A 103,625-nucleotide genomic window follows, 5' to 3' on the forward strand; every position below is an offset into this window, starting at 1 on the left:
CACCGGGGCGTCCCCAAAGGTCCGCGCACGCACCCACGGCCGTGGGTGCGGGCCCGCGCAGATCGTGCCCCGATCGTGTACCGCTCGAACTCCTGGGTCGGCAGCCGACCCCAGTGTTGTCCCGGGGCTGCTGTGAGTCACCACACAGCCTCCGCTCGCATAGCCCCCGCACCTGCGTGGCAGACTGGGGGTACCTCCCGGCCGAAGGCTGGGGGGACGTACCAGTGACGTCAGCGCACTCCGGGGTCGGTGAAAGTCCGAACCGGCGGTTACAGTCCGCGACCCGGCCGCAGCCAGCGGTCGGTTGACCAGGTGAGATTCCTGGACCGACGGTTAAAGTCCGGATGGGAGGCAGTGCGCGGCGGGCCGTAACCGGTGCACCGCCACAGGTGGCGGTCCCGTTCCGGAGCGAAGCAGAAACCGGAGCGGGCCCCTCCCATTCTGGTGGTCGTTCCCGGACACGCGTCCGTCCCAAGTCCCGTAGCAGCCCCGGAGTCCGTGCCCGAAGAGGCAGGAGGACCCGGTGGCCCCCCACCCCCAAGCGCCGTACGCGCCGCAGGCGGAGCGCGACGCGATGCGCCGTGCCATCGCTCTTGCCGCGCGGGGACTCGGCTCCACCAGCCCCAACCCCGTCGTCGGCTGCGTCGTGCTCGACCAGGCGGGCCGCATCGTGGGGGAGGGCTGGCACCAGCGCGCCGGCGGCCCGCACGCCGAGGTCCACGCACTCGCCGAGGCGGGCGAGGACGCCCGCGGGGGCACCGTTGTCGTCAGCCTCGAACCCTGCGACCACACCGGGCGCACCGGCCCGTGCGCGCAGGCGCTCATCGACGCGGGCGTCTCCCGCGTCGTCTACGCCGTCCCCGATCCCAGCCCGGGAGCCGCGGGCGGGGCGCTGACGCTGGCCGCCGCCGGTATCGACGTCGAGGGCGGGCTGCTGGCCGACGAGGCCGCCGCCGGCAACGCCGCCTGGCTGACCTCCGTACTGCACGGTCGCCCCTACGTGACCTGGAAGTACGCGGCCACGCTCGACGGCCGTACGGCCGCGGCCGACGGCTCCAGCCGCTGGATCACCTCCGCCGAGGCCCGTACCGACGTGCATCGGCTGCGCGCCGAGTCCGACGCCGTGCTCGTCGGCTCCGGCACCGCCCGCGCCGACGACCCGCACCTGGCCGTCCGCGATGTGCCCGGCGCCGTCCAGCCGCTCCGCGTCGTCGTCGACACCGAGGCGACCGTCGTCAAGGCAGGATCCCGCGTGCTCGACGATGCGGCGCCCACTCTCATCGCCGTCGCCCAGGACGCGGACACCGCCGCGCTGGAGGCCGCCGCAAGCGCGAGCCCGGCCGAGGTGCTGCGGCTGCCCCGCGCTGCGGACGGCGGCGCCGGGCTCGACCTGGACGCGCTGCTGACCGCCTTGCAGACCCGCGACGTGCGCGCCGTGCTGCTGGAGGGCGGCGCCACCCTGGCGGGCTCCTTCGTCGCCGCCGGGCTGGTCGACCGGGTGGTCGGCTACATCGCGCCCGTGCTGCTGGGCGCCGGGCGACCCGCGCTGGGAGAGGCCGGAATCAGCAGCATCGCGCAGGCGTTGCGGCTCACGGTGAGCGACACCGTGCGGCTCGGCCCCGACCTGCGGATCACCGCCGTCGGCAGCACGGCGCCCCAGACGGCCCGTACGGCTGCCGCCGTCACCACCGCCACCGCCGAACAGACCGAGCAGTCCGAGCAGTCCGAGGAGTTCTGAGTGTTCACCGGAATCGTGGAAGAGCTGGGCGAGGTCGTCGCCGTCGAGGACCAGGGCGCTTCGGCCCGGCTGCGGCTGCGCGGACCGCGCGTCACCGCCGACGTACGGCACGGCGACTCGATCGCCGTCAACGGCGTGTGCCTGACCGTCGTCGAGACGAGCGACGGCGAGTTCACCGCCGACGTCATGGCCGAGACCCTGCACCGCTCCAGCCTCGGGGCACTCGCTGTGGGCTCGCCCGTCAACCTGGAGCGTCCCATGGCGCTCGGCGGACGGCTGGACGGCCACCTCGTCCAGGGCCACGTCGACGGCACCGGCACCATCACGGCACGGCACGACGCGGACAGCGGGACGGACATCACGGTCGGCCTGCCCGAGGGGCTGGGCCGGTACCTGGTCGAGAAGGGCTCCATCACCGTCGACGGCATCAGCCTCACGGTCGTCGAGGCCACCGACGACCACTTCACCGTCTCCCTCATCCCCACCACGCTCGCGCTCACCACCCTCGGCACCAAGCAGCCCGGCGAGCCGGTCAACCTCGAGGTCGACGTCCTCGCCAAGTACGTCGAGCGGCTGTTGGGCACTTCGGCGCAGGGCGTCCCGCAGGCGCAGGGCGTCCCGCAGCAGAACGAGGCGACCCGATGAGCGGTTTCCACTGGTTGAACCAGGAGGCGTTCGCCGCCTTCGGTCAGCACGTCATCTGGTCCGACATGCTCGGCAACCTCATGGGTCTGCTCGGGCTGGCGCTGGGCTGGCGGCGCTCCATAGGCACCTGGCCGGTGCAGCTGCTGTCCGGACTGATACTCGTCGGCGCCTTCGCCTCCGCCCAACTGGCAGGCGGCGTCGGCAAGCAGCTCCTGGTCATCGGGGTGGCGCTGTGGGGCTGGCGGCAGTGGCGGCGCGGCAACCAGCAGGCACAGGACGGCTCCATCGCCGTACGGTTCGCCACCTGGCGCGAACGCGGCCTGCTGGCGCTCGGCACCGCACTGGGCACCGCCGCCGTCGGCACCCTCTTCACTCTCGTCCCGGCCCTCTCCTGGAGCCCCTGGGCGGACGCCTACATCTTCGTCGGCACGCTGGCGGCGATGGTGGCCCAGGCCCGCGGTCTGGTCGAGTTCTGGTTCGCCTGGCTGCTGGTGGACGTGGTCGGGGTGCCGCTCGCCTTCAGCAGCGGACTGGCCTTCTCCGGCCTGGTCTACGTCGTCTACCTCGGCCTCGTCGTATGGGGCCTGCGCGCCTGGTGGCTGCGCTCCCGTGTGGATGCCCGCGCCCTGGCCGCCGCGCGCGCGGAGCCCGCGCTCCCCTCCGCAGGAGCCGCCCTGTGAACGGCAGCCGGAGCCGCGCCATGGACGCGGAGCACGCCACCCAAGCGCACCACCAAGGAAGGAGCACGCCCATGACCGCGCTGCCGAACTGGTACGACGCGCCGCCTGCCCCGCGCCTCCCGCTCCCGGAGGAGCCGGCGGAGGCCGACGCGGGGTTCGCGCTCGCGCTCGACCCGGTCGAGGAGGCGATCCGCGACATCGGTGAGGGGCGCCCGGTCGTGGTCGTCGACGACGAGAGCCGGGAGAACGAGGGCGACCTGGTGATGGCCGCCGAACTGGTCACCCCTGAGCTCGTCGCGTTCATGATGAGCGAGTGCCGCGGCCTGATCTGCACCCCCATGGAGGGCGCCGACCTGGACCGGCTGGCGCTGCCGCAGATGGTCGCCGAGAACACCGAGTCGATGGGCACCGCGTTCACCGTCTCCGTCGACGCGACGAGCGCGCACGGCGTCACCACCGGCATCTCGGCGGCCGACCGCGCCGCCACCATCCGGCTGCTCGCCGACCCCGACACCACCCCCGAGGACTTCGTCCGGCCCGGCCACGCCTTCCCGCTGCGCGCCAAGCCGGGCGGGGTACTCGTCCGCGCCGGGCACACCGAGGCGGGCGTCGACCTGGCCCGGCTGGCCGGGCTGCGGCCCGCCGCCGCCATCGTGGAGATCGCGGGCGAGGACGGCACCATGCTGCGGCTGCCGGAACTGGTGCCGTTCGCGCGCAAGCACGGGCTGCGGATCATCTCCATCGAGGACCTGATCGCCTACCGCCGCTCCGCCGAGCCCACCGTGCGCCGTGAGGCAGCGACCCGGCTGCCCACCCGGCACGGCGAGTTCCGCGCCTACGGCTACCGCTCGATCGTCGACGGCGTGGAGCACATCGCGCTCGTTACCGGCGACATCACCGGCCCGGAGGACCTCGCGGACGCCGCGGGCGGCGAGGACGTCCTCGTTCGGGTGCATTCGGAGTGCCTGACCGGTGACGTCTTCGGCTCCCTGCGGTGCGACTGCGGGCCCCAGCTGGAGGCGTCCTTGGAGCGCGTCCAGCAGGAGGGCCGGGGCATCGTGCTCTATCTGCGCGGACACGAGGGCCGGGGGATCGGGCTGCTGTCCAAGCTGCGCGCCTACGAGCTGCAGGAGCGTGGCCGCGACACCCTCGACGCCAACCTCGAACTCGGGCTTCCCGCGGACGCGCGCGACTACGCGGCTGCCGCGCAGATCCTCACCGACCTGGGCGTCAAGTCCCTGCGGTTGATGACGAACAACCCGGAGAAGACCGCCGCGATGGTGCAGCACGGGCTGCGCGTCACCGGGCGGGAGCCGATGCCCGTGCAGGCGGGCGAGCACAATCTGCGCTACCTGCGCACCAAGCGCGACCGGATGGGGCACGACCTGCCCTGGCTGGACGCCGAGCGCACCTCCCCCTGCGGGTCGCAGTAGCCGGCGACCAACGCCCGTATAAAGAACCCATATCCCCATAAAGCACCACCAACAGCACCAGCACACACTTCAAGCACGAGGAGCACCGTGAGCGGCAAGGGCGCACCCGAACTGACCGTCAAGAACTGCCAGGACCTGCGCGTGGCCGTGGTCGCAGCGCAGTGGCACCAGCAGGTCATGGACGGCCTCGTCGACGGCGCCCTGCGGGCGCTGCGCGAGCTGGGCATCGACGAGCCCACCCTGCTGCGCGTCCCCGGCAGCTTCGAGCTGCCCGTCGTCGCCAAGGTCCTGGCCGACCGCGGATACGACGCGATCGTGGCGCTCGGCGTCGTCATCCGGGGCGGCACCCCGCACTTCGACTACGTCTGCCAGGGCGTCACCCAGGGCCTCACCGAGGTGTCGGTCCGTACCGGTGTCCCCATCGGTTTCGGCGTCCTGACCTGCGACGACGAGGAACAGGCTGTGGCCCGCGCCGGGCTGCCCGGCTCCACCGAGGACAAGGGGCACGAGGCGGTCACGGCCGCCGTGGCCACGGCCGCGACCCTGCGCACGGTCGCGGAGCCCTGGCGGTGAGCGCTCCCCGGTACCGCGTAGGCTGAGAGCCACCATGGCGAACAAGACGTTTGAGCAGCTCTTCACCGAGCTGCAGCACAAGGCCGTTCACGGCGACCCCAGCACCTCCCGTACCGCCGAGCTCGCCTCCCAGGGCGTGCACTCCATCGGCAAGAAGATCGTGGAGGAGGCGGCCGAGGTATGGATGGCCGCCGAGCACGAGGGTGACGAGCGCACCGCCGAGGAGATCTCGCAGCTCCTCTACCATCTCCAGGTGCTGATGGCCGCCAAGGGCCTCTCGCTCGACGACGTATACGCTCACCTCTGAGCCTGTCCGTCGCCTGTCCGTCCGAGTCTCAGCCCGTCTCCTCCTGCTTCTTTCTCCCCTTCACGACCTTCACGAACAAAGGAAGCTCATGCTGCGCATCGCCGTCCCCAACAAGGGTTCTCTCTCCGGCCCTGCCGGGGAGATGCTGCATGAGGCCGGGTACCAGCAGCGCAAGGCGACCAAGGAACTCGTCCTGGTGGACCCGGAGAACGAGGTCGAGTTCTTCTACCTGCGCCCCCGCGACATCGCGATCTACGTCAGCTCCGGGCGGCTGGACATCGGCATCACGGGGCGCGATCTGCTGCTGGACTCCGGGGCGCAGGCCGAGGAGGTCCTCCCCCTCGGTTTCGCCCGCTCCACCTTCCGCTACGCCGCCAAGCCCGGCACCATCGCCGGCCTCGACGACCTGGCCGGGTTGACGGTCGCCACCTCCTACGAGGGCATCGTCGCCAAGCACTTGGCGGACAAGGGCCTCGACGCCTCCGTCGTCCACCTGGACGGCGCCGTGGAGACCGCCATCGAACTGGGCGTCGCACAGGTCATCGCGGACGTCGTGGAGACCGGCACCTCGCTGCGCAACGCGGGCCTGGAGATCGTCGGTGAGCCGATCCTCCAGTCCGAGGCGGTCGTCATCCGGCGCACCGGAGCCGACCCGCACGGACCGAAGGTGCAGCAGTTCCTGCGCCGCCTCCAAGGCGTCCTGGTGGCCCGCAGCTACGTGATGATGGACTACGACATCCGCGCCGAGCACCTGGAAGAGGCCGTCGCCCTCACCCCGGGTCTGGAGTCGCCGACCATCTCCCCGCTGCACGACCAGGGCTGGGTGGCCGTCCGCTCCATGGTGCGCACCACCGAAGCACAGCGGATCATGGACGACCTCTACGATCTGGGCGCCCGCGCCATCCTCACCACGGGCATCCACGCCTGCCGCCTGTGACCCGCGACCGGAGCACGCTGATGACCGACAGCCCCGGGGTTCCCGCGCTCCCCGTCACGTTCCGGCCCACCCGCACCCGTGCGGTGCTGCTGACTGCCGGGCTCGCCGCGTTCGCCGCCATCACCGTCGTCTCGCTGATGCTTCAGCTGGGCGGTGGTGAGCGGGCCGGCTTCATCTTCACCGCCGCGCTCTTCCTAGGTGTGCTGGTGCTGTTGAGCCGCCCCCGGGTCACCGCGGACGAGGACGGGGTGACGGTCGTCAACCTGACGACCAAGCGGCGTCTCGAATGGGCGCAGGTGCTCGCCGTCCATCTGCGGCCCGGCGACCCGTGGGTCTTGCTGGACCTCGCCGACGGCACCAGCCTGCCCGCCATGGGCATCCAGCCGGGCATCGCCAAGCGGCAGGCGCTCGCCGACGCCCGTGCCCTGCGCGCTCTCGTCGACCACAAGGGCACCACCCCGCCGGGCGCCGCGGAGAACGGAGCACCGAGCGGCGCCGCCGACGACACCGGGAACGACGCAGCGGGCGACGCCGGGAAGTAGCGGCCCTGCCGCCGGGGTCGGCAACCCCGGCGCGGTGCCGCGCGTCTTCGCGGGACGAGACCGAATGTCTACTCTGTTGCCCATCGGCATGAGCCGCCCCGCGCTTGTGCGGGCACCTGCGAACCGAGGAGTGACCACCTCCAGCGATGGACGGATCGTCCTGTAGTACGTGCGCCGCGTCCCGTCTTGGTGGGGGCGCGGCATGACCCTCCCGCTAGTGCTGCTCGGTGTGGCGTTCCTGCTCGTCCTCGCCAACGGCTTCTTCGTCGCGGCGGAGTTCGGGCTCGTGACCGTCGAGAAACCCGAGGCCGAACGTGCCGCCGCACTGGGCGACCGGAAGGCCCGCGCCGTCGTACGGGCCCTGCCCGAGCTGTCGTTCCAGCTCTCCGGCACCCAGCTCGGCATCACCCTCACCTCTCTGGTCACCGGCATGCTCGCCGAGCCCGCGCTGGCCCGGCTGCTGGACGGGCCGCTGATCGCGGTCGGGGTGCCGCGCGGCGCGGTCGGCGGAGTCGCCGTCGGAACCGGCATGCTGACCGCGTCCGCCGTCCAGATGGTGATCGGCGAACTGGTCCCCAAGAACTGGGCCGTCTCCAGACCGCTGGCGGTGGCCCGGTTCGTCGCCCGTCCGCAGCGGCTCTTCTCCCGCACGTTCCGGCCCGTGATCGCGGGTCTGAACGCGGCGGCCAACCGTATGGTGCGGCTCCTCGGTGTCCAGCCCGCCGAGGAACTGGCCTCGGCACGCACCCCCGGCGAACTCGTCTCCCTCGCCCATCACTCGGCCCGCGCCGGTGCCCTCGAACAGGACACCGCCGACCTGTTCGTGCGCACCCTGGCGCTGGGCGGGCTGACGGCACAGCACGTGATGACGCCCCGGGTGCGGGTCAGCGCCCTGCAAGCGCTGGCGACCGCGCAGGACGTCCTCAACCTCACCCGTGCCACCGGGTTCTCCCGCTTCCCCGTCTACCAGGACACGCTGGACGAGGTCGTCGGCATGGTGCACCTCAAGGACGCCCTCGCGGTGCCCGCGCACCTGCGGCTGCACACGCCCGCGGCCCGCATCGCCGTGCCCGCGCTGCTCGTTCCGCAGACCGTCCCCGTACAGCAGCTGCTGGCGCGGCTGCGCAGCGAGCAGCCCATCGCCGTCGTCGTGGACGAGTACGGCGGCACGGCAGGCGTCGTCACGCTGGAGGACATCGTCGAGGAGATCGTCGGCGAGGTACGGGACGAACACGACGGGCAGCTCTACGACGAACTGCCCGAACTGGCCCCGGCGCCGCCCGACGCGGAGGGCCGCCCCGCATGGGAGGCCGACGGCGGGTGCCGGGTGGGCGCGCTGCGCGGTATCGGCCTGGAGGTGCCCGAGGGCCCGTACGAGACGGTGGCCGGGCTCGTCGCGGACCTGCTCGGTCGCATCCCCGCGCCCGGTGACACCGCACAGCTGCGGGTGCCGCACGCCCGCGCCGGAGAGGGCGCGCAAGAGGGCGGCCAGGAGTGGCAGCTGCGGGTCCGGCATGTGGCGCACCACCGTGCCGAGCGGGTTCGCATCGTGGCTCCGCACCGCGCCGGAAGCCCCGCCGCCGGTGGCCCCGCGGACCGCGTCGGCGGTGATCCGGCGCGCCCGGCGCGGAGCATGGAGGCGGTGGCGTCATGAGCGTCCTCCAACTCCTGTTCGCCGCGCTGCTCGTGCTCGCCAACGGCTTCTTCGTCGGCGCCGAGTTCGCGCTCGTCTCCGTACGCCGCAGCCAGATCGAACCCCTCGCGGCCGAGGGCTCCGTGCGCGCCCGGCGGGTGCTGCGCGGGCTGGAGACGCTGCCGCAGATGATGGCTGCCGCACAGTTCGGCATCACCGTGTGCTCGCTGACGCTGGGCGCTGTCGCCGAACCGACGCTGGCGCACCTGCTGGAGCCCGCCTTCCATGCCGTACGGCTGCCGCAGGCGCTGGTGCATCCGGCGGGGTATGTGATCGCGCTGGCGGTGGTGGTCTTCTTCCACCTGGTGGTGGGCGAGATGGTGCCCAAGAACCTCGCCATGGCGGCTCCTGAGCGCACCGCGCTGTGGCTCAGCCCTGCACTGGTCGCCTTCGCGCGGCTGACCCGGCCGGTGACCGTGGCGCTGGGCGCTTGCGCCACCGTCATCCTGCGGCTGTTCCGGGTCGAGCCGAAGGACGAGGTCGCCGCAGTCTTCACCAGCGAGCAGCTCAACCAGCTGGTGAAGGACTCCCGGCAGGCCGGCCTGCTCGAACCCGACGAACACGAACGGCTGGCCGACGCGCTGGAACTGGGCTCCCGGCCGCTGACCGACGTACTGCTGGGCCGCACCGAACTGATCACCGTCGGCACCGACGTCACCCCGCGCCAGGTGGAGGAACTGACGGTGCGCACCGGCTACTCCCGCTTCCCGGTACGCGCCGACGACGGTGGCTTCCTCGGGTATCTGCACGTCAAGGACGTACTCGATCTGGAGGAGACCGACCGCGCGGTGCCGCGGCGGCTGTGGCGGCCCATGACGACGCTGCGCGGCGAGCTGCCGCTGGACGACGCACTCACCGCCATGAGGGCCGGCGCCTCGCACCTGGCGGCCGTCGCCGACACTTCGGGGCGGGTGCTGGGGGTGGCAGCGCTGGAGGACGTGCTGGAGAGGCTGGTCGGCGAGGTGCACGACCCCGCCCACACCGGCCCGGCCAGGCCCGGACCGGCACCCTTCACCCCTGCCGCGGCAGGCGGCGCCTTCAGCCCGGCGGCGGCTGCGGCCCGGGGCGAGGACCGTCAGGACCCCGTCCCGACAGCACCTCCCCGTACGCCTGCATGAGGTCGGGCAGCCGCAGCGTCGCCAGGTCGTCGCGGGTCGGGGTGCCGGAGTAGCCGGACAGCCGCAGATCGCGGTAGGCGCAGCTCTTCTCGTAGAGGGTGCGCAGGAAGCGGCCGTTGCCCAGCTCGTCGATCCAGCCCTGGTCGACGACATGCCCGCTGATGCTGCGCAGCTCCTCCAGCGCCTCTTCGTCCCATACGTCGCCGTTGTCGGCGGCCAGCACTTCGCCGATCGCCGTCAGCTCCAGCGGGCGGTAGCTGGGGAAGTCGACCCGGGTGGTGAAGCGGGACGAGAGGCCCGGGTTGGCGGCCAGCAGCCGGTCCATGCCCTCGGGGTAGCCCGCCAGGATCACCACCAGCTGATCCCGGTTGTCCTCCGCGCGTTTGAGCAGCACCTGCAGCGCCTCGTCGCCGTACGCGTCGCCCTTGGTGTAGCCGGAGTTGGAGAGCGCGTACGCCTCGTCGACGAACAGCACCCCGCCGAGCGCCGAGTCGATCAGTTCGTTGGCCTTGACCGCTGTCTGCCCCAGGAACTCGCCCACCAGGTCGGCGCGTTGCGCCTCGACCAGATGGTCGCCGCCCAGCAGGCCCAGCGCGTAGAAGGCCCGGCCCAGGATGCGGGCCACCGTGGTCTTGCCCGTGCCGGAGGGGCCGGAGAAGACGAAGTGCCGCTTCGGCGGCTGCACCGGAAGACCCTGCCCGGCCCGCAGCCGCGCCATGTGCAACTGTGCGGACAGCGCCCGTACTTGGCGCTTGACGGGCTCCAGGCCGACCATCCGCTCCAGCTCCTCCAGCGCCTGCGCCAGCAGCACCGGATCGGAGGGGCCCGTCGGCAGCCTGCCGTCACCGCCCCGGCCGCCGCCCGCGGGCGCGCGCTCCCGCAGCACACTGGTGTCCACCCGGACGGGCTCGGCGGGGTCCCCGGAGTCCTCCAGGCGCAGTCCGTCGGCATCCGGGTCCATCACCGGGTCGGCGGACTCGGCCGCGTCGCCCAGCTCCGCTTCCGAGCCGTCCTGTGCGGCGCCGGGCGGTCCCGGTCCGCCCGCCTGCGGCGGCCCGTCGCGGTGCGGTCCGCCCGGGCCCTGGCGGAGCCCGCTGTCGTTCCGGGGCCCCGTGCCGTCGTCGGTGCGGCCCTGGCGCTGTTCCGGGGGAACGGTGCTGTCGGCCGGATCCGCGGGCTGCGCCGGGTCGCCCGGCGCCTCGGGGCCGCCGTCGAAAAGCTCCTGCGTCGAGTTCCCCGCCGCCCCGTCCGGCCCTCCGCCCAGGCCGCCCGTAAGGACCGCGGCGGCCAGGTCCTCTGCCGTACCACCCACCCCGTCGCTCTCGGCGATGGTCGTCAGCCGCGCCGCCGTGTCCATGAACGTCGGGTCGATACGGTGCACAGCGCGGTACAGCGGCAGCGCTGCCGCGCTACGGCCGGTGCCCTCGCGGGCGCGGGCCAGCCAGTAGCGCAGCTCCTTGCGCTGCGGCTGCTCACTGCGGCAGCGCATCAGCGCAGCGGCCAGCAGCGGTTCGGCCTGCCCGTACATCTCCAGCCGCACCCGGGCCATGCCCGCGAACAGCCCCGCCTCGATGCCCAGCATCGGGTCGTCCACCAGCGGCTCGGTGTGGGCGACCAGTCCCTCCCAGTCCTTGGCCAGATAGGCGCGGCAGGCGTGCAGGAACCGCACCTGCGGATCGGTGTCCACCGGGGGGCAGCCGGCCAGGGCGCGGTCGAGCTCGGCGACATGGCGGCCGTCCAGCCAGTGCGAGGCGTGAGCCAGCAGCAGATCGCGCTCGTATTCGAGCACCGGCTGCACCCACCAGCCAAGCCAGTACCAGGAGTTGAGAGTGCGTCCGTGCCGGGCGCGCTGTTCGCCGAAGCGGTCCCTGTGGTGGTACATCCGCAGCAGCGCGGTCGCGGTGTCTGCGCGCAAAGCGTGCAGTCCCAACCAGGCGTCGGCCATCCCGGGATCGAGCCGCACCGCTGTACGGAACTCCTCCTCGGCCTGGGCGTATCCGCCGACCGTGTACGCGTCCACCCCGCGAAGCCAGGCGAGTTCGGCCGGGGCGTGCAGGCCCTGGGGGTCCTGCGTGCCGAAGTTCATCACGTCCCCCACGAAACGTCCCCCGTCATCTGCCGGTTATCACCCGGGGTTCCCACGCTGTTTCGCATCGTACCCGTGCTCAGGGCGCTGTCGAAGGGGCGGCGTACACGGCTTCCCAGGAGGCATAACGGGCGGCAGCAGGAGGCATGCCGACGGATTAGCGGGGCGGATGCTTCCGCAAAAGCGCTACGAAGAGTGAGGGAAATGCGAGAGTTCCCTTCCGCTTAATTGCGTCGGGGCAGAACGAAGCCCCCGGTCACGGGGGAACAACCGGGGGCTTCGCGTTTGAAGACGGCCTGCGTAGGCCGCTCGTTGGAAAAGTAATCGGTCGAGCGCCAATGGTCAAGCCGCTCGGTTGCACGGAGTGCCACTGGGCCGCTGTCAACTGCCATGAGTTATACGGAGGGTCATATTCAACGCCGAGTCGGGCGTCTCTTCCGCCTTCTCCCGTATCTCATAGCTCATAGGCCCCTTGTCCGTTTCCCGCACCAGGAAGTCCGCGAACGGGCGCGAAGGGTCGGCCGCGAAGTGTGCGCGCTCCGCGGGAATCCACTGCGCCCAGAAATCGCGCTGACCCGCACCGTCCCGCCGTCGGCCGCGGCGCCACGCGGTCCCGGCCGCCATGTCCGCCCACAACAGGCAAGCCAGATAGGGCCGTAGCGCGGCCCGGCCCGCTCCCACTCCCTCGACGAGGATGACCGGAGCGGGCGGCAGCACCGCCTCCGTCGAATAGACACGCGCCACCCAGTCGTACACCACGTAGCGTGCAGGGGCGCCCCGCTCCAGCGGCGCGAGAACCTGCCTGGCGAGCCGCTCGGTCCAGTCGAACAGCGCCTCATGGCAGGCCAGATCGTCGAGATGCAGCACCGGTGCCCCGCCGAGCAGCTCCGAGAGCCGCCGCGCCAGCGTGGTCTTGCCCGACCCGGCGTGCCCGTCCACGCCCACCAGCCGCACCGGCCCGCACGAGGCGGGCAGCGCGGCAAGCCGGTCGGCGAGTGCTTCAAGGGGGAGTGGAGCGGGCATCTCACCAGCGTACGTCGGGTCGCACGGGTGTGCGGCGGCGTCCCGTCCCTCCCCGGCCGACACGCTCCGTCACTGGCTGGGCCAATGACGACGGCATGCCGAGCGGCCGAAGCCCTGGCACGCGCCTGGCTCAGCCGCGATAGTTGGCTTCCGCGTACGGCCGGGTACGACCGCCGGGTACGACCCAGAACGACGCCGCGCACCCGAACGACGCCGCGCACCACCTGGGACCGGCCCACGCACCACATGTGACCGACAGCACGCAGCACCTGTGACGACCGCCGCACCGACCCACGACTGGGGGCACTCCGCATGACCAGCAGATCCGCCAACCGCCGTACCGTCCTGGCCGCCGCTGTCGCCGCGGCAGCCTCGGCAGTCGCGGCCCCCGCCGCCCTGGCAGCCGACACCCGGTCGGGTGGAACCACCGGCCGCCCGGCCAAGCCCGGCCGGCCGGGGAAGGCAGGGAACGTGGAGTTCCACAACTGGGCGTCGCAGCGCGACTGGGCCTCGGGCAAGGCCAACGGAACCCGCGTCGTGTCGGACGGGCGTCCCGGCATCGTCCTGGCGTCCCCCGCGGGCAGCACCGATTACAAGGACCCGCACACCGGCAAGAAGGCCAGCTGGGAGTACGCCACCTGGACCTCGCCCGCGCACACTTGCGCCGTACCCGCCGGCGAAGCCATCGCCTCCTGGAACGCCCACACCCCCAAGGGCACTTGGGTCCGGATCGAGCTGAAGGGCACCTACACGGACGGCAAGGCCACGCCCTGGTACACCATGGGCATCTGGACTTCGGGCGACGGCGACGACGTGCCGCGCCGCACCTCGGTCGACGGGCAGAAGGACGGCAAGAGCTCCATCTCCACCGACACCTTCGCCATCGACGACCTGGCCGGCGGGCTGCGGCTGAAGTCCTACCAACTGCGGCTGACCCTCTACCGTGCCCCCGGCAGCAAGGCCACCCCCACGGTCTGGCGGGCCGGCGCCATGTGCTCCGACGTACCCGACCGCTTCGAGGTCCCCGCCTCCGAGCCCGGTCTGGGCAAGGCGGTCGAGCTGAAGGTGCCGCGCTACTCGCAGGAGATCCACAAGGGCCAGTACCCCGAGTACGACAACGGCGGCGAGGCTTGGTGCAGCCCCACCTCCTCGCAGATGATCATCGAGTACTGGGGCCGTAAGCCCACCGCCGAGGACCTCGCCTGGGTCAACCCCGACTTCGCCGACCCGCAGGTCTGCCACGCCGCGCGCTACACCTTCGACTACCAGTACGAGGGCTGCGGCAACTGGCCCTTCAACGGCGCCTACGCCGGCACCTACCGGAACATGAACGGCATCGTCACCCGGCTGAACTCCCTCAACGACGCCGAGGAACTCGTCGCCGCGGGCATCCCGTTGATCACCTCGCAGTCCTTCATCGAGTCCGAACTGGACGGCGCGGGCTACGGCACCGCCGGCCACCTGATGACCGTCGTCGGCTTCACCAAGACCGGCGACGTCATCGCCAACGACCCCAACTCCCCGGACAATCCCTCGGTCCGCCACGTCTACAAGCGCCGCCAGTTTGAAAATATCTGGCTCCGCACCAAGCGCAAGAACGCCGACGGCAAGGTCGTCGGCGCCACCGGCGGCGTCTGCTACCTCTACTTCCCGACGGAGCTGACCACCGCTCAGAAGCGGGTGCTGCAGAAGCACGGCGTGCACTGAGCCGGTCGGCGATCGACCGTGACCTCGGGCAGGGGCACGGCGACGGACGGCACGGTGACGGTGACGACTGAACGGCCAGGCGTGGCCTGGCCGTTCAGTCATGGTGGGGTGCCGGTGTGGCTAGCGGTTGTCGTCCTTGTGCGCGTCGTGGACCAGCGCGTCGACCCGGCTGAGGACCTGGTCGATGATGTTCAGGCCCTCGCGGGCCTCGGATTCGGTGATGGTGCACGGCGGCACGAGGTGGATGCGGCCCGAGTTGGCGAACGGCAGCAGTCCCAGTTCCTTCGCCGTGCGGACGGCCTCGGCCATCACCGGGCTGCTGCCCCCGGTCGGCGCGACGGGTCGGCGGGTGTGCGGGTCCGTGACGAGCTCGATGGCCCAGAAGACGCCGCGTCCGCGGACCTGGCCCACGCTGGGGTGCTTCGTGGCGAGCCGTGCGAGTTCGGGGCCGAAGACCTCGCTGCCGATCCAGCGGGCGTTGTCGATGATGCCGTCGCGTTCCATGACGGTGATCGCTGCGACGGCCGCCGCACACGCCAGGGGGTGCCCGGAGTAGGTGAGCCCGCCGGGGTAGGGGCGGTGCGCGAAGTGGTCGGCGATCCAATCGCTGATGACCACACCGCCCAGCGGCACATAGCCGGAGTTGACACCCTTGGCGAAGGTCAGCAGGTCGGGGACCACGCCTTCGTCACCGCAGACGAACCATGCGCCGGTGCGGCCGAAGCCGGTCATCACCTCGTCGACGATGAACGCTATGCCGTACCGGTCGCACAGCTCCCGTACGCCGGCGAGATAGCCCGGCGGGGGCAGCATGATGCCTGCGGTGCCGGGGATGGCCTCCAGCAGGACCGCGGCGATGGTTTCCGGCCCCTCCAGCTCGATGACCTGCTCGAGGTGTGCGAGCGCCCGCCGGCACTCCTCCTCCTCGGTCGTCGCGCCGAAGTGGCTGCGGTACAGGTAGGGGCCGAAGAAGTGGACCACCCCGGAGGTCGCGTCGTCGTTCGGCCAGCGACGCGGGTCCCCGGTCAGATTGATCGCGGTCTGCGTTCCGCCGTGGTAGGAGCGGTAGCGGCTCAGTACCTTGGGCCGGCCGGTGGCCAGGCGGGCCATGCGGACGGCGTGTTCGTTGGCGTCGGCACCGCCGTTGGTGAAGAAGACCCGGTTCAGGTCGCCGGGAGCGCGTTCGCAGATCAGGCGGGCTGCCTGCGAGCGCTGGTCGTTGGCGTGCTGCGGGGCGACGGTGGCCAGGGTGCGGGCCTGGTGGGCGATCGCCTCCACGACGTAGGGGTGCTGGTGGCCGATGTTGGTGTTCACCAGCTGCGAGGAGAAGTCGAGCAGCCGGTTGCCCTCGCCGTCCCAGACGTAGGAGCCCTCGGCGCGGGTGATGATCATGGGGTCGAGGGCGGCCTGTGCGGACCAGGAGTGGAAGACGTGCCGGCGGTCCAGCTCGTAGGTCCGGGCGACCGCGCGGGTGTCGAGCTCTTGATGGAGAAGGGTCATCGCGGCGCCTCCTTCAGGCGGTCTGCGGGAAGCCGAGGTTGAGGCCGCCCTGGTCGGGGCCCCGCCAGCGGGTGGTGACGACCTTGCCGCGGGTGAAGAAGTGCACTCCCTCTGTGCCGTGCGCGTGTGTGTCCCCGAACAGCGAGCTCTTCCAGCCGCCGAAGCTGTAGTACGCCATCGGCACGGGGATCGGCACGTTGATGCCGACCATGCCGACCTCGACCTCGTTGTGGAAGCGGCGCGCGGCTCCGCCGTCGTTGGTGAAGATCGCCGTGCCGTTGCCGTACGGGTTCGAGTTGATCAGTTCGAGGGCCTCGTCGTAGGAGTCGACCCGCAGGACGGACAGGACCGGCCCGAAGATCTCGTCCGTGTAGCAGCTCATGTCGGTGGTGATGCGGTCGAGCACCGTGGGGCCGAGCCAGAAGCCGTCCCGGCCGCCGTCGGCGTCGACCGTGCGGCCGTCGACGACCAGGCTCGCACCGTCCTGCTCGGCCTGGTCGATGTAGGAGGCGACCCGGTCGCGGTGCGCCCCCGTCACCAGCGGCCCCATGTCACAGTCCCGGGTGCCGTCACCGGTCCTGATGCCCCGGGCGCGCTCGGCGATCTTCGCGACCAGCTCGTCGGCGATGTCGCCGACCGCCACAACGGCAGAGATGGCCATACAGCGCTCGCCCGCCGACCCGAACCCGGCGTTGACCATGGCATCGGCGGCGAGGTCGAGATCGGCGTCGGGCAGGACCACGGCGTGGTTCTTGGCTCCGCCCAGAGCCTGCACCCGCTTCCCGTTGGCGGTTCCCGTGGCGTACACGTACCGGGCGATCGGGGTGGATCCCACGAAGCTGATGGCCTTGACGGCCTGGTGGGACAGCAGCTCGTCGACCGCGGTCTTGTCGCCCTGCAGTACGTTGAACACGCCGGGGGGCAGCCCGGCATCGGCCCACAGTTCGGCCAGCCACAGAGCGGCCGAGGGATCCTTCTCGCTCGGCTTGAGCACCACGGTGTTGCCGGCCGCGATCGCTACGGGGAAGAACCACATGGGCACCATGGCGGGGAAGTTGAACGGCGAGATGATGCCGACCACCCCGAGCGGCTGCCGGATCGAGTTCACGTCCACCCCGGTCGAGGCGTTCTCGGTGAACCCGCCCTTGAGCAGGTGGGGGATGCCGCAGGCGAACTCCACCACCTCCTGGCCGCGGGTGACCTCCCCCAGCGCGTCGGACAGCACCTTGCCGTGCTCGCCGGTGATGATCTCGGCGAGCTCGTCCTTGCGCTCGTTGAGCAGCTCACGGAACCGGAACACGATCGAGGTCCGCTTTGCCAGCGAGGTGTCGCGCCAGCCGGGGAAGGCGGCCGCAGCCGCCTCGATCACCGTGCGTGAGTCCTCCGTATCAGCGAGTGCCACCTCGCGCGTCACCGCACCGGTCGCCGGGTTGGTCACCACGTCGGCACGGCCGCTGGTACCGGGGAACGGCTTGTTGTTGACCCAATGCCCGATGCGTGACAGATCGCTGGTCGCCACTGCTTCCCTCGCCTTCGCTTGATCACTCATGAACCCGCAGGTCCGGGGCCGGGTGGCCGACGACCTGTGTGCTGCGAGGGTGCCAGAATCCGGGCTTTCGGACTGTAAAAATGCATGGCCAATTACTTACACTTCGTAAATGCAGCCGACGATCCGGGAAGTCCTCACACTCCCTGTCATGGCCACGGGCCGACCGCACGTCATCGGCGGCCGCGAGCACCTCGACCGTCCGGTCCGCTGGGTCCACATCAGCGATCTCGCCGACCTCACCGATCTGCTCGAGGGCGGCGAACTCGTGCTGACCACCGGCCTGCCGCTGGCCGGCGGCGCCCGCCAGGCATCCGCCTACCTGGCCATGCTGGCCGAGCAGGGCGTGGCGGGCCTCGTGGTCGAACTGGGTACCCACCTCAAGACCGCGCCCGACCATCTGGGGCACCTGGCCGACTCGGCCCGGCTCCCGGTGGCGGTCCTGAACACCAAGATCCGCTTCATCGAGGTCACCCAGCAGGTGCACCGGCTGATCGTCGCCGACCAGTACGACGAGGTGGAGTTCGCCCGGACCACCCACGAGGTCTTCACCTCCCTCAATATCGCCCGCGCCTCCATCACGGACATCGTCACGCGCGCAGCAACGACCCTGGGCGCGCCCCTCGTGCTGGAAGATCTCAGCCGGCACGTGCTGGCCTTCTGCGCCGTGGACACCCCGACCGCGCACCTGCTGGACCAGTGGGCCGAACGATCACGCCTCCACGACTCCGCGGGCACCCCCACCAGCGGGTCCACATGGTCGGCCGTCCCGGTGGGTGTCGGTTCCGAACGCTGGGGGCGGCTCGTGCTGCCCATGCAGGCACCGAACGCGTCCCGTGCGCGCATGGTCCTCGAACGCGCCGCACAGTCCCTCCAGCTGCACCGGATGATCCAGCAGGAGCGCGAAGCCCTCGTCGTCCACGCGCTCGGCGGCCTCCTCGACGATCTGCTCAGCGGCCGGATCACCGACGACGCCGAGGCCCGGGCCCGGGCGAGCGCCCTCGGCCTCACCCCGAGCACCCGATACGTCCCGCTGTCCGTACGTGTCCCACGACGGCCCGACACCGACGCACTCGGCCAGGGCGAAATCGACCGCCGCCTGCTGGCCGCCGTCCGCCAGGCAGCAGCCGCAGCAGGCCAGAGCGCGATCGCCGCCATCCGCCGCGAGGGAACCGTCTCGGCGATCATGTCGTGCCCCGCCAGTGACAGCACCGACGCCGCACTCGGCACCGTGTGCACCGGTCTGCGTGAGCGGTTGACCGGACACGGCGGCGCGGACGGCTGGGTCGCCGGCACCGCGCCCGCCGCCCAGAGCCTCATCGCAGCGGCCCAGGGCCTCACCGAGGCGGAACACGTTGCCGACGTGGGGCTGACCATGCCCGACGCCAACCGGCTGTACCGCTCGACCGACGTACGCCTGCGCGGACTTGTCGCCCTGCTCCGCAACGACCACCGCGTACAGGCGTTCGCCGAGACCGAACTGGGCCGCCTGCTCGACCACGACGCCCGCACCGGCGAGGACCTCTTGGCCCTGCTGCGCACCTACCTCGACTGTGCCGGCTCCAAGACGCTCACCGCACGCCTCACCGGCCTGAGCCGCCCCACCCTCTACAGCCGTCTACGGACCATCGAGCGCATCCTGCGCGTCTCCCTGGATTCCGCCGAGTCACGTACCTCGCTGCACACCGCACTCATGATCGTCGACGCTCGCTGACGGTTGGTGGTCTCGGCAAACTCGGCTTGGTGCTCCGGGAACTCGGCCACCCAGCGGCAGGAGCGGCAGCGGACCGGCTCACGGGGGTGGCTTCCGTACGGAGGTCAGCGACGCGGGGGATTCCTGCGGGGTGTGCTGCTCGTACGATCCGGGCCGGGTCGGCGTTCTCGACGCCGATCGCCGTCGACCGGATCGTTTCCGGGCCCGTGCGGCCGGGGTCGCCGTCGAGGGTGTGCGCCGTGCCGGGAGTCGTGGCTTCCGGCACGGCGCGGCGGGTGGTGCGGTGCCGGCGCGGAGTTGCGCCGGGGAGGACCGTCCGGCGGTTACGGGAAGGTGAGCTTGAAGCTGTTGATGTAGCCGGTGTCGGCCGGGCCCTTGTCCTGGACCCTCAGCTGCCAGTCGCCGTTGGCGTTTTCCGCCGAGGCGTCGACGGAGTAGGTGGTGTCGATGTTCGGCGTCGGGTCGGCTGCCACGCTGTGCAGTCGGTAGGCCCTGCCGCTCGGACCGATCAGGTCGATCTGGAGGTCACCGCTGTAGGTGTGCACGATGTTCACGCCCACCTTGAGGCTGGTGGGGGCCCGCCCGGTCAGCCCGGTGGTGGTGACCTTGGAGGTGACGGCCGCGCCGGGGTAGTCCGGGATGGCGACGTCGGTGTCGTTGGCGAACGTCTTGCCGCTGCCCGGGTCGCCGCCGCCGGAGCGGGCGCCGACGGCCACCCCTGCCCAGGCGTCCGCCACCGCCTTGTACTCGGCGCTGCTGGTGCCGTACAGCTCACCGGCCACCGCGAGCGTCCCGGTGCGTGCCGAGGCGTAGTTGGTGGTCGAGGTGAACTTGGTGGTCAGCGCCTTGTACCAGATGAGTGCGGCCTTTTCGCGGCCGATGCCGGTGACCGGGAGACCGTCGGCGGTGGGCGAGTTGTAGCTGACACCGTTGATGACCTTGGCGCCGCTGCCCTCGCTCAGCAGGTAGAACCAGTGGTTGGCGGGGCCCGACGAGTAGTGCACGTCGATGTTGCCGATGCCCGCGTACCAGTTGTCCTTGGACGCGCCGTCCTTGCTGGGCTTGTCCTGGTGGCGCAGCGGGGTGCCGTCGCCGTTGATGTCGATCTTCTCGCCGATGAGGTAGTCACCCACGTCCGAGGAGTTGCCGGCGGAGAACTCCACCGCCGTCGCCAGGATGTCCGAGGTCGCCTCGTTCAGACCGCCGGACTCGCCGCTGTAGATGAGGCCCGCGGTGGCCGAGGTGAGGCCGTGGGTCATCTCATGCGCTGCGACGTCCAGCGAGGTCAGCGGTTTGGCGTTGCCCGAGCCGTCGCCGTACGTCATACAGAAGCAGCTGTCGCTCCAGAACGCGTTGACGTAGTTGTTGCCGTAGTGGACCCGGGAGTACGCGCCCTTGCCGTCGCCGCGGATGCCGGAGCGGCCGAAGGCCGCCTTGTAGTAGTCCCATGTCTCGGCCGCGCCGTAGTGGGCGTCGGCGCCGGCGGTCGCGGCGTTGGACGGACTGCCGTTGCCCCAGGTGTCGGAGGACTGGGTGAAGAGCGAACCGGTGCCGGACGTCCCGCGGTTGAGGTTGTAGGTCTTGTGGGCGCCGCGGTCGTTGTCGGTCAGCGTGTAGTTCGAGCCCGACTGGGCGGTGCTCAGGCTGACTTGGCCGCTGTACTGGGTGTTGCCGATGCCGTTGTGGACGGCCTGCCACTGATAGAGCTTCCTGCCGGAGCGGGCGTCGGTGACCACGTGCAGCTCGTTGGGCGTGCCGTCGTCCTGGAGCCCGCCGACGACCGTCTCGTAGGCGAGGGCCGGCCTGCCCTCGGCCAGCCATACGACCTTGCGCGGTGCGCGGTCGGCGTCGGTCTTCTGCGAGCCCGCGGCGTCGGCGGCCTTGAGCGCCTGCCGCTCCGCCGTCGCGGGGCGCACGCGGGGCTTTGCGGGGACGTTCTTCAGCGCGTGCTTCGAGGCGCGGAGGACCTCTTCGGTGCTGCCCTTCTCGGTGGTCTCGACGACGAGGTCACCGCCGAGGACGGGCAGCCCGTCGTAGGTGCGCTCGTAGCGGGTGTGGACGGTGCCGTCGCGGTCCTTGAGCACGTCGCGGACGACCAGCTTCTCCTTGGCGCCGAGATCCAGCTTCTCGGCGGTGGCGGCCTTCTTGCTGTCGGCCTTCCGCAGCAGTGCGGCGCGCTGGGCGGGCGAGAGCTTGGCGGGCAGGGCCCCGGTGTCGGCTCCCTTGGCGGCGGCCACCTTGGCGGTGGCCCGGCCCTGGTCGTCGGCCGTCGCCGGTCCGGTCTGGACGGCTGTCGAGAGCAGCGCGGCAACGGCGCCGAGCGCGATGCCGGCGGACGCCTTCGGGTGCGCGAGACGTTGGGGGAGACGTCTGTGGGAGGTGGTGGAGCCTCTGTGGGAGGTTGATCTTCGCAATGCTGACTCCTTCTGCGGGCCGCAGGGTTGTGCGGCCGGGGAGACCGGGCGGCGGATGACCGTCCGGGCAGATCTCGGCAGAACAAGGCAGAGCAAGGCAGAACTGGTGGAACCAGTGGAACGGGTGGAACGGGCGCGGCGGTCGGAGCCGCCCGAATGCCGCGTGGGGGAACGGCCGCTGCTTTCGCGGGGTTGCGCGGCGGCCAGTCGCAGAGTGCCACCCGGATGAGCGTCTGTCAGGAGCGCATCGGGGATTGGCCGGAAACGGTCCGTTGTCCGTAGTGAAGCGTTCGCTGTCCGGACAGTTCACTGCCCGAACCCGGGCGTCCGGTCCCGACCGTCGCCGCCCGCCCGGTCCAGCGCTCAGTCGCGGAACGAACCGTCCGCGCGCCGTGCATGGTTGGACAGCAGATGTCCGCACTGGGGGCAGTGGCGCCGCAGCCCTCGCTTGAGGACGTAGCCGATTCCCACGGTGCACAGATACATCAGGCCGACCGCGGTCTTCTGTATGAGCTTTCCCAGTCCCGACTTGGTGCAGGTTGCGCAGTCACGGCATCCGGTACCCATCGAATCCCCTCGCTTTCGGTTGTCCTGTCCAGCGGTGCTGCTGTTCAAGACGTGAGGGGAGACGGGTGAGGGTGCTCCGAGTACCGTCCGGGGACGGCCCCGGGACCGGGCTGTTACGGACCCGCGCCCAGCCCCCACGGCGGGCTGCCGCCGAAACGGGGAGCCGCGGAAACGGGAGGGGCGGCAGGCGGGAGCCCCCTAATCCGTACGGACCTCCGCGCGGTCGCCACCCCACCGGGTGTGGAACGTGCCCTCACGGTCGGCGCGCTGATAAGTGTGAGCGCCGAAATAGTCGCGCTGGGCCTGGGTGAGGGCGGCGGGGAGCCGGTGGGCCCGCAGCCCGTCGTAGTAGGCAAGCGCCCCCGACATGCCCGGCGTCGGCACCCCGCGCCGCGCCGCCAGAGCCACCGTTTCCCGCCAGGCACTCTGCGCCGCGCCCAGCTCCCGCCCGAACTCCGGATCGGCCAACAGCGTGGGCAGACCGGGACGTTCGGCGAACGCCCCGCGGATGCGGTCGAGGAACGCCGCGCGGATGATGCACCCCGCACGCCAGATGGCCGCGACGGACGAGAGATCGATGTCCCAGCCGTACTCCGCGCTCCCGGCCCGGATCATGTCCCAGCCCTGCGCGTAGGAGATGACCTTCGAGGCGTAGAGCGACTGCTCGACCTGTTCGGCGAAGCGGGCCGACTCCGTCTCCGAGAGCCGCGCCGGCTGCGCGGCACCGTCCCCGCCCCCGCCCGCAGGTGGGCCCGACAGCGCCGTGCCCACCTCTCGCAGCTGAGTGTGCCCGGACTGCGAGCGGGCGAAGACCGCCTGCGCGATGCCCGGCACCGGCACCCCCAGATCCAGTGCTGTCTGTACGGTCCAGCGGCCGGTGCCCTTCTGCTCGGCACGGTCAGCCACGATGTCGACGAACGGCCGGCCGGTGTCCGCGTCGGCGTGGGTGAGGACCTGTGCGGTGATCTCGATGAGGTAGGAGTCCAGCCGGCCCTCGTTCCAGCCGCGGAAGACGTCCGCGATCTCGGCGGGCGCCAGGCCGGCCACGTTCCGCAACAGGTCGTACGCCTCTGCGATGAGCTGCATGTCCGCGTACTCGATGCCGTTGTGGACCATCTTCACGAAGTGACCGGCACCGTCGGGACCTATGTGCGCGGTGCACGGCGCGCCGTCCGGTGCGCGGGCCGCGATCCGCTCCAGCAGCGGGCCCAGCGCCTCGTACGACTCCGCCGAGCCGCCCGGCATGATGCTCGGGCCCAGCAGAGCGCCCTCCTCGCCGCCGGAGATGCCGGTGCCGACGAAGTGGATGCCCCGCTCGCGCAGCGCGGCCTCGCGGCGACGGGTGTCCTCGAAATGCGCGTTGCCACCGTCGACGATGACATCGCCGGGCTCGACCAGCCCGGCGAACTCCTCGATCACCGCGTCCGTCGGCCCGCCCGCCTTCACCATCACCACCAGGCAGCGGGGCCGTTTCAGGGCCGCCACGAACTCCCGGGCCGAGGTGGTGGGCACGAAATCGCCCTCGCCGCTGAACTGTTCCACCAGCTCCCGGGTCCGCGCCTCGGTGCGGTTGTGCAGCGCGACGGTACAGCCGTTCCGGGCGAAGTTACGGGCGAGGTTGCGCCCCATGACGGCCAACCCGGTGACACCGATCTGCGCCGAAGCTGTCATGTTCATCCCTTTCCGACTTCCCGAGCCCCGTCGATCGTCCCCCGAGACGCCCCGGTCCGCTCGCTGCCCCGGACGTCTCAGGCGCCCGGACGCATCCGCGGCATCCGCGCCATCAAGGACGGATGGCCCCCGCGGCATCCTGCTCACTTGGCGTCGGCGTAGCACTCCACGACGGCCGTGGTGAAGGTGAACCGTACGGGCGTCGGCCCGAACGCGGCGACGGCCGCCTGCTCACCGGCCGCAACGATCGCTTCCCGTACCTCGGCCGCCTCCTCGGCGGGGCAGTGCACGATGACCTCGTCGTGCTGGAAGAACACCAGCTCGGCAGCGAGGTGTGCGAGCCGCTGCCGCAGTGCGGCCAGCATCAGTACCGCCCAGTCGGCCGCACTGCCCTGGACCACGAAGTTCCTGGTGAAGCGGCCCCGCGCCCGCGCGGCACCGGCCCCGCCCTCCGGTTCACCGCGCGCACCCAGGCCCTCACCGGACTCGGGGCCCGTGCCGCCCGCATCCTCCCCGCTGCCGTCCCCATGGCCTATGGGAGGGCAGGTGCGGCCCAGGTGCGTACGGACCAGCCGGCCCTCCTCGCCCGCTCGGGCCGCCTCGTCCACATAGGCCACGGCAGCGGGGAACCGTCTTCGCAGCGCAGCCAGGTTCTTCAGCCCGTCACCGCTGGTCTGGCCGTAGATCGCGCCGAGCAGCGCCAGCTTGGCCTGGGAGCGGTCCCCGGAGAACGCCCGCTCCGACAGTGCGGTGTACAGATCACGCTCGCCGCCCGCCACTGCCATCAGGCCAGGGTCCCGGGAGACGGCCGCCAGCACGCGCGGCTCCATCTGGTCGGCGTCCGCCACCACCAGCCGCCGGCCCGGATCGGCGACCACGGCCCGCCGCACCACCTTCGGGATCTGCAAGGCGCCGCCCCCGTTGGTCGTCCACCGGCCCGAGGCCGCACCGCCGGGTACGTACTCGGCGCGGAAGCGCCCGTCCCGCACCCAGGAGCGCAGCCAGCTCCAGCCGTGCGCGGTGTAGAGCCGGTACAGCTTCTTGTAGCGCAGCAGCGGCTCGACCGCGGGGTGGTCCACCTTCTGCAGCTCCCAGGCCCGCGTGGAGCTCAGCCGGACCCCCGCGCGGGCGAACGCCTGCAGCACGTCCGCGGCCAGGTCGGGCCGCACCCGTACGCCGGGTCCGAACGCCTGTGAGATCTCCTCCTCCAGCTCCACGAGGCGTCTGGGCAGCCCGCTGCCCGCATACCGCTCGCCCAGCAGCTCGTCCAGCAGCTCCCGGTGGATCTCCGCGCTCCAGGGCACACCGGCGTGCGTCATCTCCCCGGCCACCAGCGTGCCCGCCGACTCGCCGGCCAGCAGCAACCGCATCCGGTCCGGATGCTCGGCCCGGGCGGTGCGGTCGAGCTGCGCCGCGTAGACCTCCAGCAGCGCCTCCAGCGGGTCCGCCCCGTCCGGCAGCGGCACGGGGCCGGTCTCGAACAGCGAGGGCTGCGGGTCCGTCTCCCGCGGGGACGGCTGCCGGTCCGGGGGCACCGGCCGCCCGTGCAGCCGTGCCCAGGCAGCGGGCAGCGAGCGCGGCTCGCCCGCTCTGCCCTCGTGGCCCAGCAGCAGGGCTTCTGCCGTCTCCACGTCGTAGCACCGCTCCATCCGCACCCCGGAGCCCAGCAGCGCGGGCAGCACCTGGGGCGTGGCACGCCACACCCAGCGGGTCGTCCCGGGCCGCGACCGTACGGCCGCCGCCGCCGACTCCTCCGTACGCACGGGACCCGCCGCCCGGCCCTGTGCGTCCAGCGGGCACACCCGCACCCGGCCGTCGTCGGCCTGGGCCAGCGCCCATCGGCCTCCGGCAGCCGGTGTACGGCCTTCGCCGGGCGCCTCCCGCGTGGCGTGCGGAACCCCCGTTTCGTTCATGTTCCGGAGTCTCTCAGCTGCCTCTGACAACGCCCTCCGGCCGAGCCGACCCCCGGCGTCACGCTCCGAGCATGCGCATATCTCCCGCCTTTCTGGACACTCGTCGACAGCAGAGCGTCCTTCCGGCGGAGAGGGAAACCATGGACATATCGGGTGTCATCAGCGCGCTCGTCGTCGGTGTCGTCATCGGTGCGCTCGGTCGGCTGGTGCTGCCGGGCAGGCAGCAGGTGGGGCTGCTGTGGACGATCGTGGTCGGCATCGTCGCCGCGTTCATCGGTACCGGCATCGCGGATGGCGTCGGCGTCGCGGACACCAGGGGGTTCGACTGGATCGAGCTGATCATCCAGATCGCCCTCGCGGCGGTCGGCGTCGGCGCGCTGGAGCGGGCGCGCGCGGGATCAGGAGGGCGGGTGCGCCGCTAGCAGGCGGGCACCCCGCCACCGGGGCGTCCGCGCGGACGTGCGGACGCGCACAAGGCCCCGCGGTACACCACCGCGGGGCCTACAGGTGATTCGCCGAGCAGCTTCCGCTCTACCGGATGGACTTGATCAGCTCTCCGTCCGAGGTGTCGCCGCTCAGCTCCCAGAAGAAGGTGCCGCCGAGGCCCTGCTGGGAGGCCCAGTCACTCTTGGTGCCGACCGTCTCCGGGGTGTCGTAGCTCCACCACTGGTTGCCGCAGTGGGCGTAGGCGGTGCCGGCGACCTTGCCGGTGGCCGGGCAACGGTCCTTGAGGACCTTGTAGTCCTCGATGCCCTGCTCGTACTTGCCGGGTGCCGGACCGGACGCGGTGCCGCCGGGTTCGGACTGGTTCACCCCGGTCCAGCCACGGCCGTAGAAGCCGAGCCCGAGCAGCATCTTGTCCTTGGGGACGCCCATCTGCATGAGCTTGGCGATGGACTCCTTGGTGTTGAAGCCCTCCTTGGGGATGCCCTCGTACGGGGTCAACGGTGAGTGCGGTGCCGTGGGCCCCTGCGCGTCCCAGGCGCCGAAGTAGTCGTAGGTCATCGGGAGATACCAGTCGACGTACTGTGCGGCCGTCTTGTAGTCGGTGGCCTCCAGCTTCCCGCCCTTGGAGGCGTCGGCGGTGATCGCCGCGGTCACCAGCTTGTCGCCGAACTTGTCGCGCAGCGCCTTCATCATGTTCCCGAAGGCGTCCTTGCCGCTGGTGTCACAGCTGAGTCCGCAGGCGTTCGGGTACTCCCAGTCGATGTCGATGCCGTCGAAGAGCCCCTTCCAGCGGGAGTCGTTGAGCAGGTTGTAGCAGGACTCGGCGAACGCCGCCGGGTTCTTGGCCGCCTCGCCGAAGCCGCCGGACCAGGTCCAGCCGCCGAACGACCACAGCACCTTCAGGTTCGGGTGCTTCTGCTTGAGCTTCAGCAGCTGGTTGAAGTTGCCGCGCAGCGGCTGGTCCCAGGTGTCGGCCTTGCCGTCCACACTCTGGTCGGCGGTGTACGCCTTCTCGTAGTCGGCGTAGCTGTCGCCGACGGTGCACTTGCCGCCCTGGACGTTGCCGAAGGCGTAGTTGATGTGGGTGAGTTTGTCGGCCGAGCCCGAGGTCTCGATGTTCTTGACGTGGTAATTGCGCTGGTAGACGCCCCAGTTGGTGAAGTAGCCGATCGTCTTGCCCGCGGCCGACGATTTCGCGGCCGTGGTCCGTGCCTGCCGCTTTTCGGTCCCGGCAGACGCGGTGGCCGAGAGCAGGGTCGCGGCCAGGACCGCGGCACACAGCGCGCCCAGGAGGGCGATGAGTCCGCGGCGGCGGTTACGGGTCAGGCGTGGGGGTCTGGCGGTGAGGGAGTGTTGGCTGTCCGATCCGAGCATGGTCACCTCGCGTGTGGGGTGCGGGGGGTGTGGTGCCGGTCGTTCGTTCGGGGAATGTAGAAGGACTAGACCAGTTCGTCAATGGTTCGAACCAATCCCCGCTGTCGGACCACACCTCCCGCAACGGCCCCGGTCACGGTTCGGTTCAGCCCGGTACGCCGGTGACGGGGGGCCCGCGATCGGGCATACTCCAACTCGCCGCAGCCGCTGGTCAGCCACCCTCGCGACCCGACGGTGCAGTATCACGGCAGGGGCAGCGGCACCCCCGGCCCGCCCGCGGGCCGGTGTCCCTCGGCGACCCGCCCCACCCCGGCGCGGTCGCCGCAGTTCCTGACCCGAAGGAGAGCGCGCCATGCCTAAGGACGGTCCGCAGCCGGTGGAACGTGAACTGCCCACCGACGAGTCACGCGACCTACTGGGCCTCGTCCGGGATCTGGTGCAGCGGGAGATCAAGCCGGTGGCGGCCGAACAGGAGGCCGCGGGAGTCTTCCCCCGCGAAACCTTCCGGCTGCTCTCCGAGGCGGGACTCCTCGGCCTGCCCTACCCGGAGGAGTACGGCGGCGGAGGCCAGCCCTATCAGGTCTATCTCCAGGTCCTGGAGGAACTGGCCGCAGCACGCCTCACCGTGGGGCTCGGCACCAGCGTGCACTCCCTCGCCTGCCACGGGCTGGCCCACTTCGGCAGCAAGGAACAGCGCACCGAGTGGCTGCCCGACATGCTCGGCGGCGGCCTGCTCGGCGCCTACTGCCTCTCCGAGCCCTCCTCCGGCTCCGACGCCGCCGCGCTGCGCACCCGAGCCGTCCGCGACGGGGACTCCTGGGTGCTGAACGGCACCAAGGCGTGGATCACCCACGGGGGCATCGCCGACTTCTACACCGTGCTCGCCCGCACCGGCGAGGAGGGGCCCTGCGGCATCACCGCGTTCCTCGTCCCGGCCGACTCCGAAGGGCTGAGCGCCGCGACTCCCGAACACAAGATGGGGCTGAACGGATCACCCACCGCGCAGCTCCACTTCGACGGGGTGCGGGTGCCCGATGCGCGTCGGCTCGGCGACGAGGGCCAGGGCTTCCCCGTCGCCCTCTCCTCGCTCGACTCGGGCCGGCTGGGCATCGCGGCCTGCGCCGTCGGCGTCGCGCAGGCAGCACTCGACGAGGCGCTGGCCTACACGGCGGAACGCGAGCAGTTCGGCCGCCCCCTCGCGGACTTCCAGGGACTCCGCTTCATGCTCGCCGACATGGCCACCCGGATCGAGGCCGGACGTGCCCTCTATCTGGCGGCGGCCCGGCGGCGCGACGCAGGACAGCCGTTCTCCCGGCAGGCGGCGATGGCCAAGCTGTTCTGCACGGACACCGCCATGCAGGTCACCACCGACGCGGTGCAGCTCCTGGGCGGCTACGGCTACACGACGGACTTCCCCGTCGAGCGGTACATGCGCGAGGCCAAGGTCCTGCAGATCGTGGAGGGCACCAACCAGATCCAGCGCATGGTGGTCGCCCGGCATCTGGCGGGCCCGGAGAGCAAGGGCTGAGCCGGTGGTGCGGAACGCAGCGGTCGCCGTTCGTGCCTCGTACGCGTACCGGCCACTTCCCCCTCACCCGGCCGTCTGAGAATCTCCCGGACATCGCGTACGCCCACAGCTGGAGGCGCCAAATGTCCGCAGCCGTACCGCACTTCACCCGCCGCCGCGGCATCCGTACCGCCGCGGCGGCGGCCCTCGCACTGCCTCTCGCAACGCGCGGGGCGACCGCGCACGCCGTGCCCGCGCAACCCGCCTCCGCACCCGCGGACGAGCAGCGGAGAGCCGGGGAGACGGCAGCGCTCCGCACGATGTCCTTCAATCTGCGCTACGCCTCCGACACCCCGCCCAACAGCTGGCCCGAGCGCCGGTCCGTCATGCGGGCGCTGCTCCGTCTGGAGCGGCCGCATCTGATCGGCACCCAGGAAGGGCTGTACCCGCAGCTGAAGGACATCGCGGCCGATCTGGGACGGACGCGCTACGACTGGCTCGGCATCGGCCGCGCAGGCGGCAGCCGGGACGAGTTCATGGCGGTCTTCTACGACGTCGGGCGGCTGCTGCCGCTGGAGTACGACCACTTCTGGCTCTCCGGCCAGCCCAACCTCATCGGCTCCGCCACCTGGGGAAACACCGTCATCCGGATGGTCACCTGGGTGCGGTTCCGCGATCTGGCCACAGGGCGCGAGCTCTACCACCTCAACACCCACCTCGACCACCGGAGCCAGCCCTCGCGGGAGCGGTCGGCGGCGCTGATCGCCGAGCGCCTCTCCGGACTCGACCCGGCTCTCCCACGCCTGGTGACCGGCGACTTCAACGTCCCGGCGCACCGCAACCCCGTCTACGACACGCTGCTGGCCGAGGGCAAGCTCACCGACACCTGGGAGGTGGCGGAGAGCCGCAGCAAGCTGTACGGGACCTTCCACGGCTACAAGCCGCTGGTCCCCGACGGCGACCGCATCGACTGGATCCTCGCCTCACCCGGCGTCCGGGTACGGCGCGCCTCGATCAACACCTATGAGCGCGACGGACAGTACCCGAGCGACCACCTGCCGGTTCAGGCCCTGATCGAGCTGTGATCCTCCTCCGGGCCCCGGACCAGGGCCCGGCCGGCAGCACGCCCACCCCTCATCCGCGCGCTGAGTCCCACACGTCCCTGGCCACGTCCGCGTTGAGTGCCACCCGCACCAGCCCGGCCGCCAGCGACGCCAGCTGGTCGTTCTTCACCATCGCTGCCAGCTTCTGGGGGGACTTGGGCAGGCCCAGCCGCTCCGCGCCCTGGAGCGCCTTGTCGTCCAGATAGGGCTGGAACTCCGTCCACACCGCCTGGGCTTCCCGCAGGAAGATCGACACTCCCATGGGGCCGATGCCGGGGACCTCGCGCAGACCGCCTTCGACATCGCCGCTCTTGTGCATCTTGCGCAGGTCGCCGCCCCACCGGTCCAGCAGCAGCTCGGCACCCCGGCCGAGCTGGGTGGCGGTGCGCTCGTCATAGCGGCGGTAGCCGCCCTCGCCGAGCGCGTCGACCCGCTGCTGCCAGCTGGCCTCCGCCATCCGTTTCGGGTCCTTCATCCCCGCCTTCACCAGCGCCCGCGCGCTGGCGACCGCGATGTCCGAGCGAATCCGCGCGCTCAGCAGCAGGGACAGCACCAGCAGCTGGTAGAGCGGCTGCGGAGTGTCACGCAGCGTGATGCCCGCTTCCTCCGCGTACGTCGTCCCGTGCCGCTTCAGCAGCTCCCGCACAAGGGCCTGCTGCTGGTCCTGCTTGCCACCCTGCTTGGTGCTGGTCGACTTTCCCGTCCTGCTCTTCGTGCTCGTTTTCGCAGCCATAACGCCTCCTCGGCACCCGGGTCCCCAGCCGTACGGGATCCACGCCGGGCCCGCACGGAGCTACCCGGTCAGCTGTTCCTCACCGGCACCCGGCCGAAAACACGCTCGGCGGCCCGTCACCTCGCCGCTGTCCCGGCTCACCACTCGGCCACCCTCGGCACCGGCACCGGAACAGAGCCCTCCGCCAGCGAGCGGGCGCCGGCCACTCCCACCAGGGAGGCGGCGACCGCGGGCCGGACCGGCACCCGGGGCGGCGCCCCCTCGGTCACCGTCCGCCGGAACGCTTCGACGATCAGCGCGGTGCCCGCCTCCGCCGGGTCCACGGGTCTGCCGTACAGCGTTGTCCGCTGCGGTGGGTATATCTCGTCCCGCAACGAACCGCCGTTCGCCCAGGGCTCGTTGCGCAGCCGTACCGACCAGGCGGCGTCGCCCGGCGCGCGCAGCGACTCCGCGAGCCCTCGGGTGCCGCGCACCGACAGCCAGGACCAATGGCTGTCCGGCTCGCCCTGGAGGAAGGTCTGCCGGGTGAGCGCCAGCGCCCCCGTCGACAGCTGGGTGGCCAGCACCACCGCCATCGGGCGCTCGCTCGGCCCGACCGGGTGCGCCGTGACCTCCACAGGCCAGGCCCCGGTCACGTCCAGCACGGGGGAGAGGGTGTGGGTGCAGTACGCGGTGGGGGCGATCCGGCCGCGCCAGTGGGTGGGATCGCCCGCCATCGCGACGATGTCCTGCGGAGCGAGGCCGTGCACGTAGTCGCACTCGATCAGCTCGACGGAGCCGACCTCGCCGTCCGCGACCAGCCCGCCGATCGCCCGCACATGCGGGTGCTCGACGTAGTTCTCAGCGAAGGAGTAACTGGCCGGGGACTTCTCGGCGGCCTCGACCAGCGACCGGCCCTCCTCCTCGGTCACACAGGCGGCGCACTCGCTCAGCACGTGCACTCCCCGTTCGAGGAAGGCGAGCGCCGGCTCGGTGTGTGCGTCGAAGTCGTTGGCCAGCACGACGGCCGTCACTTCGGCGTCCAGCAGTTCCTGCCAACTGCTCGCCGTACGCGCAGTGGGGAACTCGGCGGAGGCCGCCGCCAGCAGTTCGGCGTCGGGATCGCACAACGCCGCAATGTCGAAACCCGCGCGGGCGCACCAGCGGGCGAGCACCAGCCCGCGCCGCAACCCCACCACCAGCAACCGTGCCATGCGGTCACCTTGACCGGGCCCGCCCGCCGAGGCAACCGGATTACCGGCGGGCGGCGGTGTCTTGGCGGCGGCGACCGGCGGTGCGCCAGATCAACCCTGCGTATCCGTACGGCAGTCGGTCACTTCGCGCCGACCCGCACCGGCCGGTCGTCGGGCCGTCCGGCGTGCGAGAACGGCTGGGTGCGCCAGTCCAGCCCCTCGGGCAGTGTCAGCAGTTCACTCACCGCGCGCTCGCGGGTCTCGCTGTCCCAGGGCGTGGCCTCCCGTACCTGGCGGCCCGAGCCCTGGCACACCGTCAGCCCGAACGGGTCCCAGGGTGAGGCGCACAGCCCGTGGCGCGGCAGTGTCTCCTCGTGGGTGAACACCGCGATCGCCTGGCGGCATTCGGGGCACTTGACGCGGAGACCTTCGTACATCTCGTCCTCGACGACCGGTCCTGTCAGTTCGGTGGAGACGTCCGGGCCGTCCGGGGAAGCGGCCTCGTTCGCGTGCGTCTCGTCGTACCGGTGAGCGGAGCGGGCGGACTTCGTCGTGCGCATGTAATCCCCCTCGATGGAACGGCCGGGCGACTGGGCTCCGGCCACAGCAAGCACTTCCCGCCGTGCCACGCGCATAATCACCCCGTGCGGGAGGACGCGGGAGCATATGTGTGGCCTTCGTCACATGCCTGGGGCCCGTGCGCTCGCCCCTGACGCCCGCTCGTTGCGGCGCGCCGCCCGCTCGTGCCGGAGCGTTCTCGGTGCGCCGGGCGCGCGGGCGCAGTACGGTGATCCGCTGTGGAGGAACTCGACCGTCAGATCGTGGAACTGCTCGTCAAGGACGGGCGGATGAGCTACACCGACCTGGGCAAGGCCACCGGCCTGTCCACCTCGGCCGTGCATCAGCGGGTGCGCCGCCTCGAACAGCGCGGCGTCATCCGCGGCTATGCCGCGCTCGTGGACCCCGAGGCTGTCGGACTGCCGATGACGGCGTTCATCTCCGTCAAACCGTTCGACCCCAGCGCCCCGGACGACATCGCGGACCGGCTCGCTGACGTGCCGGAGATCGAGGCGTGCCACAGCGTGGCGGGGGACGAGAACTACATCCTCAAGGTGCGGGTGGCCACCCCCATCGAGCTTGAGCATCTGCTGGCCAGGATCCGCAGCCTGGCCGGTGTCTCCACCCGTACGACCGTCGTGCTGTCCACCCCGTACGAGGCGCGTCCGCCCCGCATCTGAGACGCCGCTCCCGCGCGCCGAGGCGTGCGTAACTGCCGCTGGGTCCCCCGCCCCCGCGCGGGGAGTGAGCCCCGGGAGCGGGAGACTGTTCCCATGAGCGAGCGCACAACCCCGTCCCGGCCCCGTACCCTCCTGCTGCGCGGGGGCGAGGTGCACAGCCCCGCCGATCCGTTCGCGACCGCGATGGTCGTGGAGGGCGACAGCATCGCCTGGATCGGTACGGAGGGCGCTGCCGACTCCTTCGCCGACGGCGTCGACGAGGTGGTCCACCTCGACGGCGCCCTCGTCACACCGGCCTTCACCGACGCCCATGTGCACACAACGGCGACCGGACTCGCGCTGACCGGGCTCGACCTGTCCGGTGCCCCCACGCTCGCCGATGCGCTGGCCCAGGTGCGTGCGTATGCGAAGGCACGTCCGGACGACCGGGTGCTGCTGGGCACCGGCTGGGACGCGCACGCCTGGCCCGAACAGCGCCACCCCCGGCGCGCGGAGCTCGACGAGGCGAGCGGCGGGCGGCCGCTGTATCTGACCCGGATCGACGTCCACTCCGCGCTCGTCAGCACGGCCATGCTCGACCTCGTCCCCGACATCACCACTCGCGAGGGCTACCAGCCCGGCGCCCCGTTGACGGGCGACGCACATCACGCCGTACGGGAGACCGCGTACGCCACGCTCACCCCGCGGCAGCGCACCGAGGCCCAGCGTGCCGCCCGGGCCCACGCCGCCTCACTGGGCATCGGGGCGCTCCACGAGTGCGCAGGACCCGAGATCTCCGGCGAGGAGGACCTGCGCGGGCTGCTCGCGCTCGCCGCGGAGGAGCCGGGCCCCCGCGTCCACGGGTACTGGGCGGAACTCGTCACCTCGGCGCAGGAAGCCGCCCGCGTCGGCGAGCTCGGCGTCGTCGGCGCCGCCGGCGACCTCTTCGCGGACGGCTCCCTCGGCTCCCACACGGCGCACCTGTGCGCCCCCTATGCCGACGCGCCGCACAGCAGCGGGAGCGCACTGCTGGACGCCGAGGCCATCGCCGCCCACGTCGCCGCCTGCACCGAGGCGGGGATCCAGGCCGGGTTCCACGCCATCGGCGACGGGGCGCTCCAGGCGGTCACCGAGGGGGTGCGCCGCGCCGCCGAGACCGTCGGCCTCGACCGAGTCCGCGCCGCCCGGCACCGGATCGAGCACGCCGAGATGCTCACCGAGCGCACCATCACCGACTTCGCCGACCTGGCCCTCACGGCCTCCGTACAGCCCGGGTTCGACGCTTCTTGGGGTGGCGCGGACGGTATGTACGCGCGCCGCCTGGGCGCCGAACGCGCTGCCACCCTCAACCCGTACGCGGCGCTGCTGCGGGCCGGCGTTCCGCTCGCGCTCGGCTCGGACAGCCCCGTCACCCCGCTCGGACCCTGGGAGGCCATCCGCGCCGCCGCCTTCCACCACACCCATGAGCACCGGATCTCCGTGCGCGGCGCGTTCACCGCGCACACCCGCGGCGGCTGGCGCGCACTCGGCCGCGACGACGCCGGAGTGCTGGTTCCCGGAGCGCCCGCCGACTACGCGCTGTGGCGCACCGGGCCACTGGTCGTACAGGCTCCCGACACGAGCGTCGCCAACTGGTCCACCGATCCCCGGTCGGGCACCCCCGGGCTGCCCGATCTGACACCGGGCGGTCAAGTCCCGGTCTGTCTGCGGACGGTGGTGGGCGGACGTACGGTCTACGCACGGCCGGACGAGTGATGTAGCAGACGGCGATACGGCCGAACGAGACCCCCTCTGCCCGTCGCCGTGACGCCGCCGTCTCCGCACTGACCTGGTATTTCACCGAAACACCCCAGGTGGTCGGGCTGTTGACAATGATTGCCCGGAGCCCGGTAGGTTCGGCCGCGTCCACCACAGGACGTCCGACCGGGGATCTTCCGCGCTGTCGTCGAACGCCGCTGGGCCACGGGGTGGTGTACCGCACCGGCGCACCACCACTGCGAGCCAGGTCCAGCGCCCGCGGCACGGGACAGATGGTTACCGCCGGTCGGCGGGTGTGACCCGGAACGGGGCCCGGACGCTCAGTAGACAACGGCTTTCGGACGATCCGCAGCCAGCGGGTCCCAGGTCGGCCCGAAGGGCGCCGGGTCCCTGTCCGGGGGAATGAGCCGGACGTGGTGGTTGCGGGGTTCTTTCCTTCCGCCGGACCCTCGCCGTTGTGCTTGCCGCCGGGTGGGAAGGGCACCCCTTCAGGGGCGCGGGGAACTGCGCGCGCAAGCACCACGGCGGGTCAGTCGCCGGGCGACCGAACCACCCGAGCTCTGCGGCGCATTGTGCTGACGGGGCAACCCGTCACGCTCTGCGACCTAGCAGACACCGTTCCGGTCTGCCTTCTGTGCTTTCCCGCCGCTTTACGGTCCCGCGCCCCGCGCCGGCCCCCGCGCGTTGTACGGTCGGCTCACACCATCGCACGACCTGCTAGGAAGGCCGCGACCTTGGCTTCGGGCCCCGACACCACCTCCGCGTCCGCCCCGGACGGCTCCCGGGAGCGGAAGGCGGCACCCGCCGCGCAGCGCAGCGCGCCGGGCGAGTCAGCGCGCGCGGACAGTGCCGATACGAGCAGTGCCGGCACACCCACTGCCGAGGCGAGCAGTAACGTCCCGCCAGACAGTGGGCAGTCGGCGGTCCGTGGTGCCGCGCGCCCCGGCCGGATGCGCCGGCTTGCGGCGCTGGCGCGGCGTGAAGCACGCCGCACCGGGCTGGCCGTGCTCAGCGGTGTCGCCCTCGCGTTCGCCTTCCCGCCGTACGGGGTCTGGCCGCTCTCGATCGGGGCCGTCGCCGCGCTGAGCCTGCTCACCCGCGGCCGGACGGGCCGCCAGGGCGCCTGGCTCGGACTCGCGTTCGGCTGGCCCTTCTTCGTCGTTCTGCTCAAGTGGCTGCATGTCGTCGGCTGGGACGCGACCATCGGACTCGCCTTCATCCAGGGGCTGTTCGTCCTCGGGCTCGGTGCCGGACTCGCCATGACCTCGCGGCTGCCGCTGTGGCCGCTGTGGGGCGCCTGTCTGTGGCTGACCGAGGAATTCCTGCGCGACCGGCTGCCGTTCGGCGGCTTCTCCTGGGGACGTCTCGCCTTCGCCAACACCGACTCGCCCTACACCCCGCTGGCCGCTCTCGGCGGCGCCCCGCTGGTGTCCTTCGCGGTCGCCCTGACGGGAACGCTGCTGGCCGGTGTCGCGTTGACGGCCTGGCGGCTGCGCTCTCACGGGGCCCGCACCACCCGCGCGTACGCCCCCGGGCTCGGCGCTCTCGCGCTCGCCGGAGTGATCACGGCCGCGGGGTTCGCGGTGCCGGTACCGACCAAGGCGGCCGACACCGTGCGCATCGCCGTGGTGCAGGGCAACGTCCAGCAGCCGGGCATGCACTTCCTCGGCCGCCCCATGCAGATCCTCAACAACCACGTAGAGGCCACTCTCGATCTGGCCGAGCGGATCAAGAAGGGCAAGGAGCCCAAGCCGGATCTGGTGATCTGGCCGGAGAACTCCTCCGACCTCGACCCCTACAAATGGACCGCGGCGCGCGACCTCATCGACAAGGCCGTGAAGGCCGTCGGCGTGCCCGTCCTGGTCGGCGCCCTCGTCGACCACCCCACCAAGCAGGGCTACGTCGAGAACCAGGGCATCGTCTGGGACCCGAAGAAGGGCCCCGGCGCTTCCTACACCAAGCAGCACCCGGTCCCGTTCGGCGAGTACGTCCCCTTCCGCGACCAGCTCAGCAAGGTGATCACCCGCCTTCAGCAGGTCCCCCGCGACTTCTACCCCGGCGACCACACCGGCGTCCTGCAGACCGGCCCGGCCCGCCTCGGCGATGTGATCTGCTTCGAGGTCGCCTACGACGAGATCCCGCGGGACACCGTCAACGACGGAGCACGCGCGCTCGTCGTACAGACCAACAACGCCACCTACGGGCGAACCGGCCAGCCCGAACAGCAGCTGGCGATGTCCAAGCTGCGCGCCGTCGAGCACGGCCGCGCCGTGGTGACCGCGGCGACGAGTGGCATCAGCGCCATCGTCGAGCCCGACGGCACCATCCAGCAGCGCACGGACGAGTTCACCCAGGACGTACTCACCGGGAAGCTCCCGCTGCGCGACCAGATCACCCTCGCCGACCGCGTCGGTGCCGCTCCCGAATGGGTGATCGCTATCGTGGGCGTGCTCGCCTGCGCCGGAGCATGGGTGTTGAACCGCAGGGGGCGCAGCGTCCGTACAGAAGCCCGTACGGAAACCGCAGCGACGGACGCCGCCGACCTCGAGGACGGCACCGACGAGAACGACCGACAGGCACAACCGGAGGGGCAGCACCAGTGACGGACGGCGGACAGCGGCGGTACGGCCCGCTCGGAACGGCCCTGGTCATCATCCCGACCTACAACGAGGCCGACAACATCCAGCCCGTCGTCTCCCGGGTGCGCGAGGCGGTGCCCGAGGCGCACATCCTGGTCGCCGACGACAACAGCCCCGACGGCACCGGAAAGATCGCCGACGAGCTCGCCGGCGACGACGACCACGTCCATGTCCTGCACCGTAAGGGCAAGGAGGGCCTCGGAGCCGCGTATCTGGCGGGCTTCCGCTGGGGCATCGACAACGGCTACGGCGTGCTGATCGAGATGGACGCCGACGGCTCCCACCCGCCGGAGGAGCTGCCCCGGCTGCTGACCGCGCTGGGCGGCGCCGACCTGGTGATCGGCTCTCGCTGGGTGCCGGGCGGCCGGATCGTCAACTGGCCCAAGTCCCGCGAGTTCCTCTCCCGCGGCGCCAGCACCTACTCCCGGCTGCTTCTGGACGTCGACGTACGCGATGTGACGGCCGGCTTCCGCGCCTTCCGCAAGGAGACCCTGGAGGGCATCGGCCTGGAGTCCATCGCCTCCCAGGGCTACTGCTTCCAGGTTGACCTCACCCGCCGCACCGTGCACGCCGGGTACCACGTGGTGGAGGTCCCGATCACCTTCGTCGAGCGGGAGCGCGGCGACTCCAAGATGAGCCGGGACATCATGGCCGAGGCGCTGTGGCGGATCGCCGCCTGGGGCGTCGAGGACCGGGTCAAGAAGGTCCTCGGCCGCGGGGAGACGCATCGCGGGAGCCGCCGGGAAAGCAGCGGAGACGGCCGGCGGGACAGCTGATCCCGGGGCTACGCGGCACCAGGCACACTGGAAGAATGACGACTCGCGCACCCTTCCCGTACGAGCCACAAGGACAGGACGCGGGCGGCGCAGACGGCGGTCAGAGGCAGGGAGCCGGGGCGCGCTCCGGCGAGAAGCCCCCGCCCCGGCCGCCTCGGTCGAAGGGCCGGACCCTGCTGCCGCTGGCTGTCGCGGTGTGGGCCGTGCTGGAGATCTGGCTGCTGACCCTGCTCGGCCGGGCGGCAGGCGGGCTGACGGTCTTCCTGGCACTGGCCGGAGGCTTCGTGCTCGGCGCCGCCGTGATCAAGCGGGCCGGACGCCGTGCCTGGCGCAACCTGGCCGACACGGTGCAGCGCGCCCAGGAGCAGGCCCGCGGAGGTGGCGAGCCCGGTGACAAGCCGGCCGCCGAGAGCCGCGGCGGCAACGGGATGACGATGCTCGGCGGACTGCTGCTGATGATCCCCGGGCTGGTCTCGGACGCCGCCGCGTTGCTGTGTCTCTTCCCGCCGACGGCCAAGCTGCTGCGCGGCTCCGTGCAGCGCTCCCTGGACCGCCGCAGCGGTTTCCCGCCCGGCACCCTCGGCGACGCCTACCAGCAGGCACGCACGGCCGAGCAGCAGGTGCGGATGCACCGGCCGGACGGCAAGGTCGTCCAGGGCGAGGTCGTCCGCGACGACGAACAGCCCGGCCGCGAGGACGGGCAGCGGGGCAGCTGAGCCGCCAGTCCTGAGAGCACAAAAGGGCCCGGGGTCACACGAAGACGTGTGACCCCGGGCCCTCTCGCTGTGTTACTCGGTGCGCCGCCTCCTGGTCAGGCGGACTTGCGCTTGCTTCCGCTGTTGTCGTCGCGGGGGTGCACCGCAAGGTTCATGGTGCCGGAGCGCAGTACGGCGAGCCGCTCGGCGAGGACTTCCTCGAGCTCCTCGCGGGTACGCCGCTCCATCAGCATGTCCCAGTGCGTGCGCGCGGGCTTGCCCTTTTTCTCCTCCGGACCCTCGCCGTCCACCAGGAGCGCCTGTGCACCGCACACCTTGCACTCCCACTCGGATGGAATCTCGGCCTCTACCGAGAACGGCATCTCGAAACGATGGCCGTTCTGGCATGCGTACTCCACGGCCTGGCGCGGGGCCAGGTCGATGCCGCGGTCGGTCTCGTAGCTGGTCACCACGAGTCGCGTGCCGCGAAGAGCTCGCTCACTCATGAATTCGTGCCTCCCGGGCTGGTCGCCCACAGGACAGGTGTCGCTGTCGTCGTCATCCGGTCAACGTCCGGCCGCCGGTGAAGATTCCCGCAATCGGGAGATCGCCCACCTGTCACGCACCTCCAACCGTGACCGGAGGGCTGTGCGCCGCTGCTCTTTTGTGCCGCCGCTTCGTTGATCTGCGGTACCCCCCGGTGACCGGTTTGTCACAACTGACAGAAGATGTCACCCACTGTTCGCATCTCTTCGGCGTGCAGTAACGGTCCATCCCGGTGGGCCAAAGGCGTACACTACCGGCCCAGCACCCGCAGGTCTAAATCCGGTCCGGTGCGACATTGCCCACGGCCGTTGCCGCACGCTGTACGGGTACCCGCAACAGCAGCGTGAAACCGACCACGAAGAAGACGACCAGCGACAGGATCGCATTCCGGTAGTCGCCCGTCAGCTGATACGTCACCCCGAAGACCAGCGGTCCCAGCCAGCTGGTGCCGCGGTCGCTGATCTCGTACAGCGCGAAGTACTCCGCCTCCTTGCCGGCCGGCACCAGGTGCGAGAACAGCGAGCGGGACAGCGCCTGGCTGCCGCCGAGCACCAGCCCGATGGCTGCCGCCAGCGCGTAGAACCAGACGGGATTCTCGCGCGGCAGGAAGTACCCGGCGCCCACCGTCACCGTCCATGCCACCAGCGACCCCAGGATGGTCCGCTTGGCGCCGTAGCGGGCCGCGAGCCTGCCCAGCGCCAGCGCGCCCACCACGGCGAGGACCTGCACCAGCAGGATGGCCCCGATCAGCGTCGTCTGGTCCAGCCCCAGCCCTTCGGAGCCGAAGACCGACGCCTGGGTGATCACCGTCTGGATGCCGTCGTTGTAGAGCAGGTACGCCAGCAGGAACAGCAGCGTGAGCGGGTAGCGGCGCAACTGGCGCAACGTTCCCGCCAACTGGCGGAACCCTTGGCCGAATGCCGCGCGCCCGGTCCCGTCCGGCGCGTGCGCCACTGCGGGACGCTCCCGAAGCCGCAACAGCGGAACGACGGTGAAGACAGCCCACCACAGCCCCGCGGAGGCCAGACAGATCCGTACGGCTGTCGACTCCGTGACGCCCAATGCCTCGTGCCCCAGGAACAGCCCCAGGTTCGCCACCAGCACCAGCGCACCGGAGCCGTAGCCGAAGGCCCAGCCGCGCGAGGAGACCGCGTCGCGCTCCTCGGGCGGGGCAATCTGCGGCAGGAAGGCGTGGTAGAGCACGATGGACACCGCGAAGCTGACGTTGGCCACCACCAGCAGCACACCGCCCAGCAGATAGCGGTCGCCGTCCAGGAAGAACATCCCCGTCGTCGCCCCGGCACCCAGGTACGCGGCGGTGCCGAGCAGCGGCTTCTTGCGTCCCGTACGGTCGGCGAACGCCGCGGCCAGCGGCATCACCAGCACCGACAGCAGTACGGAGGCCGAGACCGCGTACGGGAAGAACGAGCCGGCCCGCACCGGTATGCCCAGCGGGTGCACATAGCCGTCCGCGTCGGCAGCGGCCTTGGTGACCTCGGTCAGATAGGGGCCGAGGAAAACGGTGAGGACGCTGGTGGAGAAGACGGAGTTCGCCCAGTCGTAGAAATACCAGCCGCGCTGCTCGCGGCGGCGCTCCCTCAGCTGCGCCAACTCCCCGGGATCCGCGCCCTCTTCCGGTGCCTGCGGTGCGTCCGGCGCATCGGATGCGACCGTTCCCATCCCCGTTCCTCCCCGTTGAAATGTTCTGCCGTCCGGTGCCGGCGGCCTCGAACGGATCCCGGAACTCGAACGATCTTCGCAACCGGTGCGGGGAGACTACAGCCCGGCTGCCGCAGCCCGGAAAGTCACGCGCGATCAGCCCTCCGGCCTGGCATTCTGGCTCCGCCCCGAACCCGAGCGTCCTGGAGCCCGGCCCGCCATGCCCGCAGACCCCGACCAACCAGCCCTCCGCAGCGTGGAGTTGACCGAGCGCCGTGCCGACATCGCTGGGCGGCATGTCACTTACCTCGACACCGGCGGCCCCGGCCCGGTTCTGCTCGCCCTGCACGGCCACTTCGGGCGCGGCCGGATCTACGCCCCGCTGGCCCGCGCGCTGGCGGGCCGCTACCGCGTCATCGCCCCGGACCAGCGTTCGCACGGGCGCTCCGACCGTGCCGGGACGTTCTCGCCCGAGGCGTACGCCGATGACGCCGTGGCCCTGCTGGATGTGCTCGGCATCCGCAGCGCCGCTGTGCTGGGCCACTCCATGGGCGGCGCCGTCGCCTTCGTGCTCGCGGCCCGCGCCCCGGAGCGGGTCGGTGCGCTGCTGGTCGCCGATATGACCGTGCTCAACCAGGAGCCCGAGGCGCACCCGGTGCTCGACTGCTCGTCCTGGCCACGCCGTTCCCCCACCCGGGAGGCGCTCGGTGCCGCGATCGAGGCGCACGGCATTCCGGACGCGGGCTACTTCCTGCAGAGCGCGGCGCAGTTCGAGGACGGCTGGGGCCTGCTGTTCGAGACCGGCGACATGATGGCCTCGCAGCGCGCCTTCGCGGGCGACCTGAGTGCCCACTGGCGTGCGTCCGGCCAGCCGGCGCTGCTGCTGCGCGCCGAACACAGCTTCATGCTCTCCGCGCACATGGCGCGGCGGATGGTGGCCGAGCGCCCGCGCACCGAACTGGTCACCTTCCCCGGCTGCGGGCACTGGCTGTACGAGGACGATCCCGAGGGCTTCGCCAGGGAGGTCGGCGGCTTCCTCGACCGGATGCCCTGCTGAAGCGTCACCCCCTGGGCCGGTTACTCCTGGGGCCAGGCGTCGTGTGCCTCGAACACCTCCCGCAGCATCTCCAGCCGGTCGGTCATGATTCCGTCCACGCCCAGTTCCAGCAGGGCCGCGGCGCGGGCCGGGTCGTTGACCGTCCACACATGCACCCGCAGCCCTCGTGCGTGCGCGGCCCGAACGAAGGCGCGGTCCACCACGCGGACCCTGCCGTGCCGTTCGGGTACCTGTGCGCACCCCGCTCCTGCGGGCAGCCGCCACGGCAGCCGGTAGGAGCGCATCCGCAGGGCGAGTACTCCACCGGTGCCCAGCGAGGTCAGCAGCCGGGGGCCCGCGAGGGCCCGTGCCCTGGCCACCCGCGCCTCGGCGAACGAGCCCACGCACACCCGGTCCCAGGCCGACTCGCGCTCCAGGAGCTCCAGCAGCGGGACGAGCGCGCTCCCGGTCTTCACATCGATGTTCCAGCGCACGCGCGGGAAGGCGCGCAGCAGTTCGGCGAAGAGCGGCACCGGCTCGCGGCCCGCGACGCGCGCCCGGCGCACCTCTGCCCAACTGAGCGCGGCGATGGGGCCGCTGCGGTCGGTGGTGCGGTCCAGGGTGGTGTCATGGAAGGCCACCAGCGCGCCGTCCGCCGTGGTGTGCACGTCGGTCTCCAGGTAGCGGTAGCCGAGCTCGACGGCGCGGGCGAAGGCCACATGGGTGTTCTCCAGCCCGGAGGCCGCACCGCCCCGGTGTGCGAAGGCCAGCGGCACGGTCGAGGCCAGGAACGGATGGCCGGCACCGGGAGAGGGGCGGCCCTTGGTCGTTCGTACGTTCGTCACTGCGGCAGTATCGCCGTCGCGGTTGCCGCTGCAGTACGGCCGTCACCGCGGAATCCGCGCATCCCGCCGGTACCGTCCCGCGGTCACTGCCGCAGTGTGGTGCGCCCCTCCGCGCCGCCGCCCTGGGCGACCACCCGCGACGTCTCGCCCGCCGCGGCGCTGCCCGGCAGCTCGAAGAAGCGCAGGAAGAACTGGGCGAGGGGGCCGATGGCCAGCGCGTACAGCACGGTGCCCACACCGGCCGAGCCGCCCAGCAGGATGCCGGTGAGCAGGACGACGACCTCGATACCGGTCCGCACCAGCCGGATCGAGCGGCCCGTCACCCGGTGCAGTCCGGTCATCAGCCCGTCGCGGGGGCCGGGTCCGAAGCGGGCCGAGATGTAGAGCCCTGTCGCGGCGCCGTTCAGCACCACGCCTCCGAGCAGCAGCGGGATGCGGTAGGCCAGCGCGTCCGCCTGCGGCAGCAGCCACAGTGTCGCGTCCATCGACAGGCCCACCAGGAAGACGTTGGAGACCGTGCCCAGGCCGGGACGTTCGCGTATCGGCCACCACAGCAGCAGCACCATGGCCCCGACGATGATCGAGACCGTACCGATGGACAGCCCGGTGTGCTCGGAGATGCCCTGGTGGAAGACGTCCCAGGGGTCCAGGCCCAGTCCCGCACGCACCATCAGCGCCGCGCTCGCTCCGTACAGCAGCAGCCCTACGTACAGCTGGGTGAGCCGCCGGACCAGATGCCTGTCAGAACCCCTCGCTATGGACAAAGATCTACCCTTTCTCGTGCCACTGGACTGTCTGTGGCACCCTGTGGCATGGAAGCAGGCCGTTTCAATGGCCAATCCTGGAGAGGTGGACCGGATCATGGCGCACTGGAACTCCGCCGTCGGGGCCGCTCAGCTCGCGCGGCTCCTCGGCTCGCAGCACCCCGTGCGGCGGGAGGGCCCGGGGACGGCGCGGGAGAGCTCGGCCGTGGCAGGCGCGCTCGGCGTTGCCGAAGCGCCGGTCGCCGGCGTGTCCGGCGTGGACACGGCGCAGGCCACCCGGAAGGTGCCCGCCTACCGCTCCCTGGCCGAGGGTCTGCGGTTGCTCGTCCTGGAGGGCCGGATCCCGGTCGCAACCCGGCTGCCCGCCGAGCGGGAGCTGGCCGCCGCACTGTCGGTGAGCCGCACCACGGTGGCCGCCGCCTTCGAAGCCCTGCGCTCCGACGGGTTCCTGGAGTCCCGCCGCGGCTCCGGGAGCTGGACGACCGTACCGGCGGGGAAGCCGCTGCCCACCCGTGGCCTCCACCCCCTCCCGCCCGAGAACGAGGGCACCGTCATCGACCTGGGCTGTGCCGCGCTGCCCGCGCAGCCGCTCATGAACGAGGCGTTCCAGAGCGCGCTGGCGGCCCTCCCGCCCTACGCACACACCCACGGCGACTACCCGGCGGGCCTGCCCGTGCTCCGCGAGGCGCTCGCCGACCGCTACACCGCGCTCGGTGTGCCCACGATGCCGCAGCAGATCATGGTCACCACCGGCGCGCTGGGCGGGGTCGGCGCCCTGGTGCGGATGCTGGTCCCGCGCGGCGAGCGCATCGCCGTCGAACACCCCTCCTACGCGAACGTCCTGCAACTGCTCCGCGAGACGGGCGGCCGCCTCGTCCCCGTCCCGATGGCGAGCCACCTGGCCGGCTGGGACCTCCCTGCCTGGCACCGCACCCTGCGCGAGTCCGCGCCCCGGCTCGCGTACGTCGTCCCGGACTTCCACAACCCCACCGGCACGCTCGCCGGCACCGAACAGCGCCGCGAACTGGTCGCGGCGGCGCGCGCCTCGGGGACCGTACTGATCGCCGACGAGACCATGGCCGATCTGCCGCTGGGCCCGCCCGGTGCCACCGGAACGCCGAGCACCGGCTCTCCGGGGCTGGAGATGCCGCGGCCGATGGCCTCCTTCGACCCGGGCGGCTCGGCTGTGATCACGGTCGGCTCGGTCAGCAAGTCCATCTGGGCGGGGATGCGGATCGGCTGGATCCGGGCCGCTCCCGAGATCATCCGCAGCCTCACAGCGGCCCGCGCCTACGTCGATCTGGGCAGCCCCGTGCTCGAACAGCTAGCCGTCGCCGAACTGCTGGGCGGGAACGGCTGGGAGCAGGCCGTCACCGAGCGCCGCGCCCGGGCACGGGAGAACCGTGAGGCGCTGACGGCGGCGCTCCGCGATCATCTGCCCGACTGGGAGTTCGACGTCCCGCACGGCGGCCTCACCCTGTGGGTGCGCACCGGCGGACTCTCCGGGTCCCGGATCGCGGAGGCCGGCGAACAGCTCGGCGTACGGGTGCCCTCCGGGCCGCGCTTCGGGGTGGACGGTGCCTTCGAGGGGTTCGTACGGCTCCCGTTCACCATCGGCGAGCCGCTCGCCAGGGAGGCCGCGTCACGACTGGCCGCCGCCGCCGATCTGGTGCGGTCCGGCGCGCCCACCCCCTCCGACGTGCCGCGCTCCTATGTGGCCTGACGGCCGGCGGGCGGCACGGGCACCCCTTCGCCGCCGCCCGGCCACAGGCCGCGGCCCGGCACGCCGGCCGCCGCCTCCGCCGCCTGGCCCGCCGTCCCCTGGGGCGGTGCGGGCGCGGGGGCGCACACCGGCTCGGGCAGCAGCTCGCGGACGGCGCTCCGCTCGGCCTCGCCCGCCGTCTCGTCCAGCGGGTCGGGGGTGGCGGGCACCTGGAGCCGCAGCACGGGTCCGTCTCCGAGGCGTGCGAAGCCCCGGCCGCGCGGTGCGTCCGGTGCCGGGCCGGTCTGCGGTGCCTCGCCCAGCACAGCGCCCGCCTGTTCGGGCGGGACGGCGCCCAGCACCACCCGGGCCCTGGTGTGCGTGAGCACCGCTTCCCCCAACTCGTCCGCACCGTCGAAGTGTTCGGCCACCGCCACGGTCATCCCCGCCGCACGGCCGTGCCGCAGCGGGACCCGCAGCAACTCCTGCGGGTCGGCCCAGCCCTCGGTCCGCGCCAGACAGCTGAGCGCCGCGGGCCGGTCCACCAGCACCCACAGCGGTCGGCGTACGTCCTTCGGGGTGCTCTCGCCGCGCTGCCGGGCCCGGCTCGTCTCCAGCAGCCTCCGCTCCGTCTCCCGTGCCGCCCACTCCAGCGCGGCCAGCGCGCCCGGCAGCGTGGACTCCACGCCGAGCACCCCGCACCGCGCCGCGAAGGACGCGAACTCGCCGCCTCCGTCGCCGTCCACGATCAGCACCTCGCCGTGGCACAGCGCCTGGAGGGCGAGCGAGCGCAGCAGCGAACTGGTGCCCGAACCTGGTGTGCCGACGGCCAGCAGATGCTGTTCGGTCGAGCGGGAACCGGTGTGCCACATCACCGGCGGTACGTCGCGCGGGGCGGTCTCACCTGCGAAGTACACCGGTACCGTCCGGTGGACCTCGCAGCCGTCCGTGAAGCCGAGCACCGTCTCGCCGGGCGCGGTCACGAAGGGCTGGGCGTGGATGCCGGTGGGCAGCGGCTCCAGAGCCGTCATCTCCAGCAGATTGCACTCCTCGTCCCAGCAGAAGCGGTACTCGCGCCCGCGGCCGGTCTTGGCCGCCAGCAGCTGTTCGACCCGCAGCCGCTCGGCAAGTTCCCCGTCGCGGAAGGAGGCCGGATAGCGCAGCAGCAGCCCGCTGATGCGCCCGTCCCGGAAGGCGAACTCCTCGAAGGCGCGCTCCCACCGCCCGTCGTACGCATACAGCGGCTCGGGGCGCGGATCGCCGTCCAGTACGAAGTACGGCACCAGTGCCTCGTACAGCGCCTGGAGGCGCGCCCGCTCCACGTCGGTGGGACTCTTCCGGAACGTGAGCAGCTGCCCGGCCGCGCTCCTCCTCCCGTACCAGGCGGTGGCGCCCAGCGCGCCGAGCGTCGCCAGGGCCGGGCCGTAGGGCAGCAGCCACAGCAGCACCCCGCACGCCGCGACGACGAACAGCGTGGGACCCCGCCGTTCCCTGGGCGTGCGCTCCCACCAGGCTCTTCCCCTCCCGGCCAGGCAGCGCGCCCCCCTGCCGAGCACGAGCAGCGGATGCAGTACGTCGAGTACCGCTTCGGTCCCGGCACGCACGGCTTCCCGTGCGTGCCACCGCGACGGCATCGGCCACCGCCCCACACTCAACTCCTCCCGGCCCGCTGACTGATGCCCGGCCTGTCGGCCACCGGTCCGCCTGTCGGCGCCGGTCAGAGCTTGAGCCCGCCGAGCAGGCTCGCCAGACTCTCGCCCCCCGCCTTGATGCTGGGTGCCATGGCGGTGCCCGCCAGGTAGAAGCCGAAGAGGGCGCACACCAGCGCGTGGGAGACCTTGAGGTTGTCCTTGCGGAAGAAGAGGAAGACGATCAAGCCCAGCAGTACGACGCCCGAGATCGAGAGAATCACCAGTCACTCCTGATGTAGGGGACGGTCACCATGAGTTTCACCAGCTTCACAGATCGGACGGATCGTATGAAACTGGCATCTGGGTGATTCCTCTGCTAACGCCCCTGAACGGGTCGTGTCGCTGCCGGGCTCCCGGTGGAAGCCCCACCTCGAACCGCCGCAGGCAGCCCGCCGCAGAGGAAAGGCCCTCCAATGAACGAGAAGGACCCCCTGACCATTGCCGCGGACGCGGTGCTGGCCGGGCTGTCGGACATCCGCGACAGTCTCGAATCCCTCTACAAGGACCTCCATCAGCTCCCCGAACTCGGCTTCCAGGAGCGCCGTACGGCAGGTCATGCCGCCCAGGCGCTGAACGAGTGGGACTACGAGGTCACCGAGGGCGTCGGTGGGACCGGGGTCGTCGGCGTGCTGCACAACGGTGACGGGCCCACCGTGCTGCTCCGCGCCGACATGGACGCGCTGCCCGTACGCGAGCAGACCGAGCTGCCCTACGCCTCGACCGGGACCGGCACCGACGCGGACGGCGTCGAACACCCGGTGATGCACGCCTGCGGCCACGACGTCCATGTCACCTGTCTGTTGGGCGCGGCCCGGCTGATGGCGGCCGGGACCGACGTCTGGCGGGGCACGCTTGTCGTCCTGTTCCAGCCGAACGAGGAGAACGGCTCCGGGGCCCGCGCCATGGTCGACGACGGGCTCGCCCGGCGGATTCCCCGCCCGGACGTGGCACTGGGCCAGCATGTGCTGCCGGCGCCCGCGGGGACACTGCTGACCCGCCCGGGCGTCATGATGGCGGCCTCCGACAGCTTGCGGGTCACCTTTCACGGGCGGGGCGGGCACGGCTCCATGCCCGAACGGACCCTGGATCCCGTGGTGCTGGCTGCGGCGACCGTCGTACGGCTGCAGACCGTCGTCGCTCGGGAGACCGCCGCGACCACGCCCGCCGTGGTGACCGTCGGGGCGATCCATGCGGGCAGCGGGCCGAACATCATCCCCGACAGGGCCGAGATCCAGCTCAACATCCGGGCCTTCGACGAAGACTCCCGCTCCCGCGTGCTGGCCGCGGTCCGCCGGGTCATCGCCGGTGAGTGTGCCGCCTCCGGGGCCGACCGTGAACCGGAGTTCGAGACGCTCAGCGAGTTCTCGGTGACCGAGAACGATCCGGAGGCCACCGACCGGGTCGCGGGAGCCTTCGCCGCCTACTTCGGCCAGGACCGGGCGCGGACCACCGGGCCCATTCCGGCCAGCGAGGACTTCGGCGAGCTCCCCGCCGGGCTCGGCTGCCCCAGCACCTACTGGGGGCTGGGCGGCACCGATCCGGACACCTACCGGAAGGCCGAGCGGGCCGGGACCGTCGAGCGGGACATCCCCGGCAACCACAGCCCACGCTTCGCCCCGGTGATCCAGCCCACCCTCGACACCGGCGTACGCGCCCTGGTCACCGCCTCCCTCGCCTGGCTGACCCCACGCCCGAAGAGCGAGTGACGGACAACGGCCCTGGCCCGCGGGTCAACCGCGCTCGATCCGGTCGCGTACGTCCGGGTCACGGGCCTGCTCCGGGGGGAGCTCGGTGTGCGAGTCCAGCTTCGCGGCGCGCAGTTGACGAGCCGTCACCACAGTGGTGTGCGTCGACTCCCATGCCGCATTCTCGTCTGCCGAGTCGCGGGTCCGGGCGGTACGCAGGTCGGCGCCGCGCAGGTCGGCCCCCTTCAGCTCGGCGCCGCGCAGGTCGACGCCACGCAGGTCGGCCCCGCGCAGATCGGCGCCCCTCAGGTCGGCGTTCCGGAAGGACGCGTCGATGGGGCGTGCCTTACGCAGGTCGGCGCCCGCGAGCTGGGCGCCCTCCAGCCGGGCCCGGACAAGCACCGCGGAACGCAGATCGGCGTCCCGGAGATTGGCGTCCGGCAGCCGGGAGCCGACGAAGTACGCGCTGTTCAGCTGGGCACGGGGCAGGTTGGCGCTCACCAGCACCGCACCGCTGAGATTGGCGTGGGCAAGCCGGGCCCGACCGGCACGGGCGCTGCGGCTGCCGGGTTGTGTGCCGCTCCCTTGAACCGCAGCGCGGACGCTCACGTTGGGCAGGTGTGCCTCGCGCAGATCCACCGCGGCGCGGTTGTCGCGTTCCGGCCTGCGCTGCGCCAGTACCTCGAACGCGGCCTGCACGTCCGCGGCCGGCCGCGCGGACGCCGCGTCCTTGCCCTCCGCTCCCTTCGCGTGGGTGCGGATGTAGGCGGAGAGCACATCCACGATGGAGGGCTGGTCCCGGGGGGAGTCCTTCATGATGCGCTGGAGCGCGTAGATGCCGCCGAGCCGCACTTCCGGCGCGGTGTCCCCCAGGTTGCTGACGGCAGAGGTGTAGCGGTCGGTGATCTGCCCCTCGCGTGTGACGCCCACCTCCTTGACGGCCTGTTCACGGGTGACGAGCACGGTGGCCATGGCCGCGATCGCAGTGACGGCGACCGCCAGTACCTCGATGGCCCGGGGCCATCGCTCCTGCTTGACCGCGGGAGAGTCAGCGGCTTCGGCGGTGACCGGCGTATGTGGTGCGGGTGCACGCTCCGGCGCGCCGCGCCGCTGTCCGATCTGACGTGGCCCCACCGGCGCGCTGCGTGCAGCTTGCCGCCGCAGGCGCTTGGCCCGTTCCCCCGACCGTGCCGTCACTCTGGCCATACGGGTATTCCACCGGACAACCGTGCTCCACGCGAGAGTGCGGCGGCCATTCCCTTGTGGTGGAACGCGTTCTACTGTGTGCTGCCGCCGGCGTGAACCGTCGTGGAGCGGAGGGGACCGTGTATCTCGAATACACCACCGAACAGCAGGAACTGCGCGCACGGTTGCGGGAATACTTCACGGGCCCGCGAGGGCTCGTACCCGAGGACGCGCATACCCGGTACGCCGAACCTGCGGCACAGAAGCAGTTCTACCGCGAGACCGTACGGCAGCTGGGCCGGGACGGGTGGCTGGGTGTGGGATGGCCGCGTGAGTACGGCGGGCGCGGGATGAGCGCCGTTGAGCAGTTCATCTTCTTCGACGAGGCCGCGCAGGCGGGCGTCCCGCTGCCGCTGATGGCGCTCAACACGGTCGGGCCCACCCTCATGCGCTTCGGAACCGCGGAGCAGAAGGAGTACTTCCTGCCCCGGATCCTCTCCGGCGAACTGGACTTCGCCATCGGCTACAGCGAGCCCGACGCAGGCACCGATCTGGCCTCCCTCACCACCCGCGCGGTCCGCGAGGGCGACACCGAGACCGGGCACTACATCGTCAACGGGCAGAAGATCTGGACCACCAACGGAGACACTGCCGACTGGGTGTGGCTCGCAGTGCGCACCGATCCCGACGCCAAGCCGCACAAGGGCATCACCCTGCTGCTCGTACCGACCAGCGACCCCGGCTACTCGTGCACCCTCATCACCACCCTCGCCTCGCACGACACCACGGCCGGCTACTACGAGAACGTGCGGGTGCCCGCGAGCCGCCGGGTCGGTGAGGAGAACGGCGGCTGGCGGCTGATCACCACTCAGCTCAACCACGAGCGGGTCACCCTCGCCGCGCACGGCAGCATGGCCGTCCGCGCCCTGGAGAACACCCGGCGCTGGGCGCAGCAGACCAAGCTCTCCGACGGGCGACGCATCATCGACCTGGACTGGGTCCGCACCCGGCTGGCCCGCGCCCACGCCCGGCTGGACGCGATGAAGCTGCTCAACTGGCAGATGGTCGACGCCCTCGACAAGGGCACGCTGACCCCGCACGACGCCTCGGCCGTCAAGGTCTACGGCAGCGAGGCGCGCCGCGATGCCTACGCCTGGCTGATGGAGGTCGTCGGCGCCGCCGGCCCCCTCAAGGAGGGCTCGGCGGGCGCGGTGCTGAGCGGCGAACTGGAGCGCGGCTACCGCAGCGCGGTCATCTTCACCTTCGGCGGCGGCAACAACGAGATCCAGCGCGAGATCATCTCCTGGATCGGCCTGGGGATGCCACGCGTACGACGCTGACTCCCGGGCTGTCCCCGGGCTGGGCCACAGGTCGGCTCACGGCTCGGCACTTCTGTCCCACGTACGACACCGAACACCCCTGTACCGCAGCGAACCCGTCAAACGCGTACACCTCACCACCGATTGGCATACACAGGACGGAGCGAGGCAGCCATACTGGGCAGACAGGGGAGGGACGAAAGCGGCAACGACGGGGGCGAGAAGCAGGGATGGCGCAGAGCACCCTGATCCATGGTCGGTACCGGCTGCTCGATCTCGTGGGGCGCGGCGGCATGGGCGAAGTGTGGCGGGCCCGCGACGAGTCACTGGGCAGGCGGGTGGCCGTCAAATGCCTCAAACCACTGGCCCGGCGGGACGACGAGGCGTTCCTGCGCGTCCTGCGCGAACGCTTCCGGCGCGAGGCGCGCGTGGCCGCCTCGCTCCAGCACCGGGGCGTGACGGTCGTACACGACTTCGGCGACGACGAGGGGCTGCTCTACCTGGTCATGGAGCTGCTGGAGGGGCGGAACCTCAGCCAGTTGCTGGAGGAGAACAAGCGGCAGCCGCTCCCGGTGGCCGAGGTCGTGGACATCGCCGAACAAGTCGCGGCAGCGCTGGCCTACACTCACGACCAGGGCGTGGTGCACCGCGATCTGAAGCCCGCCAACGTCATGCGTACCGAGGACGGCGCCGTCAAGATCTGCGACTTCGGCATCGCGCGGCTGGCCCACGACATCGGCTTCACCGCCAAGCTCTCCGGAACCGGCGTCGCCATGGGCACCCCGCACTACATGTCTCCCGAGCAGATCGCGGGCTCCGCCGTCGACCACCGCAGCGATCTGTACTCGTTCGGGTGCGTTCTCTACGAGCTCGCCACCGGCACGCCCCCGTTCGAGGGTGGCGACCCCTGGGCCGTACTCGTCGGCCACCGTGACACCCCTCCCGTACCGCCGCGTGCCCGGCGTTCCGAGCTGCCGCCCCCGCTGGAGGCCGCCGTGCTGCGGCTACTGGCCAAAGTGCCGGACGAACGCCCCGCCGATGCCACCGCGTTGGCGGACGAGCTCGCCGCGGCACGGGCCCAGCTGCCGGGCTCCGGTACGCCACCGCTCGCGGGGCCGGTGACGGGTCCGGGTGCCACGGTCGGCGCGGGCGGTGCGGTGGGCCCGCACGCCGCGCCGCTGTGGATGCCGCGGTGGACACACGGCATGGACGGCGGCCTGCCGGCGAGCGGCACCCTCGCGCTGCGGACCCCGCCCGCAGGAGGAGCGGCGGGAGGGGACGGGCTCGCCGGGCGATGGACCGGGGGCGCCGCTGAGGCCGAGCTGCCCGAGTCCGGGGAGGTCACCCATGCGGCTCCGCGGCGGACCCCGTCGCGGATACCGCAGCAGGCCCCGCGGATCCCTGCCCCGGCTGCCTCCCCCAGCCTTCGGCTGGAGGGCGCCCCCAGGAGGGGTCCCCAGTCGCGGGAACGGCTCGCCGTGCTGGCGGGCAGGCACAACGCGGGGCTGCGGCTGGGGCGGCTCGGCCGTTGGGAGGAGGCGTACGAGGTGCACCGCGTGGTCGCCGCCGAACGCGAACGACTGCTCGGCCCGTACCACCCGGACACCCTCGCCAGCCGCTACGAGACCGGCTCCGCGCTCGCCCGGCTCGGGCGGCACGCGGAGGCGCTGGAGGAGTACGTCCGCACCGCCGCGGGCCGGGTCACCGTGCTGGGCCCCGACCACCCCGACACGCTCGCGGTCCGCCACGAGCTCGGCCATGCGCTGGGACGGCTCGGCCGCTGGGAGGAGGCGCTGGACGTGCACCGGCAGGTGGCCGCCGTCCGGGAACGGGCCCTCGGCTCCACCGATCCCGCGACGGTGGCCAGCAGGAACGACGAGGCACACTGCCTGGAGCGGCTGGGCCGCACCGGCGAGGCGGTCGAGGTCTACCGCGAACTGGCGCGCAGGCGCTGAGAGGCGGCCTGCGCACGGCAGTTGTCCGACGCGGTTATCCGACAGCAGCTGTCCGACGCAGGTGTCCGACAGCAGCCATCCGACGCAGTTGTCCGACAGCAGTTACCTGACGCTGCATCAGAAAATGTCTTCCCTCCTCAACGCCGCTGCGGCATCCTGCCGCCCATGCAGACGGAGCTGAGCAGACAGCTGGGAGCAGAGCACGCCATCTTCGGCTTCACGCCCTTCCCCGCCGTTGCCGCGGCGCTCACCAGGGCGGGCGGCTTCGGGGTGCTCGGCGCCGTGCGCTACGGCGCCGCCGAGGATCTCGAACGCGACCTCGACTGGCTGGAGGCCCACACCGACGGACTGCCGTACGGCCTCGACGTGGTGATGCCCGCGCAGAAGGTCGAAGGCGTGACCGAGGACGAGATCGAAGCGATGATCCCCGAGGAGCACCGGCAGTATGTGCGTGACGTCCTCGCCGAGTACGACGTACCGGAGCTCCCGGAGGGCGAGCGGGGCGGCTGGCGGATCACCGGCTGGATGGAGAGCGTCGCCCGCAGCCAGCTCGATGTGGCCTTCGGCTACCCCGTCAAACTCCTCGCCAACGCGCTGGGTTCACCGCCGCCGGATGTGATCGAACGCGCCCACCGGAACGGCATCCCGGTGGCAGCGCTCGCCGGGAGCCCCCGGCACGCGGAGCGGCACAAGGAGGCGGGCATCGACATCGTGGTGGCCCAGGGGTACGAAGCCGGCGGCCACACCGGGGAGATCGCCTCCATGGTGCTCACGCCCGAGGTCGTACGCGCCGTCGACCCGCTCCCGGTGCTGTGCGCGGGCGGCATCGGCAGCGGCGAACAGCTCGCTGCCGCCCTGGCGTTGGGGGCGCAGGGTGGCTGGCTCGGCTCGGTGTGGCTGACCACCACCGAGGCCGATCTCGGCTCCCGGGCACTGACCCGCAAGCTGCTGGCTGCCGGGCCCGCCGACACGGTGCGGTCGCGCGCCCTCACCGGGAAGCCCGCGCGGCTGCTGCGCACCGCGTGGACGGACGCCTGGGAGGCCCGGGAGGGGCGGCCGGGCACCCTGCCGATGCCCTTGCAGGGGCTACTGGTGGCGGAGGCCAACTCGCGGATCCAGCGGTACGAGGTGGAGCCGCTGCTGGGCACTCCGGTGGGGCAGATCGTCGGTTCCATGAACAGCGAACGCTCCGTGCAGGCCGTTGTCGACGACCTCACCCGCGGTTTCGACCGCGCCCTCGCCCGTCTCGACGCGATTGCGGACCGGCATTGAGGGGCTTCTTCGAACTCCGCCCGAAAGGAGAGCCAAGGTGGACGCACCCAACGGGTTCTGGGCGCAGGCCCAGCGGGATCCCGGGCGTACGGTCCTCGTCGCGCCGGACGGCGAGGAGTGGTCCGCGGCCCGTCTGCACGCGGAGTGCAACAAGCTCACGCACGCCCTCAGAGCAGCGGGACTTGCAGCGGGCGACGCGTTTGCGACCGTTCTGCCCAACGGCCCGGAGTTCATCGCCGCCTACCTCGCCGCCGCCCAGTCCGGCCTCTACATGGTCCCGGTCAACCACCACCTGGTGGGCCCGGAGATCGCCTGGATACTCTCCGACTCGGGCGCGAGCGTTCTGGTCGCGCACGCCCGGTTCGCGGACACCGTGCGGGCCGCCGCCGACGAGGCGGAACTGCCGGACGACCGGCGTTACTCCGTCGGGCCGATCGAGGGCTTCCACCCGTACGCGGATCTCCTCGACAGCCACCCACCCGAGCCGCCCACTCACCGCACCAGCGGCTGGGTCATGAACTACACGTCCGGCACCACCGGTCGCCCCCGCGGCATCCGGCGGCCCCTCACGGGCAAGCGTCCGGAGGAGACGCATCTCGGCGGCTTTCTCGGCATCTTCGGTATCCAGCCGTTCGAGGACAACGTCCATCTCGTCTGCTCGCCGCTCTACCACACCGCCGTACTTCAGTTCGCAGCCGCCGCACTGCACATCGGGCACCGGCTGGTGGTGATGGACAAGTGGGTTCCCGAGGAGATGCTGCGCCTGATCGACCGGCACCGCTGCACGCACACGCATATGGTGCCGACGCAGTTCCACCGGCTCCTGGCGCTGCCCGAGGAGACGCGGGCCGGCTACGACGTCTCCTCGATGCGGCACGCCATCCACGGCGCCGCGCCCTGCCCCGACCATGTGAAGCGGGCGATGATCGAGTGGTGGGGCAGCTGCGTGGAGGAGTACTACGCCGCGAGCGAGGGCGGGGGAGCGTTCGCGACGGCCGAGGACTGGCTGAAGAAGCCCGGCACGGTCGGCAAGGCGTGGCCGATCAGCGAACTGGCGGTCTTCGACGACGACGGCAACCGGCTCGGCGCGGGAGAGCTGGGCACCGTCTACATGAAGATGAGCGCCGGCGGTTTCTCGTACCACAAGGACGAGGGCAAGACCCGCAAGAACCGGATCGGGGACTTCTTCACCGTCGGCGACCTGGGCTGTCTGGACGAGGACGGCTATCTCTTCCTCCGCGACCGCAAGATCGACATGATCATCTCCGGCGGGGTGAACATCTACCCCGCCGAGATAGAGGCCGCCCTGCTCACCCACCCCGCCGTGGCGGACGCCGCCGCCTTCGGGGTGCCGCACGACGACTGGGGCGAGGAGGTCAAGGCCGTCGTCGAACCCGCTCCGGGCCATCAGCCGGGGCCGGAACTGGCCGAGGCGATCCTGACCCACTGTGCGGAGCGACTCGCTGGCTACAAATGCCCCAGAACGGTGGATTTCACCAGCGAGATGCCCCGTGACCCCAACGGCAAGCTCTACAAGCGCAGACTGCGAGCACCGTACTGGGAGGAGCGGCAACGGCCGCTGTGACGGGCGTCACTTTGTGGGACCAGACGGGTACGTCTGGGAGCGATGCCCAAAGGAGACCTCGTGGCCACTTTTCCCCCCTTCCTGGCGCGGTCATGATGATCAGGCGGTGTCGTGGGTGCCGCCCACGGCGACGCCGTCATACGCACCAACGTCAGGAGGACCCATGGCCGGGCTCTGGAGCGGCGAGGGTGTACTGCGCCGCAAACCCATCGAGCACATCGAAGAGACCGAGGCAGCCGGAGCGCAGCTCGTCCGCACTCTCGCCCTGCGGCATCTGACCGCGATCGGCATCGGCGGCATCATCGGAGCCGGCATCTTCAGCCTCGCGGGAACGGTCGCCAACGGCAAGGCGGGCCCCGCCGTGCTGATCTCCTTCCTCGTCGCCGGACTGGCCAGCGCGTGCGCGGCGCTCTCCTACGCCGAGTTCGCCGGGCTCATCCCGAAGGCGGGCTCCGCCTACACCTACGGCTACGCCGTTCTCGGCGAGCTCGCCGGCTGGTTCATCGGCTGGGACCTGCTGCTGGAGTACACCGCCATCGTCGCGGTGGTGGCCATCGGCATCTCCGGCTACTTCTCCTTCCTCCTCGGAGAGACGGGTATCGATCTGCCCGCCTGGATGCTGGGTGCGCCGGGAACCGGGGACGGGCACCGCGTGGACCTGTTCGCCGCGGTGCTGTGCCTGCTGATCGCCTACCTGCTCACCCGGGGCATCAAGAGCGCGGCGCGCTTCGAGATGATCGTCGTGGGCCTCAAGGTGGCAGTCGTGCTGCTGGTGATCGGCGTCGGCGTCTTCCACGTCAAGACCGGCAACTGGCACCCGTTCTTCCCGTACGGCCTCTCCGGTGCCTTCACCGGCGCGGCGACCGTCTTCTTCGCCGTCTTCGGCTACGACGCGATGAGCACGGCGGCCGAGGAGTCCACGGACGCCCAGAAGCACATGCCCAAGGCGATCATCTACTCGCTGGCCATCTCCATGGTCCTGTACGTGGCCGCCTCCCTGGTGCTGACCGGCATGCAGAACTACAAGGACATCGACCCCGCCAGCGGCTTCTCCACCGCCTTCAAGTCCGTCGGGCTCAGCGGAATCGCCGACATCATCGCCGTCGGCGCCATCATCGGCATCCTGACCGTGATGTTCACCTTCATGCTCGGCGTCACCCGGGTGTGGTTTTCCATGAGCCGCGACGGGCTGCTGCCCAAGTGGTTCGCCAAGACCGACCCGGTACGCCATGTGCCGGTCCGCGTCACCTGGATCGTCGGCGTCGTCTCCGCCGGCATCGCGGGCCTGCTGCCCATCCAGGAGGCTGCCGAGTTGACGAACATCGGCATTCTGCTGGCCTTCGTCGTGGTCTGCATCGCGGTCATCGTGCTGCGGTACCGGCGGCCAGACCTGCCGCGCACCTTCAAGGTCCCCGGTATGCCCGTCACCCCGGCGCTCGGCGTGGTCTTCTCGATCTGGCTGACGACCTATCTCACTGCGGAGACATGGCTGCGCTTCGCCGTGTGGTTCCTCATCGGCCTGATCGTGTACTTCGGCTACTCCTACCGCAAATCCGAGCTGGCCAGGCGGCCCACCGACACCTGGCCGCCCTCTCCCGGGAAGAAGGACGAATAGCGGGTACGGTCCCCCGTATGAGCGAAAACGGTACGCAGACGGTTCGCACGGGCGGCATCCGGCTGAGCTATCGCTCCTGGGGTGTCGGCGAGGGCGTCCCCGTCGTCCTGCTGCACTGCCTCGGTGAGGACGGCGAGGACTGGCGCGGCCCCCTCATCTCGGGGCTCGCCGGCGCGCATCCCGTCCACGCGCTCGACCTGCGGGGCCACGGCGGGAGTGACTGGCCCGGCAGCTACGGCATGGACGACTTCGTCGGCGATCTGCGCGGGTTCCTGGACGAACTCCGCATCGACAAGGCGATCCTCGTCGGCCACTCCTTCGGGTCCGTCGTCGCCTATCTGTTCGCCCAGGAGTACCCGGAGCGGGTGGTCAGCCTCGTGCTGGAGGAGACCGGAGCCATGCGGCCCGTGCGGCCGCCGCAGGAGGTGCCCGAACCGCCGCCGGGCACCCCGCTCTTCGACTGGGAGGTCAAGGTCCAGTGGACCCGGCAGCGCAATGACCCCGACCCGCGGTGGTGGGACCGGCTCCCGTCCATCACCGCGCCCTCTCTGCTGGTGGGCGGCGGCGAGCGCAGCCACCTCCCGCAGGAGGACCTGCATCTGATGGCCGACCGCATTCCGCAGGCCCGCGTCCTGACCATCGACGGCGCGGGGCACCTGGTCCATGAGGCCCGCCCGATGGAATTCACCAGGGCGGTGCTGGATTTTCTGACGGAGAGCTGATCTTCCCGCCGCCCCTCTTTTCCGACCCCTCCTGGAGCGTGCGGCGCGCCCAGCGGTAGTCCGCCTTGCCGCTGGGCGACCGTTGGATGTGCTCCGTGAGCACGACGGTGCGGGGCACCTTGTACCCCGCGAGCCGCTTCCGCGCATGGTCCCGTACTCCCTCGGCGGTCAGCGGCGAGGCCGGATCCCGCAGTTGGACGACGGCTGCGACGCGGTGACCCCATTTCTCGTCGGGGATGCCCGCGACGAGCGCGTCGTAGATGTCGGGGTGGGACTTGAGGGCTTCCTCCACCTCCTCGGGGTAGACCTTCTCGCCCCCGGTGTTGATGCACTGCGAGCCCCGCCCCAGCACAGTGACGACCCCGTCCGCATCGACGGTGGCCATGTCGCCGAGGAGCACCCAGCGCGCGCCGTCGGCCTCGAAGAACGTCTCGGCGCTCTTGGCGGGGTCGTTGTAGTAGCCGAGCGGCACGTGCCCGCGCTGCGCGAGGCGGCCGACCTCGCCGGGCGGCACGGGCCGGCGGGTGGCCGGGTCGACCACGGCGGTGCGGTCGTTGACGGTGATCCGGAAGCCCTTCGCCGGGCCGGAGTCCGCCGTCGCGGTGCCGTTGAACCCGGACTCGGAGGAGCCGAAGTTGTTGATGAGCGTGGTGTGCGGCACCAGCGCCATGAACTGCTCCCGCACCGTCTCGGAGAGGATCGCCCCGGAGCTGGAGACCACGAGCAGGGACGAGCAGTCGGTGCCGCGCAACGGTCCGCCGAGCGCGTCCACCAGCGGCCGCAGCATCGCGTCGCCCACCAGCGAGAGTGCTGTCACCTTCTCGCGCTCGACGGTGCGCAGCACCTGACAGGGTACGAACTTACGGTGCAGCACCACCTTCTGGCCGTAGTTGAGCCCGATGAAGAGAGTCAGCGTGGAGGTGCCGTGCATCAGCGGGGGAGTGGGGAAGAACACCAGCCCCTCGCCGCCGGCCGTGACCCGCTGGGCCAACTCCTCAGGCCGGGAGACGGGTTCGCCGGTGGGTGCGCCGCCGCCGAGCCCGGAGAAGAACAGATCCTCGGAGCGCCACATCACCCCTTTGGGCAGTCCCGTGGTGCCGCCGGTGTAGATGAGGAACAGATCGTCCGGGGAGCGCGGACCGAAGTCGCGGTCCGGTGACTGTGCCGCCTCCGCTTCGGCGAACTCGGCGACGCCGATGGGAGCGACGGTGAGCGCGATGTCCGGCCCGGGCTGCCTCTTGCGCGGCCGGCCCCCCACCCGCACGAGGTGGCGCAGCTTCGGGGCACCCGGTGCCGCGGCGGCCACCCGCGCCGTGAACTCGCCGTCGAAGACGAGCGCCTTCAGGTCGGCGTCCCGGTACAGATAGCTCAGCTCGTCCTCGATATAGCGGTAGTTGACGTTGACCGGGACGGCGCGGACCTTCAGACAGGCGAGCAGGGTCTGTACGTACTCGACGCCGTTGTACAGGTGCAGCCCGACATGGTCGCCCGGTGCGATGCCCGCGTACGTCAGGTGGTGCGCGAGCCGGTTGGCCGCGCGCTCCAGCTCGGCGTAGGTCAGCCTGCGTTCGGTGCCCGTACCGGGGTGATCCAGGTAGACCAGTGCTTCGCGGTCCGGGATCGTGTCGACGATCGACTCGAACAGGTCGGCAAGGTTGTACTCCACGGCGCGCTCCTCCATACCTGGCCCGGCGTGCTCGTTTCGCGTATGTGCTCGTCCGGCGTGCGCCCCCGTGCTTGCTCGCGTACTGGTGTCTTCGGCGTCATCAGAGCACCGGCAAGCGGAGACGGGAAGGGCTTGGGCGGCAGAAATATGACGCTGTGTCAGAAACCTCTTGAACTCCGCGCGGCATTACTGCAACCTGTTCCAGGTCCTGAGGCGGCCCGCAGACGGGAGGATCCGCGATGGGCGGCACCGAACATCTGACCGTGGAGCGCGTGGGTGCCACCCTCGTGCTCACCCTCAACCGTCCCGAAGCCAAGAACGCTCTCTCCCTGCCGCTGCTCGTCGGCCTGTACGACGGCTGGCTGGAGGCCGACGCGGACGACGCGATCCGCTCCGTCGTCCTCACCGGCGCGGGCGGCACCTTCTGCGCCGGCATGGACCTCAAGGCCCTCGCCGGTGACGGCATGACCGGGCAGCACTACCGCGAGCGGCTGCGCGAGGACCCCGACCTGCACTGGAAGGCGATGCTGCGGCACCACAGGCCGCGCAAGCCCGTCATCGCGGCCGTCGAGGGGCACTGTGTGGCGGGCGGGACGGAGATGCTCCAGGGTACGGACATCCGCGTCGCGGGCGAGAGCGCCGTCTTCGGCCTCTACGAGGTGCGCCGCGGCCTGTTCCCGATCGGCGGCTCGACGGTACGCCTGCCACGGCAGATCCCGCGTACGCACGCGCTGGAGATGCTGCTGACGGGGCGCCCGTACGACGCCGAGGAAGCAGCACGTATCGGGCTGATCGGCCGCGTCGTACCCGACGGCGCTGCGCTGGAGACGGCACTGGAGATCGCGGAACGCGTCAACGCCTGCGGCCCGTTGGCCGTCGAGGCGGTGAAGGCTTCCGTCTACGAGACGGCGGCCATGACGGAACAGGAGGGACTGGCCGCCGAGTTGAAGCGCGGCTGGCCCCTTTTCGACACGGCGGACGCCAAAGAGGGCGCCCGCGCCTTCGCGGAGAAGCGGGAGCCCCGGTTCCGCCGGGAGTGAGAACTCCCGCCCGCCGACCTGCCTCAGCCAGCGACGGAGAGGTACCCACCCTTGAATGCGGCAGCCTCACAGGCAGCGCTCAGCGCACCCCTGGTAGTCGAGTTCCCCTTCACGCGCTCCCTCGGCCCCGTCCAGAGCGCCTTCCTCACCGGCCTCCGCGAACGGACGGTCCTCGGCGTCAAATCGTCGGACGGCCGCACCCTCGTACCGCCCACCGAGTACGACCCCGTCACCGCCGAGGAGATCCGCGACCTGGTGGAGGTGGGCAGCACCGGCACCGTCACCACCTGGTCGTGGAACGCCACCCCGCGCAGAGGACAGCCGCTCCGGCACCCCTTCGCATGGGTGCTGGTCCGGCTCGACGGCGCCGACACCGCCCTCCTGCACGCGCTGGACGCGCCAGGGGGTCCCGGCTCGGTGCGCACCGGCATGCGCGTCCGTATCCGCTGGGCGGAACAGCGCGGCGGCGCCATCACGGACATCGCCTGCTTCGAGCCCGACGACACCAGCGCCCCCGACCACCGCGCGGAGCCGCACAGCGGTGAGTTCGCCGACCCGGTGACGGGCATCGTCGCCGAGGCCCGCCTCGACTACACCTACACACCCGGCCGCGCGCAGACCCGCTACCTCAACGCACTGGCGGAGCACCGCACACTGGGCGAGCGCTGTCCGCAGTGCCGCAAGGTGTACGTTCCGCCGCGCGGTGCCTGCCCCACCTGCGGGGTGCCGACCGGGGAGCAGGTCGAAGTCGGCCCGCGCGGGACCGTCACCACCTTCTGCGTGGTCAACATCAAGGCCAAGGGCCTGGACATCGAGGTGCCGTACGTCTACGCGCACATCGCCCTCGACGGTGCCGGGCTGGCACTGCACGGCCGTATCGCCGGCATCCCCTACGACCAGGTGCGCATGGGCCTGCGCGTCGAGCCCGTATGGACCGAGGGCGGACGCTATCCGGACCACTACCGGCCCACCGGCGAGCCCGACGCCGACTACGAGTCGTACAAGGAGCTGCTGTGACGAGCCGAGCGGGGCACAGCCGCGGAGGGCGCAGGGATGTCGCCGTCGTCGCCTTCGCACAGACGGCGCACGTACGCGCGGCGGAGAACCTCTCCGAGGTCGAGATGCTGATGCCGGTGCTGCGCGAAGTGCTCGACCGGACAGGGCTGTCGGCGGGAGAGAACGACTTCACCTGCTCCGGCTCCTGCGACTACCTGGCAGGGCGAGCCTTCTCCTTCACCATGGCGCTGGACGGGGTGGGTGCCTGGCCGCCGATCTCCGAGTCGCACGTGGAGATGGACGGCGCCTGGGCGCTCTACGAGGCGTGGGTGAAGATCCTCACGGGCGAGGCCGAGACCGCACTGGTGTACTCGTACGGCAAGTCCTCCGCCGGCGATCTCCCGGAGGTCCTCACCCGGCAGCTCGACCCGTACTACCTCGCCCCGCTGTGGCCCGACTCCCCCTCGCTCGCGGCGCTCCAGGCCCGCGCCCTGATCGACGCCGGTGAGACCGACGAACGGGAGCTGGCCGGGATCGCCGCACGCAGCAGGAACGCGGCCGAGGACAACCCTTACGCCCAACTGGGCGGCTCGCCCGGCGCCGACGCCCTGCTGGAGAACGCCTACCTCGCGCAGCCGCTGCGGCTGCACGACGTCCCGCCTGTCACCGACGGCGCCGCCGCCGTGGTGCTCGCCGCAGGGGACACCGCGCGCCGTCTGGCCCGGCGCCCCGCGTGGATCAGCGGCATGGACCACCGGATCGACCCGCACGGCCTGGGCGTACGCGATCTCACCGACTCGCCCTCCACCCGGCTGGCCGCCGAGCGTGCCGGACTGTTCGACCCCGGGGCGCCGCCACCGGACATCGCCGAACTGCACGCTCCGTTCACCTCCCAGGAAGTCGTACTGCGCAAGGCGCTTCGCCTCGGCGAGGACACCGCAGTCAACCCCTCCGGCGGCCCGCTGGCGGCCAACCCCGTCATGGCCGCCGGGCTGGTCCGGATCGGCGAGGCCGCGACACGCGTGTCCCGGGGCGAGGCCGGCCGCGCGGTCGCGCACGCCACCTCGGGGCCGTGCCTCCAGCAGAACCTCGTCGCGGTCTTGGAGTCCGATGTCCTGGAATCCGACGACGGCGGAGCCGAAGGAGAGCACGCATGAGCGGCAAAGAGCCCGTCGGCGTCGTCGGCGTCGGCCAGACCAAGCATGTCTCGGCGCGCCGCGATGTCTCCCTGGCGGGGCTGGTGCGGGAAGCGGCAACACGGGCGCTGGAGGACGCCGAGCTGGGCTGGGCCGACATCGATGCCGTGGTGATCGGGAAAGCCCCCGACTTCTTCGAGGGCGTCATGATGCCCGAGCTGTATCTGGCCGACGCGCTCGGCGCGGTCGGCAAACCCATGCTGCGGGTGCACACGGCCGGCTCCGTCGGTGGCAGTACCGCGCTGGTCGCCGCCAACCTGGCCGCGGCACGCGTGCACCGCACCGTGCTGACCCTCGCGTTCGAGAAGCAGTCCGAGTCGAACGCCATGTGGGGCCTCTCGCTGCCCGTGCCGTTCCAGCAGCCGCTGCTGGCGGGCGCCGGCGGATTCTTCGCGCCGCACGTCCGCGCCTATATGCACCGCACCTCGGCCCCCGGCCATATCGGTGCGCTGGTCGCCTACAAGGACCGCCGCAACGCGCTGAAGAACCCGTACGCACACCTTCACGAGGAGGACATCACTCTGGAGAAGGTGCGCTCCTCGCCGATGCTGTGGGACCCCATCCGCTACTCGGAGACCTGCCCCTCCTCCGACGGGGCCTGCGCCATGGTGCTGACCGACCGCGCCGGTGCCGCCCGCGCCTCGCGTCCGCCCGCATGGGTGCACGGCGGCGCCATGCGCAGCGAACCCACTCTCTTCGCGGGCAAGGACGCCGTCTCACCGCGCGCGGGCAGCGACTGCGCCGCCGATGTCTACCGGCAGGCGGGCATCACCGAGCCGCGCCGCGAGATCGACGCCGTGGAGCTGTACGTTCCCTTCTCCTGGTACGAGCCGATGTGGCTGGAGAACCTCGGCTTCGCCAAGGAGGGGGAGGGGTGGAAGATGACCGAGTCCGGCGCGACCGAGCTCGACGGCGATCTGCCCGTCAACCCCTCCGGCGGCGTACTGTCCACCAACCCCATCGGCGCCTCCGGCATGCTCCGCTTCGCCGAGGCCGCACTCCAGGTGCGCGGCCTGGCGGGCGCACACCAGGTGCCGGGCGCGCACCGGGCGCTCGGGCATGCCTACGGGGGCGGTTCGCAGTTCTTCGCCATGTGGCTGGTCGCCGACGAGCCACCATGCGGTTAGGGCTTGTCATGCAGTGCTTGCCCCCCGCCGTTGCTCTGGGGAGGGGGTGCCCCTGCCCATCGTCCGCAGGCTGCGGATTCCCTGTGCTTGCTCGCGCAGTTCCCCGCGCCCCTGACGGGGCGCGTCCCCCTCGTTTTCCCGGTCCGTTTTCCCCTTGCCGCGCCCTGTCCGAGCGGCCCGGGGCGTGGTTAGGGTGGCGCCGGGACGACGTCGACCGAGAGGAGTACCAGCGTGGCCGACAGCACCATCGGGCAGCCCGAACTCGACCTCAGCCGGGCGCAGTGGCAGTCGAGCAGCCGGGGCACCGGCGATGTCGAGATCGCCTTCGTCGAGGGGTTCGTGGCGATGCGGCACGGCCGCCAGCCCGACAAGCCCGCGCTCATCTTCGATCCGGGCGAATGGCGAGCCTTCGTGCGCGGGGCGCGCGAGGGCGAGTTCGATCTGACGTAACGCGCCCCGACCGCCCACCGGCGCTCCGGCCCGCCGAAGCAGCAGGGCGCGGTCCCGGGCCCTGGGCTGTGCGCCGCTTCCGGTACCGGCTTTTCGTGCTTCCCGTCTTCTCCGCGTACGCGCCGCTTCTGCAGGCGTAAGTTCCGCGCATCCGCCCGAGGAGCGACGCGGGGGACGACGGCGGAAGCGGGGGAAGCGCGGGAGACGGCGAGGGCTGCGGGACCGCGGCCCTGCGAGCGCGCGGGCCTGCACGGTGACGACCTGGCCCTGGCCCGCATCCTCCGGCCGCACTCCGGCCACGCAAGTGCCCCGCCGCCTCGCTGTCCCGCTGCTGCTGCCGGGAAATCCCGCGGGCCCGCGGTAACGGGGCACTGACTGGGGGCGATCATCGGGGGCCACGTACTATTGCGGCATGTCGTTCCTCCGCCGCCGCAGCGCCGCCGTGCCCGCAGGCCCGGACTTCGATGTCCTGGCCATGGACCCGTCCGACTGGCCGGGGAATCTCGGCGCGGGCCTGCTGCCCGCGCCGGACGGCAGCTGTCAGGGCGTCTTCCTCCGCTATGACCTGTTTGGCGGACGCGGCCCCGCGATGATCATCGGCAATCTCCCGGAGGGCTCCCCGGCGCGGGACGTCGCCGAGGGCGAGGTGCCGTTCGAGGTGGCGCAGCTGCTCTCCGCGCTGGAGAACGACGAGCACGTCGAGGTCGTCGGCACCGAGGACGACCCGGTGATGCACGAGGACAACCTGCTGATCGTGCGCCGTATCAAGCTGTCCGAAGACCGGATCTCCTGCGTCCAGTTCGACCGCAGTGACGGCGTGCTGGTCACCATCGCAAGCTGGGACCGGCCCATCACCAACGACCTGTACGCGCTCCTCAAGCCGCTGCCGGCCGAGATGTTCCAGCAGTGAGCCGGTAACCGCACGGAGCGAGGGCGGCAGGCACGAGCGCCGGCCGCCCTCGCGCGGTCAGCGGAGCACCCGGACGTCCTCCGCCTTCACGAACGCCACCCGGTGACCGAGCTGGATCTGGTAGTACCGCTGCTTGCCCCGCACGACCTGGAAGTTCTTCGCGTCGGGGTCGTATGTGGCGGCGTACAAGTACGCGCCCGGCGTCTTCAGGCCCGCCACGTAGCGCTGTCCGGCCGGGACCTTGTACGGCAGCGGTGAGAGCGCCTGTACCGGCACGTCCTTGGGGTACGCGGCCTCTTCCGGATAGGCGCGTCCGTACACCGGGATCTCGTCACGCCCGGCGCGGGGTGTGATCACGGTGCCCTGCCCGGGGACGGCGGTCGGCCGGCCGGTCGGGTTGTGGAACCACGCCTTCTGGCCGAGGTACCAGACGGCCGTCCAGTCCCCCTTCCGGTCCGCGACCGCGTACTGCTGACCGGTGGTCGTCCGCGCACCGGTGTCGTTCACTCCCGTGGTCGAGGGCGAGCCGTCAGGCCGCAGCCCGATGTCCTTGACCAGCGGCGAGGAGGCGTCCGGCGCCTGGTGCAGCCGCACGGCGGAGGAGCCGTGCTCGGGGCAGGGCTTGCCCGCGGACTCGCACCCGGTGAACACTGGCTTGTGCTCGTCGTAGGTCGGCCGGATCGTCACCACGCCCGAAGCCGGTCCCGCCTTGGGGGCGAAGGGCTTGCCCATCAGCGCGAAGTAGTGCTGCCAGTCCCAGTACGGCCCGGGGTCGGTGTGCATGCCCTTGATGCCGGACGTGGTCGACCCCGGCACATTGTCGTGGCCCAGGATGTGCTGCCGGTCCAGCGGGATGTCGTACCGCTCGGCCAGGTACTTCACCAGCCGCGCCGAACTGCGGTACATCGCCTCCGTGTACCAGGCGTCGGGGTCGGTCAGGAACCCCTCGTGCTCCAGCCCGACCGACTTGGAGTTGACGTACCAGTTACCGGCGTGCCAGGCGGCGTCCTTGTTGCGCACGTGCTGCGCCACATGTCCGTCGGACGACCGGAGCGTGTAGTTCCACGAGACGTACTTGGGGTTGGTGACCAGATCGAGGGTCGTCTCGTACGTCGCCTCGGTGTCGTGGACGATGATGTAGTCGATCTTCTGCGACTCGGGCCGCCGCGCCTTGTCGTGGTTGCCGTAGTCCTCCTCGCCGTTGTCGTCGGTCCACTTCTCGTACGGCGCCGGATACCACTCGCAGTCCACGCTCCGCGGGCACTCCGCTCCGCCGTCGGCGCGGCGTGCCCGGTCGGACGGCTGCGGGGTACGCAGTTTCGGCGTGGCCCCGAGGGTGACGGTCTCGCCGGTGTCGGTGGTGCGGTGCTCGCCGGTGCGCAGTACGCCGAACACCTCGTCGGCGAACGCCGTGGAGCTCGGGCTGCCCCGACCGCCGCCCGGGAACGTGGCCACGGCCTCGTACCAGTCGGCCGGATCGGCGCTCAGCGGATGTCCCAGCCGCCGCTGCGCGTCCGCCAGCAGCGCTGCGCCGCCTCGCACGTTCGCCGCTGTCGAGGAGCGCAGCCGGGCGGGGGAGAGCCCGGTCAGCTGTGCGGCGCGCTCCAGCGTCCGCAGCCGGGCCGGCGGCTTCCCCTTCAGCTGTGGCTTCGCGGCCTCCCGGGCGACGCGGGCGGGACGGGCGCTGTCGCCCCTGGCGTCCTCCGTACCGCCGTGTCCCCGCTGCCGGGACGAGGCCAGCGCCGTGCGGGCATCGGTGAGGTGCATGGGGCCGTAGCCGCCGGAGACGCTGGGCGCCCCCTTGTGCGCGTCCCAGCGCGACTGGAGGTACGAGACGCCGAGCAGCAGCTTCTCGGGTACGTGGTATCGGTCGGCGGCAGCCGTGAACTGCTGCTGGAGCGCGTCGTGGCCGGGCTGGTCCGCGGTCGCCTGCGTACTGGCCGCCAGCAGCGGAACCACAAGAGCTGCTGCCGCCGCACCGACCACCGCACGGCGGACGTAACGTCCGGTGGCCTGTCCCGCGGTGCGTCTGTCGCCGCGCTTGTCGCCGCGTCTGCGGCGTCTGTCGCTGCGGCCGTCGTCGGCAGGGGTGCTGTCGGGGTCACGGAAGGAACGTGGCAATGCCGCCTCCTCGGACTGGTGCGCCGTGGGATCACGTGCGCGAGCAGTCCTCAGACGTACCCACTGGCCGACGATCCGTCAATCATGCCGTGCGGTGGGTGGTTTCCGGCGCGGCAACGGAGGACAACAGCGCACCTCGTCCTGGCCGCAAGGCGTGCCGGACACCCGGGGCGTCACCGGTCAGACCGGTGACGCCGCCGATGGCATACCCGGACGGGTGGCCGAGCCGGGTTCAACGGGTGCCGACCGCAGCGCGTACCGCCTTCCGCGCTGTCGCGCAGTCGTCGTGCAACCTGCGCAGCAGCAGCCGCTGCTCCTCGCCCGTCGGGATCCCACCCGCCCGGACCGCGGCGGCGGCCTCTGCCGCCGCCTGCGGGGAGGATTCCCGCATGGTGCGTTGCACCGCCATCTCGTAGGTGCGGATCTCCCGGGTGAGGATCAGCATCAGGTTCACCAGGAAGGCGTCCCGCGCTGCGGGCCCGGCCGCCTGTGCGAGCTGGCTGATCTGACGGCGCGCCAGTGGGGCATCCCCGAGCACCGCCCACAGCGACGCCAGGTCGTACCCGGGCAGATACCAGCCCGCGTGCTCCCAGTCGACGAGTGAGGGGCCTGTCGGACCCAGCATGACGTTGGTCAGCAGGGCGTCCCCGTGGCAGAACTGCCAGGCCACACCGCGCCTGCCGCCGGGACGGCCGGACTGCACCAGTCCGTGCAGCAGTTTCTGCAAGTCGCCCAGATCGCGGTCGGTCAGCAGCCCCTGCTCGTGGAAGCGTGTCAACCGCACCGGATAGTCCAGCGGGCGCTGGAACATCGAGGGCGGCGGCTCCCACTGGTTGATCCGGCGGAACGAACCGATCACGGCCCGCAGATCCGCACGCGGCGGGGCTTCGAACGGGTGCCGCTGCGCCGCCGCCACCCTGCCGGGCACCCGCTCGATCACCAGTGTGCAGGTGTCCGGGTCGGCCGCGATCAGCCGCGGGGTCCGCACGGGCGGACGGTGCCGCACGAAGGCCCGGTAGGCCGCTATTTCGTGCTGGAAACGCTCGGCCCATGCGGGGGAGTGGTCCAGCAGACACTTGGCGATCACGGTGTTGCGGCCCGCGGCGCCGGCCAGCAGTACCGAGCGTCCCCGCCTGCGGAGCAGCTGGACGGGAGTGAACTCCGGGCAGATCCGGTGGATCGAGGCGATGGCGGCACGGAGCTGCGCGCCTTGCGGGCCGGACAAGTCCAGCCTCCCGCTGACGGGTTGGGACACGGTACCGGGCGCGCGAAGATCCATGCGTGCGCCGGTGTACGGCCCGGAGGGGCCCGGTACGCGCACGGGATCGCGCGACGGATCGGGAGCCAGCACAGCCGGGCCCCTTCCGTATGGCTGCGGCGCAGGGGCCGCACGCGGCCGGCGCTGCACGGACACGGGGGATGGTGCTGAATACATGGGCGCGCGAGATCCCTTCGTGTGCCGACGGGTTTCCGCGCCGCCCCGGCTGTCCGCCCGGACCTGAGCACCCTGGGGAATGCGGGGCCGGACAGAACGACCGGGGTGGCGCGTTCCTACAGGACACCGGGGCGCGGGTGGCACACCATCTGGCGGACCCTGGCGAACCCTGGCGAATGCTCTCGGGGCCGCCGTACCGCGTCGTACGGAAGCTACTGTCAATTCAGCCGAGAACCTGGGGGCTTGACGTGAAAAAGGGACCCAACGCACGCCTCGCGGACCTCTTCGCCCTCGCCGGCTGGTCGAAGGGCGAGCTCGCCCGGCTGGTCAACCGGCACGCGGCGGCGATGGGGTACGCGCAACTGGCGACGGACACCTCACGGGTGCGGCGTTGGATCGATACGGGGGAGACTCCGCGCGACCCGGTGCCCAAAGTGCTGGCGTCCCTGTTCACCGAGCGACTCGGCCGTGTCGTGACCATCGAGGACCTCGGGTTCACCAGGCCGGGACAGACAGCTCAGGGGGAACCCGTCGAAGGGTTGCCCCTGCAGTCCGGGCAGATCGCCGCGGTCCTCACCGAATTCACGGGAATGGACCTCATGCTCAACCGACGCGGCTTGGTGGGTGCGGGCGCCGCGCTCGCCGCAGGATCGGCACTCACCAGTGCCATGCACAACTGGCTCGGCGCGGACCCCGCCGGGGCCTCCGCGCAGAGCGCCGGGGGAGGGGCCCACGCCGTCCCGGCCGGCCACTCGTCCTACGACCGTTACGAGGCGGCCCCGGTGGGGCTCCAGGAGATCGAGGCGCTGGAGCACTCCGTCGAGATCTTCCGCGCCTGGGATGCCGCCCGCGGTGGCGGCCTTCAGCGCAAGGCCGTGGTGGGCCAGCTCAACGAGGTGGGCGGCATGCTCTCCTACCACCACCCCGAGAATCTGCAACGCCGTCTGTGGGGCGTCGCCGCCAATCTCGCGGTGCTCGCGGGTTGGATGTCGCACGACGTGGGACTGGAGCCCACCGCCCAGAAGTACTTCATCATCGCCGCGCACGCGGCGCGGGAGGGCGGCGACCGGCCGCGTGCGGGCGAGGCCCTCTCCCGCGCCGCCCGGCAAATGGTGCACCTGGGCCGTCCCGACGACGCCCTCGACCTGGTGCTGCTCGCCCAGTCCGGGTCCGGCCATGAAGCCCTGCCCCGCACCCGGGCGATGTTCAGCACCATCGAGGCGTGGGCGCAGGCATCCATGGGCCGGGGCCAGGAGATGCGCCGTACCCTGGGCCGGGCCGAGGAGCTGTTCGCCTCGGACAAAGGCGATGTGCCGCCGCCCAGTTGGATGCAGATGTTCGACGAGGCGGATCTGCACGGCATGGAGGCGCTGGCCTTCCGTACGCTCGCCGACCATGAGCCGGTCGCTGCGCGGACGGCGGAGCAGCACGCCAAACGGGCGCTGGCGCTCCGCGAGGAGGGGCGGCAGCGCTCCCAGATCTTCGACTACATCTCGATGGCCTCGGCCTGCTTCATCTCCGACGACCCGGAGCAGGCCGACCGCTACGCCCGCCTCGCCCTGCTGTCCATCAACGAGAACTCCTCGCACCGCACCTGGGACCGGCTGCGGGAGATGTACCGGCTCACCGGCAAGTACGCCAAATACGGAAAGATCGAGGAACTGCGCGCGGAGATCCAGGAGGCGCTGCCCCGGGCACCGAAGCCCTCCCGGAGCGGCCGGGGCCTCAAGGATGCCGACGAGTTGCAGCGCGCACCCGGCGACGTCCGGGACATCCGCGGTGCGCGGGGCCCCAAGGGGACAGGGCCCAAGGGGGCCAGGTCCGTGTAAGGCCCCGGTGACGCGGGAGCAGTTGGAGTGAGCTGGAGGGGCCCTGACGGTCGCTCCGGCTCACCGGTTTACGTCACCGGCTTACACATCCGGGCTGGGACTGCGTCACAAGGTCACGCGGGCGACCAGGACGCAGGCGTCGTCTTCGCGCTCCCTGTCGGCGAACTCCTCGGCGACGGCCCGGACACACTCCTGCGCCGAGCCGGCCGCGCCGAACCGAGGGGCGAGGCCCAGCATGCGGACGCTGCCCGCGTGCAGCGCCGACTGGCGGGGTGCGCCCTCGCCTGTCGTGCGGCCCGGAGGTGTCCCTGGAGCGTCGTCGGGCGCCAGCCCGTCGGTGTGCAGCACCAGCAGGTCGCCAGGCTCCAGTTGCTCGGTGCGCTGCCCGTACGTCGCCCCGGAGGTGACGCCCAGCAGCACACCCTCCGGGCGCCGCAGCACCCTTCCGACGCCGTCCCGGAACAGCAGCGGCGGCGGGTGGCCCGCCTGCGCCCAGGTGAGGGTGCACGAGCGCGGTTCGTAGCGACAGCACAGGGCGCTGCCCAGGGACGGCTGAGCCGAGGAGTCGAGCAGTTGATTCAGATGCCCCATCAGGGCGCCCGGCTTCACCCCGGCCAGCGCCATCCCGCGGACGGCGCCCAGCAGCATCGCCATGCCGGAGGTCGCGGTGACTCCGTGCCCGGTCAGATCGCCGGCCGTCAGCAGCGTCGCTCCGTCCGGCAGTTCCATCGCGTCGTACCAGTCGCCGCCGATCAACGCGCTGGAAGCGGAGGGCAGATAGTGCGCGGCCAGGTCGAGTGCGCCGGTGGTCCGTTCGTCGCCGTGCGGGAACCGGAGGGAGCCGCGCCAGGGCGGCAGCACGGCTTCCTGCAGCTCGACGGCGAGCCTGCGTTCGGTCTGTGCGATGTGCCGTTCGTGCTGGAGCGAGTCCCGCGTCTCGCGCACCGCGTGCTCGCTGCGCCGCAGTTCGCTGACGTCCCGCACCACGGCCCACATCGAGGCGGTGCCCCCGACGTCGTCGAGCACCGGCTCGCCGACCATGTGGACCGTGCGCGCCGCGCCGTCGGGCCGTACCAGACGGAACTCCTGGTCGATCGCCCTGCCGTCCACCAGGCAGCCGGTGAACGCGGTGGTGAGCGAGGTCTGGTCCTCCGGGACCACCCAGGAGGGCAGCTCGTCCAGGGAGAGGGGGCCGTCTTCCGCGGTCCTGCCGAAGATCCGGTACAGCTCGGGCGACCAGGACACCGCGTCCGTCAGCAGGTTCCACTCCGCGCTGCCGACCCGGCCGACCAGCTCGGAGGCGGGTCCCTTGCCGGGCGATACGGCGGTGCCGTATGCCGCGCCGGACGTCTCCGCCGTCGCCTTCCCGGGCGGCTGGTCGGCGGACGGCCACGCCCGGGGGGCCTCGGGAGGCATGCCCTCTCGTAATTGGTCGAGCTGGCTGCCGAGGTCGTCGAGTTGGTGCACGGCCAGCTCGCAGAGCGCGCGCTGCCACCGTGTGCGCGGGTCCGCGCCCGAGACCCCAGGGTCCGGTTCGCCCCCTTCGCTCCCGCTTCTTCCCGCGCCTCGTCGCACGGCGTCGAGGCCGCCGCGCAGGGTGCGTGCCTGGGTGATCAAAGCGTCCAGTGTGCCGCGGTCCGGCGGCTGCGGTGATGAGCGGTCCGCATGGAGGTGGGAAGCCATAGAGAGCTCCGATACGGGGGAGAGTCGGTTACGACTGTGGCACAGCCCGCGACTGACCGTAAGGGATTCGGCCACACTCGATGCGGTGGTGCTGCTGTCATATGTCGATGCGGGTCGTCGGCATACGCCCCTGGGGTCGCCGGGTGCGGCGGAATGTTTGCTTCCGGGTAGGCTCCGGTTCTTGACCGGGCACTCGCTCCGAAAGGTAAAACGCAGGAGTAGAACCGCGGTCACCGGCAAGAATGCCGGGCAACGGAAATCCCGTTGCCAGCCGAATACCCCGCACCGGATGCTGACTCTTATGTTCGTCGATTCCGTCGATTCAGACATAGCGCCCAGTGGCACGCTGCTCGGCCTCCTCCAGAGGGGCCGCGGCGACGGGACGCTGCATGCCCTTGCGGCGCCGCGCGCCGAAGCGCTCAGCGCGCTGCGGCACTGCGTCCTGCACGACCCCAGGCGCGACTGGCAGGTCGAACACCGCTCCCTGTACTACGCCCGTCTGCACAGGGAGCTGGACGCCGGGCTCGACGACATCGCCGCACACCTCTTCGACCCCGCCGACCTGCTGTGCACCCCCGAGGAGGCCGAGGTCCGCACCGGGCTGGCGCTCTCCGTCCTCGGCCACCTCGCCTCCTACGCCGCGGCGCAGGGTGACAGCTGGCAGGAGAACCCTCCGCTGTGGCTGCTGCGCCGCTATGCCACCACCGGCACCAACTGGCAGTGGGCCCTGGACGAGCTCGCCGTCCGGGACGACGACGCCGGGCTGCGCCCGCTGGGCCCCGCCATCCTGGCCCGCTTCCCCAAGACGCCCGAGGGCGACGCCGAGCTCGCCGAAGCCGCGCGGGACGCCTTCGAGCCGCGCCCCTGGCGGCTGTGGGCGGAGGACTCCGCACACCCCGGGCAGGCCGACCGGCTGCGGCGCGTCCAGGAGTGCCGCTCCTTCGACCGCTGGCAGCGCCAGCTGCGGACACCCGGACCCCGGCCCGGCTGGAGCGTGCGCGAGATCCTCGAATGGGCCCAGGACGGATACGAACAGCGCCCCCGCCAGCACCGTGAGGCACCCGCGGCCCGCTGCCTGTCCGCCGTCGCCGGGCCCGAGGACCGGCCGCTGCTGCTGGCCGCCGCCCGCGGCCCGCATGAGGCCGCGCGGGTTGCGGCCCTGCGCCACCTCGTCGATCACAACGATCCCGATGTGCTGGATCTCGTCGAAGTGGCCGCTGCCGACCCCGCGGAAATCGTCGCCCGCGCCGCGCTCTCCTCCTTCGCCCGTATGCGGTCACTGGCCGCGCTGGAGCGGGCCAGGCGCTGGGCCGCAGCGCCCGAGGGAGCTCTGCCGCCGGGGCTGGCGGCCGTCGCCGCCGAGATGCTCGCCTGCCGGGGTGGCGAGCAGGACGCCGACGCCGTTCTCGCGGCCCTGCGCCGCACCATCCGCCTGGAGGGCCCCGACAGCGCCGCGCTGTGGCCGCTCGTGGACGGAGCCGGGCGGCTGTCCATCAGCTGTGCGGCGCCGGTGCTACGGCACATCTACCGTGAGACCGCCTCTTCCCAGCTGCGCGGGCGCACCGCACGTTCGCTCGCCGCCACCGATCCGTCCTTCCCCGCCGGGTTCGCCATCGAGTGCCTGTGGGACTGCGAGGAGTCCACCCGCCAGGTCGCCGCGGAGTACGCCGTGACGGGTGACGCGCGCGTGGTGGAGCGCCTTCGGCGGCTCGCCGCGGATCCGGCCGAGGAGGCCGGCGTCCAGACCGCCATCCGCGGCCGCCTGACTCCGCCTGCCTGACGCCGTCCGCCTGACGCCGGCCGTCTGGACCCGTCCGTCTTGACCCCGCCCGTCTGGACCCCGCCCGTCTGACGCTCGCCGCCGTTGAGCCGACGGTTCTCGGTGCAGGCTTCATCTTGCGGTGGGGCCTGCCGAAGGCACCATTGGAGAGTGGCTGGTCGGTGGGAGTTCTGGGTCGATCGGGGCGGGACGTTCACGGATGTGATCGGGCGGCGGCCCGATGGCACGCTCGTCAGTGCGAAGGTGCTGTCCCACGATCCGGCGCTGCCCGACCAGGACGCCGCGGTCGCCGGGATCCGCAGACTGCTGGAGGTGCCGCCCGGGGAGCCCGTCCCGGCCGACCGGATCGACGCCGTCAAGATGGGCACCACCGTCGCCACCAACGCCCTCCTGGAGCGCAAGGGCGAGCCGACCGTCCTGGTCACCACCCGGGGCTTCCGGGACGCCCTCACCATCGCGTACCAGAACCGGCCCCGCATCTTCGACCGGCACATCGTGCTGCCCGAGGCGCTGTACGACCGCGTCGTGGAGCTCCCGGAGCGGATGGGCGTCGACGGCACCGTCGTCGAGCCGCTCGACCGGGAGGCCGCAGCGCGCGAGCTGCACAAGGCACGTCGCGCAGGCTTCCGCAGCGTTGCCGTCGTCCTGCTGCACGCCTACCGGCATCCCGCGCACGAGCGCGAGGTCGCCCGTCTCGCGCGCGAGGCGGGGTTCGCGCAGGTGAGCTGCTCGCACGAGGTCAGCCCGCTGATCAAACTGGTGTCGCGCGGAGACACCACCGTCGTGGACGCCTATCTGTCGCCCGTGCTGCGCCGCTACGTCGAGGAGGTGGCGCGCGAACTGAGCGGCGTCCGGCTGATGTTCATGCAGTCGAACGGTGGTCTGCGCGAGGCCGGGCACTTCAGGGGCAAGGACGCGGTGCTCTCCGGACCGGCCGGCGGTGTCGTCGGAATGGCCCGCAGCTGCGCCGAGGTGGGACACGAGCGGGTCATCGGGTTCGACATGGGCGGTACGTCCACCGATGTGTCGCACTACGCAGGGGCCCTTGAGCGGGTGTTCGGCACACAGGTGGCGGGCGTGCGGATGCGGGCGCCCATGATGGACATCCACACCGTGGCGGCGGGCGGCGGCTCGGTGCTGCACTTCGACGGTGCCCGCTATCGCGTGGGCCCCGACTCGGCGGGCGCGGTCCCCGGGCCTGCCTGCTACCGGCGTGGCGGCCCGCTGACCGTCACCGATGCCAATGTGATGCTGGGCCGGATCCAGCCCGCGCACTTCCCCGCCGTCTTCGGCCCGCAGGGCGACCAGCCGCTGGACCCCGAGACGGTCCGGGCGGGCTTCACCCGGATCGCCGAGGAGACCGGCGACGGGCGCACCGCCGAGCAGGTCGCGGCCGGGTTCCTGGAGATCGCCGTACTCAACATGGCGAACGCCGTCAAGAAGATCTCCGTGCAGCGCGGCCACGATGTCACCCGCTACGCACTGGCGAGCTTCGGCGGCGCCGGCGGTCAGCACGCCTGCGCGGTCGCCGACGAGTTGGGCATCCGCACGGTGGTCGTACCGCCGCTTGCCGGGGTGCTGTCCGCGTACGGGATCGGCGTGGCGGACGCCACCGCGCTGCGGGAGCAGTCCGTCGAGGGGGAGCTGACCGAGGAGCGGCTGGCCGAGGTGCGCGACCTGTGCGCCCGGCTGGAGCGGCAGACCCGGGAGGAACTGCTGGCCGACGGCATTCCGGACGAGGCGATCAGGACGACCGCCCGGCTCCAGCTGCGGTACGCCGGGACGGACGCCACGCTGACCGTCCCGCTGGGCGGAGCGGACCGGATGGCGGAGGACTTCACCGCCGAGCACCGGGCGCGCTACGGCTTCGCCATGGACAAGCCGCTGGTGGTCGCGACCGCCGTCGCGGAGGCAACCGGCACGGCGGGACCCGTCAGCGCGCACCCGGTCACTCCCGAGCCGGGCGAGGGCAGTCCGGAACCCCACGACAAGGTGCGGATGTTCACGGGCGGGGGGTGGCAGGACACTCCGCTGTACCGGCGGGAGGAGCTGCGTCCGGGGCAGCGGGTGACCGGGCCGGCCGTCGTCGTGGAGGCGGACGCCACCACCGTGGTGGACCCGGGCTGGGCTGCCGGGGCCGATCCGCACGGACATCTGCTGCTGACCCGGGAGCAGGCGCGGAAGGCGGTGTCCGCGGCGGGCACCGAGGTCGACCCGGTGCGGCTGGAGGTCTTCAACAACCTCTTCATGGCGATCGCCGAGCAGATGGGCGTCCGCCTGGAGAACACGGCGCACTCCGTCAACATCAAGGAGCGGCTCGACTTCTCCTGTGCGCTCTTCGACCCCGAGGGCAATCTCATCGCCAACGCCCCGCACATCCCCGTGCATCTGGGCTCGATGGGCGACTCCATCAAGGAGGTGCTGCGGCGCACTGCGGGACAGCTGCGTCCGGGCGATGTCTACGCCGTCAACGACCCGTACCACGGCGGCACCCACCTGCCGGACATCACCGTGGTGACGCCGGTCTTCGACCAGGAGGGCGGCGGGGAGACGGCGGGCCGTCGGCTGCTCTTCCTGGTCGCCTCGCGGGGCCACCACGCCGAGATCGGCGGCCTCACCCCCGGCTCGATGCCCGCCTTCAGCCGCACCGTCGAGGAGGAGGGCGTGCTGTTCGACGCCTGGCTGCTGGTGCGCGACGGGAAGCTGCGCGAGGAGGAGACCCGCGCCCTGCTCAGCGGAGCCCGCCACCCCTCCCGCGACCCGGACACCAACCTCGCCGATCTGCGTGCCCAGATCGCCGCGAACGAGAAGGGCATCGCGGAACTGCTCAAGATGACCGACCAGTTCGGTCTCGATGTCGTACAGGCATACATGCGGCACGTGCGCGACAACGCGGAGGAGTCCGTACGCCGCATCATCACCTGGCTGGGCGACGGCAGTTGTGCGTACGAGACGGACAGCGGCGCAGTCATCCAGCTGGCCGTCACCGTGGACCGCGAGAACCGTACGGCGCTGCTCGACTTCACCGGCACCTCGCCGCAGCGGGACGACAACCTCAACGCGCCCAGCTCCGTGGTGACGGCCGCGGTGCTGTATGTCTTCCGGACGCTGGTGGCCGACGACATCCCGCTCAACAGCGGCTGTCTGGCGCCGCTGGAGGTGCGTATCCCGGAGGGCTCGATGCTGGCGCCCGAGTACCCCGCCGCAACGGTCGCGGGAAACGTGGAGACCTCCCAGGCGGTCACCGGCGCCCTCTATGCCGCGCTCGGCGTCCAGGCAGAGGGCTCGGGGACGATGAACAACGTCACCTTCGGCAACGACCGTGTCCAGTACTACGAGACGGTCGCCAGCGGCTCCGGCGCGGGGGACGGCTTCGACGGCGCGGACGCGGTACAGACCCATATGACCAACTCGCGGCTGACCGACCCGGAAGTGCTGGAGTTCCGCTACCCGGTGCGGGTGGAGGACTTCCATGTGCGCCGGGGCAGCGGGGGCGCGGGCCGCCGGCGGGGCGGGGACGGAGCGGTGCGGCGGCTGCGCTTCCTGGAGCCGGTCACCGTGGCGCTGCTGACGGGGCACCGGCGTGTTGCCCCGTACGGCATGGCGGGTGGCTGTCCGGGCGCGCTGGGCGGCAATGTCGTCGAGCGCGCGGACGGTACCCGTACGGAACTGGCCGGGCGCGATGTGGCCGAACTCGGCGCAGGCGACGCCCTGGTGCTGCACACCCCGGGCGGTGGCGGCTACGGCACCCCGCCGTCGCCGCCACCTCCCGGCTGACGCGCCCCGTATCGCGCCGTCGCTCCCCGGCGCGCCGCCTCACGCGGCCAGGGACTGCTGAGCCGGCAGATCAGTGATCAGCAGTTGGCCTGGTGCCTGTCCGTAGGAACTGCGGAGGAACTGCGGTTGACTTCAGCCATGAGCGACAACGTGCTGGACGAACTCAGCAAAGACCGAGGGCTGTTGGGACGCACCAGCACGGCGGAGCGCGTCGCGGTCATCCTGCGCACCCGGATCATCGAGGGCGGCTTCCGGCCCGGCATGCGGCTGGCGGAGGAGGAGATCGGCAACGCGCTGGGCATCTCGCGCAACACCCTGCGCGAGGCGTTCCGGCTGCTCACTCACGAGCGGCTGCTGGTGCACGAGCTCAACCGCGGAATGTTCGTCCGCAAGCTCACCGTCGAGGACCTGGAGGACCTCTACCGCGTCCGCCGCCTGGTCGAGTGCGCCGCTGTGCGGCAGCTGGCGGCGCCGCCCTATCCGCCGGCGGCCATGACGGCCATGGAGGCGGCGGTCGCCGCGGGGCGGCGCGCGGCGGCCGAGCAGCGCTGGCGCGACCTGGGCACAGCCAACATGCACTTCCACCAAGGGCTCGTCGAGCTGGCCGGAAGCCCGCGCACCGACGAAATGATGCGCGGAGTGCTGGCCGAACTCCGGCTCGTCTTCCACGTGATGGAGAACCCCCGCCGGTTCCACGAGCCCTATCTGCCGCGCAACGAGGAGATCCTGCGTACGCTCCAGCGCGGCGACGCGCCCGGCGCCGAGCGGCTGCTCGCCGTCTACCTCGACGACTCCCGGCGCCAGCTCGCCGAGGGATACGCCCGCCAGCTAGGCTGACCGGTCGGGCGCGATCGGCATACCGTCCCCGGCGGCCCTACCGAACCGTGGCAACCGTCCCGGATCGCGACAACCGTGCTGTTTCGGATCTTGTCAGTGTGACCGCTTAATGTGTCCGTCGTGACTGAGAGCGCCACCACGACGAGCACCCCGGCCAGGACAGGTGTATCCGCACCCTCCCCGGCCCCGGGCCCCGCGGCCGACGAGGGCCTGGCCCGCCGCCTGCGCGCGCTCGCCTGCACGGCGCCGCTGCACGACCTCGACACCCGCAAGGCCAACCTCGCGGGGGAGTACAGCACCTACGAGATGGCCGAGCTGGCGCTGGCCGCCATCGACCTGGTCACGCTCCAGATGGACTTCGACACCGGCGCCGACCACGAACAGATCGTCGCCAAGCTGCTGCCCCGCGTCGCGGCCCAGGCCCCCACCCGTGATCCCGCCGAGCACGAACGGGTGGCGCGCTGGGTGCTGGAGAACATGATCAATGTCGGCAGCGTGGACCGCGGCTTCCGCGCCGTCTACGGCACGTTCAACCCCGACGGCACCTACGTACGGCGGGACTACGACTTCAAGCTCATCGAGGAGGTGCCGGGACCGGGCGGCAGCGTCTATCTGCGCACCACCGACGAGGCCGTCAACGTCCTGGTCGGCGCGCTGGACACGGACGTCACCAGCGCCCAGATCGCCGCAGAGGTCAAGCTGGAGGTCCTCATCAGCCGCGGCCGCCTCGCCGACGCCCAGCTCGCCGCCGAACAGGCCCGCTACCGCACGGTGCAGTACGCCGAGACGCTGCGCCGCACCCTGGAGGCCACCCGGCGCGACGTCCGTGCCGTCGACTGGCTCAGCGCCGTCCCCGACATGATCAGCGAAGCCCTCGACCATGTCGCCGACCGCTACCGCCACGAGAACGCCATCCTCACCAACATCCGCAAGGCGCGCGACGAGGCCGCCTCCGAACGGGGCCCCGATCACAAGCGCCGCGCCGCCGAGCTCGTCGACATCGTCAAGGACTGCATCCGCCGCCACACCCAGCTCCAGTCCAGACTGCTGGAGGCCGGCCCGCTCTTCCGTGCCGAACAGGACCGCCAGTCCTTCGCGCCGCCCGCCGCCCGCGCCGGACTCGACCTGTACGGCCAGCTTCTCGCGCCCGTACTGCCGCTGCCGCTGGAGCAGGCCGCGCGCGTGACGGACGCCTTCTTCGCCCGGGGCACCGGGCTGCGTACGCCGGGCGCCGTACGGCTGGGCGACCTCACCGACATGCTGCTGACCCCGCCCGCACCCCGGGAGCACCTGGGCGCCGAGATGCCCGAACCCGATCTGATCGCCACGCCCGACGACAGCCGCTTCAGCGAGGAGCAGCTGGCGGCCGCAATGGAGCTCTTGGACCTCCCTCCCGACGCGCCCCGCCGGCTCTCCGGACTGCTGGCCGACGCCCGACGCCGCGACCCCGAACTGCCGTACCTCATCGCCCTGCTCGCCGTCCATGCGGCCAGCCCGCCTGTCGGCACGGCCTATCGCCAGGGCGAGCAGCGCCTGTTGTTCGCCGTTGACGACGGCACCCCGCTGGACGACCCGGAATTCGGCGGAGCCGATCTCATCGTGGGCACGGCACTGCTGGACGCGGCCGGGATGGCGGCCGACCGAACGGAGGCGGCGTGATGCGTGAACTGGAGCAGCGATGAATGACTTCGCACCGGAGCCCGACCCGCACGAGGGGGGCGGCAACGGAAGCCCCGCACACCCGGTAACCCCCGCCGACGCGGCCGACGCGGCCCGCCTCGTCTCGTTCGGCCTGCACCCGAAGCTCGCCCCCGCCAGGGACGCCGAGTACACCGAACTGCTGCGCCGCTACCGCGAGGAACCGGCGTTCGCGCGGCTGGCCGACGCCGTGGCCACCGGCCTGGGCCTGGTCGTACTGGAGGTCTCCACCCGCGCGGGCATGGCGCTGGCCGCCGCCGAGGACTCCGTCTTCGCGGTCCGTATGGGCGACTACGCCCGGCGGGCCGGCGCGGACTCGACGGACCGCTTCCTGCACGGCCTCGCCCATCTGGCCTGCGCCGCCATGGCCTTCCCCCGCCCCGAGGACCTGGCCGACGACGGCTACATCGGCCGCATCACCGTCAACGGTGTGGACTCGTTCGTCCGCCAGGCGTGCCGCAAGCTGGAGGAACGGGCCGAGGCCGAGGGCGAGAACACCGACCCGGCCACCGACGCACCGGGGCTGGAGGCGTCCTGGCGGGTCTACGCACGGCGCAGCGCCACCGGCGCCACCAAGGACGCCCGCAGGCTCGCCGGTTCCACCACCGGCATCATCGCCAAGGCCGTCGCCTTCCTCGCCGACTCCGGGTTCCTCCAGCGCACCGGTGACGACGCGGGCGGCACCTACCGCACCACCGCGCGCTACCAGCTGCAGGTCCGTGACATGGCGGGCAGCGCCGCCATGGCCGAGCTGCTGGAGCTGGGCGTCGTCCCGGTCTCGGACGGTACGGCCAGCCTGCTGCCGCCGCCGGACGGCGACGATCCGGAGCTCGCGCCGGACGCCGGACTGCCCTTCCACTCCTGAACCTGCGGGAACCCCCGCACCGCCCACCACCAACGAGAGCCCCGCCGCCATGTACGAGCTGTCCCGGATCCGCCTCTACTCCATCGGGCCCGCCGGTGCGCGCTACGCCGACACCGTGCTGGACCTGCGCGGAGTGGGCGAGCCCGTGCCCAGCCCGGCGCCCACGCAGGCGGACTTCTTCGAGGAGGAGCCGCAGGGCCCGCCCCACCGCCCGGCGCCCGCGGGTGTGCTCTTCCTGGAGAACGGCGGCGGCAAGTCCGTGCTGCTCAAGCTGATCTTCTCCGTGATGCTGCCCGGGCACCGCAACACCCTGGGCGGCGCCAGTTCGGGCGTGCTCCGCAAGTTCCTGCTCGCGGACGACTGCGGCCATGTCGCCCTGGAGTGGCAGCACACCAGGACCGGCGAGACGATCGTCGTCGGCAAGGTCAGCGAGTGGCGTGGCCGCCAGGTCTCCGGCGACCCGCGCAAGTTCGCCGAGGCGTGGTATTCGTTCCGTCCTGGCCCCGGCCTGTCCCTGGACTCCCTCCCCGTCGCCGAGTCGGCGGCGCTGCGGCCCCGTGCAGAAGGCGCGTCCTCCGCACGCGGCAGACGGCGCACCATGAAGGGCTTCCGCGACGTACTGACCGAGACGGGCAAGGCGTATCCCAATCTGGACGTGGTCTGGGAGGAGATCCACGAGCGCTGGAACGAACATCTGACCACGCTCGGCCTCGACCCCGAACTCTTCCGCTACCAGCGCGAGATGAACGCCGATGAAGGCGAGGCGGCGGGCCTGTTCGCGGTCAAGAACGACTCGGACTTCACCGACCTGCTGCTGCGCGCCGTCACCGACACCCGCGACACCGACGGCCTCGCCGACCTCGTACACGGCTTCGCGCACAAGCTCGGCCGCCGCGCCGAGCTGACCGCCGAACGCGACTTCACGGCGGGCTCCCTCGACCATCTGCACCGCATCACCGAATCCGCCGAGACACGCGCCCGCGCCCGGGAGATCCATGCCGGTGCCGAGCGCCGCACCCGTCACCTCGCCCACCGGCTGACGGCGCGCGGCACTCAGGAGCGGGGCCGCGCCGCCGAACTGGCTGAACAGCTGGAGCAGGCACGGGAGTCGGTCACCGCAGCCGAGGACGCCCGCACCCGCGGCTCCCGTATCGCCGCCGAACTGGCCTACCGGCATGCCTCGCTGGCGCTGGCCGCCGCCGAGAAGTCGGCCGCGGCGCAGAAGCGTGAGCTGAGCGAGGCCCGTACGCTGCACTCGGCCTGGCAGGCTGCCGAGACCGTGCTCGCGCACCGGACGGCCGCCGACCGCTCGGCCCGGGTCGCCGCCGCCATCCAGGAGGCCGAGCGCGACGCGGCTCCCGCACTGGCAGCACGCGCCCACGCCGCCACCGCGCTGGTACGCGCCCTCAACGCCGCGGCGGAGGACAGCGAACGCATCGCCGGTGAACAGGAAGAGCGCTCCGCCACGCTCCAGACCGAGAGCGAGAGCGCCCACCGGGACGCCACGGCCGCCGCCACCGAGGAACAGCGCGCCCGCAGCGAGACCGAACACCTGCGCCAGCGCCTCGCCGAGGTGGAGCAGGAGATGGACCAGGCCGTACGCGCCGGCTGGCTGGACGACAGCGACCCGGACGCCGACCCGGCACGCGCCGCGCTGGCCGCCAGTGACGCCGAGAAGAGCGCCGTCGCCGCCTTCGAATCGGCGCGTGACGCGGCAGCCCGCAGCGCCGAGCGGGCCCGCGAGCTGGCAAGCCGCCACGCGAGCGCCGAGCTTGCCGCAGCGCGCGCCGCGGACGCCGCCGAAGCCGCCGGAAGTACGTACTCGGCCGAGCGCGCCACCGCCGGAGCCCTCGGCGGCGAGGAGCGCCTGGCCGAACTGCTCGGGCTGCCCACCGGCCGCCCGGATGCCCACAACGCGGACGGGGCCCCGGCCGGAGCGACGCGGGCCACGCTCCCCGGCCAGCGCGGCGCGGGCAGCACCTCCGACGTACGGGGCTCCGGGGCGGCCGCCGACCCCGAGCCGGTCCGGCGCACCGGCGCCGTGCCGGGCCAGGGCGGCGCCCCGGAAGCCGGAGCCGGGCCGGCGCCCCGTAAGGCCCCCGACCGGGCAGCGTCCACATCCCAGGGCCCCCTCACCGCCGAGGAGCTGGACCGCAACGCCGAGGCGCTCCAGGAGCTGCTGGACGAGGGGGTGGCCGCAGCCGAGCGGCAGCTGTTCGAGCTGCGCACCGCCGCTGCGGACGACTCGCGGATGCTGGGAGCGCTCGGCGACGGCGGGCTGCTCCCCCCGGGCCCCGATGTGACCGCCACCGTCGAGTATCTGGGCGAGCACGGTGTCCCCGCGCTGCCCGGCTGGCGCTACCTCGCCCAGGCCGTGGATCCCGCCGACCACGCCGCGGTGCTCGCAGCGCGGCCCGAACTGGTCGACGGCGTCGTCATCACCGACCCCGACAGCCATGCGCGCGCCCGTGAAGTGCTGGCGGGCGCCGCGCTGTTGCCCCGTTCGGCCGTCGCCGTCGGTACGTCCGCCGCGCTGCTCGCCCCAGCGCCCGCACCGGACAGCGAAGGCGAGTCCGGGGTCTTCCTCGTACCGCCCAACCCGGCGATGCACGACGAGCACGCGGCCGACGACGAGCGCCGGCAGCTGCGGGAACGCGCCGCGGCCCGGGACGAGGAGATCCGCGCGCTGGCGGCGCGGCTCTCCGCCGACCGGGCGCTGGCGGCCCGGCTCGCCTCCTGGCGCAGCGGCTGCCCCGAAGGCCGGCTGGCCGAGCTGGCCGAGACCGCGGCGCAGGCCCGGGAGGCGGCGGAAGCAGCCCAGCAACACCTTGCCGAGGTGCGCGAGACCCGCACCGAGGCCGACGAGCAGTCCGCCGAGACCGCCCGGGTCCGGGACGAGCGCCAGGAAGCGGCCCAGCGCGCCCGCCGCAGCGCCGACGCGCTGGCAGGGCTCGCCTTCCGGCTGCGGGAGCGCGCCAACTGGCAGGCCCGGCTGCGGGAGCTTGCCGATGACGTGGCCACCGCGCAGGAGCGTGCCGAACAGTGCCTGGAGCGGGCGCGCTCGGCCGACGAGGACCGGCGAGCGGCCCAGCGTGCGGCCGACGACGCCCACCGCACGGCCCGCACCCTGCGTGCCGAACGCGCCGAGATCGCGGGCGTGTCCGACGACCCGGAGGAACCGGAGCAGGCGGCCGACGGCGACACACCCGCCGCTGCCCCCCGGCGCACCGCCTCCCTGCCGGACCTGCGCGAGGCGTACCGCTCGGCCTCCCAGCTGTACGAGAAGGTCGGCGTCGGTGCCGACCTGCGCGCCGAACAGGCCCGTGCCGAGGGCGACGAGTCGGCGGCCAAGGCGGCGCTCGACCGGCTCAGCAACAAGGTACGCACCCGCGCGGCCCAGCTGCTGGAAGGTCCCGACGGCGCCGACGGCCCCTCCCGTCAGGCGGCGGCAGCCCGCGCCGAAGCACTCGTCCAGCGCCTGGAGGCACGCAACTCCGACGCCAGCGAACAGCTCGGCAGGCTCCGCGGCGAGGCCGAGCGACTGGCCCCCGGAGACGGCGACCGCCACACCGAACTCCCGGACGACCTGGTGCCCGCCGACGCCGCGCAGGCCCAGACCCTGCTGCGGACGGCCAACGCCGAACTGGCGGCCCGCGGCGACGAACTGGAAGCAGCACGCGACGCCCACGCCGCGCTCCAGCGCGCCCACACCGCCGCCGAGGACGCCGCCGGCGGCTTCGACGAGACCGCGGCCACCCTCCGCGACCTGCTCCGCGAACCGGCGGCCCCCACGCCCGGGGAGCAGGACGGCGAGGAGCCCCCCGAGCCGTACGCGGGCAGCCCCGCCGAGGCCCGGCAGGCAGCCGCCGAGGCGCGGCGTTCACTGCGCGGCTGCGCCGCCGACCTCTCCGCCGCCGAGCAGTCCGTGCGCGAGGCGTGCGAGGTGCTCGTACGGCACGCCAACTCCAGCCGCTACGAACAGGTCCGCACCCCGGCACGGCAGCAGGTGCGCGAGCTGCCGGCCTCCGCGCTGCCGGACCACGCGGCTGCCTGGGCGGCGGCGTTCGCGCCCCGGCTGCGCGTACTGACGGACGAGCTGGCCCAGTTGGAGCGCAACCGCGACAGCATCGTGGACCGGCTGCGCGGCCTTGTGGAGTCCTCGCTGACGACGCTGCGTTCGGCGCAGCGGCTCTCCCGGCTGCCGGAAGGGCTGGGGGAGTGGTCGGGCCAGGAGTTCCTGCGCATCCGCTTCGACGACCCCGACCAGGCCACGCTCACCGAGCGGTTGGGCGAGGTCATCGACGAGGCCACCCGCGCCGCCGTCCGCAAGAACTCCGACCTGCGCCGCGACGGGATGACGCTGCTGCTGCGCGGGGTGCATGCCGCACTGCAGCCGCGCGGCGTCTCGGTGGAGATCCTCAAGCCGGACGCCGTGCTGCGCGCCGAGCGGGTCCCGGTCGGGCAGATGGGCGACGTCTTCTCCGGCGGCCAGCTGCTGACCGCCGCGATCGCCCTGTACTGCACGATGGCGGCACTGCGCAGCAACGACCGGGGCCACGACAAGCACCGGCACGCCGGCACCCTCTTCCTGGACAACCCCATCGGACGGGCCAACGCCACCTACCTGCTGGAGCTGCAGCGGGCCGTGGCCGACGCGCTGGGCGTCCAGCTCCTCTACACCACGGGCCTGTTCGACACCACGGCACTGGCGGAGTTCCCGCTGGTGATCCGGTTGCGTAACGACGCGGACCTGCGCGCCGGGCTGAAGTACATCAGCGTGGAGGAGCATCTGCGGCCCGGCCTGCCCCAGCCGGAGGCCGAGGAGGGCGAGGCCGCTGTGCACGGCGAGATCACCGCGACACGGATGTTCCGCCGTCCCGAGCAGAATCCGTCCGGTGTCCGCGACGAACCGCCTGCGCAGTCGCCGGAGCCGGATGCCCGGCCGGACGTTCCCGCCCCTCATCCGCCGGGTGACGCGCCGGACGCGGCACACTCCCCGAGCTCGTGACGTCGCGCGTCGCGCCCGGTGCCGGAGCGCCTCGTTCCGCACCGGCGTGCGGCGTGTGATGGCGGTCGGCCAGCGCACGTCGTCTGGCCGCGCTGCTGGGCTCGGAGACGACCCCGTTCCGCTGCACCCACACCTGCCGGGTGATCCATACGTCGAGCACGGCCCAAGTCGCCACAACGGTGCTGCCGATGGTGGACAGCACCATCGGGAACGCCAGCCAGACAGCGGCCAGCGAGCAGAAGAACGCGACCATGAGCTGCACCAGCGTCAGTGCGGCGATGACCACCGCCCGCACTGCCGCCGCCCGCACCGGGTCCGGCAGCCGGGGCTTCGCATACATCTTTTTCACTCCCCCTTCACTACCCCCCGATCCTCGCACGGTTCCGTAAACGTGTGCTGTGCCACAGACTTCCAACGTCCAGCAGGGCATCGACGGACAACTCGGGATGAGGCACCCTGGACTGCCTGATCGGACGCTCATCCAGACCTACGGGTTGCCAGCGCCTCAGTAGTAAGCTCGCGCCGTTTGCTGTCGGTACACGCCCCCGTGCGCTGGGGAAGACGTAGGGGAGGCCATGCGCTTTCGCGGGAAGTCCATCCGCCGGAAGATCGTGGTACTGCTGCTGGTGCCGCTGGTCTCTCTGCTGTCCATCTGGGGCTTCGCGACCTACATCACTGCTGTAGAGGCGAACAGTCTGCTGCGGCTGGACGAGATAACCCGCAAGATCGGCAACCCGACGGAGGATGCCGTCCGGGCCATCCAGCGCGAACGCCTCCAGATCATGGTGCATGTCGCCGATCCCGGTAACAGCCAGGAGCAGACGCTCCTGCACCAGCTCCAGGCCACCACGGACCGCAAGGTGGCCGTCGTACGCCGCAACGCGTCCGACAGCGGCATCCGTTCCGACCTGGGCCCGGACTCCAAGGCCCGGCTGGATGACTTCCTGGACGCGCTGGACGGGATGAAGGGGCTGCGGGCCCGCGTCGAGCAGAACACCGTCACCCGGGGCGGCGCCTTCCAGGCGTACAACGAACTCATCGACCCCGCCTACGCGCTGGTCGACTCGCTCAGTGCCGTCGACGACGTCGATCTGGAGAAGCAGGGCCGCGCCCTCGTCGGCCTCTCCCGCGCCCGCGAGTACCTCTCCCGCGAGGACGCGCTGATGGCCGCTGCCTACGCCGCGGGCCAGTTCACCCGGGGTGACCAGCGCGCGCTCTCCGACCGTGTCGCCGAGCGCAACATCGCCTACGAGAGCAACCTCCCCTCGCTCCCCGCCGAGGACCAACAGATCTTCGAGAACTACTGGAACGGCAGCGACGGCCGCACCCTGCGCAGCTACGAGGACGCCGTCATCGCCGCCGGACCCCGCACCACCGAAGGGCCGATCGGCGAGGAGCGCTGGCACCTCGGCAACACCACGGTCCTGGACGACCTCCAGAAGATGGGAGAGCAGGCGCAGAAGCGCTTCCAGAAGCGCGTCGACCCCGTCGCCACCCGGGTGCTCGTCCAGGCCGCAGCCGCCGGAGTGCTCGGCTTCCTCGCCGTGCTGGCCTCCCTCGTCATCTCCATCCGCGTCGCCCGCAGTCTCGTGCGCGATCTCAACACCCTGCGCAAGGAGGCCAACGAGTCGGCGGGCGAACGGCTGCCCAATGTGATGCGCCGCCTCGCCGCGGGCGACAAGGTGGACGTCGAGACCGAGTCGCCCCGGCTGGAGTACCCCGCGGACGAGATGGGGCAGGTCGGCCAGGCCCTCAACACCCTCCAGCGGGCCGCAGTGGAAGCCGCCGTCAAACAGGCCGACATGCGGCGCGGCGTCTCCGAGGTCTTCGTCAACCTCGCCCGCCGCAACCAGGTGCTGCTGCACCGCCAGCTCACGCTCCTCGACGCGATGGAGCGCCGCACCGAGGACGCGGACGAACTCGCCGACCTCTTCAAGCTGGACCACCTCACCACCCGGATGCGTCGGCACGCCGAGGGCCTGGTCATCCTCTCCGGCGCTGCGCCCTCCCGGCAGTGGCGCAAGCCCGTCCAGCTGATGGATGTCGTACGGGCCGCCGTCGCCGAGGTCGAGGACTACGAGCGGATCGAGGTCCGCAGGCTGCCCCGGCTCGCCGTGGACGGCGCCGCGGTCGCCGACCTGACCCATCTGATCGCCGAACTGCTGGAGAACGCAACGGTGTTCTCCCCGCCGCACACCGCCGTGCAGGTGCTGGGGGAGCGGGTCGCCAACGGCTTCACCCTGGAGATCCACGACCGCGGTCTGGGCATGACGGCCGACGCGATGCTGGACGCCAATCTGCGGCTGGCCGAGACGCCGGAGTTCGAGTTGTCCGACACCGACCGGCTCGGCTTGTTCGTCGTCTCCCGGCTCGCCCAGCGTCAGGGCGTACGCGTCTCGCTCCAGCCCTCGCCCTACGGCGGCACCACAGCCGTCGTCCTGATCCCCGGCACCGTCCTCACCGAGACCCCCGGCCGGGACGAGACCCCCGGCCGGGACGAGGCCCCCGGCCGGGACGAGACCCAGCGCGGGCCGGGCCGTACCGCCATCGAGGCCGGAGGGAAGTCCGCCCGTCCGCTGGACGGGCCCGTCGAGCTGGAGGCCCCGTTGGAGGAGGAGCCCCGCGCCTCCCGAGAGACCGGCACCTCGCGGGAGAGCCATGGCGGGCCCCGCAGGCGCGAGCACGATACGACCTCCGCCTCGGTCGCACCGACGGGTGAGCACCAGCAGACGCGGGACGAAGCCCCTCCCGCCGCCCGCACGGACGCCCAACCCGAGCCGGGCACCGGCAGCGAATCCGGCACCGGCGGCCCGGCACCGCTGCCCCGCCGCCGTCCCGGCGCTCCGGTGCTGGTCTCCGACAACGGGCGCACCGTCGACCCGGACCGCCGGTCCACCGGGGAACGCACCAGTGACAGCGGCCGCGCGCCGCTGCCCCGTCGCAAGCCCCGTACGAACCGCCGGGCGGACCCCGAGCCTCAGGCCGAGTCGGGGCCCCAGAGCGAGTCCGGGCCGCAGCCGGGGTCCGGCGCCCGGCTCGAGGGCACCGCCGGAGACGCGGAGCAGCCGTCAGCGCGGTCCGAGCCGGCGCAGGGCCGGGTCGGCGGCCTGCCGCGCCGGGTGCGCCAGGCCAGCCTCGCGCCGCAGCTCAAGGCGGAGACCTCCACCGGCAACACCCGTATGCCGCAAGCGCAGTCGGGCACCCAGGGATCCAGCACGCCGGACGTCGACGATCGCGACGCCGACGAAGTGCGCAGCAGAATGGCCTCTCTCCAGCGCGGCTGGGAACGCGGCAGACGCGAGAGCGAACCGCCGCACGACGCGGGGGAGTCAGCACCAGGAACAACACCGGGAGGGGACGGTCGATGACCGCACCGAACGCCGCATCGCACAACGCCGGAAGCGGTGAGCTCAACTGGCTCCTCGACGAGCTGGTCCAGCGCGTCGGCAGCATCCGCAAGGCGCTCGTGCTCTCCGGGGACGGCCTCGCCAGAGGCGCCTCGGAGGGCCTCACCCGGGAGGACAGCGAGCACCTGGCGGCCGTCGCCTCCGGGTTCCACAGCCTCGCCAAGGGCGTCGGCCGGCACTTCTCGGTCGGCGGCGTACGGCAGACCGTGGTCGAGCTGGAGGAGGCTTTCCTCTTCGTGACGGCAGCCGGCGACGGAAGCTGCCTGGCCGTCCTGACCGACGCCGAAGCCGATGTCGGCCAGGTCGCCTACGAGATGACGCTCCTGGTCAAGCGCGTCGGGGTGCATCTGGGCACCCCCACGCGCAGCACGCCGGCCGACTGACCGCACGCCGGGGGCGACGGGACGACGGGACGACGGACAAGGGAGCGAGAGGACGGGGCCGGCCATGACGAACCGCTGGTTCGACGATGCAGGACCCGTGGTGCGCCCGTACGCGATGACTCGGGGCCGCACCCGCAGCGGCGCGAAGGACACGCAGCTCGACCTCATCGCCCTCGTCATCGCCGACAGCCCGGACGCGGCGGAGCCGGACGCCGGATCCGCCGCGGAGGGCGAGCTCCTTCCGGAGGAGGAGGACAAGCTCCTCACGGACCACGCGTTCGTGCCCGAGCACTTCGACATCCTCGCGCTCTGCCGCCGCTCCCCCCTCTCGGTGGCGGAGGTGGCGGCCGAACTCGACCTACCCGTAGGGGTGGTACGCGTCCTGATCGGCGACCTGGTGGAGGCCGACCTGGTGCGCGTCACCCGCCCCGTCCCTCCGGCGGAGCTGCCGGACGAGAGCATCCTCAGAGAGGTGATCAATGGTCTTCGGGCGCTCTAAGCCGGGCGGCAGAACGTCACCGGCCGAACCGGTGACGCTGAAGATACTGGTGGCCGGGGGCTTCGGTGTCGGCAAGACCACGCTGGTCGGAGCGGTCAGCGAGATCAGACCGCTGCGCACCGAGGAGCTGCTGACCGAGGCCAGCCGCCCCGTCGACAGCACCAGAGGGGTGGAGTCGAAGTCCACGACGACGGTCGCCATGGACTTCGGCCGCATCACCATCAACGACAGACTCGTGCTCTATCTGTTCGGCACACCGGGCCAGGACCGGTTCTGGTTCCTGTGGGACGAACTGGCGACCGGAGCGCTCGGCGCCGTCGTGCTCGCCGACACCCGGCGGCTGGACAACTGCTTCGCCGCGATCGACTACTTCGAGCGCCGCAGCATCCCCTTCACGGTGGCGGTCAACTGCTTCGACGACGCCGAGCGGTACCCCGCCGAGACCCTCCGCGATGCCCTCGACCTCGACGGGGGCGTCCCGCTGCTGCTGTGCGACGCACGACAGCGCGAGTCCGCGCGGGACGTGCTCATCTCGGTGGTCGAGCACGCCATGCACCACGCGAGCCTGGCAGGGGCGCCCACCGACACCTGACGGCCCCGCGCCCCGAAGGGGCGCGGGGAAACTGCGCGACAAGCCACAACGCACCCGCAGTCTGCGGCAGCCGGGCAGGGGTACCCCCTCCCCGGAACAACCGAAGGAGGGGAAGAATCCGCCGGGCAGGCCTTCGTCCGACTTCTCCCAGCCAAAGCTGCGATCGACGGCCTTGTGCCAGTTCGCGTACTCGCGGTCGCGCTCCTCCGCGCTCATCGACGGAGTCCACTCCGCATCGCGCTTCCAATGGGCCCGCAACTCGTCCAGATCGGACCAGACGCCGGTCGCGAGACCGGCGGCGTACGCGGCGCCCAGGCAGGTCGTCTCGGCGACCACGGGCCGGATCACCGGAACACCGAGCACATCGGCCTGGTGCTGCATCAGTAGACTGTTGGCCGTCATTCCGCCGTCCACCTTCAGCGTGGTGATCTCCACCCCGCTGTCCTGGTACATCGCGTCGACGACCTCGCGGGTCTGCCAGCTCGTCGCCTCCAGCACGGCCCGCGCCAGATGTGCCTTGGTCACATACCGGGTCAGTCCGGCGATGACACCGCGCGCGTCCGAACGCCAGTACGGGGCGAACAGTCCGGAGAACGCCGGCACGATGTAGGCACCGCCGTTGTCCTCGACGCTGGCGGCCAGCCCTTCGATCTCGGAGGCGTCGTTGATGAAGCCCAGCTGGTCGCGGAACCACTGCACCAGCGCGCCGGTGATCGCGATGGAGCCCTCCAGGCAGTAGACCGGCGCCTCGTCGCCCAGCCGGTAGCCCATCGTGGTGATCAGCCCGTGCTTGCTGGGCACGGGCCTGCTGCCGGTGTTCAGCAGCAGGAAGGACCCGGTGCCGTAGGTGTTCTTGGCCTCGCCGACGCCGTAGCAGGTCTGTCCGAAAACAGCCGCCTGCTGGTCACCGAGAGCCGAGGCCACCGGCACGCCCGCGAGCTGCCCGACAGCCGTGCCGTACACCTCCGAGGAGGACCGGATCTCCGGCAGCACCGCAGCGGGCACGTTCATCGCGTCCAGCACCGACTGGTCCCACTCCATGGACTCCAGGTTCATCAGCATGGTGCGGGAGGCGTTGGTGACGTCGGTGACGTGCCGGCCGCCGTCGGTGCCGCCGGTCAGATTCCAGATCAGCCAGGAGTCGATGGTGCCGAACGCGATCTCCCCGTCGGCGGCGCGCTGCCGCAGCCCCGGTACGTTGTCCAGCAGCCAGGCGACCTTCGGCCCGGCGAAGTAGCTGGCCAACGGCAGGCCCGTACGGTCGCGGAAGCGGTCCTGGCCCACCTCGCCGCCCAGCTCGGTGCAGAGCGCCGAGGTGCGGGTGTCCTGCCAGACGATGGCGTTGTGCACCGGCTCGCCCGTCGCACGGTCCCACAGCACCGTCGTCTCGCGTTGGTTGGTGATGCCGATGGCGCTGAGCTGGTCGGCGCGCAGCCCCGCGCGCTCCAACGCGCCGCCGACCACTGCCTGGACCTTGGTCCAGATCTCGCTTGCGTCGTGCTCCACCCAGCCGGGTTTCGGGAAGATCTGGCGGTGCTCCTGCTGGTCGACGGCGACGATCCCGCCCTGCTGGTCGAAGACGATGCAGCGGCTGGAGGTGGTGCCCTGGTCGATGGCAGCGACGTACTTGTCCGTCATGTTTGACGACCCCTCGATAGGTGCGTTCGGACGTCATGATCAGAATGCGGCCTTGCGGAGCAGCACGCCGAAGCCCCGCCGAGCAGAGCCGTCAGGCCCCGCCGATCGGCGGCTCCACCCGGCATCACGGCGGTGTCCGCGACGAGCGTGACGGCAGTGTTCAGCCCAGCTGAGAGGCAGTCAAGGCCGGGCGCACAACCGGGGCGTCGCGCCCCGTCTGCGACGCTCCCGTCGCGACTGTCACCGAGGTGTCACCAGATCCTCACGCCCCCGTACGTACCCCCGCTCACGCGAACCGGCCCGCGGGGTCGGGCGTCCCCACAGAACGAGAACGGCGGCACGGGACCGACGGGGGTGGCCCCGAGCCGCCGTTTCTCACCTCCCCTGCTCCGTACCCTGCCGGATCCCTGGCCGATCCCTGGTGGAGAGGGCTCGCCCCCTGGTAGAGGAGAGGGGCATGAGACGCATCCGCACCGCATCGCACGCCCCGCTCGCCGCGGCCGGCGTCCTCCTGGCCCTCGCCGTCGCCCCGGCTCCCGCGGCGCACGCCGCGTCCGGGCAGGGCCACGAGCCCAAGGCGCCGGAGGAGTTCGTCGCCCTGCACGACGTGGCCCCGAGCATCCGGCAGGACATCCGCTACTTCACCGAGCACAACTTCGTCGGCGAACCCGTCGACGGCTACCGCCGGCCGATGTGCATCGTCACCGAGGACACGGCCAAGGCCCTCGCCCGGGCCCAGCGCTCCCTCCTCAGCCGCGGCTACACGCTCAAGGTCTACGACTGCTACCGCCCGCAGCGCGCCGTCGACCACTTCGTGCGCTGGGCCAAGGACCTGGACGACGAGAAGATGAAGCCCGAGTTCTACCCCCGCGTCGAGAAGAACCGGCTCTTCGAGGACGGCTACATCGCGGAGAAGTCGGGACACAGCCGCGGCAGCACCGTCGACATCACCGTCGTCGAGCTGCCCGCCAAGCCCACCCGCCCCTACCACCCCGGCGAGCCGCTGGTGCCCTGCTACGCGCCCAAGGAGGAACGGTTCCCCGACAACTCCGTCGACATGGGCACCGGCTTCGACTGCTTCGACACCCTCTCTCACACCGATGACCCCCGCATCATCGGGGAACAGCGCGCCAACCGGCAGTTGCTGAAGACCACCCTGGAGCGCGAGGGCTTCACCAACCTCCCGGAGGAATGGTGGCACTTCACCCATAAGCCGGAGACCTTCCCCGACACCTACTTCGACTTCCCCGTCTCCCGCCACTCGCTGACCCCGCACCACTGAGGCCACACGCCACTGGGGCCACCCGGAATCGCACATGTGGCTCCAGTGGCCCCGCCATGGGCGCTACGTTGTGGCAGCAGTCGGACATCCACGCAGCCGAGCAGGGGAGCCAGCCATGACGGACCGCACGGAGCGGGCGCAGCAGCCCGCGACGGAGATCGACACCACGGTCCCGCACTCCGCGCGCATCTGGAACTATCTCCTGGGCGGCAAGGACCACTACGCCGTCGACCGCGCTGCAGGCGACCAGGTCTGCGCGATCTTCCCCGGGATGGTCGACATCACCCGCCACTCCCGCGCCTTCACCGGCCGGGTCGTACGCCACCTCGCGGGAGAGGTGGGGATCCGGCAGTTCCTCGACATCGGCACCGGCCTGCCCACCGTCGACAACACCCACGAGATCGCCCAGCGGGTGGCCCCGGAGTGCCGCATCGTCTACGTCGACAACGACCCCCTCGTCCTCGCTCACGCCCAGGCACTGCTCACCAGCACCCGCGAGGGCTCGACCAGTTATCTGCACGCCGACGTACGCGATCCGGCAAGCATCCTCGCCGCGGCAGCCGACAGCCTCGACTTCGGGCAGCCCGTCGGACTGATGCTGATGGGCATCCTCGGCCTGGTCAGCGACTACGACGAGGCGCGCGAGGTGACTGCCGAACTGCTGGCCGCGCTGCCGTCCGGCAGCTACCTGGGCTACAACGACGGCAGCACGACCGACCCCGCCTACGTCAAGGCCATCAGCCGCTTCAACGACCGCAGCGGCGCCGTGCCCTACACCCCCCGCACCCCCGAGCAGATGGCGGGCTTCTTCGAGGGGCTCGAACTGCTGGAGCCCGGCATCGTCTCCTGTCCGCACTGGCGCCCCGAAGCGCTGCCGTTCGGCGAACCGCCCCAGGTCGCCGTCCACGGCGGAGTCGGCCGCAAGCACTGAGCGCGGGGCGCCTTTCCGGTCAGAGGGTGCCCCTGTCGGATGCTCGCGGGCTGCGGGTGCGTTGTGGCTGGTCGCGCAGTTCCCCGCGCCCCTGACGGGGCGCGTCCCCCCGGCGAAGCTCAGGGCGCAGAGTGGGCAAGCGCGGCCCCTTGCCGGGTATGCAAGATCCGTCGGGCTCAGTCCTGGCCGACAGGCCGACGCACCCGCACCGCATACCCCGTCTCGCCGCCGCCGTCCTGCTCCACCCGCACGGAACCGTCCGCCGCACGGTGGACGGTGAACCGCTCCGCAGTCGGCCGCTCCCATCCGTCACCCGGATCCGGGATCAGCAGCCCGTCCCCGGTACGTCCCGGCGCCGGCGGCCACACCTCCAGCTCCGTGCGCCCGTCCGAGCCCCGCACCGGCATCGCAGCCCCCGCCCGCGCCAGCACCGGAAGCCGCCCCAGCGGCGCCGTCACCCGCACTGTGGCCGGGCCCTGGTAGCCGCGTCCGGTGCCGGTGTCGTACCACCGGCCCGCGGGCAGCCGCACCGTACGCGACCGCACCCCCGGCTCCAGCACCGGCGCCACCAGCAGCGCATCGCCCAGCAGGAACGCGTCCTCACAGTCCCGCAGCGCCCGGTCCCGCGGATGCTGCCACCACACCGGCCGCACATAGGGGGCGCCGGTACGGTGCGCCAGCTGAGCCAGCGTCAGCAGGTACGGCTCCAGCCGCTCCCGCTCCGCCAGGGCGGCCCGCACATGCTCCAGCACCTCCTCGCCGAACCCCCATGGCGCCCCCGCGGCCCCCGCGGCGGTACGCGTACGGAAGAGCGGCAGATACGCGGCCAGCTGGAACCAGCGCAGATACAGCTCGGGGGAGGGCCGCCCGGTGTCACCGCCGACATCCGGACCCGCGTACGGCACCCCGCACAATCCCAGGCCCAGCACCAGCGACAGCGCGGCCCGCAGCCCCGCCCAGCCGGTCTCCAACTCGGCGGCCCCGGCACCGCCGTATCGCTGGATCCCCGCCCACCCCGCACGGGAGAGCACGAACGGCCGCTCCCCGGGGCGCAGCTCCCGCAGCCCCGCGAACCCGGCCTTCGCCATCGTCAGGGCGTAGACGTTGTGGCCCTCACGGTGATCGCCGCCTCGGCCCTCCAGCGCGTGCCATGCCGAGAGCGGCAGCGTCCGGTCGCCGAACGCGCACAGCGACACCGGCTCGTCCCCGGTGTGCCACACCCCGGCGAAGCCCTGCTCCAACGGCTCCGCGTACAGCGCACCCCACCACTTGCGCACCCGCCGGTCGGTGAAGTCGGGGAAGACCACTTCCCCGCAGAGCGCACGGCCCAGCACCGTCCGCTCCCGCGCGTCCCGTATGAACAGGTCGGCGGCTCCGCCGCTGTCGAACAGCGGATCGCCGGCCTCGGCCCGCACCCCCGGCTCCACCACCGACACCAGCCGCACCCCTGACTCCCGCAGCCCCGCCACCGGTCGCGGAAGCCCCGGGAAGCGTGGCGTGTCCCCCGCGGCCCCGCGCGGGCTGCGGCCGTGCGCGGTCTCCAGATGCAGCGCGCCCAGCGACAGCCCGCGCTCCCGGTGGCCGTCCACCAACTCCCGCACCGCCCGCTCGCCGCCCGCACCGCGCAGCGTGTGCTGGTGGCCCAGCGCCCAACGTGGCGGCACCGCCGGGGCCCCGGTGAGCGCCGCCCAGCCGTGCAGCACACGGGAGGGAGCGCCCGCCACCACCCAGTACCGCATCGGCCCGCCGTCCATCCGCACCTCGCACCGCCCGGGGCGATCGTGCCCCGAGCCCTGACCCTCCGCGCCCTCCCGTACGGTCACCGAACCGTCCCAGGGGTTGTCGTGGAAGACGAGCAGCGTGCCCGCGTCCGCCACGCTCACCAGCACCGGCATGGTGACCGACAGCGGATCGGTGCCCGGACCGCAGGGCCCCGCGTCGGTGTTCCACAGCCGGTACTTGCCCGTCCGCAGCCGGGGCCCCGCGGCCCTGCCGCCCAGCCCGAAGAACCGTGCATCACAGGGGAGTTCGGACCGCTGCATCCACCGCGGCCCGGTGCCGGCCTCCGCCTCGTCGGCACCCTTCTCCGTGCTCTCCCACCAGCGGGGCGGCTGGTCCCGGCGCAGCAGCGCGCCGCCCGGGGTGCGCATCTCCACGGCACCGTGCCGGGAGACGATCACCAGCATCCGCTCGGAGACCACCCGCCAGCCGCCGTCCTTGTCCGGCTCCAGCCGCGCCCGCGGATCGGGCTCCGGGCACGCGCCCACCAGCGCGTACGACGGCTCCGGCGCCGCGCCGTCCCACCCGAGGAACACCGCGCCGCCCACGGTCACCCGCACATCCAGCACCGACCGCGCGAAGCTCACCCTGCCGCCGCCCGGCCCCGGCTCCGCACCCGCCGCCTCGCCCGGCGTACGGGCCCGCTCCGCGCGCTGCCGGGGCAGCCCGGCCGCGTCCGCCCGCCGTCTGCGCCACGCTGCGCGTAGCGCCCCCACCCCTCGCCCTCTGCCCCCCGTACCGACAACCGTCACCGACCGCACCAGGCCCCGCCCTTCCATGCTGCTCAGCCTGCCATCGGCAACCGCACACGTCAGGGCTGTTAAGTGGCCGTTCACCCGCTGGTCACCATCGCTTCTGGGGGCTCCGCACACTCCCCGCAGCCGCGCTGTGTGACTCCTGCCCTGGCACAACGGATGATCACATGGCATCGTCCCGCGCGAAGGGACGCGACGACGCGCACAGGACGCAGGGAGCCGCCATGACCGCAGCGCACAGCGACAGGACCCCCCGGACCTCACAGGTCTCGCAGCCCTCGCAGCCCGAGGCGCTCTGGCGGCCCGATCCCGGCGACTTCCCCTCGGCCCGCCTCACCCGGTTCCAGGACTGGGCAGCCCGCCACCATGGCGCCCCGGCCCCCGACCCGGCCGACCCCGTCGCCTCGTACGCCGCGCTGCACCGCTGGTCCACCGAGCACCTGGCCACCTTCTGGGGCGCGTTCGCCGAATGGTCCGGCGTCCGCTTCAGCACCCCGTACGAGACCGTCCTCGCCGACGCGCGCATGCCCGGCGCCCGCTGGTTCCTCGGCGCCACCCTCAACTACGCCGAGCACGCGCTGCGTCCGGCCGAGGACCCCGCGCGCGCCGCCGAGCCGGCGCTGCTGCACGTCGACGAGTCCCACGAGCCCACGCCGGTCAGCTGGACCGAACTGCGCGCCCAGGTCGCCTCCCTCGCCCAAGAGCTGCGCCGCCTCGGGGTACGCGCCGGCGACCGGGTCAGCGGCTATCTGCCCAACATCCCGCAGGCGGCCGTCGCCCTCCTGGCCACCGCAGCGGTCGGCGGCGTATGGACCTCCTGCGCACCCGACTTCGGAGCCCGCAGCGTCCTGGACCGCTTCCAACAGGTCGAGCCCGTCGTCCTGTTCGCCGTCGACGGCTACCGCTACGGGGGCAAGGAACACGACCGCAGCGAGACCGTCGCCGCACTCCGCGAGGAACTGCCCACCCTCCGCGCCGTCGTCCACGTACCCCTGCTCGGCACCCCGGCACCCGCGGGCGCACTGGAGTGGGCGGACCTCACCTCCCTCGACGCCGAACCCCGCTACGAGCAGGTGCCCTTCGACCACCCGCTGTGGGTCCTCTACTCCTCCGGCACCACAGGACTGCCCAAGGCCATCGTCCAGTCCCAGGGCGGCATCCTGATCGAACACCTCAAGCAGCTCACGCTGCACAACGACATGGGGCCCGGCGACCGCTTCTTCTGGTTCACCTCCACCGGCTGGATGATGTGGAACCTGCTGGTCTCCGGCCTGCTCACCGGCGCCACCGTCGTCACCTACGACGGCAGCCCCGGCTACCCCGACACGGCAGCACAGTGGCGCGTCGCCGAACGCACCGGAACGACCATCTACGGCACCTCCGCCGCCTACGTCATGGCCTGCCGCAAGGCCGACGTCCACCCGGGGCGCGACTTCGACCTCTCCCGGGTCAAGTGCGTGGCCACCACCGGCTCCCCGCTGCCGCCCGACGGCTTCCGCTGGATCCACGACGAGGTCTCGCCCGACATGTGGATCGCCTCCGTCAGCGGCGGCACCGATGTGTGCAGCTGCTTCGCCGGCGCCGCACCCACCCTCCCCGTCTACACGGGCGAGCTCCAGGCCCCCTCCCTCGCCACCGACCTCGCCGCCTGGGACCCGCAGGGCAAGCCACTGGTGGACGAGGTCGGCGAACTGGTCGTCACCCAGCCCATGCCCTCCATGCCCGTCCGGTTCTGGAACGACCCGGACGGCTCCCGCTACCACGACAGCTACTTCGACATGTACCCCGGCGTCTGGCGGCACGGCGATTGGATCACCCTCACCAGCCGCAACACCGTGATCATCCACGGCCGTTCCGACTCCACCCTCAACCGTCAGGGCGTCCGGATGGGCTCCGCCGACATCTACGAGGCCGTCGAACGCCTCCCCGAGATCCGCGAGTCCCTCGTCATCGGCGTCGAACAGCCCGCCGGCGGCTACTGGATGCCGCTCTTCGTCCACCTCGCCGAGGGCGCCGTCCTGGACGACGCCCTGCGGGACCGCGTCAAGCAGACCATCCGGCAGAGCCTCTCGCCCCGCCACGTGCCCGACGAGATCATCGAGATCCCCGCCGTCCCGCACACCCTCACCGGCAAGCGCCTGGAGGTCCCCGTCAAACGGCTCCTCCAGGGCACCGCCATGGAGAAGGCCGTCAACCCCGGCTCCGTGGACAACGCCGAACTGCTCCGCTTCTACGAGAAGCTGGCGCGCGACCGAAGCTGACCCGCAAGCGCCGAGGGCCGCCCCGCACCAGCGGAGCGGCCCTCACCGCGTCAGTCGTACGACCGGATCACTCCCCGGACAGCACCGCCTGCGCCGCGGCCCGCGCGTCCGGACCACTGTCCGCCGCCCGCGCAGCCGCCGCCGCCCGCTCACACTGCGCCAGGGTGTGCTTGGCGAGCTGCGCCCGTACGAACGGGATCGCCGAAGCCCCCATCGACAGACTCGTCACCCCGAGCCCCGTCAGCACACATGCCAGCAGCGGATCGGAAGCCGCCTCACCGCAGACGCCGCAGCTCTTGCCCTCCGCCTTCGCGGCCTCAGCCGAGACGGCCACCAGATCCAGCAGCGCCGGCTGCCACGGGTCCTGGAGCCGCGAGACGGCACCCACCTGCCGGTCGGCGGCGAAGGTGTACTGCGCCAGGTCGTTGGTGCCCAGCGACAGGAACTCCACCTCCTGCAAGACCGAACGGGCCCGCAACGCAGCCGAGGGAATCTCGACCATCGCACCGAACTTCGCGCTCAGCCCCGCCTCCCGGCAGGCGTCCGCGAAGGCCCGCGCATCGGTCCTGTCCGCCACCATCGGCGCCATGACCTCGAGGTACACCGGCAGCCCGTCGGCCGCCTTCGCCAGCGCCCGCAGCTGCTCCTGCAGCACCTCCGGGTGGTCGAGCAGCGTACGCAGCCCGCGCACCCCCAGGGCAGGGTTCGGCTCGTCGGCGGGCGTCAGGAAGCTCAGCGGCTTGTCGGCGCCCGCATCCAGCACCCGCACCACGACGCGCCCCTCCGGGAATGCCTCCAGTACCTGCCGGTACGCCGTGACCTGCTGCTCCTCCGACGGCGCCCGCTCACTGTCGTCCAGGAACAGGAACTCCGTACGGAACAGCCCCACGCCCTCGGCGCCCGCCTCCACGGCCGCCGGTACATCGGCGGGACCGCCCACGTTCGCCAGCAGCGGCACCTTGTGCCCGTCCGAGGTGGCGCCCGGACCGTTGGCGGCCTCCACCGCGGCCTTCCGCTCCTCCGCGGTCCGCGCCAACTCCTCCCGCTCCGCATCGGTCGGATTCACCATGACCTCACCGGTGCTGCCGTCCACCGCGACGACGGTGCCCTCGACCAGCTCACCGGCGCCCGGCAGCGCCACCACGGCAGGCACCCCCAGCGCCCGCGCGAGGATGGCACTGTGGCTGGTCGGCCCGCCTTCCTCGGTCACGAACCCCAGCACCAGAGCCGGGTCGAGCAGTGCGGTGTCGGCCGGGGCCAGGTCCCGCGCGATCAGTACGTACGGCCGGTCACTGTCCGGCACCCCCGGCATCGGCACGCCCAGCAGCCGCGCCACGATGCGGTTCCGTACGTCGTCCAGGTCCGCCACCCGGCCCGCCAGATAGTCGCCCGCCTGCGCCAACAGCGCACGGTAGGCGGCGAACGCGTCGTAGACCGCGCGCTCGGCCGTACTGCCCACGGCGATCCGCCGCTCGACATCGGCCATCAGCTCCGGGTCCTGCGCCATCATGGCCTGTGCCTCCAGCACGGCCTGCGCCTCACCGCCGGCGAGATTTCCCCGGGCGATCAGGTCTGCGGCGACGGCCTCCACGGCCTGCCGCGCCCGCTGCTGCTCACGCGGCGCCTCATCGGCGGCGATCTGCTTGGCCGGGGGCTCGAGCACGGCCGTGCCCATGTGCCGCGCCTCGCCGATCGCCACCCCGTGACTCACGCCCACGCCTCGAAGCGTTGTGTCCATCTCACCCGTCTCCGCTCGGCGGCGGCCCCAGGCCACCGCAGTCGTTTCCGCCCGGCCTGCGCACGCGCAGAAGGGGACTCCCGTGACGCGTGGAGGATGACAGGGAGCAGGGCCGGGCCCGTACGCCGTTCGACGTCTGCCGACGTCAGCTCCAGCCGAAGAGCGCCTGTCCGCGCTCGACGTCACCGTCCTCCAGCACATCACCGAGCGCTTCAGCGGTGGCCTCGAGCGCGATGACCGGGGAGATGGGCGACTTCCCCGTCTCCTCCACGGCCGCCGGATCCCAGCGCACCACGGGCTGCCCCCGCGTCACGGTGTCCCCCTTGGCGGCCAGCAGCTCGAAACCCTCTCCGTTCAGCTGCACGGTGTCGATCCCCAGGTGTGTCAGCACCCCGCGCCCCTCGGAGTCCACCACCACGAACGCGTGCGGGTGCAGCGAGACGACGATTCCGTCGACGGGCGCCACCGCCTCCGTGCGCTCCCGCACGGGGTCGACGGCGGTACCGGGGCCCACCATCGCCCCGGAGAACACCGGATCCGGCACAGCTGCCAAGCCGATAGCGCGTCCGGTCAGCGGGGACGACACGGTGGTCATGGGGGACCTCCCAAGGGCGGAGTCTCGATCAGCCGCCGTCGCTACCTGTCCAGGACGGCGCACCGTGCAGAAGCGTAAGTCATAGGAACAGCCTCTTCCGCAAGAGGCGCGGGCGCGCCGTTACCCCCCGTTGTCCCCTGTCAGCGCACTGTCGATGACGTACCGGTGGCGCCCTCGTGGCGCTGTGGTGGCCCTGCTGTGCAGAACCGATTTGCCTCTGTCGCGCGGACCGCTGTACTGTCGTATGTCTGCCCGGCGCGGATGGCGAGGGCAGCACTTCCAAAACACTCACCGCTTTCGGTCTGTTGACTGCATGCGCTTCGGCGCAAACCGGTTTCAGGTCACCGGAATTGCGGTGGTACTCTTGAAAAGAAGCGAAGGGCAAACGTCCGGAGAAGCCGGTGAGACGGCTTCGAAGGAAGCGTCCGTTCCTTGAGAACTCAACAGCGTGCCAAAAGTCAACGCCAGATATGTTGATACCCCGGCCTGTCGGACAGTAATTGTGTCGGCGGGTTGAGGTTCCTTTGAAAAAGATTAC

Annotated in this window: 75 protein-coding genes, 1 pseudogene and 1 riboswitch; of the genes and pseudogenes, 49 read left to right on the forward strand and 27 right to left on the reverse strand. The window is 71.8% G+C overall.

Translation table 11 applies throughout. The features are described from left to right. The first annotated feature begins 231 nt into the window (after nucleotides 1-231). Nucleotides 232-362: riboswitch (FMN riboswitch) on the forward strand. A gap of 212 nt (nucleotides 363-574) precedes the next feature. The 10 genes from ribD (at nucleotide 575) to ACTWP9_RS31230 (ending at nucleotide 9,666) form a co-directional block, all read left to right on the forward strand. Further along, the gene (ribD, locus tag ACTWP9_RS31185; protein ID WP_443249738.1) at nucleotides 575-1,738 is read left to right on the forward strand and encodes a bifunctional diaminohydroxyphosphoribosylaminopyrimidine deaminase/5-amino-6-(5-phosphoribosylamino)uracil reductase RibD; all 1,164 of its coding nucleotides are present in this window, start codon (nucleotides 575-577) and stop codon (nucleotides 1,736-1,738) included. Then, nucleotides 1,739-2,383 (forward strand): riboflavin synthase, encoded by a 645-nt coding sequence (locus tag ACTWP9_RS31190; protein WP_443249675.1) that lies wholly within the window; start codon nucleotides 1,739-1,741, stop codon nucleotides 2,381-2,383. Next, complete coding sequence (locus ACTWP9_RS31195) at nucleotides 2,380-3,063, forward strand: nicotinamide mononucleotide transporter family protein (protein WP_443249676.1); 684 nt, start codon at nucleotides 2,380-2,382, stop codon at nucleotides 3,061-3,063. Before ACTWP9_RS31190 ends, ACTWP9_RS31195 begins: the two co-directional genes overlap by 4 nt. Before the next feature lie 71 nt (nucleotides 3,064-3,134). After that, on the forward strand, nucleotides 3,135-4,496 hold the full coding sequence (locus ACTWP9_RS31200) for a bifunctional 3,4-dihydroxy-2-butanone-4-phosphate synthase/GTP cyclohydrolase II (RefSeq protein ID WP_443249677.1): 1,362 nt from the start codon (nucleotides 3,135-3,137) through the stop codon (nucleotides 4,494-4,496). Nucleotides 4,497-4,583: 87 nt separating this feature from the next. After that, on the forward strand, nucleotides 4,584-5,069 hold the full coding sequence (gene ribH, locus ACTWP9_RS31205) for a 6,7-dimethyl-8-ribityllumazine synthase (RefSeq protein WP_443249678.1): 486 nt from the start codon (nucleotides 4,584-4,586) through the stop codon (nucleotides 5,067-5,069). A 34-nt stretch (nucleotides 5,070-5,103) separates the two neighbouring features. Continuing rightward, entirely contained in the window at nucleotides 5,104-5,376 is a 273-nt protein-coding gene (locus tag ACTWP9_RS31210) for a phosphoribosyl-ATP diphosphatase (RefSeq protein ID WP_443249679.1), read from the forward strand. 88 nt (nucleotides 5,377-5,464) lie between these two features. Then, a complete protein-coding gene (hisG, locus tag ACTWP9_RS31215) occupies nucleotides 5,465-6,313 on the forward strand; it encodes an ATP phosphoribosyltransferase (protein WP_443249680.1) in 849 nt (282 codons plus the stop codon). A gap of 20 nt (nucleotides 6,314-6,333) precedes the next feature. After that, a complete protein-coding gene (locus tag ACTWP9_RS31220) occupies nucleotides 6,334-6,855 on the forward strand; it encodes a PH domain-containing protein (RefSeq protein WP_443249681.1) in 522 nt (173 codons plus the stop codon). 202 nt (nucleotides 6,856-7,057) lie between these two features. Further along, nucleotides 7,058-8,509: a hemolysin family protein gene (locus tag ACTWP9_RS31225; RefSeq protein WP_443249682.1), complete on the forward strand. Its 1,452-nt coding sequence runs from the start codon at nucleotides 7,058-7,060 to the stop codon at nucleotides 8,507-8,509. Then, the gene (locus ACTWP9_RS31230; protein ID WP_443249683.1) at nucleotides 8,506-9,666 is read left to right on the forward strand and encodes a hemolysin family protein; all 1,161 of its coding nucleotides are present in this window, start codon (nucleotides 8,506-8,508) and stop codon (nucleotides 9,664-9,666) included. Before ACTWP9_RS31225 ends, ACTWP9_RS31230 begins: the two co-directional genes overlap by 4 nt. Here the strand turns inward: ACTWP9_RS31230 and ACTWP9_RS31235 are convergent. Beyond that, nucleotides 9,587-11,752, reverse strand: coding sequence for an AAA family ATPase (locus ACTWP9_RS31235; RefSeq protein WP_443249739.1), 2,166 nt, complete (start codon nucleotides 11,750-11,752; stop codon nucleotides 9,587-9,589). The two genes, ACTWP9_RS31230 and ACTWP9_RS31235, sit on opposite strands and share 80 nt — an antisense overlap. A 381-nt stretch (nucleotides 11,753-12,133) precedes the next feature. Continuing rightward, a complete protein-coding gene (locus tag ACTWP9_RS31240) occupies nucleotides 12,134-12,775 on the reverse strand; it encodes a uridine kinase family protein (RefSeq protein WP_443249684.1) in 642 nt (213 codons plus the stop codon). A gap of 312 nt (nucleotides 12,776-13,087) precedes the next feature. On the opposite strand from ACTWP9_RS31240, the gene ACTWP9_RS31245 reads away from it, so the two are divergent. Further along, nucleotides 13,088-14,482, forward strand: coding sequence for a peptidase C39 family protein (locus tag ACTWP9_RS31245; RefSeq protein ID WP_443249685.1), 1,395 nt, complete (start codon nucleotides 13,088-13,090; stop codon nucleotides 14,480-14,482). A 120-nt stretch (nucleotides 14,483-14,602) separates the two neighbouring features. Here ACTWP9_RS31245 and ACTWP9_RS31250 read toward each other — a convergent pair whose 3' ends face one another. Beyond that, nucleotides 14,603-15,982 carry an aspartate aminotransferase family protein gene (locus ACTWP9_RS31250; RefSeq protein ID WP_443249686.1) on the reverse strand — a complete coding sequence of 460 codons (1,380 nt, stop codon included), beginning with the start codon at nucleotides 15,980-15,982 and terminating at the stop codon, nucleotides 14,603-14,605. Between the two features lie 13 nt (nucleotides 15,983-15,995). Continuing rightward, nucleotides 15,996-17,531 (reverse strand): CoA-acylating methylmalonate-semialdehyde dehydrogenase, encoded by a 1,536-nt coding sequence (locus ACTWP9_RS31255; protein ID WP_443249687.1) that lies wholly within the window; start codon nucleotides 17,529-17,531, stop codon nucleotides 15,996-15,998. 109 nt (nucleotides 17,532-17,640) lie between these two features. Here ACTWP9_RS31255 and ACTWP9_RS31260 point away from each other — a divergent pair, with 109 nt between their 5' ends. Continuing rightward, complete coding sequence (locus tag ACTWP9_RS31260; RefSeq protein ID WP_443249688.1) at nucleotides 17,641-19,242, forward strand: PucR family transcriptional regulator; 1,602 nt, start codon at nucleotides 17,641-17,643, stop codon at nucleotides 19,240-19,242. A gap of 323 nt (nucleotides 19,243-19,565) precedes the next feature. On the opposite strand, the gene ACTWP9_RS31265 is transcribed toward ACTWP9_RS31260, so the two are convergent. The 4 genes from ACTWP9_RS31265 to ACTWP9_RS31280 form a co-directional block, all read right to left on the reverse strand. Next, the gene (locus tag ACTWP9_RS31265; RefSeq protein WP_443249689.1) at nucleotides 19,566-21,656 is read right to left on the reverse strand and encodes a M4 family metallopeptidase; all 2,091 of its coding nucleotides are present in this window, start codon (nucleotides 21,654-21,656) and stop codon (nucleotides 19,566-19,568) included. A gap of 363 nt (nucleotides 21,657-22,019) precedes the next feature. Next, nucleotides 22,020-22,223 carry a hypothetical protein gene (locus tag ACTWP9_RS31270; RefSeq protein ID WP_443249690.1) on the reverse strand — a complete coding sequence of 68 codons (204 nt, stop codon included), beginning with the start codon at nucleotides 22,221-22,223 and terminating at the stop codon, nucleotides 22,020-22,022. Nucleotides 22,224-22,421: 198 nt separating this feature from the next. Beyond that, nucleotides 22,422-23,894 (reverse strand): NADP-dependent phosphogluconate dehydrogenase, encoded by a 1,473-nt coding sequence (gene gndA, locus ACTWP9_RS31275; protein WP_443249691.1) that lies wholly within the window; start codon nucleotides 23,892-23,894, stop codon nucleotides 22,422-22,424. Between the two features lie 143 nt (nucleotides 23,895-24,037). Next, nucleotides 24,038-25,807: a bifunctional 3'-5' exonuclease/DNA polymerase gene (locus ACTWP9_RS31280; RefSeq protein ID WP_443249692.1), complete on the reverse strand. Its 1,770-nt coding sequence runs from the start codon at nucleotides 25,805-25,807 to the stop codon at nucleotides 24,038-24,040. A 140-nt stretch (nucleotides 25,808-25,947) separates the two neighbouring features. Between ACTWP9_RS31280 and ACTWP9_RS31285 the strand changes: the two genes are divergently transcribed. After that, the gene (locus ACTWP9_RS31285) at nucleotides 25,948-26,229 is read left to right on the forward strand and encodes a GlsB/YeaQ/YmgE family stress response membrane protein (RefSeq protein ID WP_443249740.1); all 282 of its coding nucleotides are present in this window, start codon (nucleotides 25,948-25,950) and stop codon (nucleotides 26,227-26,229) included. A 109-nt stretch (nucleotides 26,230-26,338) separates the two neighbouring features. Here ACTWP9_RS31285 and ACTWP9_RS31290 read toward each other — a convergent pair whose 3' ends face one another. Continuing rightward, nucleotides 26,339-27,628 (reverse strand): glycoside hydrolase family 18 protein, encoded by a 1,290-nt coding sequence (locus ACTWP9_RS31290; RefSeq protein WP_443249693.1) that lies wholly within the window; start codon nucleotides 27,626-27,628, stop codon nucleotides 26,339-26,341. Nucleotides 27,629-27,980: 352 nt separating this feature from the next. Between ACTWP9_RS31290 and ACTWP9_RS31295 the strand changes: the two genes are divergently transcribed. Beyond that, complete coding sequence (locus ACTWP9_RS31295) at nucleotides 27,981-29,156, forward strand: acyl-CoA dehydrogenase (RefSeq protein ID WP_443249694.1); 1,176 nt, start codon at nucleotides 27,981-27,983, stop codon at nucleotides 29,154-29,156. Between the two features lie 122 nt (nucleotides 29,157-29,278). Beyond that, nucleotides 29,279-30,220 carry an endonuclease/exonuclease/phosphatase family protein gene (locus ACTWP9_RS31300; protein WP_443249695.1) on the forward strand — a complete coding sequence of 314 codons (942 nt, stop codon included), beginning with the start codon at nucleotides 29,279-29,281 and terminating at the stop codon, nucleotides 30,218-30,220. Between the two features lie 49 nt (nucleotides 30,221-30,269). Here ACTWP9_RS31300 and ACTWP9_RS31305 read toward each other — a convergent pair whose 3' ends face one another. The 3 genes from ACTWP9_RS31305 to ACTWP9_RS31315 all read right to left on the reverse strand — a co-directional run bounded on the left by ACTWP9_RS31305 (nucleotide 30,270) and on the right by ACTWP9_RS31315 (nucleotide 32,703). Next, nucleotides 30,270-30,971, reverse strand: coding sequence for a hypothetical protein (locus ACTWP9_RS31305; protein ID WP_443249696.1), 702 nt, complete (start codon nucleotides 30,969-30,971; stop codon nucleotides 30,270-30,272). Nucleotides 30,972-31,108: 137 nt separating this feature from the next. Then, nucleotides 31,109-32,164 (reverse strand): Gfo/Idh/MocA family protein, encoded by a 1,056-nt coding sequence (locus tag ACTWP9_RS31310; protein ID WP_443249697.1) that lies wholly within the window; start codon nucleotides 32,162-32,164, stop codon nucleotides 31,109-31,111. Nucleotides 32,165-32,283: 119 nt separating this feature from the next. After that, a complete protein-coding gene (locus ACTWP9_RS31315; RefSeq protein ID WP_443249698.1) occupies nucleotides 32,284-32,703 on the reverse strand; it encodes a hypothetical protein in 420 nt (139 codons plus the stop codon). 237 nt (nucleotides 32,704-32,940) lie between these two features. Here ACTWP9_RS31315 and ACTWP9_RS31320 point away from each other — a divergent pair, with 237 nt between their 5' ends. The 5 genes from ACTWP9_RS31320 (at nucleotide 32,941) to fxsA (ending at nucleotide 39,249) form a co-directional block, all read left to right on the forward strand. Continuing rightward, a complete protein-coding gene (locus tag ACTWP9_RS31320; RefSeq protein WP_209238340.1) occupies nucleotides 32,941-33,381 on the forward strand; it encodes an Lrp/AsnC family transcriptional regulator in 441 nt (146 codons plus the stop codon). Between the two features lie 93 nt (nucleotides 33,382-33,474). Continuing rightward, nucleotides 33,475-35,115: an amidohydrolase gene (locus tag ACTWP9_RS31325; RefSeq protein WP_443249699.1), complete on the forward strand. Its 1,641-nt coding sequence runs from the start codon at nucleotides 33,475-33,477 to the stop codon at nucleotides 35,113-35,115. 737 nt (nucleotides 35,116-35,852) lie between these two features. After that, complete coding sequence (lnt, locus tag ACTWP9_RS31330; RefSeq protein ID WP_443249700.1) at nucleotides 35,853-37,721, forward strand: apolipoprotein N-acyltransferase; 1,869 nt, start codon at nucleotides 35,853-35,855, stop codon at nucleotides 37,719-37,721. Further along, on the forward strand, nucleotides 37,718-38,533 hold the full coding sequence (locus ACTWP9_RS31335) for a polyprenol monophosphomannose synthase (RefSeq protein WP_443249701.1): 816 nt from the start codon (nucleotides 37,718-37,720) through the stop codon (nucleotides 38,531-38,533). The genes lnt and ACTWP9_RS31335 overlap by 4 nt, the downstream gene beginning before the upstream one ends. Nucleotides 38,534-38,568: 35 nt before the next feature. After that, nucleotides 38,569-39,249 carry an FxsA family membrane protein gene (gene fxsA, locus ACTWP9_RS31340; RefSeq protein WP_443249702.1) on the forward strand — a complete coding sequence of 227 codons (681 nt, stop codon included), beginning with the start codon at nucleotides 38,569-38,571 and terminating at the stop codon, nucleotides 39,247-39,249. Between the two features lie 95 nt (nucleotides 39,250-39,344). Here fxsA and ACTWP9_RS31345 read toward each other — a convergent pair whose 3' ends face one another. Both ACTWP9_RS31345 and ACTWP9_RS31350 read right to left on the reverse strand, forming a co-directional pair. Then, nucleotides 39,345-39,734 (reverse strand): RNA polymerase-binding protein RbpA, encoded by a 390-nt coding sequence (locus ACTWP9_RS31345; RefSeq protein WP_209238044.1) that lies wholly within the window; start codon nucleotides 39,732-39,734, stop codon nucleotides 39,345-39,347. Nucleotides 39,735-40,047: 313 nt separating this feature from the next. Then, complete coding sequence (locus ACTWP9_RS31350; RefSeq protein ID WP_443249703.1) at nucleotides 40,048-41,454, reverse strand: MFS transporter; 1,407 nt, start codon at nucleotides 41,452-41,454, stop codon at nucleotides 40,048-40,050. Between the two features lie 199 nt (nucleotides 41,455-41,653). Here ACTWP9_RS31350 and ACTWP9_RS31355 point away from each other — a divergent pair, with 199 nt between their 5' ends. Continuing rightward, nucleotides 41,654-42,490: an alpha/beta fold hydrolase gene (locus ACTWP9_RS31355; protein ID WP_443249704.1), complete on the forward strand. Its 837-nt coding sequence runs from the start codon at nucleotides 41,654-41,656 to the stop codon at nucleotides 42,488-42,490. Between the two features lie 20 nt (nucleotides 42,491-42,510). Here ACTWP9_RS31355 and ACTWP9_RS31360 read toward each other — a convergent pair whose 3' ends face one another. Further along, nucleotides 42,511-43,314: a glycerophosphodiester phosphodiesterase gene (locus ACTWP9_RS31360; RefSeq protein ID WP_443249705.1), complete on the reverse strand. Its 804-nt coding sequence runs from the start codon at nucleotides 43,312-43,314 to the stop codon at nucleotides 42,511-42,513. An 83-nt stretch (nucleotides 43,315-43,397) separates the two neighbouring features. Further along, nucleotides 43,398-44,072 (reverse strand): membrane protein YczE, encoded by a 675-nt coding sequence (gene yczE, locus ACTWP9_RS31365; protein ID WP_443249741.1) that lies wholly within the window; start codon nucleotides 44,070-44,072, stop codon nucleotides 43,398-43,400. 103 nt (nucleotides 44,073-44,175) lie between these two features. Between yczE and yczR the strand changes: the two genes are divergently transcribed. Then, the gene (gene yczR / locus ACTWP9_RS31370) at nucleotides 44,176-45,801 is read left to right on the forward strand and encodes a MocR-like transcription factor YczR (protein ID WP_443249742.1); all 1,626 of its coding nucleotides are present in this window, start codon (nucleotides 44,176-44,178) and stop codon (nucleotides 45,799-45,801) included. Here yczR and ACTWP9_RS31375 read toward each other — a convergent pair. After that, nucleotides 45,789-47,414: a hypothetical protein gene (locus ACTWP9_RS31375; RefSeq protein ID WP_443249743.1), complete on the reverse strand. Its 1,626-nt coding sequence runs from the start codon at nucleotides 47,412-47,414 to the stop codon at nucleotides 45,789-45,791. The genes yczR and ACTWP9_RS31375 overlap by 13 nt on opposite strands. An 83-nt stretch (nucleotides 47,415-47,497) precedes the next feature. Next, a complete protein-coding gene (locus tag ACTWP9_RS31380; RefSeq protein ID WP_173868609.1) occupies nucleotides 47,498-47,692 on the reverse strand; it encodes a hypothetical protein in 195 nt (64 codons plus the stop codon). A 192-nt stretch (nucleotides 47,693-47,884) separates the two neighbouring features. Between ACTWP9_RS31380 and ACTWP9_RS31385 the strand changes: the two genes are divergently transcribed. Continuing rightward, a complete protein-coding gene (locus ACTWP9_RS31385; RefSeq protein ID WP_443249706.1) occupies nucleotides 47,885-49,177 on the forward strand; it encodes an amidohydrolase in 1,293 nt (430 codons plus the stop codon). Nucleotides 49,178-49,201: 24 nt separating this feature from the next. Here ACTWP9_RS31385 and ACTWP9_RS31390 read toward each other — a convergent pair whose 3' ends face one another. Continuing rightward, complete coding sequence (locus tag ACTWP9_RS31390) at nucleotides 49,202-50,362, reverse strand: pentapeptide repeat-containing protein (protein WP_443249707.1); 1,161 nt, start codon at nucleotides 50,360-50,362, stop codon at nucleotides 49,202-49,204. Between the two features lie 119 nt (nucleotides 50,363-50,481). On the opposite strand from ACTWP9_RS31390, the gene ACTWP9_RS31395 reads away from it, so the two are divergent. The 6 genes from ACTWP9_RS31395 (at nucleotide 50,482) to ACTWP9_RS31420 (ending at nucleotide 58,809) form a co-directional block, all read left to right on the forward strand. Beyond that, nucleotides 50,482-51,681 carry an acyl-CoA dehydrogenase family protein gene (locus ACTWP9_RS31395; protein ID WP_443249708.1) on the forward strand — a complete coding sequence of 400 codons (1,200 nt, stop codon included), beginning with the start codon at nucleotides 50,482-50,484 and terminating at the stop codon, nucleotides 51,679-51,681. Between the two features lie 209 nt (nucleotides 51,682-51,890). Further along, nucleotides 51,891-53,615 carry a protein kinase domain-containing protein gene (locus tag ACTWP9_RS31400; protein WP_443249709.1) on the forward strand — a complete coding sequence of 575 codons (1,725 nt, stop codon included), beginning with the start codon at nucleotides 51,891-51,893 and terminating at the stop codon, nucleotides 53,613-53,615. Between the two features lie 165 nt (nucleotides 53,616-53,780). Then, nucleotides 53,781-54,887, forward strand: a complete 1,107-nt coding sequence (locus ACTWP9_RS31405; RefSeq protein WP_443249710.1) for an NAD(P)H-dependent flavin oxidoreductase — start codon at nucleotides 53,781-53,783, stop codon at nucleotides 54,885-54,887. Between the two features lie 37 nt (nucleotides 54,888-54,924). Then, complete coding sequence (locus ACTWP9_RS31410; RefSeq protein WP_443249711.1) at nucleotides 54,925-56,472, forward strand: acyl-CoA synthetase; 1,548 nt, start codon at nucleotides 54,925-54,927, stop codon at nucleotides 56,470-56,472. Nucleotides 56,473-56,635: 163 nt separating this feature from the next. Further along, nucleotides 56,636-58,087 (forward strand): amino acid permease, encoded by a 1,452-nt coding sequence (locus tag ACTWP9_RS31415; protein ID WP_443249712.1) that lies wholly within the window; start codon nucleotides 56,636-56,638, stop codon nucleotides 58,085-58,087. Nucleotides 58,088-58,104: 17 nt separating this feature from the next. After that, nucleotides 58,105-58,809 carry an alpha/beta fold hydrolase gene (locus ACTWP9_RS31420; RefSeq protein WP_443249713.1) on the forward strand — a complete coding sequence of 235 codons (705 nt, stop codon included), beginning with the start codon at nucleotides 58,105-58,107 and terminating at the stop codon, nucleotides 58,807-58,809. On the opposite strand, the gene ACTWP9_RS31425 is transcribed toward ACTWP9_RS31420, so the two are convergent. Next, nucleotides 58,772-60,475 carry an acyl-CoA synthetase gene (locus ACTWP9_RS31425; RefSeq protein WP_443249714.1) on the reverse strand — a complete coding sequence of 568 codons (1,704 nt, stop codon included), beginning with the start codon at nucleotides 60,473-60,475 and terminating at the stop codon, nucleotides 58,772-58,774. The genes ACTWP9_RS31420 and ACTWP9_RS31425 overlap by 38 nt on opposite strands. A gap of 239 nt (nucleotides 60,476-60,714) precedes the next feature. Between ACTWP9_RS31425 and ACTWP9_RS31430 the strand changes: the two genes are divergently transcribed. From ACTWP9_RS31430 to ACTWP9_RS31455, 6 genes are all read left to right on the forward strand, one after another. Continuing rightward, the gene (locus tag ACTWP9_RS31430) at nucleotides 60,715-61,515 is read left to right on the forward strand and encodes a crotonase/enoyl-CoA hydratase family protein (RefSeq protein ID WP_443249715.1); all 801 of its coding nucleotides are present in this window, start codon (nucleotides 60,715-60,717) and stop codon (nucleotides 61,513-61,515) included. Nucleotides 61,516-61,566: 51 nt separating this feature from the next. Beyond that, nucleotides 61,567-62,532, forward strand: coding sequence for a Zn-ribbon domain-containing OB-fold protein (locus tag ACTWP9_RS31435; RefSeq protein ID WP_443249716.1), 966 nt, complete (start codon nucleotides 61,567-61,569; stop codon nucleotides 62,530-62,532). Next, complete coding sequence (locus ACTWP9_RS31440; protein WP_443249717.1) at nucleotides 62,529-63,668, forward strand: thiolase domain-containing protein; 1,140 nt, start codon at nucleotides 62,529-62,531, stop codon at nucleotides 63,666-63,668. Before ACTWP9_RS31435 ends, ACTWP9_RS31440 begins: the two co-directional genes overlap by 4 nt. After that, nucleotides 63,665-64,834 carry a thiolase domain-containing protein gene (locus ACTWP9_RS31445; protein ID WP_443249718.1) on the forward strand — a complete coding sequence of 390 codons (1,170 nt, stop codon included), beginning with the start codon at nucleotides 63,665-63,667 and terminating at the stop codon, nucleotides 64,832-64,834. Before ACTWP9_RS31440 ends, ACTWP9_RS31445 begins: the two co-directional genes overlap by 4 nt. Before the next feature lie 231 nt (nucleotides 64,835-65,065). Further along, nucleotides 65,066-65,284 carry a DUF397 domain-containing protein gene (locus ACTWP9_RS31450; protein WP_019356239.1) on the forward strand — a complete coding sequence of 73 codons (219 nt, stop codon included), beginning with the start codon at nucleotides 65,066-65,068 and terminating at the stop codon, nucleotides 65,282-65,284. A gap of 412 nt (nucleotides 65,285-65,696) precedes the next feature. After that, on the forward strand, nucleotides 65,697-66,194 hold the full coding sequence (locus ACTWP9_RS31455; protein WP_443249719.1) for a hypothetical protein: 498 nt from the start codon (nucleotides 65,697-65,699) through the stop codon (nucleotides 66,192-66,194). 57 nt (nucleotides 66,195-66,251) lie between these two features. On the opposite strand, the gene ACTWP9_RS31460 is transcribed toward ACTWP9_RS31455, so the two are convergent. Both ACTWP9_RS31460 and ACTWP9_RS31465 read right to left on the reverse strand, forming a co-directional pair. Next, complete coding sequence (locus tag ACTWP9_RS31460) at nucleotides 66,252-68,315, reverse strand: N-acetylmuramoyl-L-alanine amidase (RefSeq protein ID WP_443249720.1); 2,064 nt, start codon at nucleotides 68,313-68,315, stop codon at nucleotides 66,252-66,254. A gap of 232 nt (nucleotides 68,316-68,547) precedes the next feature. Beyond that, the gene (locus tag ACTWP9_RS31465; RefSeq protein ID WP_443249721.1) at nucleotides 68,548-69,750 is read right to left on the reverse strand and encodes an aminoglycoside phosphotransferase family protein; all 1,203 of its coding nucleotides are present in this window, start codon (nucleotides 69,748-69,750) and stop codon (nucleotides 68,548-68,550) included. 248 nt (nucleotides 69,751-69,998) lie between these two features. On the opposite strand from ACTWP9_RS31465, the gene ACTWP9_RS31470 reads away from it, so the two are divergent. Next, complete coding sequence (locus tag ACTWP9_RS31470) at nucleotides 69,999-71,579, forward strand: DNA-binding protein NsdB (protein WP_443249722.1); 1,581 nt, start codon at nucleotides 69,999-70,001, stop codon at nucleotides 71,577-71,579. Nucleotides 71,580-71,684: 105 nt separating this feature from the next. On the opposite strand, the gene ACTWP9_RS31475 is transcribed toward ACTWP9_RS31470, so the two are convergent. Further along, on the reverse strand, nucleotides 71,685-73,262 hold the full coding sequence (locus tag ACTWP9_RS31475; RefSeq protein ID WP_443249723.1) for a PP2C family protein-serine/threonine phosphatase: 1,578 nt from the start codon (nucleotides 73,260-73,262) through the stop codon (nucleotides 71,685-71,687). A gap of 301 nt (nucleotides 73,263-73,563) precedes the next feature. Between ACTWP9_RS31475 and ACTWP9_RS31480 the strand changes: the two genes are divergently transcribed. The 10 genes from ACTWP9_RS31480 to ACTWP9_RS31525 all read left to right on the forward strand — a co-directional run bounded on the left by ACTWP9_RS31480 (nucleotide 73,564) and on the right by ACTWP9_RS31525 (nucleotide 92,108). Continuing rightward, nucleotides 73,564-75,042: a HEAT repeat domain-containing protein gene (locus ACTWP9_RS31480; RefSeq protein ID WP_443249744.1), complete on the forward strand. Its 1,479-nt coding sequence runs from the start codon at nucleotides 73,564-73,566 to the stop codon at nucleotides 75,040-75,042. A gap of 150 nt (nucleotides 75,043-75,192) precedes the next feature. After that, nucleotides 75,193-78,819: a hydantoinase B/oxoprolinase family protein gene (locus ACTWP9_RS31485; protein ID WP_443249724.1), complete on the forward strand. Its 3,627-nt coding sequence runs from the start codon at nucleotides 75,193-75,195 to the stop codon at nucleotides 78,817-78,819. Nucleotides 78,820-78,957: 138 nt separating this feature from the next. Beyond that, nucleotides 78,958-79,656 carry a GntR family transcriptional regulator gene (locus ACTWP9_RS31490; RefSeq protein WP_443249725.1) on the forward strand — a complete coding sequence of 233 codons (699 nt, stop codon included), beginning with the start codon at nucleotides 78,958-78,960 and terminating at the stop codon, nucleotides 79,654-79,656. A 120-nt stretch (nucleotides 79,657-79,776) separates the two neighbouring features. Then, nucleotides 79,777-81,315 carry a hypothetical protein gene (locus ACTWP9_RS31495; RefSeq protein ID WP_443249726.1) on the forward strand — a complete coding sequence of 513 codons (1,539 nt, stop codon included), beginning with the start codon at nucleotides 79,777-79,779 and terminating at the stop codon, nucleotides 81,313-81,315. Nucleotides 81,316-81,334: 19 nt separating this feature from the next. Further along, nucleotides 81,335-82,219, forward strand: a complete 885-nt coding sequence (locus ACTWP9_RS31500; RefSeq protein ID WP_443249727.1) for a hypothetical protein — start codon at nucleotides 81,335-81,337, stop codon at nucleotides 82,217-82,219. A gap of 49 nt (nucleotides 82,220-82,268) precedes the next feature. Next, entirely contained in the window at nucleotides 82,269-87,227 is a 4,959-nt protein-coding gene (locus ACTWP9_RS31505) for a hypothetical protein (RefSeq protein WP_443249728.1), read from the forward strand. A gap of 575 nt (nucleotides 87,228-87,802) precedes the next feature. Further along, nucleotides 87,803-90,595 carry a nitrate- and nitrite sensing domain-containing protein gene (locus tag ACTWP9_RS31510; RefSeq protein ID WP_443249729.1) on the forward strand — a complete coding sequence of 931 codons (2,793 nt, stop codon included), beginning with the start codon at nucleotides 87,803-87,805 and terminating at the stop codon, nucleotides 90,593-90,595. After that, nucleotides 90,592-91,017, forward strand: coding sequence for a roadblock/LC7 domain-containing protein (locus tag ACTWP9_RS31515; RefSeq protein ID WP_443249730.1), 426 nt, complete (start codon nucleotides 90,592-90,594; stop codon nucleotides 91,015-91,017). Before ACTWP9_RS31510 ends, ACTWP9_RS31515 begins: the two co-directional genes overlap by 4 nt. Before the next feature lie 64 nt (nucleotides 91,018-91,081). Then, complete coding sequence (locus ACTWP9_RS31520) at nucleotides 91,082-91,516, forward strand: DUF742 domain-containing protein (protein ID WP_443249731.1); 435 nt, start codon at nucleotides 91,082-91,084, stop codon at nucleotides 91,514-91,516. Continuing rightward, complete coding sequence (locus ACTWP9_RS31525; RefSeq protein WP_443249745.1) at nucleotides 91,497-92,108, forward strand: GTP-binding protein; 612 nt, start codon at nucleotides 91,497-91,499, stop codon at nucleotides 92,106-92,108. Before ACTWP9_RS31520 ends, ACTWP9_RS31525 begins: the two co-directional genes overlap by 20 nt. A gap of 132 nt (nucleotides 92,109-92,240) precedes the next feature. Here the strand turns inward: ACTWP9_RS31525 and glpK are convergent. Continuing rightward, a pseudogene (gene glpK / locus ACTWP9_RS31530) lies at nucleotides 92,241-93,746 on the reverse strand (glycerol kinase GlpK); the annotation flags it as partial. Between the two features lie 457 nt (nucleotides 93,747-94,203). Here glpK and ACTWP9_RS31535 point away from each other — a divergent pair. Next, complete coding sequence (locus tag ACTWP9_RS31535) at nucleotides 94,204-95,028, forward strand: M15 family metallopeptidase (protein WP_443249732.1); 825 nt, start codon at nucleotides 94,204-94,206, stop codon at nucleotides 95,026-95,028. Nucleotides 95,029-95,143: 115 nt separating this feature from the next. After that, nucleotides 95,144-95,959, forward strand: coding sequence for an SAM-dependent methyltransferase (locus tag ACTWP9_RS31540; RefSeq protein ID WP_443249733.1), 816 nt, complete (start codon nucleotides 95,144-95,146; stop codon nucleotides 95,957-95,959). 176 nt (nucleotides 95,960-96,135) lie between these two features. On the opposite strand, the gene ACTWP9_RS31545 is transcribed toward ACTWP9_RS31540, so the two are convergent. Then, nucleotides 96,136-98,517, reverse strand: a complete 2,382-nt coding sequence (locus tag ACTWP9_RS31545; protein ID WP_443249734.1) for a glycoside hydrolase family 31 protein — start codon at nucleotides 98,515-98,517, stop codon at nucleotides 96,136-96,138. Between the two features lie 200 nt (nucleotides 98,518-98,717). On the opposite strand from ACTWP9_RS31545, the gene ACTWP9_RS31550 reads away from it, so the two are divergent. Then, nucleotides 98,718-100,754, forward strand: a complete 2,037-nt coding sequence (locus tag ACTWP9_RS31550) for an acetoacetate--CoA ligase (RefSeq protein WP_443249735.1) — start codon at nucleotides 98,718-98,720, stop codon at nucleotides 100,752-100,754. Nucleotides 100,755-100,821: 67 nt separating this feature from the next. On the opposite strand, the gene ptsP is transcribed toward ACTWP9_RS31550, so the two are convergent. Next, nucleotides 100,822-102,492 (reverse strand): phosphoenolpyruvate--protein phosphotransferase, encoded by a 1,671-nt coding sequence (ptsP, locus tag ACTWP9_RS31555; protein WP_443249736.1) that lies wholly within the window; start codon nucleotides 102,490-102,492, stop codon nucleotides 100,822-100,824. A gap of 145 nt (nucleotides 102,493-102,637) precedes the next feature. After that, a complete protein-coding gene (locus ACTWP9_RS31560) occupies nucleotides 102,638-103,087 on the reverse strand; it encodes a PTS sugar transporter subunit IIA (RefSeq protein ID WP_443249737.1) in 450 nt (149 codons plus the stop codon). Nucleotides 103,088-103,625: the final 538 nt, after the last annotated feature.

The organism is Streptomyces sp. 3N207 (genome assembly GCF_052246355.1).
In the GTDB taxonomy this organism is placed as follows: Bacteria; Actinomycetota; Actinomycetes; order Streptomycetales; family Streptomycetaceae; genus Streptomyces.

Coding starts and splice junctions, on each gene's coding strand:
- ribD (WP_443249738.1), top strand. CDS start 575: ATGCGCCGTGCCATCGCTCTTGCCGCGCGGGGACTCGGCTCCACCAGC.
- ACTWP9_RS31195 (WP_443249676.1), top strand. CDS start 2,380: ATGAGCGGTTTCCACTGGTTGAACCAGGAGGCGTTCGCCGCCTTCGGT.
- ACTWP9_RS31200 (WP_443249677.1), top strand. CDS start 3,135: ATGACCGCGCTGCCGAACTGGTACGACGCGCCGCCTGCCCCGCGCCTC.
- ACTWP9_RS31210 (WP_443249679.1), top strand. CDS start 5,104: ATGGCGAACAAGACGTTTGAGCAGCTCTTCACCGAGCTGCAGCACAAG.
- hisG (WP_443249680.1), top strand. CDS start 5,465: ATGCTGCGCATCGCCGTCCCCAACAAGGGTTCTCTCTCCGGCCCTGCC.
- ACTWP9_RS31220 (WP_443249681.1), top strand. CDS start 6,334: ATGACCGACAGCCCCGGGGTTCCCGCGCTCCCCGTCACGTTCCGGCCC.
- ACTWP9_RS31225 (WP_443249682.1), top strand. CDS start 7,058: ATGACCCTCCCGCTAGTGCTGCTCGGTGTGGCGTTCCTGCTCGTCCTC.
- ACTWP9_RS31230 (WP_443249683.1), top strand. CDS start 8,506: ATGAGCGTCCTCCAACTCCTGTTCGCCGCGCTGCTCGTGCTCGCCAAC.
- ACTWP9_RS31235 (WP_443249739.1), bottom strand. CDS start 11,752: ATGAACTTCGGCACGCAGGACCCCCAGGGCCTGCACGCCCCGGCCGAA.
- ACTWP9_RS31240 (WP_443249684.1), bottom strand. CDS start 12,775: ATGCCCGCTCCACTCCCCCTTGAAGCACTCGCCGACCGGCTTGCCGCG.
- ACTWP9_RS31245 (WP_443249685.1), top strand. CDS start 13,088: ATGACCAGCAGATCCGCCAACCGCCGTACCGTCCTGGCCGCCGCTGTC.
- ACTWP9_RS31250 (WP_443249686.1), bottom strand. CDS start 15,982: ATGACCCTTCTCCATCAAGAGCTCGACACCCGCGCGGTCGCCCGGACC.
- ACTWP9_RS31255 (WP_443249687.1), bottom strand. CDS start 17,531: ATGAGTGATCAAGCGAAGGCGAGGGAAGCAGTGGCGACCAGCGATCTG.
- ACTWP9_RS31260 (WP_443249688.1), top strand. CDS start 17,641: ATGCAGCCGACGATCCGGGAAGTCCTCACACTCCCTGTCATGGCCACG.
- ACTWP9_RS31270 (WP_443249690.1), bottom strand. CDS start 22,223: ATGGGTACCGGATGCCGTGACTGCGCAACCTGCACCAAGTCGGGACTG.
- gndA (WP_443249691.1), bottom strand. CDS start 23,894: ATGACAGCTTCGGCGCAGATCGGTGTCACCGGGTTGGCCGTCATGGGG.
- ACTWP9_RS31280 (WP_443249692.1), bottom strand. CDS start 25,807: ATGAACGAAACGGGGGTTCCGCACGCCACGCGGGAGGCGCCCGGCGAA.
- ACTWP9_RS31285 (WP_443249740.1), top strand. CDS start 25,948: ATGGACATATCGGGTGTCATCAGCGCGCTCGTCGTCGGTGTCGTCATC.
- ACTWP9_RS31290 (WP_443249693.1), bottom strand. CDS start 27,628: ATGCTCGGATCGGACAGCCAACACTCCCTCACCGCCAGACCCCCACGC.
- ACTWP9_RS31295 (WP_443249694.1), top strand. CDS start 27,981: ATGCCTAAGGACGGTCCGCAGCCGGTGGAACGTGAACTGCCCACCGAC.
- ACTWP9_RS31300 (WP_443249695.1), top strand. CDS start 29,279: ATGTCCGCAGCCGTACCGCACTTCACCCGCCGCCGCGGCATCCGTACC.
- ACTWP9_RS31305 (WP_443249696.1), bottom strand. CDS start 30,971: ATGGCTGCGAAAACGAGCACGAAGAGCAGGACGGGAAAGTCGACCAGC.
- ACTWP9_RS31310 (WP_443249697.1), bottom strand. CDS start 32,164: ATGGCACGGTTGCTGGTGGTGGGGTTGCGGCGCGGGCTGGTGCTCGCC.
- ACTWP9_RS31315 (WP_443249698.1), bottom strand. CDS start 32,703: ATGCGCACGACGAAGTCCGCCCGCTCCGCTCACCGGTACGACGAGACG.
- ACTWP9_RS31325 (WP_443249699.1), top strand. CDS start 33,475: ATGAGCGAGCGCACAACCCCGTCCCGGCCCCGTACCCTCCTGCTGCGC.
- fxsA (WP_443249702.1), top strand. CDS start 38,569: ATGACGACTCGCGCACCCTTCCCGTACGAGCCACAAGGACAGGACGCG.
- ACTWP9_RS31345 (WP_209238044.1), bottom strand. CDS start 39,734: ATGAGTGAGCGAGCTCTTCGCGGCACGCGACTCGTGGTGACCAGCTAC.
- ACTWP9_RS31350 (WP_443249703.1), bottom strand. CDS start 41,454: ATGGGAACGGTCGCATCCGATGCGCCGGACGCACCGCAGGCACCGGAA.
- ACTWP9_RS31355 (WP_443249704.1), top strand. CDS start 41,654: ATGCCCGCAGACCCCGACCAACCAGCCCTCCGCAGCGTGGAGTTGACC.
- yczR (WP_443249742.1), top strand. CDS start 44,176: ATGGCGCACTGGAACTCCGCCGTCGGGGCCGCTCAGCTCGCGCGGCTC.
- ACTWP9_RS31375 (WP_443249743.1), bottom strand. CDS start 47,414: ATGCCGTCGCGGTGGCACGCACGGGAAGCCGTGCGTGCCGGGACCGAA.
- ACTWP9_RS31385 (WP_443249706.1), top strand. CDS start 47,885: ATGAACGAGAAGGACCCCCTGACCATTGCCGCGGACGCGGTGCTGGCC.
- ACTWP9_RS31390 (WP_443249707.1), bottom strand. CDS start 50,362: ATGGCCAGAGTGACGGCACGGTCGGGGGAACGGGCCAAGCGCCTGCGG.
- ACTWP9_RS31400 (WP_443249709.1), top strand. CDS start 51,891: ATGGCGCAGAGCACCCTGATCCATGGTCGGTACCGGCTGCTCGATCTC.
- ACTWP9_RS31405 (WP_443249710.1), top strand. CDS start 53,781: ATGCAGACGGAGCTGAGCAGACAGCTGGGAGCAGAGCACGCCATCTTC.
- ACTWP9_RS31415 (WP_443249712.1), top strand. CDS start 56,636: ATGGCCGGGCTCTGGAGCGGCGAGGGTGTACTGCGCCGCAAACCCATC.
- ACTWP9_RS31420 (WP_443249713.1), top strand. CDS start 58,105: ATGAGCGAAAACGGTACGCAGACGGTTCGCACGGGCGGCATCCGGCTG.
- ACTWP9_RS31430 (WP_443249715.1), top strand. CDS start 60,715: ATGGGCGGCACCGAACATCTGACCGTGGAGCGCGTGGGTGCCACCCTC.
- ACTWP9_RS31445 (WP_443249718.1), top strand. CDS start 63,665: ATGAGCGGCAAAGAGCCCGTCGGCGTCGTCGGCGTCGGCCAGACCAAG.
- ACTWP9_RS31455 (WP_443249719.1), top strand. CDS start 65,697: ATGTCGTTCCTCCGCCGCCGCAGCGCCGCCGTGCCCGCAGGCCCGGAC.
- ACTWP9_RS31465 (WP_443249721.1), bottom strand. CDS start 69,750: ATGTATTCAGCACCATCCCCCGTGTCCGTGCAGCGCCGGCCGCGTGCG.
- ACTWP9_RS31475 (WP_443249723.1), bottom strand. CDS start 73,262: ATGGCTTCCCACCTCCATGCGGACCGCTCATCACCGCAGCCGCCGGAC.
- ACTWP9_RS31480 (WP_443249744.1), top strand. CDS start 73,564: ATGTTCGTCGATTCCGTCGATTCAGACATAGCGCCCAGTGGCACGCTG.
- ACTWP9_RS31490 (WP_443249725.1), top strand. CDS start 78,958: ATGAGCGACAACGTGCTGGACGAACTCAGCAAAGACCGAGGGCTGTTG.
- ACTWP9_RS31500 (WP_443249727.1), top strand. CDS start 81,335: ATGAATGACTTCGCACCGGAGCCCGACCCGCACGAGGGGGGCGGCAAC.
- ACTWP9_RS31505 (WP_443249728.1), top strand. CDS start 82,269: ATGTACGAGCTGTCCCGGATCCGCCTCTACTCCATCGGGCCCGCCGGT.
- ACTWP9_RS31510 (WP_443249729.1), top strand. CDS start 87,803: ATGCGCTTTCGCGGGAAGTCCATCCGCCGGAAGATCGTGGTACTGCTG.
- ACTWP9_RS31515 (WP_443249730.1), top strand. CDS start 90,592: ATGACCGCACCGAACGCCGCATCGCACAACGCCGGAAGCGGTGAGCTC.
- ACTWP9_RS31520 (WP_443249731.1), top strand. CDS start 91,082: ATGACGAACCGCTGGTTCGACGATGCAGGACCCGTGGTGCGCCCGTAC.
- ACTWP9_RS31525 (WP_443249745.1), top strand. CDS start 91,497: ATGGTCTTCGGGCGCTCTAAGCCGGGCGGCAGAACGTCACCGGCCGAA.
- ACTWP9_RS31535 (WP_443249732.1), top strand. CDS start 94,204: ATGAGACGCATCCGCACCGCATCGCACGCCCCGCTCGCCGCGGCCGGC.
- ACTWP9_RS31540 (WP_443249733.1), top strand. CDS start 95,144: ATGACGGACCGCACGGAGCGGGCGCAGCAGCCCGCGACGGAGATCGAC.
- ACTWP9_RS31545 (WP_443249734.1), bottom strand. CDS start 98,517: ATGGAAGGGCGGGGCCTGGTGCGGTCGGTGACGGTTGTCGGTACGGGG.
- ACTWP9_RS31550 (WP_443249735.1), top strand. CDS start 98,718: ATGACCGCAGCGCACAGCGACAGGACCCCCCGGACCTCACAGGTCTCG.
- ptsP (WP_443249736.1), bottom strand. CDS start 102,492: ATGGACACAACGCTTCGAGGCGTGGGCGTGAGTCACGGGGTGGCGATC.
- ACTWP9_RS31560 (WP_443249737.1), bottom strand. CDS start 103,087: ATGACCACCGTGTCGTCCCCGCTGACCGGACGCGCTATCGGCTTGGCA.